102 protein-coding genes and 3 pseudogenes (2 of these 105 cut by a window edge) are annotated in these 113,837 nt (G+C 70.8%); 48 read left to right on the top strand and 57 right to left on the bottom strand.

Annotation, left to right across the window (positions count from 1 at the left end; translation table 11 throughout):
• The 4 genes from FH608_RS41130 to FH608_RS53335 all read left to right on the top strand — a co-directional run.
• On the top strand, positions 1-1,364 hold the 3' portion of the coding sequence (locus FH608_RS41130) for an ATP-binding protein (RefSeq protein WP_139635831.1). It extends 1,543 nt beyond the left edge of the window; 1,364 of the gene's 2,907 nt are visible here — the last part of the coding sequence; its start codon lies off the left edge, out of view; its stop codon occupies positions 1,362-1,364.
• 450 nt (positions 1,365-1,814) lie between these two features.
• Positions 1,815-5,456: a carboxypeptidase regulatory-like domain-containing protein gene (locus tag FH608_RS41125; protein WP_139635830.1), complete on the top strand. Its 3,642-nt coding sequence runs from the start codon at positions 1,815-1,817 to the stop codon at positions 5,454-5,456.
• Between the two features lie 109 nt (positions 5,457-5,565).
• Complete coding sequence (locus tag FH608_RS41120; protein WP_139635829.1) at positions 5,566-5,904, top strand: ArsR/SmtB family transcription factor; 339 nt, start codon at positions 5,566-5,568, stop codon at positions 5,902-5,904.
• Between the two features lie 9 nt (positions 5,905-5,913).
• Positions 5,914-7,143 (top strand): GNAT family N-acetyltransferase, encoded by a 1,230-nt coding sequence (locus FH608_RS53335; RefSeq protein ID WP_226900353.1) that lies wholly within the window; start codon positions 5,914-5,916, stop codon positions 7,141-7,143.
• A gap of 416 nt (positions 7,144-7,559) precedes the next feature.
• Here FH608_RS53335 and FH608_RS41105 read toward each other — a convergent pair whose 3' ends face one another.
• Positions 7,560-8,132 carry a TetR/AcrR family transcriptional regulator gene (locus FH608_RS41105; RefSeq protein WP_139635857.1) on the bottom strand — a complete coding sequence of 191 codons (573 nt, stop codon included), beginning with the start codon at positions 8,130-8,132 and terminating at the stop codon, positions 7,560-7,562.
• A gap of 126 nt (positions 8,133-8,258) precedes the next feature.
• On the opposite strand from FH608_RS41105, the gene FH608_RS41100 reads away from it, so the two are divergent.
• A complete protein-coding gene (locus FH608_RS41100) occupies positions 8,259-9,047 on the top strand; it encodes an SDR family NAD(P)-dependent oxidoreductase (RefSeq protein WP_139635828.1) in 789 nt (262 codons plus the stop codon).
• Between the two features lie 252 nt (positions 9,048-9,299).
• Here the strand turns inward: FH608_RS41100 and FH608_RS41095 are convergent, their stop codons facing one another.
• On the bottom strand, positions 9,300-9,533 hold the full coding sequence (locus FH608_RS41095; protein ID WP_139635827.1) for a hypothetical protein: 234 nt from the start codon (positions 9,531-9,533) through the stop codon (positions 9,300-9,302).
• On the opposite strand from FH608_RS41095, the gene FH608_RS41090 reads away from it, so the two are divergent.
• On the top strand, positions 9,532-9,981 hold the full coding sequence (locus tag FH608_RS41090) for a hypothetical protein (RefSeq protein ID WP_139635826.1): 450 nt from the start codon (positions 9,532-9,534) through the stop codon (positions 9,979-9,981). The two genes, FH608_RS41095 and FH608_RS41090, sit on opposite strands and share 2 nt — an antisense overlap.
• 28 nt (positions 9,982-10,009) lie before the next feature.
• Positions 10,010-10,177 (top strand): hypothetical protein, encoded by a 168-nt coding sequence (locus tag FH608_RS51990; protein WP_153263652.1) that lies wholly within the window; start codon positions 10,010-10,012, stop codon positions 10,175-10,177.
• Between the two features lie 5 nt (positions 10,178-10,182).
• On the opposite strand, the gene FH608_RS41085 is transcribed toward FH608_RS51990, so the two are convergent.
• The 6 genes and pseudogenes from FH608_RS41085 to FH608_RS41050 all read right to left on the bottom strand — a co-directional run bounded on the left by FH608_RS41085 (position 10,183) and on the right by FH608_RS41050 (position 16,560).
• A complete protein-coding gene (locus FH608_RS41085) occupies positions 10,183-11,085 on the bottom strand; it encodes an aminoglycoside phosphotransferase family protein (protein WP_139635825.1) in 903 nt (300 codons plus the stop codon).
• 398 nt (positions 11,086-11,483) lie between these two features.
• The gene (locus tag FH608_RS41080; RefSeq protein ID WP_139635824.1) at positions 11,484-11,855 is read right to left on the bottom strand and encodes a hypothetical protein; all 372 of its coding nucleotides are present in this window, start codon (positions 11,853-11,855) and stop codon (positions 11,484-11,486) included.
• Positions 11,856-12,301: 446 nt separating this feature from the next.
• Positions 12,302-12,799: a hypothetical protein gene (locus FH608_RS41075; protein WP_139635823.1), complete on the bottom strand. Its 498-nt coding sequence runs from the start codon at positions 12,797-12,799 to the stop codon at positions 12,302-12,304.
• A 688-nt stretch (positions 12,800-13,487) separates the two neighbouring features.
• A pseudogene (locus FH608_RS41065) lies at positions 13,488-13,652 on the bottom strand (FAD-dependent oxidoreductase); the annotation flags it as partial.
• A complete protein-coding gene (locus tag FH608_RS41060) occupies positions 13,649-14,032 on the bottom strand; it encodes an ArsR/SmtB family transcription factor (protein WP_139635821.1) in 384 nt (127 codons plus the stop codon). The pseudogene FH608_RS41065 and the gene FH608_RS41060, both read right to left, overlap by 4 nt.
• Before the next feature lie 485 nt (positions 14,033-14,517).
• A complete protein-coding gene (locus FH608_RS41050) occupies positions 14,518-16,560 on the bottom strand; it encodes a right-handed parallel beta-helix repeat-containing protein (RefSeq protein WP_139635820.1) in 2,043 nt (680 codons plus the stop codon).
• 271 nt (positions 16,561-16,831) lie between these two features.
• Between FH608_RS41050 and FH608_RS41045 the strand changes: the two genes are divergently transcribed.
• Both FH608_RS41045 and FH608_RS41040 read left to right on the top strand, forming a co-directional pair.
• Positions 16,832-17,707, top strand: a complete 876-nt coding sequence (locus tag FH608_RS41045) for an alpha/beta fold hydrolase (RefSeq protein ID WP_139635819.1) — start codon at positions 16,832-16,834, stop codon at positions 17,705-17,707.
• 83 nt (positions 17,708-17,790) lie between these two features.
• Positions 17,791-18,330, top strand: a pseudogene (locus FH608_RS41040) (VOC family protein); the annotation flags it as partial.
• 36 nt (positions 18,331-18,366) lie between these two features.
• Here the strand turns inward: FH608_RS41040 and FH608_RS41035 are convergent.
• From FH608_RS41035 to kdpF, 5 genes are read right to left on the bottom strand one after another with little or no spacing between them, the layout of a single operon-like run.
• Positions 18,367-20,895, bottom strand: coding sequence for a sensor histidine kinase (locus tag FH608_RS41035; RefSeq protein ID WP_226900352.1), 2,529 nt, complete (start codon positions 20,893-20,895; stop codon positions 18,367-18,369).
• 1 nt (position 20,896) lies between these two features.
• Positions 20,897-21,727 (bottom strand): potassium-transporting ATPase subunit C, encoded by an 831-nt coding sequence (locus tag FH608_RS41030; protein ID WP_139635817.1) that lies wholly within the window; start codon positions 21,725-21,727, stop codon positions 20,897-20,899.
• Positions 21,728-23,842 carry a potassium-transporting ATPase subunit KdpB gene (kdpB, locus tag FH608_RS41025; protein WP_139635816.1) on the bottom strand — a complete coding sequence of 705 codons (2,115 nt, stop codon included), beginning with the start codon at positions 23,840-23,842 and terminating at the stop codon, positions 21,728-21,730.
• Positions 23,843-23,844: 2 nt separating this feature from the next.
• Positions 23,845-25,506, bottom strand: coding sequence for a potassium-transporting ATPase subunit KdpA (gene kdpA, locus FH608_RS41020; protein WP_139635815.1), 1,662 nt, complete (start codon positions 25,504-25,506; stop codon positions 23,845-23,847).
• The gene (kdpF, locus tag FH608_RS41015) at positions 25,506-25,595 is read right to left on the bottom strand and encodes a K(+)-transporting ATPase subunit F (protein WP_139635814.1); all 90 of its coding nucleotides are present in this window, start codon (positions 25,593-25,595) and stop codon (positions 25,506-25,508) included. Before kdpF ends, kdpA begins: the two co-directional genes overlap by 1 nt.
• 475 nt (positions 25,596-26,070) lie before the next feature.
• Here kdpF and FH608_RS51985 point away from each other — a divergent pair, with 475 nt between their 5' ends.
• Positions 26,071-26,229: a hypothetical protein gene (locus FH608_RS51985; RefSeq protein WP_193318910.1), complete on the top strand. Its 159-nt coding sequence runs from the start codon at positions 26,071-26,073 to the stop codon at positions 26,227-26,229.
• Here the strand turns inward: FH608_RS51985 and FH608_RS41000 are convergent.
• The 3 genes from FH608_RS41000 to FH608_RS40990 all read right to left on the bottom strand — a co-directional run bounded on the left by FH608_RS41000 (position 26,213) and on the right by FH608_RS40990 (position 28,441).
• The gene (locus tag FH608_RS41000; RefSeq protein ID WP_139635813.1) at positions 26,213-27,421 is read right to left on the bottom strand and encodes a glycosyltransferase; all 1,209 of its coding nucleotides are present in this window, start codon (positions 27,419-27,421) and stop codon (positions 26,213-26,215) included. The genes FH608_RS51985 and FH608_RS41000 overlap by 17 nt on opposite strands.
• A complete protein-coding gene (locus FH608_RS40995) occupies positions 27,418-27,870 on the bottom strand; it encodes a GbsR/MarR family transcriptional regulator (RefSeq protein WP_153263641.1) in 453 nt (150 codons plus the stop codon). The genes FH608_RS41000 and FH608_RS40995 overlap by 4 nt, the downstream gene beginning before the upstream one ends.
• A gap of 154 nt (positions 27,871-28,024) precedes the next feature.
• Positions 28,025-28,441, bottom strand: a complete 417-nt coding sequence (locus FH608_RS40990; RefSeq protein ID WP_139635811.1) for a MerR family transcriptional regulator — start codon at positions 28,439-28,441, stop codon at positions 28,025-28,027.
• Positions 28,442-28,861: 420 nt separating this feature from the next.
• Between FH608_RS40990 and FH608_RS40985 the strand changes: the two genes are divergently transcribed.
• The 4 genes from FH608_RS40985 to FH608_RS40970 are packed head-to-tail and all read left to right on the top strand — an operon-like array spanning position 28,862 to position 31,344.
• The gene (locus FH608_RS40985) at positions 28,862-29,458 is read left to right on the top strand and encodes a DUF6230 family protein (protein ID WP_139635810.1); all 597 of its coding nucleotides are present in this window, start codon (positions 28,862-28,864) and stop codon (positions 29,456-29,458) included.
• Positions 29,459-29,517: 59 nt separating this feature from the next.
• Positions 29,518-30,054, top strand: a complete 537-nt coding sequence (locus tag FH608_RS40980) for a DUF6114 domain-containing protein (RefSeq protein WP_139635809.1) — start codon at positions 29,518-29,520, stop codon at positions 30,052-30,054.
• 44 nt (positions 30,055-30,098) lie between these two features.
• Positions 30,099-30,332, top strand: coding sequence for a LapA family protein (locus FH608_RS40975; RefSeq protein ID WP_139635808.1), 234 nt, complete (start codon positions 30,099-30,101; stop codon positions 30,330-30,332).
• Between the two features lie 4 nt (positions 30,333-30,336).
• Positions 30,337-31,344, top strand: coding sequence for a TIGR00341 family protein (locus FH608_RS40970; RefSeq protein ID WP_139635807.1), 1,008 nt, complete (start codon positions 30,337-30,339; stop codon positions 31,342-31,344).
• Between the two features lie 26 nt (positions 31,345-31,370).
• Here FH608_RS40970 and FH608_RS40965 read toward each other — a convergent pair whose 3' ends face one another.
• The 3 genes from FH608_RS40965 to FH608_RS40955 form a co-directional block, all read right to left on the bottom strand.
• Positions 31,371-31,973, bottom strand: a complete 603-nt coding sequence (locus tag FH608_RS40965; protein ID WP_226900360.1) for an alkyl sulfatase C-terminal domain-containing protein — start codon at positions 31,971-31,973, stop codon at positions 31,371-31,373.
• Between the two features lie 174 nt (positions 31,974-32,147).
• Positions 32,148-33,434, bottom strand: coding sequence for an RNA polymerase sigma factor (locus FH608_RS40960; protein WP_139635806.1), 1,287 nt, complete (start codon positions 33,432-33,434; stop codon positions 32,148-32,150).
• Between the two features lie 35 nt (positions 33,435-33,469).
• A complete protein-coding gene (locus FH608_RS40955; protein WP_139635805.1) occupies positions 33,470-33,889 on the bottom strand; it encodes a YciI family protein in 420 nt (139 codons plus the stop codon).
• 247 nt (positions 33,890-34,136) lie between these two features.
• Here FH608_RS40955 and nhaA point away from each other — a divergent pair, with 247 nt between their 5' ends.
• Complete coding sequence (nhaA, locus tag FH608_RS40950; RefSeq protein WP_139635804.1) at positions 34,137-35,441, top strand: Na+/H+ antiporter NhaA; 1,305 nt, start codon at positions 34,137-34,139, stop codon at positions 35,439-35,441.
• 83 nt (positions 35,442-35,524) lie between these two features.
• Here the strand turns inward: nhaA and FH608_RS40945 are convergent, their stop codons facing one another.
• Both FH608_RS40945 and FH608_RS40940 read right to left on the bottom strand, forming a co-directional pair.
• Positions 35,525-36,079 carry a dihydrofolate reductase family protein gene (locus tag FH608_RS40945; RefSeq protein ID WP_139635803.1) on the bottom strand — a complete coding sequence of 185 codons (555 nt, stop codon included), beginning with the start codon at positions 36,077-36,079 and terminating at the stop codon, positions 35,525-35,527.
• Between the two features lie 108 nt (positions 36,080-36,187).
• A complete protein-coding gene (locus FH608_RS40940) occupies positions 36,188-36,850 on the bottom strand; it encodes a response regulator transcription factor (protein ID WP_139635802.1) in 663 nt (220 codons plus the stop codon).
• Between the two features lie 350 nt (positions 36,851-37,200).
• Between FH608_RS40940 and FH608_RS40935 the strand changes: the two genes are divergently transcribed.
• A complete protein-coding gene (locus FH608_RS40935) occupies positions 37,201-38,190 on the top strand; it encodes an Acg family FMN-binding oxidoreductase (protein WP_139635801.1) in 990 nt (329 codons plus the stop codon).
• A 39-nt stretch (positions 38,191-38,229) separates the two neighbouring features.
• Here the strand turns inward: FH608_RS40935 and FH608_RS40930 are convergent, their stop codons facing one another.
• A complete protein-coding gene (locus FH608_RS40930) occupies positions 38,230-38,637 on the bottom strand; it encodes a pyridoxamine 5'-phosphate oxidase family protein (protein ID WP_139635800.1) in 408 nt (135 codons plus the stop codon).
• Between the two features lie 252 nt (positions 38,638-38,889).
• Here FH608_RS40930 and FH608_RS40925 point away from each other — a divergent pair, with 252 nt between their 5' ends.
• The 8 genes from FH608_RS40925 to FH608_RS40890 all read left to right on the top strand — a co-directional run bounded on the left by FH608_RS40925 (position 38,890) and on the right by FH608_RS40890 (position 52,562).
• Positions 38,890-42,522 (top strand): nitrate reductase subunit alpha, encoded by a 3,633-nt coding sequence (locus tag FH608_RS40925; protein WP_139635855.1) that lies wholly within the window; start codon positions 38,890-38,892, stop codon positions 42,520-42,522.
• Positions 42,522-44,072, top strand: a complete 1,551-nt coding sequence (gene narH, locus FH608_RS40920; protein ID WP_139635799.1) for a nitrate reductase subunit beta — start codon at positions 42,522-42,524, stop codon at positions 44,070-44,072. The genes FH608_RS40925 and narH overlap by 1 nt, the downstream gene beginning before the upstream one ends.
• On the top strand, positions 44,069-44,773 hold the full coding sequence (gene narJ, locus FH608_RS40915) for a nitrate reductase molybdenum cofactor assembly chaperone (protein ID WP_139635798.1): 705 nt from the start codon (positions 44,069-44,071) through the stop codon (positions 44,771-44,773). The genes narH and narJ overlap by 4 nt, the downstream gene beginning before the upstream one ends.
• Entirely contained in the window at positions 44,770-45,492 is a 723-nt protein-coding gene (narI, locus tag FH608_RS40910; protein WP_139635797.1) for a respiratory nitrate reductase subunit gamma, read from the top strand. The genes narJ and narI overlap by 4 nt, the downstream gene beginning before the upstream one ends.
• 69 nt (positions 45,493-45,561) lie before the next feature.
• Entirely contained in the window at positions 45,562-47,034 is a 1,473-nt protein-coding gene (locus FH608_RS40905) for a nitronate monooxygenase (RefSeq protein WP_139635796.1), read from the top strand.
• Between the two features lie 119 nt (positions 47,035-47,153).
• Complete coding sequence (locus tag FH608_RS40900) at positions 47,154-48,380, top strand: MFS transporter (protein ID WP_139635795.1); 1,227 nt, start codon at positions 47,154-47,156, stop codon at positions 48,378-48,380.
• 13 nt (positions 48,381-48,393) lie between these two features.
• The gene (locus FH608_RS40895) at positions 48,394-52,128 is read left to right on the top strand and encodes a multicopper oxidase domain-containing protein (protein ID WP_226900351.1); all 3,735 of its coding nucleotides are present in this window, start codon (positions 48,394-48,396) and stop codon (positions 52,126-52,128) included.
• Positions 52,125-52,562 carry a hypothetical protein gene (locus FH608_RS40890; protein WP_139635794.1) on the top strand — a complete coding sequence of 146 codons (438 nt, stop codon included), beginning with the start codon at positions 52,125-52,127 and terminating at the stop codon, positions 52,560-52,562. The genes FH608_RS40895 and FH608_RS40890 overlap by 4 nt, the downstream gene beginning before the upstream one ends.
• A gap of 58 nt (positions 52,563-52,620) precedes the next feature.
• On the opposite strand, the gene FH608_RS40885 is transcribed toward FH608_RS40890, so the two are convergent.
• Together FH608_RS40885 and FH608_RS40880 are read right to left on the bottom strand one after the other, a co-directional pair.
• Complete coding sequence (locus FH608_RS40885) at positions 52,621-53,124, bottom strand: hemerythrin domain-containing protein (RefSeq protein WP_139635793.1); 504 nt, start codon at positions 53,122-53,124, stop codon at positions 52,621-52,623.
• Positions 53,125-53,324: 200 nt separating this feature from the next.
• The gene (locus FH608_RS40880) at positions 53,325-54,017 is read right to left on the bottom strand and encodes a GbsR/MarR family transcriptional regulator (protein WP_264372944.1); all 693 of its coding nucleotides are present in this window, start codon (positions 54,015-54,017) and stop codon (positions 53,325-53,327) included.
• A 181-nt stretch (positions 54,018-54,198) separates the two neighbouring features.
• Here FH608_RS40880 and FH608_RS40875 point away from each other — a divergent pair, with 181 nt between their 5' ends.
• Positions 54,199-55,038, top strand: coding sequence for an oxidoreductase (locus FH608_RS40875; RefSeq protein WP_226900350.1), 840 nt, complete (start codon positions 54,199-54,201; stop codon positions 55,036-55,038).
• A 171-nt stretch (positions 55,039-55,209) separates the two neighbouring features.
• The gene (locus tag FH608_RS40870; RefSeq protein ID WP_139635791.1) at positions 55,210-58,662 is read left to right on the top strand and encodes a WD40 repeat domain-containing serine/threonine protein kinase; all 3,453 of its coding nucleotides are present in this window, start codon (positions 55,210-55,212) and stop codon (positions 58,660-58,662) included.
• Between the two features lie 142 nt (positions 58,663-58,804).
• Here FH608_RS40870 and FH608_RS40865 read toward each other — a convergent pair whose 3' ends face one another.
• From FH608_RS40865 to FH608_RS40855, 3 genes are all read right to left on the bottom strand, one after another.
• Positions 58,805-59,677, bottom strand: coding sequence for a CU044_5270 family protein (locus FH608_RS40865; RefSeq protein ID WP_139635790.1), 873 nt, complete (start codon positions 59,675-59,677; stop codon positions 58,805-58,807).
• Complete coding sequence (locus FH608_RS40860; protein WP_139635789.1) at positions 59,677-60,240, bottom strand: RNA polymerase sigma factor; 564 nt, start codon at positions 60,238-60,240, stop codon at positions 59,677-59,679. The genes FH608_RS40865 and FH608_RS40860 overlap by 1 nt, the downstream gene beginning before the upstream one ends.
• Before the next feature lie 316 nt (positions 60,241-60,556).
• A complete protein-coding gene (locus FH608_RS40855) occupies positions 60,557-61,018 on the bottom strand; it encodes a winged helix-turn-helix transcriptional regulator (protein ID WP_139635788.1) in 462 nt (153 codons plus the stop codon).
• Positions 61,019-61,119: 101 nt separating this feature from the next.
• Here FH608_RS40855 and FH608_RS40850 point away from each other — a divergent pair, with 101 nt between their 5' ends.
• Positions 61,120-61,629, top strand: coding sequence for a hypothetical protein (locus FH608_RS40850; RefSeq protein WP_139635787.1), 510 nt, complete (start codon positions 61,120-61,122; stop codon positions 61,627-61,629).
• A 265-nt stretch (positions 61,630-61,894) separates the two neighbouring features.
• On the opposite strand, the gene FH608_RS40845 is transcribed toward FH608_RS40850, so the two are convergent.
• From FH608_RS40845 to FH608_RS40830, 4 genes are all read right to left on the bottom strand, one after another.
• On the bottom strand, positions 61,895-62,893 hold the full coding sequence (locus FH608_RS40845) for a LacI family DNA-binding transcriptional regulator (protein WP_139635786.1): 999 nt from the start codon (positions 62,891-62,893) through the stop codon (positions 61,895-61,897).
• Between the two features lie 69 nt (positions 62,894-62,962).
• Complete coding sequence (locus FH608_RS40840) at positions 62,963-65,467, bottom strand: glycoside hydrolase family 3 C-terminal domain-containing protein (RefSeq protein ID WP_139635785.1); 2,505 nt, start codon at positions 65,465-65,467, stop codon at positions 62,963-62,965.
• 12 nt (positions 65,468-65,479) lie between these two features.
• Positions 65,480-66,181, bottom strand: coding sequence for a DUF305 domain-containing protein (locus FH608_RS40835; RefSeq protein ID WP_139635784.1), 702 nt, complete (start codon positions 66,179-66,181; stop codon positions 65,480-65,482).
• Positions 66,181-67,521, bottom strand: a complete 1,341-nt coding sequence (locus tag FH608_RS40830; protein WP_139635783.1) for a DUF1996 domain-containing protein — start codon at positions 67,519-67,521, stop codon at positions 66,181-66,183. Before FH608_RS40830 ends, FH608_RS40835 begins: the two co-directional genes overlap by 1 nt.
• Before the next feature lie 228 nt (positions 67,522-67,749).
• Between FH608_RS40830 and FH608_RS40825 the strand changes: the two genes are divergently transcribed.
• Complete coding sequence (locus tag FH608_RS40825; protein WP_226900349.1) at positions 67,750-71,148, top strand: discoidin domain-containing protein; 3,399 nt, start codon at positions 67,750-67,752, stop codon at positions 71,146-71,148.
• Positions 71,149-71,179: 31 nt separating this feature from the next.
• Positions 71,180-73,300, top strand: coding sequence for a discoidin domain-containing protein (locus FH608_RS40820; RefSeq protein ID WP_226900348.1), 2,121 nt, complete (start codon positions 71,180-71,182; stop codon positions 73,298-73,300).
• A gap of 90 nt (positions 73,301-73,390) precedes the next feature.
• Here the strand turns inward: FH608_RS40820 and FH608_RS40815 are convergent, their stop codons facing one another.
• Positions 73,391-74,611: an ROK family protein gene (locus FH608_RS40815; RefSeq protein ID WP_226900347.1), complete on the bottom strand. Its 1,221-nt coding sequence runs from the start codon at positions 74,609-74,611 to the stop codon at positions 73,391-73,393.
• A gap of 252 nt (positions 74,612-74,863) precedes the next feature.
• Here FH608_RS40815 and FH608_RS40810 point away from each other — a divergent pair, with 252 nt between their 5' ends.
• From FH608_RS40810 to FH608_RS40795, 4 genes are read left to right on the top strand one after another with little or no spacing between them, the layout of a single operon-like run.
• Positions 74,864-76,180, top strand: a complete 1,317-nt coding sequence (locus FH608_RS40810; RefSeq protein ID WP_139635780.1) for an ABC transporter substrate-binding protein — start codon at positions 74,864-74,866, stop codon at positions 76,178-76,180.
• Positions 76,177-77,199 carry a carbohydrate ABC transporter permease gene (locus FH608_RS40805; RefSeq protein WP_226900346.1) on the top strand — a complete coding sequence of 341 codons (1,023 nt, stop codon included), beginning with the start codon at positions 76,177-76,179 and terminating at the stop codon, positions 77,197-77,199. The genes FH608_RS40810 and FH608_RS40805 overlap by 4 nt, the downstream gene beginning before the upstream one ends.
• Positions 77,192-78,046: a carbohydrate ABC transporter permease gene (locus FH608_RS40800; protein WP_139635779.1), complete on the top strand. Its 855-nt coding sequence runs from the start codon at positions 77,192-77,194 to the stop codon at positions 78,044-78,046. Before FH608_RS40805 ends, FH608_RS40800 begins: the two co-directional genes overlap by 8 nt.
• Before the next feature lie 29 nt (positions 78,047-78,075).
• Positions 78,076-79,446: a GH1 family beta-glucosidase gene (locus tag FH608_RS40795; RefSeq protein WP_139635778.1), complete on the top strand. Its 1,371-nt coding sequence runs from the start codon at positions 78,076-78,078 to the stop codon at positions 79,444-79,446.
• A gap of 366 nt (positions 79,447-79,812) precedes the next feature.
• Here FH608_RS40795 and FH608_RS54250 read toward each other — a convergent pair whose 3' ends face one another.
• Both FH608_RS54250 and FH608_RS54245 read right to left on the bottom strand, forming a co-directional pair.
• A complete protein-coding gene (locus FH608_RS54250; RefSeq protein WP_317135611.1) occupies positions 79,813-80,235 on the bottom strand; it encodes an aminotransferase class I/II-fold pyridoxal phosphate-dependent enzyme in 423 nt (140 codons plus the stop codon).
• Between the two features lie 97 nt (positions 80,236-80,332).
• A pseudogene (locus FH608_RS54245) lies at positions 80,333-80,953 on the bottom strand (aminotransferase class I/II-fold pyridoxal phosphate-dependent enzyme); the annotation flags it as partial.
• 122 nt (positions 80,954-81,075) lie between these two features.
• Here FH608_RS54245 and bioB point away from each other — a divergent pair.
• The 3 genes from bioB to bioD are packed head-to-tail and all read left to right on the top strand — an operon-like array spanning position 81,076 to position 84,279.
• Entirely contained in the window at positions 81,076-82,200 is a 1,125-nt protein-coding gene (gene bioB / locus FH608_RS40785; RefSeq protein ID WP_139635777.1) for a biotin synthase BioB, read from the top strand.
• Complete coding sequence (locus tag FH608_RS40780) at positions 82,193-83,497, top strand: adenosylmethionine--8-amino-7-oxononanoate transaminase (RefSeq protein WP_139635776.1); 1,305 nt, start codon at positions 82,193-82,195, stop codon at positions 83,495-83,497. The genes bioB and FH608_RS40780 overlap by 8 nt, the downstream gene beginning before the upstream one ends.
• Before the next feature lie 23 nt (positions 83,498-83,520).
• On the top strand, positions 83,521-84,279 hold the full coding sequence (gene bioD / locus FH608_RS40775) for a dethiobiotin synthase (RefSeq protein ID WP_139635775.1): 759 nt from the start codon (positions 83,521-83,523) through the stop codon (positions 84,277-84,279).
• A 62-nt stretch (positions 84,280-84,341) separates the two neighbouring features.
• Here the strand turns inward: bioD and FH608_RS40770 are convergent, their stop codons facing one another.
• Positions 84,342-84,554 carry a transposase gene (locus FH608_RS40770; protein ID WP_226900345.1) on the bottom strand — a complete coding sequence of 71 codons (213 nt, stop codon included), beginning with the start codon at positions 84,552-84,554 and terminating at the stop codon, positions 84,342-84,344.
• Positions 84,555-84,708: 154 nt separating this feature from the next.
• On the opposite strand from FH608_RS40770, the gene FH608_RS40765 reads away from it, so the two are divergent.
• Positions 84,709-87,651, top strand: coding sequence for an ATP-binding protein (locus FH608_RS40765; RefSeq protein WP_139635773.1), 2,943 nt, complete (start codon positions 84,709-84,711; stop codon positions 87,649-87,651).
• A 313-nt stretch (positions 87,652-87,964) separates the two neighbouring features.
• Here the strand turns inward: FH608_RS40765 and FH608_RS40760 are convergent, their stop codons facing one another.
• The 7 genes from FH608_RS40760 to FH608_RS40730 form a co-directional block, all read right to left on the bottom strand.
• Complete coding sequence (locus FH608_RS40760; protein ID WP_139635772.1) at positions 87,965-88,531, bottom strand: cupin domain-containing protein; 567 nt, start codon at positions 88,529-88,531, stop codon at positions 87,965-87,967.
• 294 nt (positions 88,532-88,825) lie between these two features.
• A complete protein-coding gene (locus tag FH608_RS40755) occupies positions 88,826-90,037 on the bottom strand; it encodes a cytochrome P450 (protein ID WP_139635771.1) in 1,212 nt (403 codons plus the stop codon).
• Positions 90,038-90,176: 139 nt separating this feature from the next.
• The gene (locus FH608_RS40750; RefSeq protein WP_139635770.1) at positions 90,177-90,938 is read right to left on the bottom strand and encodes an ABC transporter permease; all 762 of its coding nucleotides are present in this window, start codon (positions 90,936-90,938) and stop codon (positions 90,177-90,179) included.
• A 10-nt stretch (positions 90,939-90,948) separates the two neighbouring features.
• Positions 90,949-91,755: an ABC transporter ATP-binding protein gene (locus FH608_RS40745; RefSeq protein ID WP_139635769.1), complete on the bottom strand. Its 807-nt coding sequence runs from the start codon at positions 91,753-91,755 to the stop codon at positions 90,949-90,951.
• A complete protein-coding gene (locus tag FH608_RS40740; RefSeq protein WP_139635768.1) occupies positions 91,755-92,168 on the bottom strand; it encodes a DUF1048 domain-containing protein in 414 nt (137 codons plus the stop codon). Before FH608_RS40740 ends, FH608_RS40745 begins: the two co-directional genes overlap by 1 nt.
• Positions 92,165-92,500, bottom strand: a complete 336-nt coding sequence (locus FH608_RS40735; RefSeq protein WP_139635767.1) for a PadR family transcriptional regulator — start codon at positions 92,498-92,500, stop codon at positions 92,165-92,167. The genes FH608_RS40740 and FH608_RS40735 overlap by 4 nt, the downstream gene beginning before the upstream one ends.
• Positions 92,501-92,790: 290 nt before the next feature.
• Entirely contained in the window at positions 92,791-93,387 is a 597-nt protein-coding gene (locus FH608_RS40730; protein ID WP_139635766.1) for a TetR/AcrR family transcriptional regulator, read from the bottom strand.
• A 188-nt stretch (positions 93,388-93,575) separates the two neighbouring features.
• On the opposite strand from FH608_RS40730, the gene FH608_RS40725 reads away from it, so the two are divergent.
• Entirely contained in the window at positions 93,576-94,484 is a 909-nt protein-coding gene (locus FH608_RS40725; protein ID WP_226900344.1) for an NADP-dependent oxidoreductase, read from the top strand.
• A 190-nt stretch (positions 94,485-94,674) separates the two neighbouring features.
• On the opposite strand, the gene FH608_RS53330 is transcribed toward FH608_RS40725, so the two are convergent.
• Positions 94,675-94,821 carry a hypothetical protein gene (locus FH608_RS53330; RefSeq protein ID WP_226900343.1) on the bottom strand — a complete coding sequence of 49 codons (147 nt, stop codon included), beginning with the start codon at positions 94,819-94,821 and terminating at the stop codon, positions 94,675-94,677.
• A gap of 239 nt (positions 94,822-95,060) precedes the next feature.
• Positions 95,061-97,175, bottom strand: a complete 2,115-nt coding sequence (locus tag FH608_RS40715; protein WP_139635764.1) for a prolyl oligopeptidase family serine peptidase — start codon at positions 97,173-97,175, stop codon at positions 95,061-95,063.
• 116 nt (positions 97,176-97,291) lie between these two features.
• Between FH608_RS40715 and FH608_RS51980 the strand changes: the two genes are divergently transcribed.
• On the top strand, positions 97,292-97,465 hold the full coding sequence (locus FH608_RS51980) for a hypothetical protein (protein ID WP_193318909.1): 174 nt from the start codon (positions 97,292-97,294) through the stop codon (positions 97,463-97,465).
• 517 nt (positions 97,466-97,982) lie between these two features.
• Here the strand turns inward: FH608_RS51980 and FH608_RS40705 are convergent.
• From FH608_RS40705 to FH608_RS51970, 4 genes are all read right to left on the bottom strand, one after another.
• A complete protein-coding gene (locus FH608_RS40705; RefSeq protein WP_139635763.1) occupies positions 97,983-98,528 on the bottom strand; it encodes a GNAT family N-acetyltransferase in 546 nt (181 codons plus the stop codon).
• A 112-nt stretch (positions 98,529-98,640) separates the two neighbouring features.
• Positions 98,641-98,799, bottom strand: a complete 159-nt coding sequence (locus tag FH608_RS51975) for a hypothetical protein (protein WP_193318908.1) — start codon at positions 98,797-98,799, stop codon at positions 98,641-98,643.
• Positions 98,800-99,192: 393 nt separating this feature from the next.
• Positions 99,193-99,927: a hypothetical protein gene (locus FH608_RS40700; RefSeq protein WP_139635762.1), complete on the bottom strand. Its 735-nt coding sequence runs from the start codon at positions 99,925-99,927 to the stop codon at positions 99,193-99,195.
• Between the two features lie 806 nt (positions 99,928-100,733).
• Positions 100,734-100,895, bottom strand: coding sequence for a hypothetical protein (locus FH608_RS51970; protein WP_193318907.1), 162 nt, complete (start codon positions 100,893-100,895; stop codon positions 100,734-100,736).
• Positions 100,896-100,963: 68 nt separating this feature from the next.
• On the opposite strand from FH608_RS51970, the gene FH608_RS53325 reads away from it, so the two are divergent.
• Positions 100,964-101,590 (top strand): SigE family RNA polymerase sigma factor, encoded by a 627-nt coding sequence (locus FH608_RS53325; protein WP_226900342.1) that lies wholly within the window; start codon positions 100,964-100,966, stop codon positions 101,588-101,590.
• A gap of 94 nt (positions 101,591-101,684) precedes the next feature.
• Here FH608_RS53325 and FH608_RS53320 read toward each other — a convergent pair whose 3' ends face one another.
• Positions 101,685-102,200 (bottom strand): SDR family oxidoreductase, encoded by a 516-nt coding sequence (locus FH608_RS53320; RefSeq protein WP_226900341.1) that lies wholly within the window; start codon positions 102,198-102,200, stop codon positions 101,685-101,687.
• Positions 102,201-102,673: 473 nt separating this feature from the next.
• Here FH608_RS53320 and FH608_RS40680 point away from each other — a divergent pair, with 473 nt between their 5' ends.
• The 5 genes from FH608_RS40680 to FH608_RS40660 all read left to right on the top strand — a co-directional run bounded on the left by FH608_RS40680 (position 102,674) and on the right by FH608_RS40660 (position 106,059).
• A complete protein-coding gene (locus FH608_RS40680) occupies positions 102,674-103,804 on the top strand; it encodes a WD40/YVTN/BNR-like repeat-containing protein (protein ID WP_139635760.1) in 1,131 nt (376 codons plus the stop codon).
• A 22-nt stretch (positions 103,805-103,826) separates the two neighbouring features.
• Positions 103,827-104,480: an organomercurial lyase gene (gene merB / locus FH608_RS40675; protein ID WP_139635759.1), complete on the top strand. Its 654-nt coding sequence runs from the start codon at positions 103,827-103,829 to the stop codon at positions 104,478-104,480.
• A 30-nt stretch (positions 104,481-104,510) separates the two neighbouring features.
• Entirely contained in the window at positions 104,511-104,975 is a 465-nt protein-coding gene (locus tag FH608_RS40670) for an FAD-dependent oxidoreductase (protein ID WP_139635758.1), read from the top strand.
• A 167-nt stretch (positions 104,976-105,142) separates the two neighbouring features.
• Positions 105,143-105,469 carry a hypothetical protein gene (locus tag FH608_RS40665; RefSeq protein ID WP_139635757.1) on the top strand — a complete coding sequence of 109 codons (327 nt, stop codon included), beginning with the start codon at positions 105,143-105,145 and terminating at the stop codon, positions 105,467-105,469.
• A gap of 128 nt (positions 105,470-105,597) precedes the next feature.
• Positions 105,598-106,059, top strand: a complete 462-nt coding sequence (locus FH608_RS40660; RefSeq protein ID WP_139635756.1) for an ester cyclase — start codon at positions 105,598-105,600, stop codon at positions 106,057-106,059.
• 112 nt (positions 106,060-106,171) lie between these two features.
• On the opposite strand, the gene FH608_RS53995 is transcribed toward FH608_RS40660, so the two are convergent.
• Together FH608_RS53995 and FH608_RS53990 are read right to left on the bottom strand one after the other, a co-directional pair.
• The gene (locus tag FH608_RS53995; protein WP_394367732.1) at positions 106,172-106,480 is read right to left on the bottom strand and encodes an SDR family NAD(P)-dependent oxidoreductase; all 309 of its coding nucleotides are present in this window, start codon (positions 106,478-106,480) and stop codon (positions 106,172-106,174) included.
• Positions 106,438-106,926, bottom strand: coding sequence for an SDR family NAD(P)-dependent oxidoreductase (locus FH608_RS53990; protein ID WP_264372945.1), 489 nt, complete (start codon positions 106,924-106,926; stop codon positions 106,438-106,440). The genes FH608_RS53995 and FH608_RS53990 overlap by 43 nt, the downstream gene beginning before the upstream one ends.
• Positions 106,927-107,319: 393 nt before the next feature.
• Here FH608_RS53990 and FH608_RS40645 point away from each other — a divergent pair, with 393 nt between their 5' ends.
• Both FH608_RS40645 and FH608_RS54550 read left to right on the top strand, forming a co-directional pair.
• On the top strand, positions 107,320-107,682 hold the full coding sequence (locus FH608_RS40645; RefSeq protein ID WP_139635753.1) for an SPW repeat protein: 363 nt from the start codon (positions 107,320-107,322) through the stop codon (positions 107,680-107,682).
• An 88-nt stretch (positions 107,683-107,770) separates the two neighbouring features.
• Positions 107,771-108,115, top strand: coding sequence for a hypothetical protein (locus tag FH608_RS54550; protein ID WP_394367731.1), 345 nt, complete (start codon positions 107,771-107,773; stop codon positions 108,113-108,115).
• Here the strand turns inward: FH608_RS54550 and FH608_RS40635 are convergent.
• A complete protein-coding gene (locus tag FH608_RS40635; protein WP_139635752.1) occupies positions 108,112-108,720 on the bottom strand; it encodes a TetR/AcrR family transcriptional regulator in 609 nt (202 codons plus the stop codon). The genes FH608_RS54550 and FH608_RS40635 overlap by 4 nt on opposite strands.
• A 105-nt stretch (positions 108,721-108,825) precedes the next feature.
• Between FH608_RS40635 and FH608_RS51960 the strand changes: the two genes are divergently transcribed.
• A complete protein-coding gene (locus FH608_RS51960; protein ID WP_193318905.1) occupies positions 108,826-108,996 on the top strand; it encodes a hypothetical protein in 171 nt (56 codons plus the stop codon).
• A gap of 9 nt (positions 108,997-109,005) precedes the next feature.
• On the opposite strand, the gene FH608_RS40630 is transcribed toward FH608_RS51960, so the two are convergent.
• The 5 genes from FH608_RS40630 to FH608_RS40610 all read right to left on the bottom strand — a co-directional run.
• Positions 109,006-111,069 carry a molybdopterin-dependent oxidoreductase gene (locus FH608_RS40630; RefSeq protein ID WP_226900340.1) on the bottom strand — a complete coding sequence of 688 codons (2,064 nt, stop codon included), beginning with the start codon at positions 111,067-111,069 and terminating at the stop codon, positions 109,006-109,008.
• A gap of 135 nt (positions 111,070-111,204) precedes the next feature.
• Positions 111,205-111,789 carry a TetR/AcrR family transcriptional regulator gene (locus tag FH608_RS40625; RefSeq protein WP_139635750.1) on the bottom strand — a complete coding sequence of 195 codons (585 nt, stop codon included), beginning with the start codon at positions 111,787-111,789 and terminating at the stop codon, positions 111,205-111,207.
• Positions 111,773-113,158 (bottom strand): phenylacetate--CoA ligase family protein, encoded by a 1,386-nt coding sequence (locus tag FH608_RS40620; protein ID WP_139635749.1) that lies wholly within the window; start codon positions 113,156-113,158, stop codon positions 111,773-111,775. Before FH608_RS40620 ends, FH608_RS40625 begins: the two co-directional genes overlap by 17 nt.
• A gap of 23 nt (positions 113,159-113,181) precedes the next feature.
• A complete protein-coding gene (locus FH608_RS40615; RefSeq protein WP_139635748.1) occupies positions 113,182-113,430 on the bottom strand; it encodes a carboxymuconolactone decarboxylase family protein in 249 nt (82 codons plus the stop codon).
• A gap of 29 nt (positions 113,431-113,459) precedes the next feature.
• On the bottom strand, positions 113,460-113,837 hold the end of the coding sequence (locus FH608_RS40610; protein WP_139635747.1) for a WXG100 family type VII secretion target. 834 nt of this gene lie beyond the right edge of the window; 378 of the gene's 1,212 nt are visible here — the last part of the coding sequence; its start codon lies off the right edge, out of view; its stop codon occupies positions 113,460-113,462.

The following is a 113,837-nucleotide window of genomic DNA, read 5'->3' as shown; positions in this document are numbered from 1 at the left end:
GGCAGGCCCACGCGATGACCGGCCTCGGCATGCCGTACAGCACGAACTGGCCGGCGACGGTGCACCGGCGCTGGCTCGACCGGGCCGCGGCCGTGGTGGCGCGGTCGTCCCTGCCGCGGCGGGAGGTCCTCGACCTCCAGGTCAACTGGGCGACCGGCCTGCTGACGCTCGGCGACCCCGAGGGATGGGCCGTCGCCGCGGGGCTGCCCGACACCGCCGACGCTCCGGGGGAGGCCGCTCCGCTCGCCAAGGCCGCGCTGAACATGGGCAACGGCGCCATGCGCTGGGGCCGCTACGGCGAGGCGCGCGAGCACCTGGCCCGCGGCGTCCGGCTCGCCGAGCAGCGCGGCTACGTGCGGCTGCGCGACATGATCGCCGTGACCTGCGCGCACCTGGACTGGTTCACCGGCCGGTGGGACGGTCTCGCCGAGCGGGTGGTGCGGCTCGCCGAGCTCGACGGCGAGCCGGAGATCCGGCTGGACGCGCAGACGGTCGCCGGGCTGCTCGACGTGGCACGGGGGGACCCGTCGAGCGCCCGGGAGCGGCTGCGGTGGGTGCTGGAGGAGTCCGGCAGGCGCGGCCTGGCGCAGGTGCCGCTCGAACCGGCCGCGGCCCTGGCCCGCCTGTGCCTGGCCGAGGGCGACCCCGACGGCGCCCTGAGCCTCACCGACGCGCCGCTGCGGCTGATCGCCGCCAAGGGGACGTGGCTGTGGGCCACCGAGCTGGTGCCGGCGCGGGTGGCGGCGCTCCTCGCCGCGGGACGGCCGGCGGAGGCGGGCGACGTCGTCGCGGGGTACGAGCGCGGCCTGCGGGACTGTCCCGCGGCGAGCGCGCACGCGTCGCTGGCCGACTGCCGGGCCCGGCTCGCCGAGGCGAACGACGGTCCCGCCGCCGCGGCGGACGCGTACGCGGTGGCCGCCGCGGCGTGGGACGCGCTGCCCCGGCCGTACGCGGCTCTGCTCGTCCGCGAGCGGCAGGCGTCCTGCCTCCTGGCCGCCGGGCGGCGCGACGCCGGGCTGGAGCTGCTGACCGGAGTGCTGCGCGGGCACTCGCGGCTGGGCGCCACCGGCGACGCGGAACGGGTCGCGGAGCAGCTGCACGGCCACGGCGTGCGGCGCGCCTGGCGGGGCGGCCGGCGCGGCTACGGCAGCGAGCTGTCGCCCAGGGAACGCGAGGTCGTCCGGTTGCTGGTCACCGGCCTGGGCAACAAGGAGATCGCGCAGGCGCTGTCCCGCTCCCCGAAGACGGTCGCCGCGCAGATCAACTCCGCGATGCGCAAGCTCGGGGTGTCCTCGCGCACGGCGCTGGCGGTCGCCGCCGTCCAGGCCGGGCTCGGAACCGAGGGGCTTCCCGCCGAACTTTAGGTCATCCGCCCAATAGCAAGCGATGGGCGCGGCTTCGATACTCGCTGGCGTGCCTACATCTCCGCAGCCACCTGACGAACGGCCCGACGACGGCGAGGACCTCGACCCATGCCGGCGACCGGCCGAAGATCCGGCCGACGATCCGGCGGCCGACGAGCCGGCGCCTGACGACGGCGATCGCGGCTCGGAATCCCGGCATGGCTACGAACCGCTCTGATCGGAGAACCCCCTTGCGTCTGAGCAGCCTCGTCTCCCTGGCCGCCGCCATCGGACTCGGCGCCGGCGTGCTCGCCGCGTCGCCGGCGCGCGCCGCGCCCCAACCCGCCGCCTCACAACCCGCCGCCTCACAGCCCGCTGCCTTCACAGCCCGCTGCCTCACAGCCCGCAGCCTCGCAGTCCGCCGTCCCGGACGCGACCGCCTCACCCAGCGCATCCCCGACCCCGTCGCCGTTGTCCGGCATTCCGGAAACCGACTACACCCCGGGCGCCTGCAACCGCTCGGACCTGCCCGCCGGGCATGCCCGCTGCTTATCGGAGATCTACACCCCGAAGAGGGCGAGGGTCGCGACGAAGTCCGACCAGCCCTGGCCCACCGCGCTCACGCCCGAGGACATCCGCTCGGCGTACAACCTGCCCGACGGAGGCGAGGGACAGACCGTCGCCGTCGTCGACGCCTACGGTTACGCCGCCGCGGAGAGCGACCTGGCCGTGTACCGCAAGCAGTACGGCCTGCCCGAGTGCACCACGGCCAACGGCTGCTTCCGCAAGGTCGACCAGAGGGGCGGCACCGACTACCCGCGCGACGACGCGGGCTGGGCGGCGGAGAGCGCGCTCGACCTGGACGCGGTGTCCGCGGTCTGCCCGCGCTGCAAGCTGCTCCTGGTGCAGGCCGACTCCGCGTCCGTCCAGGACCTCAGCGCGGCCGTGGAGACCGCCGTCGCCCTGGGCGCCACGTTCGTCTCCAACTCGTACGGCATCCCGGGCGAGGCCGACGGGCAGCAGGACTACGACGAGCACTACGACCACCCGGGTGTCGTGGTGACCGCGGCCACCGGCGACACCGGCAACGTCATCAGCTGGCCGTCCAGCAACCCCCACGTGGTCGCGGTCGGCGGGACGAGGCTGACCCGTGACGCGTCAACCCCCCGCGGCTGGAGCGAGAGCCCGTGGACCGGCGGCGGATCGGGCTGCTCACGGTACGAGCCGCGCCCGGCCTACCAGGACGGCATCGACACCAACTGCCCGAACGGGCGGGCGACCGCCGACATCGCGGCCGACGCCGACCCGGCCAGCGGCCTGTCGGTCTACCACTCCATCTCGTCCGACGGCTACAGCGGATGGCTGCAGTACGGCGGTACGAGCCTGTCGGCCCCGCTGGTCGCCGCGATGTACGCCCTGGCCGGCACCCCGGCGGCGGACACCGACCCGGTGACCTACCCCTACGCCTCGGCCGGGTCGGCCGACCTGTTCGACATCACCGAGGGCGACAACGGCGCCTGCGGCAACGTGCTGTGCCAGGCCGGTCCCGGCTGGGACGGGCCCACCGGCCTCGGCACCCCGAACGGCGTGAACGCGCTGGCGTTCGGCCCGGCAGGAACCGTGACCGGCCGCCTCACCGACCAGAGCACCGGCGATCCGGTCGCCGCCGGCGACGTCGCCGCCCGCAACCAGGAGAACGGCAAGACCTACCACGCCGGGACCGATGACAAGGGCGGCTACACGCTGCGCGTGCCGGCCGGGACGTACGACCTGACCGCCACGGGCTTCGGCTACGGCAAGGCGACCAGGACAGGGGTGGTGGTGCCGGTCGACCGGACGGCGACCGCCGACCTCGCGATGCGGGCGATGCCCAGCCGCACCGTGTCCGGGACGATCACCGGTGACGGCGACCACGCCTGGCCGCTCGCGGCGTCGATCGCCATCGACGGCTACCCGCACGGCGAGGTCACGACCGACCCGTACACCGGCCGCTACTCGGTCGAGCTGCCCATGAACGCCGACTACACCTTCCACATCTCCGCCCGCTACCCCGGATACACCACCAAGGTCCAGAAGGTCGGCGTCGGCGGCGAGGACGCCGTCGCGGACGCGGCCCTCATGGTCGACCGGCGCGCCTGCCTGGCCCCCGGGTACGCCTACCCGAGCCGCGTCGACTTCGAGGGCTGGACCGGCACCGCGCCCGAGGACGGCTGGACCGTGAGCGGGTCGACGCCCGGCTGGGAGTTCACCGGCAATCCCCTGAACCTCATCGGCAGCAGCGGCAACTTCGCCGCCGCGTCCCCGTTCATCCACGACGGCGCGACGCTGGACACCTACCTCACCTCGCCGTCCATCGACCTGTCCGGGGACAGCGCGCCCGAGGTCCGGTTCAGCTACACCTACGTCGTCAACGACACCACCGTGGGCGAGGTCCAGCTCAGCCTGGACGGCGGCGCCACCTGGGCCACCGTCGGCCGCCCCGCCAAGGACACCACCGGGTCGGCCGGTATCGCGATCCCCCAGGCGGCGGGGCAGCCCGACGTCCGGGTGCGCTTCCACTACGCCGGCGGCGGCGTCTCCGTGTGGCAGCTGGACGACGTCACCATCGGCGGCTGTGCCGCACGGCCCGGGGGACTGGTCGGTGGCGTCGTCACCGACGCCAACACCGGCGAGCCGGTGCCGGGCGCGACCGTCAACGGCTCCGTGCCGGCCACGGCCGACGGCTGGTTCTGGACCTTCGCCGGACCCGGGAGGAACAGGCTGACCGCGTCGGCCGACCGCTACGCGTCCTCGGCCCGCAAGGTGACCGTCGCCCCCGGCGCGGTGACCCGGCGCGACTGGGCACTGAAGGCCGGACGGCTCTCGGTCACCACCAGCGCCGTCTCGTTCGACGCCACCCTCGGACGCTCGGCCGGCGCGCAGAAGGTCCGGATCACCAACACCGGCGGCGCGCCCCTGCAGGTCTCGATCGGCGAGCACAGCGCACCGGCCGCACCCGGCGCCGCCGCGGACGGCGCCGCCTGGACCGACATCGCTGACTATCCCGTGCCGGTCATCAGCAGCACGGCGGGCAGCCACGAGGGCAAGGTCTACTCGGTCGGCGGCCGGACGCTGGGCGGCACCCTGTCGTCCGGCTACGTCTACGATCCGGCGACCGGCGCCTGGAGCCCGATCGCCGACCTGCCCGAGCCCCTCTACTCCGCGTCCGGGATCTTCCTCGACGGCACGCTGTACGTCGTCGGCGGAAGACGGGACAAGGACGTCGGTTCCGAAACGGTGTCCACGGTGTACGCGTACGACCCGGACGAGGACGCCTGGAGCCGGGCCGCCGACCTGCCGGCGACGGTCCACCGGGCGGGCATCGCCGTGCTCGGCAAGCAGCTGTACGTCGTGGGCGGCTGCGTGCAGGAGTGCGCCGAGACGTCGTCGGCGGCGGCGTACCGCTACGACCCGAAGCGCGACGCCTGGACCCGCATCGCCGACTATCCGGCGCCCATGTGGCTTCCGGCCTGCGCCGGCATCGGCATCCGCGACGAGATCATCTGCGCGGGCGGGCACCACAAGATGGCCGACAGCAGGCCCGGCGACCCCTCCGCCTACGCCCTCACCGCCACCTACGCCTACAACCCGCGCCGGAACGCCTGGACGCGGCTCACCGACATGCCGTACAACAACTACGCGATGGCCTACAGCGGGGCCAACGGCAAGCTGCAGATCGCCGGCGGCGTCTACAACCTGGCCGCCACCGACCGGGCCGCGGAGTACGACCCGGTCGCCGGCACCTGGCACGCGCTCCCCGACGTGAACCACGCCGCGTATTACGCGGGCAGCGCCTGCGGACTGTACAAGGTCGGCGGCGACGGGCCCAACGCCTTCGCCGAGGTGCTCCCCGGCTACGACTCGTGCGGCGGAGACGACGTGTCCTGGCTGAAGGAGAACCGCACCCGGTTCGAACTCGCGCCGGGCCGCTCGGCGACGCTGACGGTCCACGTCACGGCTCGCGTCAGCGGTCCGGGACGGTACGCCGCCGACCTGTCGCTGGACACGGACTCGCCGTACGAGCCCGGCACGATCAACGTCACCATGCAGGTGAAGGGGAAGCAGGGGCACTGACGGAAGGAGGCCGCCGGCCAGGGATGCCCCTGGCCGGCGCGCCTGAGAGCTCACTCGAGAAGCCAGGACTTCCCCTTTCCCCATTTTCATCGAATATCGTCGATTAACGATGAATGAGACGGAGAAGGGGCCGCTGCCGCGCGCGGAGGCCGAGGAGTACGCGAGCTGGTTCAAGGCGCTGGCCGACGCCACCCGCATCCAGATCGTGTCGCTGCTGGCACGGCGGCGCGAGCCGATGAGCGTGGGGGAGATCGTGGCCGCCTCCGGGGTGGGACAGTCCACGGTGTCGCACCACCTGAAGATCCTGTCCGAGGTGCGGTTCGTCCTGGTGGAGCGGCAGGGGACGTCGAGCCTGTACCGGATCAACGAGAACTGCGTGAGCTGCTTCCCCACCGCCGCCGACGTGGTGATGGGCAACCCCGTGCCGGCCGCGCCGGCCTGCGACTGAGGAGAGTCCATGGCACACGACGAGATCATCGACCACTACTCCGCCCTGGCCCGCAACGCGCTCACCGGGCAGCGCATCGCCGACTGCGATCCCGCCGCCTTCGCCGAGGGCGGCTTCGGACCGGCCGGATACGACGACACCGCCGCGCTCCCCGACGGGGCGCTCCAGGCCGGTCTGGGATGTGGCAACCCGGTCGCCGTCGCCGAGTTGCGTCCCGGCGAGACGGTGCTCGACCTCGGCTCCGGCGGCGGCATCGACGTGCTCCTTTCAGCCCGCCGCGTCGGCCCGCACGGCACCGTCTTCGGCCTCGACGCCGGCCCGGCCACGGTGGAGCCGGCCCGGCGCAACGCCGAACAGGCGGGCACGTCCAACGTGCGGTTCCTGCACGGCACGATCGAGGCGATCCCGCTGCCCGGCCACGCGGTCGACGTGGTCATCTCCAACTGTGTGATCAACCTGTCCGACGACAAGGCGGCGGTGCTGGCCGAGGCGTTCCGGGTGCTGCGGCCCGGCGGCCGGTTCGGCGTCAGCGACGTCGTCACCGCACAGGCGCTCGACGAGCAGGCGCGGCAGCGCGCCGAGCGGCGCATCGGCTGCGCCGCCGGTTCCCTCACCGTGGGGGAGTACCGCGAGCTGCTCGCCGCGGCCGGCTTCGTCGCCGTTACGATCACGCTGACCGCCGATCACGGCGACGGGGTGCACTCCGCCCTCGTCCAGGCCGTCAAGCCCGCCATCGGCCCCGGCCTGGAGATCCGGCCGATGCGCCAGAGCGACGCCGCCGAGGTGCTGGCCATCTACCAGGCCGGCCTGGACACCGGCCAGGCCAGCTTCGAGACCACCGCACCCAGCTGGGAGGGGTTCAGCGCGAGCCGGTTGCCGCATCTGCGCTACGTGGCGGTGGACGCCGACTCCGGCGAGGTGCTCGGCTGGGTCGCGGGATCGGCGGTCTCGTCCCGGCCCGTGTACGCGGGCGTCGTGGAGCACAGCATCTACGTGCACCCCGGCTGCCAGGCCCACGGCATCGGCCGCGCGCTGCTGTCGGCGTTCATCGCCGCCGCCGAGGACGCCGGCGTCTGGACGATCCAGTCGGGCGTCTTCCCGGAGAACGCCGCAAGCCTGAGCCTGCACCAGGCGCTCGGGTTCCGCGTGGTGGGCACCCGCGAGCGCGTCGGCCGCCATCACGGCCTGTGGCGCGATGTGCTGATGATCGAGCGCCGCAGCGCTGTGGCCGGCACCTGAGGGAACGGCGTCGATTCAGCTCAGCCAGACAACCGCGCTTGTCACGGGTTCGGCTCCCCCGAATCCGAACCCGTATCACGGCTTGCGTCATGTCTTCTTCTGGGCGCGGCGTGGATTGCCGTGAGGCAAGGAAGAGGGCTCCTGTTACCGGCGGGGGCCTTCTTCGCCTGTTCGGGATGTGTGGCCAACCCTGGGGACGGCGACAGATCCCGATCGTCCCGATATTCCGCATCCTCTGGAACACGCTGGGTCACTAGCACGGCGCTGCCTCTACGGATTTGCGCCCGATGGCCGGTAATCGAGGGCGCACGACGAAATGCCGCGCTCAGGAGAAAGGACAAAGAGTATCAAACGTGCAAGAAGCTCCGAGCACGTCCTTTGGGTCAGGGCGAGGCGGGCGACTTGAACGGGGCGGCTCAGGTGAGGGACTGGCCGGTGCCGACGCCGCGTAGCAGGGTATCGACCAGGCGGGCCGCGAGCGCGTCGGCGTCGGCGTCGCGTGACTGTGCCGCCTCATGGATGAGGGCGTAGTAGACCCGCCTGGCCCAAGCGGGATCGACGTCGGCGCGCAGCACACCGGCCTCGCGCGCCTTGGCGAACAGCCGTTCACAGCGCCCCTCGATGTCGGCGTGTACGTGGGCGGCCTCCCGGTCAGCGGTCAGCGCCAGGTTCATGGCAAACGACCAGTCGATCTTGACGCGGAGCACGTTGACGGTGACCTGATAGAGCGCGATGAGCGGTGGCGTGGTCTCGGGGTGAGCGGCGTTCACAGCTTCGGCGAAGCGCCGGGTGGCCCAGGAAGCCATCGCGGCCACGAGCGCGTCTCGTGAGGCGAAACGGCGGTGCACCGTCGTGCGGGCCACCCCGGCGGCCTCGGCGATCTGCTCCATGCTGGCCGTCGGGTTCCTGCTGAGCACGCGTTCGGCTGCTTCAAGAATGGTGTGCACCGTCCGTTCGGCATCGGACCTCAGAGCTCGCGTCGACGTCATCGTCTCCTTCATCTGGACAAGGATACGCCATCGTCGCTGCTTAACCGATAGTTGCATCATTGATGTCGCAGGTTATATGTTTTCAGCGTCGATAGCGACGCATCTAGGCAAGAGGATGGGACGAACATGGACATGCGACTGACTGGCAAGACCGCCGTGGTGACCGGGGCGAGCAGGGGCCTTGGGCTGGCAATCGTCCGAGCCCTGACGGCGGAGGGCATGCGGGTAGTGGCCGCCGCCCGGACGATCTCGCCCGAGCTGAAGGAGACCGGCGCGATAGCGCTGAGCGCCGACCTGTCCACCCCGGACGGCCCCGCATCGCTGATCGAACGGGCACTGACCGAGCTGGGCGAGCTCGACCTGCTGGTCAACAACGTGGGCGGCGGCGACGGTGGTGAGGGCCCAGTCGGCGGCCTGCTGAACTTCACCGACGAGCACTGGAGGCGTGACCACGACCTGAACTTTCTCAGCGCCGTACGCGCGACCACAGCCGCCATGCCTAGCCTGCTCCGCCGGCACGGCAACGTGATCAACATCTCGTCCAACAGCGCCCGTATGCCGCACGCCGGACCCATCACCTACACCACGGCCAAGGCGGCGCTGACCGCGTTCGGCAAGGCCCTGGCCGAGGAGTTCGGCCCCCAGGGGGTGCGGGTGAACACGATCTCCCCCGGCGCCACCCGCACCTCCCTGTGGGAGTCCCCGGACGGCTACGGGGCCTCGCTGGCCGCCGCGCTCGGCCTGGAGCATCAGCAGTTCCTGGCCAGCCTGCCCGCGAATACCGGCATGACCACCGGCAGGCTCGTCGAGCCGGACGAGGTGGCCGCCCTGGTGACGTGGCTGGCCTCGCCGCACGCCGCAAGCGTCAACGGCGCCGACCACGTCATCGACGGCGGCGCGATCAAGACGGTCTGACGGCGGCATCGGCGGTCACTGCGAGACTTGCCTTGCCTGTCGGGACCGGTCCGGGTGGCGCTTGCGACCTACGTTCGAGGCCACGGTATGCCGCGTTCGTTGAGCAGCCGCACGATTGCCCGGCACGCTCATACCCGCCGGCCGCTGCGCGAACAACCACCGTCGTGGTTGCATGGCGAACGTGTAACCGCGGCCGGCCTCAACAAGGGACCGGGCGACGCCACCGGTTCGGCACGTCGGCGGATGAGCCGTTCATGCACCGTGCGCGTGGCGGGCGCCCTTCGCGGTGACGCGCTCGATGGCCTGGACGGCGATCTCTGGCTGGTCGAGGTGGATGTAGTGGCCGCTCTTCTCGGCCGTGGTCAGCTTGCTGCTGCTGGACAGCGCGAGCCCCTGTCCCTTGAAGATCGCGAGGTTCTGCGCGCGTACGTCGGCCGCCGGGCCCTTGGCGGACGCGGGGATCACCTTGGTGATGTCGGCCACCATGGTCGCGCGTCTGGCCCTGGCCGCCGCGCAGGGCGAGGCGACCACCGCCACACGGCCGCAGGCCCGCGCCGAGGACGAGCTGCATCAGGCCCGTGCCGACCGAGACCTCCAGCGAGAGCGCGCCGTGACTGCCGAACAACAGGCCCTCGCCACCCAGGCCGAGCGCGAGCGCGCCGCCGAACAGGTGCGGGAACTGCGCGACCGGCCGGCCGCCGCCCAGACCGCCTCCGGGCTGGTGCTGCCCGAGCTGGCCGACCTCAACGGTGACATCGGCGATGGCGTACGCGGGGTGATCCTGCCTGAGGCCGGCATCGCCCTCGCCCGGCAGCCGGACGGGGCCGTGGTGCTGCACCACCAGGGCCGGCGGATCCGGCTGGGCGACCCCGCACACGCTCCCGCGCACGGCCGCGCCCTGGCCGCCGGGCTCCTCGCCGTCTGCTCACGCTGATGGCGGCCAGGGGAGAGACGAGGGGCTGTTGGACGAGGTCAAGAAGGAAGTGGCCAAACTCGATCAGGCGGCCCGGACAGCGGTCCGGGTCGCGATCAGGGTGCCGCCTGGAAGAGACTCGCTGGTGTTCATCAGCATGCCACCGATCGGCCAGCTCGTAGTTCGGGAAGCCGAGAACCGGGACAAGACGGGCTGACTGCATCAAACGCCTTTCAGAACACGTTCAAGTGCCGCCCGGCCCGCAGGTCCCCAGTGAGGCTTCCCGCCGGGAAGGCCCCGGTCTCCGTTCTGCCCCATGTGCATCAGGAAGAGGCTCTTCATGGCGGCCAGGCCGCGGGCGCGCCGGATCGTCCCCTCGTCCGCATGCCCGTACATGTCGAAGAACCGTGCGGCCGTACCGGCGGGGAGCAGCACCCATGCGGCGGCGAGGTCCCACGCCGGATCGCCGGCGAACAAGGCACCGAAGTCGATGATGCCCGAGAGCGTTCCGTCCGAGACGACGACGTTCGCGGGATGGAGGTCACCGTGCACCCACACCGGCGGGCCCTCCCACTCGGGGGCCGCGACGGCATCGGCCCAGACATCCCGGACGGCGCGGACATCGCCGAGGGCGTCGGGGTCAATGGCCTGCAAGAACTGCTCGAAGCCGCCCGTGCACCTCTTGGGGTGAGCGCCGAAGTCCGCACTGGCCGGGGCTGCGGCGGGCGCCTCCACATGGAGCGCCTGGAGGAAGCCCGCCAGCGTGTCGGCCGCGTGGGCGCCGCGGGTGATCGAGCCGTGGTCCAGCGGCTCGCCGGGAACCCACGTCATCACGGTCCAGTGCTTGGGAAAGCGCTCGGACGGTTCGCCGAACCGCACCGGGATCGGCACCGGCAACGGCAGGCGCGGGGCCAGCACGGGTAGCCACCGCCGCTCCTTGAGCTGGAACTCCGGAGTACGGTCCATACGCTGCATCCGCACCGCCAACTCCTCCCCGAGACGCCACATCTGGTTGCCCCAACCGCCCACCACCTCGCGGATGGCCAGCCCCGCAAGGTCCGGATGCTGCTCCTGGAGCAGGTCGCCGACCAGGTCTGCGGTGATCTCGATCTCGGTGTCGGTCATGCGAAGTCACAGTACTGAGACGGCAGGCGGAGCGGCTCACGCTCTCCAGACCATCTCGCTGTGATTCCTCTGGCATCACTGCTTCGGTTTCAGAGAGCCGCAGACCAGGCTTCGGGACGGACCGGCCTCAAAAGTTCAGAGAAGGACTGACGGCTACGTCAACCGCTCGGTCGGAAGGTTCCCATCGCCGAGATCCCAGTCCCTTACAGCGGAATAGCTACCGAAGTCTCCGATGGCGACCGTCACCTCCAAGGAGCAGGCCGGGCACGAGACCCAGTAGAAGTCATCAGCGAAGTCGCCCAGGACCTTGCTCCAGCGAACGCGACGGCACCCCGTCATCGTCTCCGTCGGCCGGGACAGGACGGTCCGGCTCTGGAGCCTGGGATCGTAAGAGCCGTTCACCAGCAGCGCAGGTCCCAGGTGCCGGCGTAGATCGTGTCGACGGCGACTGACACCTGGTCGGCGGACTGCTGCAAGGCGCTGACGCTCAGCTCGGAGAAGTGTGCGTCGGTCTGCATGAAGGGGGCCGCCTCGTAGTACCGCTTGATCTCCTCGGGTGGGCGATCGGTGCGGAGGGTGAAGGCGAAGCCGGCCCAGCAGTCGCCGGAGTCTCCGATGACGGGCCCCTGAGGTTCGGACGCGCCGAACGTCGTGCCTGGTGGCGGCGGATGATTGAGAGCTCGATTCTCCAGGCTCGCCAGGCGGTGATCAGTGATCCACTGGGGGGCCGTCGCGGCGGCGTACAGCAGGAGGAGGGGCGTGGCGGCCATGGCCGCCACGATCGACGCCCGTCTCAGAGCAGATGGTCGGGAAGTGTCACCCACAGGTCGCACTCGCCGATGATCGCACGGGAGTTGGCCAGCCGCAGGCCCGCGCTGACGCAGCAGTGGGCAGGCCCGACATGACGCTGCGCCGGCGGCTCTCACAACTGCCAGGCGGCAGCCCGAGCCCACGCCGAGCACCTCCGACGGCCGGGCTCCGCGCCACCGGGCCACTCACCCATCCCCGACGCCCGCACCCGCCTGATGATGGGCATGAGTCGCGGAACCGATCTGGCAAGATCTCTGGCCCCAAGATGGACGGTGCCCTGCGGGCGATGGACGCCCGGCTCGCCGACCTCCCGCACGCCCGCGCCGTGCGGGCCGGGACCCTCGGGCAGTCCTGGGCAGTCGGCGTCCGGCGGCTGCGCGTCACCGCTGCCGGGCCAGGCGGGCTGTCATCGGCGCACCATGACCCAGTGCTGGTCACTGCCGGAATGGCCGCACGTCGCCGCGGAGATCTCCCACGGACGCCGCACATTGTGGTGCAGGCACAGGTTGCGCAGGTGCTTCCATCTGATCTGGATGACCGTGTCCCACACGCCCTCCTTGACCACGGGGAAGGTGAACTGCTGGCGCTTGTCGCCGCTGCACCGCCCCACCTGCACGGCGGTGCCCTTGGGCGCGCCCAGGCAGTACGTGCGTCCGCGGTAGGTGATGGCGAGCTGGGAGCGGGCCGTGCGCTTCCACAGATAACCGTCGAACTTCGTGGACGGGCAGTAGTTCGCCTGGGCGCGGAAGCCGGGTTTGGCCGGGGTGCGGTCCGCCGCGTAGGTCAGGCAGCGGTCGTCGTTCTTGATCAGGTAGGTCTTCGGGGCCGCCAGGGCGGGGGAGGGGACGAGCGCGGCGGGGACGGCCAGGGCGAGGACGGCCGCGATCGTTAATCGTCTGCTCATGGCATGGCATGCTACGACGATCTTCCGGCACGGGGCGCAGCTCGCCCGCCGTCACGGTGCCGGTGCTTGAGCCGGTACGGCGGTATCCCCGCCCGCCGTCAGGCATGGCCATGCGCCATCCGCCCCCGCATCCGGAGCGCTGACCACCATGCCTGACGTGCCCGACAAGATCATCTGGCTCTGGCCTGCGAGAAGGCAGAAAGACCCAAGATAACAGCGGAGGTCTTCGTCAGGCTGCTCGCCGACTCCGACCGGCAGGTCCGACAGAAGGCGGCAAAGCCCTGGCGACGTGCCGCGACGACAGCGGGACGGTCATGTCGGTGCTGCGCCGACGCCTGCATGAGGAGCCTGACCCGGCCGTGCGGCTCAGGCTGGCGTGAGGCGGCCCGCGGCCTGGCGCCGTACGCGCCGGATGCGGCGGGTGTGCGTCGGTGGCTCGCGGACGTCGCGACCGGCGACGCCGACCCGGGCGTACGCGGCGAGGCGCTGTCCTGCCTCGTCTGGTGGGCGCCCGAGGCGCTGCCGGCCGGTGTCGTCCCCGCCGGCTGGCCGTCGAGCTGGACGACTGGCTCGTGGAGCGTCTTTCCGGAAGGGTTGGGCGACCGGGTCGCCGAACGCCTGGAACTGGTCACGGCTCTGCTCCGTGACCCTGATCACTTCGGTCGGATCGTGGCGTGGCCCGACGATCCAGCCGCAGCGACGGCCAGGCGTGCCGCCAGGCGCCACCCGGAGCGTCCTGGGCGTCCAGGATGACGAAGTCGGCGCCCGCGCGCCGCAGGTGGTACCCGGCCGCCAGCCCGGCCTGCCCGGCGCCGATGACGACGACATCGGTCGAGCGGGGAACCGCGGTCATACGGTGGTGAGTTCCACGTCCACGGGCCCCTGTTGCGGGGCGGGCGTGGACAGCGGGGCGAACAGCGCGCCCAGCTTGTTCACCACCTCGGGGATGATCCGGTAGTAGACCCAGGTGCCGCGGCGTTCGCCGTCGATCAGCCCGGCGGTGCGCAGTACCTTCAGGTGGTGGGAGATGGTGGGCGCGGTCAGGTCGAACACGCCGGTCAGGTCGCACACGCACGCCTCGCCGCCCGGGTGGGAGCCGATCATCGACAGCAGGCGCAGCCGCACCGGGTCGGCCACGGCCTTGAGCAGCGTGGCCAGCTCGACGGCGTCGGCCTCGCCGAGCGGCTCGCGGGCGATCGGCGCGCAGCACTGGGTGGTGGCGGGGGCGGCCATGACGCGACTCCTTAATTCGATGCCGATCTAAATTATAGGCGGTGGAAGGCGAGCGGCGCGAACGCCGCGATCGGGCTGCCCGGTGGTGACCAGGCGGCCCGTCACCGGCAGCGCCCCAGCGCCCGCCGTGCGCGGCCGGCCCGGCCGGTCTGCACAGGCCGGTCCCGCTTCCGGTGACGAAGCCTGGGCCCGCAGCCTCGGCGAGGTCGGAGGAGCAGGCGCCGGTCCCGGGCAGGTCGAGCCGTACGTGCCGGGCGGCCTCCCAGCCGCCGGCCCGGGCGGCGATGACGGAGCGGGCCTGCTCGTAGCCGGTGGCCGGCAGGGAGGTGGGGGCGTGGCCGTGGCTCTTGATGCCGATACGCCTCGGCTTCGAGGTGCCGTTCCCCTGAACGATCAAGATCTCGTCGATCCAGATCGTGCCAGGTCGGAACGGCACCTCGTGCCCCATGTGACGTCAGGTGGCGATCACCGCCGCGTCGGCGACATCACGCGGCCGGGTCGCCCACCACGATGTCGTCGAGGTGGAGTGAGTCGCCGGCGCCGCCGTTGGAGCTCTTCACCTGCAGCATGACGGTGGCGGCCGCCGAGGGCGCGGTGAGCTGCGCGGTGAACTCCTGCCACTCCGCGCTCAGGCCATCGAGCGGAATCTCATCGGTCTGCAGGAGCTGCTGGTCGGCATCGCGCCACAGCACGCTGACAGTCGCGGCAGAGATCCCGGGAGTCCCCTGCTTGGCCCACAGGGTGACCTCCTTGCCGCCCGGGGTGACCGTGAATCCGGGCCAGTTGTCGAGCTGCACACCCCAGCCGCCGCCCTCGGTGACGTCGATCTGCAACCCGTAGCCGCCCGTGTGGGCCGCGTCGGCGGCTCTCTGCACGGCGCTGCCGTACCAGGCGCTCCATTGGCCGACCGAACCTTCGAGCGTCGCGGTGTCGACGTCGAGGGCGTTGGGCACGGGAGGCGGTTCCGTCGCGCCGTTGAGGGTGCTGCCGGCCTCCTGGTTGTAGGGGGCGGAGCGCCAGGAGTTCCAGGAGATCGTCTCGCCCCAGCCCTTGGCGAACTTCCAATCACCGACATAGGTGTTGTCGTGGAAGCTGTTGCCGTTGGTGAACATGACGCTGTTCTGGATCTCCGCGACCGTGTAAGGCATCCATGGCAGGTTGTTGGCGCCCGTGGCGTAAAGGGCCTGCGCACCGCAGTACGTTCCGGCGCAGGGCACGTTCGACTGGTCGAAGCGGAACTCGTTGTCGAACACCTTGACGTTGCGCGAGTGCCAGCGGCAGTCGCTGCGGTAGGGCTCGTTCGCGATGGACGTGTAACAGGGGTGGGTGGCGTTGATGGGGTCGAGGTAGTCGTCGTCGTAAGGCTCCGGAATCAGCGTGGGAGCCACGAACGGCGTGCAGTAGCTCTTGCTGGTGTTTCCGTTGGAGTTGCAGAAGCGATTGGTGTTCTCGAAGATCGAGACACCGGAGAAGTTGTCCTCGAAGTAGTTGTTGTTGATGTTGAGATCCGTGCTGCCGCTCGTGTCGCCGGCGAGCCGGGCGTCACCGCCCGATTCCGAGATGTAGATCGCCGGCGCCGGCGAGCCCAGGTTCTCGTTGCCGCTGACCCAGGCGTTCTCCCTGAAGACGTTCCGGCTGATGGTGGCGTTGTAGCTGATCTCGTACCAGAGGCCGACGCTCTCGTTGTGCTCGATCCAGTTGCTGTCGAAGAGGAAGTCGATGTTGTTGGTGTCGGCCCAGAGGCCGACGCTCAGGTTGTCGTGCACGTAGTTCTCGGTGACGGTGGCGCCTTCGACGTCCCAGAACTTCACGCCGCCGGTGCAGCCGCACCCCTCGATCTCGGCCTCCCAGTCGTCCTGGTTGTTGCCGACGATCTCGTTGTTGTGCACGACGAGATCCTTGATCGCCGAGTCGCCCTCGACCTGGTCCTTGTACATGCTGATGCCGTACTGGCCGTTGTCCTTCAGGCAGCTGTGGCGGATCGTGTTGGTGCTGCCGAGGAACACCGCCGCGCCATCATTGTGGTGCGCGTAGAGGTATTCCATCGTCCAGCCGTCACCTGCGTTGTGGTTGATGACGCCTTCGTTGTTGTTGTCCTTGTCGCCGACACCGAAATTGCGGATCTCGAGATAGGCGATGCGCACATTGGAGGCGGGGCCGGCGAAGGCGTAATGATTGAGGTTCATGCCGTCCAGGACGGCGCCCGGGGCCCCGACAAAGACGCTGTTACTCTCAGGGGTGATCTTGCTGTATTCTCCGTCGCCCAGGGTATGCGTGCCCGGGGCGAACCAATAGGTCTTGCCGGCCTGTCCGAAGTCGAAGCCCTGGTTATTGCCCGCCGGGACCACGATGGAGTCCGCCGGCGCGGTGGACGGTCCGCCGTTCCACGGGGCGTTGTCGCATACTTTCAAGGCGGTCGGCAATTCGGTGTACCAGCCGCCAGGTGCGCGTTCTGCCGGGGCGGCGGCGTTGGCGGCCTGCCCGACCACGAGATTGACGACGGTGGCTACGGCGAGTAACGCGCCCACGACAACAGAATGTCGCATGGATTCTCCCGTTCCGATCTACAGACGACGTTGTTGCCTGCGTAGAGTAGCGTCCAAGATCGCCTACAGGTAGCCGATCGGAGTCAATGCGCTCGATCGATGGCAGGGATGGCCGCCTTGACCTGGGGATCCGGCAGCGGCCGCACGTGGCGCGGTGTCACCGACCTGTTCCATCGGTGGCGGCGCGCTGTTCCCGGCCGGGCCGTCGGTAAATGGCGGGCGTCCGGCGGCAGGTGGCCGCTACCCTGCCTCCATGCTGGACGCGCACGAGCGATTTGTGGCCTCCGGGCCGCTTCGGCTGTGGACGGAGCGGATCGGGGATCCGGGGCTTCCCGCTGTTCTGATGGTCATGGGGTCGGCCGCTCAGGGCGTCCTTTGCCCTGACGCGCTGGTCGGTCGGCTCGTTGAGCGTGGGGTGCAGGTGATCCGCTTCGATCATCGCGACACCGGCCGGTCCGGCGTGGTCGACTTCGACGCTCACCCGTACACGATCGGGGACATGGCTCGCGACTGCCTGGCCGTGCTGGACGGTTACGGACTGAGCTCCGCCCATGTGGCAGGGACCTCCATGGGCGGCATGATCGCGCAGTGGCTGGGCGTGCACGCGCCGGACCGGGTCCGGTCCCTGACCGTGATGTCCAGCTCGCCGATGGGTCATGACCTGAGGCCCGTGTGGGCGCGGGCGACGGCCGGGGAGCCGGCCGACCCGGATGATCTGCCGCCGCCGTCGCCGGCGTATCTCGCGCATCTGGCCGCCGGGCTGCCACCGGGTGTGGAGTCCGACGTCGCCTTGTTCCGGGTCTTCAACGGGCCGGTCCGGCCGTTCGACGAGCCGTCCGCCCGGGCGATGCTGGAGCTGGCGCTGTCGCGGGCTGCCCACCCGGAGGCCGCGGCCAACCATGACCGGGCCGCGTGGAGGGAGGCCCCTGACCTGCACGCCCCGCTGTCGTCGATCACCGCGCCGACCTCGATCGTGCACGGCGACCAGGACCCGGTCTTTCCGCTCGGCCACGGCGAGGCCCTGGCTGCGGCGATTCCGGGCGCGGTGCTGCACGTCGTGCCCGGAATGGGACACACCATGACGTCACCCGGCCTGCCCGAGCAGGTGGCCGACCTGATCCGGCTGTGACCCGCCGTCGAGCTCGTTCGGGGCGAGTCCGCCGGGTGTAGACGAGGCGCTCGGCTGGGGCCTTTCCAGCGAGGGGCCCGGCGTACCGCGTCCACCTCGACCTCGCCACCACCTCCGCCGCCCATCAGGCGGAGCTGGTCGCGCGCCTGAAGGAGCTCGGCGCGACGCCCGCCGACGTGGGCCAGGGCGACGTCCCGTGGACGGTCCTGGCCGACCCGGAGGGCAACGTGTTCTGCGTGCTGGAGCCTCGGGAGATCTACCGCGGCACCGGGCCGATCGCCGCGGTGGTGGTCGGCTGCGCCGATCCGCGGGCCATGGCCCGGTTCTGGGACGGCGCGCTTGACTGGACCCTGCACGAGGTGGCCGACGATCACGCGCGGCTGCGCTCGGCCAAGGGTGTCGGACCGTATCTGGAGTTCCTCCGTACGGCGCCCGGCGGGACGACCGTGGCGAACCGCATCCATCTCGACCTGCTGCCGGACCCCATTGACGACCAGGAGGCGGAAGTGGCCCGGCTGCGGGCTCTGGGCGCCACCACCGCCGACGTCGGACAGGGCGACGTCCCGTGGAAGGTGCTGGCCGACCCTGAGGGCAACGAGTTCTGCGTCCTCGGACGGGGCTGACACCGCGCCCGTTCACCCGCGGCTCCTCGGCTGGGATCAACCCTTGGACGAGATCGGCATCCGGACGGTCATGGTGAGACCTCCTCCGGGAGTCTCCTCGGGCTCCAGCGTGCCGCCCATGGCTTCGGCCAGCCCGCGCGAGAGCGCGAGGCCGAGCCCGACGCCCGCCCCGTTGTCGCGATCGCCGAGTCGCTGGAAGGGCAGGAAGACGTGCTCGTGATGCTCGGGCGGGATGCCGGGGCCCCGGTCGATGACACGGATCTCGACGTCGTGGTCGTGCCGGCTGGCGGTGACCAGCACCGCGTGGTCGGGCGGGCTGTGGCGGACGGCGTTGGCCATGAGGTTGACCAGCACGCGTTCCAGGAGGGCCGGGTCGGCCTGAATCTCGGGGAGGCCGAAGGGCACCTCGCCGTCGATGTGGTCGCGCATCGGGCCGAGGTCGTCGATGGCGCGGGGGATGACGTCCTCCAGAGCGACAGGCTGCAGGGAGAGGCCGAGCACGCCGGCCTGCAGGCGGCTCATGTCGAGCAGGTTCTCCACCAGCCGGTCCAGCCGGTCGAGCGACTCGCCGGCGGTGGCCAGCAGCTCCTCGCGGTCCTGCGGCGTCCAGTCGACGTCCTGGCCGCGCAGGCTTTCGACGGCGGCCTTGGCGGCTGACAGCGGGGTGCGCAGGTCGTGGCTGACGGCGGCGAGCAGCGCGGTGCGCATCTTGTCGGCTTCGGCCAGGGGCTTGGCCTGTTCGGCCTCGCGCTGCAGGCGTTCGTGGCGGAGGGCGACGGCGGCCTCGGCGGCGAACGCCTCCAGCACCCGCCGGTCACTGGCGTCCAGCAGCCGGCCGCGGGCGGCGAGCACGAGCCGGTCATCGATCTGGACGTCGGTGTCGGCCACGGCGGGCGCGGTGCACGGGGCGGTGCCGGAGGCGGCGATGATCCGCCAGGCGCCGGGCTCGGCCTGGTCGTCCGGGGTGGGCTCGGAGAGGCGTTCGAGCAGGGTGACCGAGTCCAGGCCGAAGGTCTCGCGCAGCCGCCCCAGCAGCGAGGGCAGGGCGGCCTCGCCGCGCAGCACGTGCCCGGCCAGCGTGGACAGCGCCTCGGCGTCGGCGCGGGCGCGGGCCGCCTCCCTGGTACGCCGGGCGGCAAGGTCGACGATCGTGCTGACCGCCGCCGCGACCAGCACGAACACCACCAGAGCGAGGAAGTTCTCCGGATCGGCGATCGTCCACGTGCGCACGGGCGGCGTGAAGAACCAGTTGAGCAGCAGCGACCCGCCCACGGCCGCGACCATGGCCGGCCACATGCCGCCGATCAGGGCGACCCCGACGACGAGGCAGAGGAACATGAGGATCTCGCTGGGCAGCGAGATCACGTCGCGGAAGGGCAGCAGGGCGGCGGTCAGCAGCGGCATGCCCGCCACCGCGACCGCCCAGCCGGACAGCCGGCGCCTGCCGTTCAGCGCGGCTCTGGAGCGTTCGGGCCGCCCGCGGCCCCGCTTGGCCTCGGCGTGGGTGACCAGGTGCACGTCGATGGGGCCGGACCGGGCGATGGTCTCCACGCCGACACCGCGCGAGAGGACCTGGGCGAACCTGCCGCGCCGCGAGGCGCCGAGCACCAGCTGGGTGGCGTTGACGCCGCGGGCGAAGTCGAGCAGCGCCTGAGGGATGTCGTCGCCGACCACCTGGTGGTAGCTGCCGCCCATGCTCTCGACCAGGGTGCGCTGGCGGGCCAGGTTGGCCGGGTCTCCGCCGGCCAGCCCGTCGGAGCTGGTGACGTGGACGGCCAGCACGCCGGCGCCCTTGGTACGGGCCGCGATGCGGGCGGCCCGCCGGACGAGCGTGTCGCCCTCGGGGCCGCCGGTCAGGGCGACGACGACGCGTTCGCGGGTCTCCCAGGTGCCGGCGATGCCGTGGTCGGCGCGGTAGCGGTCGAGCTGGTCGTCCACCTTGCCCGCCACCCACAGCAGGGCCAGCTCGCGCAGCGCGGTGAGGTTGCCGACGCGGAAGTAGTTGGACAGGGCTGCGTCCACCTTCTCGGGCGCGTACACGTTGCCGTGCGCCATGCGGCGGCGCAGCGCCTCCGGCGACATGTCCACCAGCTCGATCTGGGCGGCGCGGCGCACCACCTCGTCCGGTACGGTTTCGCGCTGCGGGATGCCGGTGATCTGCTCCACGACGTCGTTGACGGACTCGAGGTGCTGGATGTTGACGGTGCTGACGACGTCGATGCCGGCGTCGAGGATGTCGTCGACGTCCTGCCAGCGCTTGGCGTTCCTCGAGCCGGGCACGTTGGTATGGGCCAGCTCGTCGATCAGCGCCACCTTGGGGGCGCGCTCGATGAGCGCGTCCACGTCGAGCTCGGTGAAGGTGGCGCCGCGGTGGACAAGAGTCCTGCGCGGGATGATCTCCATGCCCTCCAGGAGGGCGGCGGTGCGGGGGCGGCCGTGGGTCTCCACGAAGCCCACGACCACGTCCCGGCCGCGTTCGCAGGCACGGCGGCCCTCGCCGAGCATCGCGTACGTCTTGCCGACCCCGGGCGCCGCCCCGAGGTAGACCCGCAGCCGCCCTCTCACGTCACCTCCGGTCGAGTGCCAGGTTGAGTTCGAGCACGTTGACGGCGGGCTCGCCCATGAAGCCGAGCGCGCGGCCCGTGGTGTGCTCATCGATCAGCGCCTTCACCTGGTCCAGGGCCAGATCGCGCTCCTTGGCGACGCGGGGTGCCTGCAGCTCGGCGTAGGCGACGGAGATGTGCGGGTCGAGGCCGGACCCGCTGGCGGTCACCGCGTCGGCGGGCACCCGCACGGTGGTCACGTCGCCGCGCACGGGGACGGTGCGTCCGGTCGCGTAGTCCTCGCCCGGCCTGGCGCATTCGACCCGCCTGCCCTGGTATTCGGCCACGAACGGGGTCGCGGGGCAGGCCTGGTTGACGCTGACGGCTCGGTCGGGGAAGACCTTCAGCACCGCGCCGACCCCGTCGGAGGTGCAGTACGGGCGGGCGCCGCTGACGCCCTCCAGCTCGCCGACCGCCTTGGAGCGGGCGCAGACCTGGGTGAGCAGCGACTGCCTGCCCTCGTCGGAGCCATGGGGCAGGGTGTCGATGACGTCCTCGGGGCCGAGGTTGCTCGCGCCGGTGGAGGTGGGGTCGTAGCCGGCCGCCGACGGGCGGGACTGGAAGTACGTCCTGACCGGGTCGCCGTCGGCGTCGGTGAAGGACTGGCCGACGAGCGAGCTGCCGACGGCCTTGCCGTCCTGCTCGATGATCGAGCCGTTGGCGTGGTCGTCGAACAGGGCCTGGGCCACGCCGGTGGCGGCCAAGGGGTAGATGATGCCGGTGACCACCGTGAGCACGAGCAGCGCGCGGAGCGCGGCGATGTGCCGGCGGAGCCAGCTGGGCAGGCGGTCCATTTATGACATCCCCGGAAGGAGCTGGAGCAGAAGGTCGATGAGCTTGATGCCGATGAACGGGACGACGATCCCGCCCAGGCCGTAGACGTACAGGTTCCGGCTGAGCAGCTTGGAGGCGCTGGACGGCCGGTAACGGACGCCCCTGAGCGCGAGCGGGATGAGGGCGATGATGACCAGCGCGTTGAAGATCACCGCGGCGAGGATGGCCGACTGGGGGCTGGCCAGGCGCATGACGTTGAGCGCGTCCAGGCCCGGGTAGAGCGCGGCGAACATGGCCGGGATGATCGCGAAGTACTTGGCGACGTCGTTGGCGATGGAGAACGTGGTCAGCGCGCCCCTCGTGATCAGCAGCTGCTTGCCGATCTCGACGATCTCGATGAGCTTGGTCGGGTTGGAGTCGAGGTCGACCATGTTCCCGGCCTCCTTGGCGGCGCTCGTGCCGGTGTTCATCGCGACGCCGACGTCGGACTGGGCCAGGGCGGGCGCGTCGTTGGTGCCGTCGCCGGTCATCGCGACCAGCCGCCCGCCCTCCTGCTCCTTCCTGATCAGCGCCAGTTTGTCCTCAGGGGTGGCCTCGGCCAGGAAGTCGTCCACCCCGGCCTCGTCCGCGATCGCCCTGGCGGTCAGCGGGTTGTCGCCGGTGATCATGACGGTACGGATGCCCATCCGGCGCATCTCGTCGAAGCGCTCGCGCATGCCCTCCTTGACCACGTCCTTGAGGTGAATGACGCCCAGGACGCGGCCCTTCTCGGCGACGACGAGCGGGGTGCCGCCGGAGGCGGAGATGCCGTCCACGAGGTGGCCGATGTCGTCGGTGGGGTGGCCGCCGGCGTCGCGCACCCACTTCATCACCGCTGTGGCGGCGCCCTTGCGCACCTCGCGGCCGTCCAGGTTGACGCCGGACATGCGGGTCCGGGCGGTGAACGGCACCCATGCGGCGCCGTGGATCTCCCGCTCGCGCAGCCCGTGGCGTTCCTTGGCGAACACCACGATCGAGCGGCCCTCGGGGGTCTCGTCGGCCAGGCTGGACAGCTGCGCCGCCTCGGCCAGCTCGCGCTCGGTGACCCCGGCCACGGGGACGAACTCGGCGGCCTGCCGGTTTCCCAGCGTGATCGTGCCGGTCTTGTCCAGCAGCAGGGTGGACACGTCCCCCGCGGCCTCGACCGCCCGGCCGGACATCGCCAGGACGTTGCGCTGCACGAGGCGGTCCATGCCCGCGATGCCGATGGCCGACAGCAGCGCGCCGATCGTGGTCGGGATCAGGCAGACGATCAGCGATACCAGGACGATGCCGGTGACGCCGTCGGCATTCAGCGCGAGGGAGTCGGGCACACCGGGGTTGACGCTCTTGGAGTAGATCGCCAGTGGCTGCATGGTGGCGGTGGCGACCAGGAAGACGACGGTCAGCGCGGCGAGCAGGATGTTGAGCGCGATCTCGTTCGGCGTCTTCTGCCGGTTGGAGCCCTCGACCAGGGCGATCATCCGGTCCACGAAGCTCTGCCCTGGCTGCTGCGTGATCCGCACGACGATCCGGTCCGAGAGCACCTTGGTGCCGCCGGTGACCGCCGACCGGTCGCCGCCGGATTCCCGGATGACCGGGGCGGACTCGCCCGTGATGGCGGACTCGTCCACCGAGGCGATGCCCTCGATGACGTCGCCGTCACCAGGGATGATCTCTCCTGCCTCGACCACCACGACGTCGCCCTGCTTCAGTTCGGGCGCCGCGACCACGTCCCACTGACCGGGGTCGCGGGCCTTCAGCCGCCGGGCGGTGGTGTCGCGCCGGGCCGCGCGCAGCGTGGCGGCCTGCGCCTTGCCGCGCCCCTCGGCCACCGCCTCGGCCAGGTTGGCGAAGACGACGGTCAGCCAGAGCCATGCCACGATGGCCCAGGCGAACCACGACGGGTCCAGGATCGCCAGCGCCGTGGTGAACACCGCGCCGATCTCGACGATGAACATCACCGGGTTGCGCCACATGATCCGGGGGTCGAGCTTGCGCAGCGCGTCCGGCAGCGACCGGATCATCTGCTTCGGATCCAGCAGGCCGCCGCCCATCCGGCTGTCCTTCTTCGGCGCCGGCGCCTGGTTCGGCGATTCCAGCACGTGCGTTGCCATGTCTACAGCAGTCCTTCCGCGAGTGGCCCGAGCGCCAGCGCCGGCAGGAACGTCAGGGCGACCAGGATGATCGTCACGCCGACGACCATGCCGACGAACTGCGGCCGGTGCGTCGGCAGCGTCCCGGCCGAGGCCGGGACGGGTGCCTGCCGGGCCAGCGATCCGGCCAGCGCCAGGACCAGCACGATCGGCAGGAACCGGCCGAAGGCCATGCACAGGCCGAGCGTGGTGTTGTGGAACGGGGTGTTCACGCTCACGCCGGCGAAGGCGGAGCCGTTGTTGTTGGACGCGGAGGTGTAGGCGTACAGGATCTCCGACAGGCCGTGCGCGCCGCCGTTCAGCATCGCCGCGCGGCCGGTCGCGGTGGCCATCGCCACGGCCGTGCCGGCCAGCACCAGCGCCGGGGTGACGAGGAGGTACAGCGAGGCGAGCTTGATCTCGCGGGCGCCGATCTTCTTGCCCAGGTACTCCGGGGTCCGGCCGACCATCAGCCCGGCCACGAAGACCGTGACGACGGCCAGCACCAGCATGCCGTAAAGGCCCGCGCCGGTCCCGCCGGGGGCGACCTCGCCGAGCAGCATGTTGAAGATCAGCATGCCGCCGCCGAGCGCGGTGTAGGAGTCGTGGAAGGAGTCCACGGCACCGGTCGAGGTCAGCGTCGTGGCCGAGGCGAACATGGCCGAATCGGACACGCCGAAGCGGGTCTCGCGGCCCTCCATCGCCGCGCCGATCGCCTGCGGCACCGTGCCACCCGCGCTCCGTTCGGCCCAGTGGGTCAGCGCCACGCTGGCGGCGAAGATCGTCGCCATGACGGCGACGACGGCGTGGCCCTGGCGGTTGTCGCCGACCATGCGGCCGAACGTGCGCGGCAGGCAGGAGGCGATGACCAGCAGCAGGAAGATGGTCAGCCAGTTGGTCCACGCCGTGGGGTTCTCGAACGGGTGGGCGGAGTTGGCGTTGAAGATGCCGCCGCCGTTCGTGCCGAGGTTCTTGATCGCCTCCTGGGAGGCGGCCGCGGCCGGGGTGAACGTCTGCTCGCCCCCGGTCAGCGTGGTCCACGTGCCGTGGCCGGCGAAGGTCTGGATCGCGCCGCCGGCCACCAGCGCCAGTGCCGCCACGAAGGCGATCGGCAGCAGGATGCGGATCGTGCCGCGGACCAGGTCCACCCAGAAGTTGCCGAGCGTGTCGGTCTTGCTGCGGGCGAAGCCGCGGACGAGGGCGACGGCCACGGCCATGCCGGTCGCGGCGGAGACGAAGTTCTGCACCGCCAGGCCCGCGGTCTGCACCACGTGGCCCATCGTCGACTCGCCCGAGTAGGACTGCCAGTTGGTGTTCGTGACGAAGCTGACCGCCGTGTTCCAGGCCGACGACGGCTCGACCGCCTTCATCCCGAGGGACAGGACCAGGTGGTCCTGCAGCCGCTGCAGGGCGTACAGGAACAGGACGGACAGCACCGAGAAGGCCAGCACGCCGCGCGCGTAGACGCCCCAGCGCTGCTCGCCGTCGGGATCGACGCCGAGCAGCCGGTAGATGCCGCGCTCGACGGCGCTGTGCCGCGTGCCGCTGTAGACGCGGTACATGTAGTCGCCCAGCGGCTTGAAGCAGACCGCCAGGGCGAGAAGGAGGGACCCGATGAACAGGATCCCCGCCAAGGTCGGTGACATCAGAAACGCTCCGGGAACAACAGGGCCGCAACCACGAAGATCACCAGGCCTGCGACCACGACGAGACCCACGGCGTTGACGGCGCTCACTGGTCCGCCTCCGGCAAACCAGTGAGCGCCAGGCGGCTGTGTCCGATGGTTCGCTCGCCGCGCTCACTCACAGCCGCTCCACCGCCTTGACGACCAGCCCCAGGACGGCGAAGACCGCGATCGTCAGGGCGACGAAGATGACGTCGGTCATCCTCACTCCTCAACTTCTGGACAGGGTGTTGCGCCGCGCCTGCTGGAGCGGCCCCGCATCCAGCGAATCCCTCGATTGGGAGGTTTTGGCCGTTCTTGATGGGATCCATACGGCCACCGCGGGAATCTTGACGCCCCTGCTACGCCCTCGGGAACCACCCGGCCGCGACCTTCCAAGGAGCCCCCTCATGAAGCTCACTTAGGCTGCCGCGGCGACGTTCGGACTCACCGACGAGTCCTGGAAGCGGCACGCCACCGCCTGGAGCGTCTGGACCCGCATGGCCGGCCACTCCCCGAATCGGCCGATCCGCCGTGGCGGCGGCTGATGACCCATCCCGAGGAGATGCAGGCCGTGGCGCGCAAGCTGAGCCCGGAACGGACCGTCGCCGGCCCGGACGATCCCGCCACCGCCCTGAACGAGTACGTGGCCGCCCGCACCGACGGCGGACAGCTCCTCACACCCGGGCTCAGCTTGCGCGGCTGATACGGGCGACGGCGGCGGTGACACCGTCCTCGGCGCGGACGTGCGCGGCCAGCGCGCGGGCCGCGGACGTCAGGTCGGTCGCGGCCTCGATGGCGGCGGCCAGCCGGACGGCCGTGAGCCGGCCGGTGACCGGCGCCGGCGCGACGCCGAGGCGGTGCAGGCGCTCGGCCCAGAACGGCTGGTCGCCGAGGAACGGGCGGACCACCTGCGGAGCGCCCGCATGCAGCGCGGCGGCCACCGTACCGATGCCGCCGTGGTGCACGGCGACCGCCACGCGCGGCAGCAGCCAGTCGTGCGGCGCCTCCTCGATCACCAGAACGCCGTCCGGTTCCGAGCCCGCCCGCAGGGCGCCCCAGCCGGTGGCCAGCACCGCACGGCGGCCGGTCAGCCGCACCGCCTCCAGCACCGTGGCCGTCAGAGTCTCGGGAGCGCCGCTGTACGAGCTGCCGAAGCCCACGTACACCGGCGGCTCCCCGTCCTCCAGGAACCGGGCCAGCCGCGCGGGAGGCGCCCAGTCGCCGGACACCGGCATCGTCCAGAACCCGGTGGGACGGGCGTACGCGGGCCAGTCGGCGGGGGCCGGAAGCAGGTGCGGGCTCCAGGCGTGCAGTACGCCCCCCGCTTTGACCAGGCCGGCCACCGCCCGGGAACCGGGCCGCAGGCCGAGCGCCTCGGCCCGCCAGTCCCGCACGGTGCCCCGGTAGGGGGCTTCGACGGCGGCGGAGACGCCCCAGCTCGCCCGGTTGAGCGCGCGAGGCGGCCGTAGCGGGAGGATGGGGGAGGGGAAGGCCGACGTCGGGAGGTAGAGCGGCAGCAGCAGCCCGGCGAAGGCGGGCACCCCGAGCTTCTCGGCGATGGAGGGACCGCCGAGGGACTTGGGGTGATAGACGATCACGTCGGCCTGGCAGGCGGTGAGCGTGGCCTGGTCGTCGAGGAGGCGGCGGAGCATCGGTTTGACCGCTCGGGCGGCGGTGATGGCGGCGCGCACGCCCTGCCCTCGCACGGTGTCCTGCAGGGCGAGCATCTCGTCGTTCAGCGGCGCGAACTCCACCCCGTGGGCGGCGGCGAGCGCCGCGAAGCCCCGGGGCGCGGCCAGGAGCGGCCGGTGCCCGGCGGCCAGCAGCCCGCGGGCCAGGGCGAGGTAGGGCTGGACGTCGCCGCGGCTGCCCACGGTGAGCAGTAAAGGTCTCATCGCGTGCCCTTGAGCTCGTCCCACTCCTCCAGCAGGCGGGGGAAGCGGTCCATCATGAACGCGTACATGTCGCGCATGAGCTCCAGTCGCCGGCGACGCTCCGGATCGTCGCCCACCGCCCGCAGCCCCTGCTCGGCCAGGGCCCGGAAGCTCTCGAACTCGGCCATCTTCGCGCGGAAGGCGCGGGCGAAGACATCATCGGCCAGCCGGTAGCGGTCGCGCCGCCCGCCGCGTACCCGGAACCGCTCGACCAGGCCGGCCTGCTCCAGTTGCCGCAGGGCGACGCTCATGCTGCTCTTGGCCACGGCCAGCGCCTCGGCAAGCTCCGGCGCGTCGGCGCTGGAGGCGTCGGCGCTCAGCAGCCGGCCCATCACCCGGCCCGCCGTGCGGCTCAGCCCCAGCCGCTCGTAGAAGAGCCCCGCCTGCTCCACGAACTCATCGACACTCACGAACCGAGCATATCGGATTGTTCGGATATATCCGAACATAACTGTTAAGTGGGAGGGCCGTTGGACGAGTCGTACCGCCGGGTGTCACCGGGTCCGGACCGGCAGGAGGTCGCGTCCGCCGAGGACCTTCTTGGCGACGAAGGTGGCTTGGCGCTCATGGTTGTTCCGTTTCCGGCTGCTGGCCGAGCAGCGTCTCGTAGTGCTTGATCTTGTCGTCCAGCGCGGCGGCGTTGCGGCGCAGGCTGCGGATACGCTCGTTGAGGCCGGCCTGGTGCTCGCGGAGCATGGCCAGCCGGTCCGGGATGGTGGCGGCGCCGATGGCCCGCAGCCGGGCGTAGTGCTGCATGTCGCTGATGGACATGCCGGTCTCGCGCAGCCGGAGCAGGAACTCCAGCCAGGCCAGGTCGGCGGCCGCGTAGCGGCGCTGGTTGCCGGCGGTGCGGCCGACCCGTTCGATCAGCCCGGCGCGCTCGTAGTAGCGCAGGGTGTCCGGGGAGAGACCGGTCCGCTCGGCGACCTGGGCGATCGTGAGCGCCGGCCCCCGCCGCGGGAGGGCGTGTCCGTCGGTCATGCGAAGACCATAGGACTTGGAGCGCGCTCCAGATCAAGCGCGGCTCCGGTGGCGTACGTCACGCGGTCTTCGAGCTGGTCGGCGCCCGCGCCGCCGGTTGCGGTGCTCAGCCACGTGAGAGGACGTGCGCTGTGCATGCCGAGTTCGCGCGCATCGGAACGTCGACGCGATCGTGAACCACGCCCGGCTGCGCGACATCCCCGCTCAGCGCCGGCCCCTTGCCGATCGATCGGTGCGCGGGAGCCGCCCTTCTAACTAAAGGCAAATTTGTCCAGTCGCACGCCATAAGTGCCTCGGTGTCCGGCGCGTAGGTCGACGAGCACCGTGGATGTCCCGCATGCTCGGCAATGGACCGGACTCTGACTGTCTGTAACAGAGGGGGCCAGCTCGTCTGAGGGCCAACGTGAATGGGAGAGCATCATGGCCGAGCAGGGACGCGTGCGGTGGAAACGCTTCGCCCTGCTCCTCGTTCCTGTCGCGGCGATGACGTCGCTGCTGATCGGTGCCACAGCTCAGGGGGTCATCGGCGCCACGTTCGTCGTCTCCGGAAACGGCTTCAAACTCTTCGCCGGTGAACTGCGCGGCCAGGGCTTCACCCTGGCCACCGACGTGGACCAGACCAAGAGCGGCCGGCTCATCCCCGTGATCGTGGCCGGCGTCCGGCGGGCCTCGGTCACCGAGCTGTGCTCGAGCGCGCTGGTGAAGACCCCCGTGGGCACAGTGACGCTACGGCTGACCGGCGGCCAGGGCGGCAACGAGGTGAGCGTCGACAACCTGGTGATCGATGTGACGGTGGGACAGACCGCGGCCTCCATCCGTGACCTTGAGCTGGGCCGGGATGCCGGCACCCTGGACGAGGTTCCCGCCGGCAGGGGGCCGGCTGGCACCTTCGGCGGCCAGGCCAGAGTGGTCACCCTGCGCGATGTCCGGCTGGGCGCCAGGGCCGTCACGGCGGCGACGTTCAGCCTGCCCGACCTTGGCCTCAAGATCACGCGTGGTGCGCATGAGTGCTGGTGAGGTGGGGACCTGCCCGGCCTTCGATGGCGGGCACGGCACGAGATGAAGAGCGGAAGATCATGAAGTCGTGGCGGCGTTCCCGGCCGTTCTGGGGCGGGGTGTTCATCGTGGCGGCGGGGCTGGAGCAGCTGTCCATCTCGCTCGCGATTCACGCTCTGCCCGTGGCCGTCATTTTCGGCACGGTAGGGGCCGGCTATCTCATCGCCCTTGCCTTGATCATCGCGGGGGCGCTCGTCTGGCTGCAGCCCGGCCAGCGGCTGTTCCTCGGTCTGATCGCGGTGCTGCTGTCCCTGGCGTCGTTCGTCTACTCGAATCTGGGCGGCTTCCTGCTCGGCATGATCCTGGGCCTGCTGGGCGGCATGCTGGCGGTGGCCTGGACCCCCATCAGCCGGCCCGCGGGCCGCTTGGACACCGTCACCGTCCGGAGCATCCTGGCCGCGGCCCGGACCTGCACCTCACGCGTGAGCGTGCCGCGCTGGACGACGGCCATCGCCGTGGGGCAGCGCTGCCGGCGGCTGGTGCCCATGAGGCGGGCCCGTATCGAGGCCGATTCTGTGCCGGCGGACACGAGCTCCCTCGCGAAGCGCAGCTGGTGAAGGGCTGATCAAACACCGGCGCTCACACACATCTGGAGGGATTCGTGGCAGAGCAAGGGCCGGGAGGCCGTCTCGGGGCGGTGCCGCCGCGCGTCTGGCTGGCGCTCGTGCTGCTGGTGCTGGCGGTCGCCTTCATCCTGCAGAACCGGCAGGACGCGATGATCCGGCTGTTCACGATCGTGGTGACCGCCCCGCTGTGGGTCACTCTGGTGGCGTGCACCGTCGTCGGGATCCTGATCGGAGCGCTGGCCGGCCACAGGAGCCGAAAGAGGCGGTGACGGCGTGCTCAGCCGTCTCCGGGAGTGCGTCCTGCCCGCGGCGCAACGCCGTCCGCTGGAGGAACTGGCCGAGATCTTGGACCTGTCCTCGGGGGACGTGCGCTCGAAACGGTCGGCGTTCTGGACGATGCTCGCCCTGTCGGCCGTCATCGCCGCGGCCGGCATCCACACCGACTCCACGGCCACCGTGATCGGCGCGATGATCATCGCGCCGCTGGGCACGCCGATCATGGGCATCGCGCTGGCGATCGTGAGGCGCCGCGGTCAGAGCGCGATCGGTTTCGTGTTCTTCGGCAGCCTGCTCGTGATCGCCACGGGGATGGTCTTCTCGCTGCTGCTGCCCACCTCGTACGCGCTTCTGGCCAACAGCCAGATCGCCGCCCGCACATCCCCCAAGCTGATGGACCTGGTGGCCGCGCTCGCCACCGGGCTGGCCGGAGCCGTCGCGCACGCCCGCCGCGACGTCGCCGCCGTGCTGCCGGGCGTGGCGATCGCGATCTCCCTGGTCCCGCCGCTGGCCGTGGCCGGGGTCTGCCTCGGTCACGGAGCGGGTTGGCTGACGCTCGGCGCGCTCGTCCTCTTCCTGTCCAACCTGCTGGCCCTGGTGCTGGGCGGCATCGCGGTGTTCACGGTGACCGGGTACGCGACGGAGTCCGTCGCCCGCTCCGGGCGGAGCCGCCGCCGCGCCCGTCTCACCCTGGTGCTGCTGGCCGCCGTGGTGGTGCTGCCGCTGTCGGCCAACAGCGTGATCAGCTACCTCCTGACCGCCTGGAGCGCGCGGGCCAGGACGGTCGCCGCCGACTGGATCTCCGCGGTGCCGGGCTCGTCGATCGCCGGCGCCGACGTCGTCTCCCGCGAGATCCACATCCGCGTACGCGCGCCGGGCGATCTGCCACCGATCTCCGGCCTCCTCGGCGCGCTTCGTGGCCAGATCCCGGACGGGGTGCCGATCGTCGTCGAGGTTACGCAAGGGAGCACGATCCACGCCGGCCGGGTGGGTGCACCCTCGTGAGGCCCGCGCGGGCTGCTCGCCCGGGCTTACGGCGTCACGATGGCGAATGCGGGGTCCGGGTCCTCCAGGACGGCGGTCAGGCGGCGCAGGGCGTTCATGTCGCCCTCGTGCTCGATGCCGTCGGCCGGTCGGCCGGTGAGCAGGCCGAGCAGGTGCTGCTTGGTGAGCGTGAGCGTCAGGTCCACCGGCTGTGGCGGGGGGTCCGCCTGGTGGATGAGCGCGCCGTTGGACAGCGTGGTGCGGTGAATCTGGTTCAGATCCGTCAGGCGCCAGTCGACGGCCAGGCTCTCCTTCCACGCCTTGGGCCCGTCGACCCGGATGGCCAGGGAGTCGAAGACCTGCTCGACGGTCAGGGCCTCGATCATCTCCGGCGAGGTGGTGTCGAGGTTGGCGGGCACGAGGTCGCTGGTCAACTCGAGCGCGCCGACCAGGTAATAGTTGCGCCAGGTGCCGTTTTCGGCGCCGTGGCCGAGCCTGGTGTAGACCTCGGCGAGCATCGAGCGAGCGTGGCCGTCGTGCTCGTCGGCGAAGACGGCGTGGTTGAGCAGTGAGGCGGCGAACCGCAGGTCGCCGTCGTCGGTGTAGCGGCGGGCGAAGGAGAGGACCCCCTCGCGCCCGCCCGCGACCAGATGCGGGTGTCGCGTACCGGAGCGCCGCGCAGCGTGAGGATGTTGTGCTGGTTGTGCGTGGCGTTCTCGGCCATGCCCAGCGCCCTGCGGCCGGGGATGAGGAAGTTCATCTCCGCCGGTGCCTCGGTGCCCGGGGTGAGCTGGAAGACGATCCGCACGCCGTCGCTCTTTCTGTCAGCCGAGGTCGGCGAGCTTGCGTTCCAGGACCGTCCGCTCGCGCTCGTTGCCGCACAGCCGTACGGCGTGCTCCAGCTCGGTGCGCGCCTCGGCGGCGCGTCCCAGGCGGATGAGCAGCTCCCCGCGGACGGTCGGCAGCAGGTGGGAGCTCGCCAGCGCCCCCGCGGCCGCCAGCCCGTTCACGATCGGCAGCGCGGCGGCCGGTCCCTGCGCCATGGAGACCGCGACCGCGCGGTTGAGCTCGATCACGGGGGAGGGGGCGAGCCGCCCCAGCGCCTCGTAGATGAGCACGATGCGCTCCCAGTCGGTCGCCTCGACCGACGGGGCGATGGCGTGGCATTCGGCGATCGCCGCCTGCAGGCCGTACGCGCCCAGGCCGCGTCCGGCCTTCTCGGCACGGGCCAGGGCGGCCCGTCCCCGGCGGATCGCGGCACGGTCCCAGCGGCGGCGGTCCTGGTGCTCCAGCAGTACGGGCTCGCCGTCCGGCCCGGTACGCGCGGGGAAGCGTGCCGCGGTCAGCTCCAGCAGCGCCAGCAGGCCGTGGACCTCGGGCTCGTCCGGCACCAGCCGGCTCAGCACCCGCGCGAGGCGCTGCGCCTCACCGGCGAGGTCGAGCCGGATCAGGTCGGTGCCGGAGCTGGCCGAGGACCCCTCGGTGAAGATCAGGTAGATCACGTTCAGCACCGAGCCGAGCCGTTTGACGCGCTCCTCGACCGGCGGCACCTCGAACGGCACCCGCGCCGCCCCGAGAGTCTTCTTCGCCCGCGTGATGCGGGCCTGCACGGTGGCGGTCGGGACGAGAAACGCCTTGGCGATCTCGTCGCTCGTCAGGCCGCCGACCACCCGCAGCGTGAGCGCCACTCTCGCCTCCCGCGACAGCACGGGATGGCAGGACATGAACATCAGCGCGAGCACGTCGTCGTCGATCTGGTCGGGATCCCAGAGCACGTCCTCACCCTCCCGGGTCGGATCAGCCGGAGCGCCCCCCGAGGCGACGCCTCCCTCGCCCAGGTCACGGGCGAGGGAGGCGTATCTGTCGTCGAGAGCGGAGCGCCGGCGGAACGCGTCGATGGCGCGGCGCCGGCCGACGGTGAGCAGCCACCCCGCCGGGTGGCGGGGGACCCCCTCGCGTGGCCAGGTCACCAGGGCCTCGGCCAGCGCCTCCTGGGCGAGGTCCTCGGCCAGCGCGAAGTCGCCGACGTAGCGCGCGAGCGCGCCGACGATGCGCGCCGAATCGATCCGCCAGACGGCTGCGACGGCCTCACGGCCGGTGTGATCGTCCATCCTCGGTCAGTTCCCGTCGATCCCCGCCGATCCGCTCAGAGCTGGCCGTTGGCCTCACGCCACGCCCGCTCCTTCTGCACCCACTCGTTGTCCTGCGGGAACTCGTCGATCGTGGTGATGCGGCGGATCTCGGTCTTGAAACCGGGGCCGGTGATCGGCGCCCGCTTGGCCCACTCGACGGCCTCCTCCTTCGAGGCGACGCTGAGGATGTAGAAGCCGCCGAACAGCTCCTTGGTCTCGCCGTACGGGCCGTCGGTGACCACAGGCGGCTCGGCGGAGTGGTCGACGACGACGCCCTCGGCGGCGTCGTCCAGCCCCTCCGCGGCGATCAGCACGCCGGCCCGGATCAACTCGTCGTTGTACCTGCCGACGGTTTCCAGCATCGTGGCGAAGTCGGTGCTCGCCATCCCCGCCATCGCCTCGTCGGTCGCGCGCCAGATCAGCATGTACTTCATGGTGTCTCTCCTGGGCTTGTCCGGGCCCCTCGCGGGCCCTGTCATTCCTAGGTCGAACGGCGGCAGCGCGGATCAACACCACTGCCGGATTTTTTTTCCACGGACGGCGCCAGCCTAGGTGATCGCGTTCCCGGCGACGCCGAATCCCATATGTGGTTCTTTGCGTGCCCTGATACGTTATTGACAGGTGTGCCGGGAAGCCTGGTCGGCGAGTGCCCGACCCGACCCCTCCCCAGAGTGGAGTTTCATGCCCGGCACCACCGCCACCCGCGCTGCCCGCCTGTTCAACCGGAGCTCGTGGCCCGAAGCGCGCCGCATCGCCGACATCCTGCGCAAGGAGACCATCGGCGGCGCGCTGCTGCTGGCCGCCACGCTCGCCGCGCTGATCTGGGCCAACTCGCCGTGGGCGCAGACTTATGAGGATCTGCGCACGATCGAGGCCGGGCCCGCCGCCCTGCATCTGAACCTCGACCTGGCCACCTGGGCCGCGGACGGGCTGCTGGCCGTCTTCTTCTTCGTGGCCGGCCTGGAGCTCAAACGGGAGTTCGTCGCGGGCGACCTGCGCGACCTGCGTCGCGCCGCGGTGCCGGTGGCCGCCGCGGCCGGCGGCGTCGTGGTGCCGGCGCTCGTGTACCTGACGGTCGCCGGGGGAGCGGGGGCCAGGGGATGGGCGATCCCGACGGCCACCGACATCGCCTTCGCCCTGGCCGTGCTCGCGGTGGTCGGCCGCCGGCTGCCGGACGCGCTGCGCACCTTCCTGCTGACCCTGGCCGTGGTGGACGACCTGATCGCCATCGTCATCATCGCCACCTTCTACACCTCACACCTTGCCATGCTCCCGCTGCTGGCAGCGGCGGTGCCGCTGGCGGTCTTCGCCGTGCTGGTACGCCGTGGGGTGCGGGCGTGGTGGCTGCTGCTGCCCCTGGCCTTCGCCTGCTGGGCGCTGGTGCACGCCTCCGGGGTGCACGCCACCGTGGCCGGAGTGCTGCTGGGGCTGACCGTCCCCGTCCTGTCCCGCACACCGGCGACCGGCACCGCCACCGGCACCGGCACCGGCACTACGGATGGTCCGGGACTGGCCGAGCACTTCGAGCACCGGTTCCGGCCGATCTCCGCCGGCGTGGCCGTGCCCGTCTTCGCGTTCCTGTCCGCCGGGGTCGGCTTCGACGGCCTCGACGGGCTGGCCGGCACGCTGAGCGACCCCGTGGCGATGGGGATCGTGGCAGGGCTGCTGGTCGGCAAGCCGGTCGGCATCTTCGCCGCCACCTGGCTGGTGGCCCGCTTCACCCGCGCCACCCTGGACGACGGGCTGGCCTGGATCGACATCGCCGGGCTCGCCGTGCTGGCCGGCATCGGGTTCACCGTGTCGCTGCTGATCGGAGAGCTGGCGTTCGGCACGGGCGAGACGGACGCGCGGGTCAAGGCGGCGGTCCTGGCCGGTTCCGTGGCCGCCGCCCTGCTCGCCACGGTGATCCTTCGGCTGCGCGCCCGCCCTCACCAGCGGATCCACCAGGCCGAGACCGCCGACGACGCCGCCGTATCCCCATCCTGAACGACGCGTTCACCCTCGCCTTGGGCGTCCGCGCACGGGCGTACCGCCGTAGGGCTCCTCGTGGTACGCCCGCATGGGCCCGGTCAGGACCGAACGTAGCGCCGGAACATGGTTCCCGAGGCGAAGGAACGGTGCTCGGCCAGCCGCAGCCGCAGGTCCTTCGCCACGGGCAGATACGGCCTGCCGCCCCCGATGATCACAGGGAACGTGTACACCCAGAACTCGTCGATCAAGTCCACGAGGGAGACGGCCAGCTCAGGGCCGCCGAGCTGGAGGGTGCCGTCGATCTCCTGCTTGAGGCGCGTCGCCACGGACACGGCGTCCTTGCGACGGACGATCGTGACCCCTTCGGGGACGGTCTGGAGGGTGTCGGAGAAGACGTACCGCGGCGTCTCCTTGTAGAGCTGGGCGAACTCCCGCTCGACGGCCGGGGCGCCCTCCTTGCCGAGCTCCTGCGTCCAGGGCTCTTCCATCGCCTCGTACAGCCGCCTGCCGAACAGGAACGCCGTGATCCGGCGAACGTGGTCGTTCGCCGCCTGGTGAAAGTCGTCGTCCGGGTCCGCGAAGTCCATGCCGCCGTCGGAATCCCCGATGTAGCCGTCGATCGAGGTGTTCATCCAGTAGATGACCTTGCCCATGAGAAGTCCTCCTCGGTCGTAGAGATCGTCCAGAGTGCAGACCCGATGAAGCGCCGGAACTCATCGCCGGCAGGGCGTCACTCTTGAGGCGAACGATCTTCGCGTTGGTCATTCGTCGTCCGGATCCGCCGGCTGCGCGGCCGGTGCGATCTGCAGCGGTGCCGCGGCGCCGCCGGCGAGTTCGCGCCCTTGGTTCAGCGTGTGGTCGAGCTGCCTGGCCAGGTGGGGAACGGTCGCCGGAGGCAGGTAGCCATCGGCGCCGGCGTCCAGCAGCCGCCGGACCGGGCCGTGATACCGAACCCCGAGCTCAGGATCCTCGATCTCGGCCACGATGACCCGGGCCTTCGGGAACATCGATCGGAGCCCCGCGATCAGCTGCGGGCTGCCCGGAGGCACCAGCAGCACATCGGTCGTCGCGGGAGCCGCATGCATGTCCAGGACGACGTAGTCCGCCCCGAGCTGGGTGGACAGCGCGACCCGAGCCGCGGTCGACAGCTCCATGGCGGTGGCCACGACCGTCACGCTCTCGTAGTCGATCGGTGCCTGAACGTCGGCCTCATCAGGCGCGTCGCGTTCGACGATGGCGCCCTGGACGATGGCGCCCTGGACCACGTCAACGGTGCTCGAGATCGTCGCGATCGATGCGCCGTCACGCGTGAGGATCACGTTCTCGCCGGGTTCGAGGGCGTCGATGAGCGCCACGATGTCGTCCGGAAGGCGGGTCACGTCGACTCGCTCCGCGGGGCGTGGGGCGCGCTTGCGGATCACCATGCCGGTGACGCGCTCACAGCCGTGAGGGCGCCCTGCGTCATGCGCGGCCCCGGTCGCCTCGCGTAAGGCCCATGCGCGGTGACATGGGTGCCTGCCTCGAAGGTGCCGTTCACCCAGATGATCACATAAGTCCCTTCTGATGCTGTGATCTGGTTGGATGTCGCAATCCGGCCATTGGTTCAGAGCCGCACCGGAGTTTCCACCGTCGTCCATGTGGCCGGCGGTGAGAGTGGTGCTCCGTCCCTGGGCAGAGGGAGGGCAGACGGCCCTGAGCGGGCGGGACCTTCGGCCCTGACCGCACCACCCCGCGTGTGATGTCCTGGAAGTAAGGCTCCAAGGGGGTGGGATTCATGGTCGTTCTCTCCGCGAAAGACGCGATCGAAGCCGCGGCGGAGGCCGCGCGCTGGGCGCCGTCCCTGCACAACACGCAGCCCTGGACCTTCTCGGTGTCCGGGGCGGAGATCAGCCTGCGGGCCGACACGGACAGAAAGCTGCGCGTGGGCGACGCCTCGGGCCGCGAGCTGCTGATCGGTTGCGGTGCCGCCCTGTTCACCATGCGTACGGCGATGCGGTGCGAGGGCTTCGAGCCTGAGGTGCGCACCCTGCCGGACCCGGACCGCCCGTCGCTGCTCGCCACGCTCAGGCCCGGCGCCCAGGTGCCGGCCGACGAGTCCGTCCTGGCACTGGGCGAGCAGATCGAACGCCGCCGCACCCACCGGGCGGGCTTCGCCGACGTGCCGGTGCCGGACGGCCTGATCGAGCGGCTGGTCCACGCGGCCGCGGAGGAGGGCGCCAGGCTGACGCCCGTCCACTCTCCGCAGGCGGTCGGGGTCATCGCCGCGCTCACCCAGGCCGCCCAGGGCGTGCAGGCGCAGGCCCAGCGGTTCAGCCTGGAGTTGATCCGCTGGTCGCGGCCGCCCGGCAGCGGCCGCGGGGACGGCGTGCCCGCCGAGGGCTACCCGCGGCAGCCGGTACGCACCGACCCGGACTTCCCGCAACGCGACTACTCCGGGCAGCATGACTGGGGCGCCCAGACCGGCGGGCCGGCCGCCACGTCCGTCGGTGTCGTGGCACTGCTCACCACGCCGGGAGACAGCCGCAAGGAGTGGCTCGACGCCGGGCAGGCGCTGCAGCACGTCCTGCTGCAGGCCGCCGCGCACGGCGTGAGCGCCGCCTTCCACACGCAGGCGCTGGAGATGGGCCTGCTGCGCGAGTTCCTGCGCAATGAGCTCTGCTCGGGAGAGCAACCACAGATGATCATGCGGCTCGGCGTCACCTTCGACGACAAGGAGTCGGTCCGCCGCCCCCTGTCAGAGGTGATGGAGGTCCGGACGAGGTGACGGGACCTCCGACGAGGGCTCGGAGGCGTCGCGTGGGCGTCAGGCGGTGATCCTCCGGCCGGACACCTGCTCGGCCTCCACCACGATGTAATGGTCCCTGCTGCCCGGAGCCCACGGCAGCAGCGGCAGCGCGGCCAGCCGCGCCATCTCCCCGGCGTCCTCCACGGCCCGCGCGCGCCCGACGGCGGTCACCGACCAGCCCGCGCGCAGCTCCGGGGCGAACTCGTCCACCTCGAACGCCACCACCGCGCGCCGCGTGGCCGCGGCCAGCTTGGAGCCGATGGTCGTACGGATGACGATGCTCTCGCCGTCGAGGCAGAAGTTGACCGGCTGCACCGCCGGCAGGGCGCGGTCGGTGAAGACGATCCGGCCGATCGGCACGGACGCCATCAGCCGCAGGCACTCCTCGCGTGAGAGCACCTGCAGTCCCGACGAGTCGAGTTTCATACGCCTAGAATCGCCGCCCGGCCAGGTCACGGCGTAGGGACGAAAGTCCCATGATTCCCGCTGACCTGCCCTCGGCCGCGCCTGCGAGCGCCAAAGGCCCCCCGGTCGCGGGAGGAACCGACCATCGGGCAGGAGAGAGGGGACTTTGGTCCCTGCCGGGAGCCGTGCCCGCGCGTGAAGCCTGTTCGCCATGACCTCCTTTACGCCTGCGGTGAGGACGATCCCGTGACCGACATCGACGCCGTGCCCGGTATGGGGCCCCTGCTCGCCGCCCGTAGGTTCTTCACCAAGGCGGAGGTGTCGGCCGACGGGCGCACCCTTCACCAGATCGACCCGAGCGGCTGGGACCGCTTCTACCGGGACCGGTGGGCGCACGACAAGGTGGTGCGTTCGACCCATGGCGTGAACTGCACGGGCTCGTGCTCGTGGCAGGTGTTCGTCAAGGACGGGCTGATCACCTGGGAGCACCAGGCCACCGACTACCCGTCGGTGGGGCCCGAGTCGCCGGAGTACGAGCCGCGCGGCTGCCCGCGAGGGGCTTCCTTCTCCTGGTACACCTACTCGCCGTCGCGGGTGCGCTACCCGTACGTGCGCGGCGTGCTGCTGGAGATGTGGCGCGAGGCCAGGGCCAGGCTGGGGGACCCGGTGCTGGCGTGGGCGGAGCTGACCGGCGACGCGGAGCGGGCGCGGGCCTACAAGCGGGCGCGCGGCAAGGGCGGGTTCGTCCGCGCCGGCTGGGACGAGGTCCTGGAGCTGATGGCCGCCGCGCACGTGCACACCATCAAGCGGTACGGCCCCGACCGCGTGGCGGGCTTCTCGCCGATCCCGGCCATGTCGATGGCGTCGTTCGCGGCCGGCACGCGGTTCCTGTCGATGATCGGCGGCACGCTGCTGTCCTTTTACGACTGGTACGCCGACCTGCCCGTCGCCTCCCCGCAGGTGTGGGGCGATCAGACGGACGTGCCCGAGGCGGCCGACTGGTGGAACTCGCGCTACCTGATCATGTGGGGCTCCAACATCCCGGTCACCCGCACGCCGGACGCGCATTTCATGACCGAGGCCCGCTACCAGGGCACCAAGGTCGTGGCCGTCAGCCCGGACTACGCCGACAACGTCAAGTTCGCCGACGACTGGCTGGCCCCGCATCCCGGTACGGACGGTGCCCTGGCCATGGCGATGGGCCATGTGGTCCTGTCGGAGTTCTTCCGCGACCGCCAGGTCCTGTACTTCACCGACTATGTCCGGAAATACACGGACTTGCCGTTCCTGGTGACGCTGGAGCCGCGCGGGGACGCGTACGTGCCCCGCCGCTTCCTGACCGCCGCGGACCTGCCCGGGCATGAGGGAGAGCAGGGCGAGAACGCCGAGTTCAAGACCGTTCTCCTGGACGAGGAGACCGGCCGGGCGGTCGTCCCCAACGGCTCGCTGGGCTTCCGCTGGGGCCAGGAGGGCGAGGGTCGCTGGAACCTCGGCCTGGACGGCACGACCCCGCTGCTGACGCTGGCGGGAGGGCGGCGGCGGGCGGTCGAGGTCGACCTGCCGCGCTTCGACGAGGGCGCCACCGAGGGCGGCTCCGTCATGCGGCGCGGCGTGCCCGTGACCGAGGTGGGCGGCCGGCTCGTCACGACGGTCTTCGACCTGCTCATGGCCCAGTACGGGGTGGCGCGCGACCTGCCGGGCGAGTGGCCGGCGGGCTACGAGGACGCCTCGCAGCCGTACACGCCGGCGTGGGCGGAGGAGATCACCTCGGTGCCTGCCGCGACGATCGCCAGGATCGCGCGGGAGTTCGCCCGCAACGCGGAGGTCACCCAGGGCCGTTCGATGATCGCGATGGGGGCGGGGACCAACCACTGGTTCCACTCCGACCAGATCTACCGCTCGTTCCTCACCCTGGTGCTGCTGACCGGCTGCCAGGGCGTCAACGGCGGCGGCTGGGCGCACTACGTGGGCCAGGAGAAGGTCCGCCCGGTCACCGGCTTCCAGCACCTGGCCTTCGCCCTCGACTGGCAGCGGCCGACCCGGCACATGGCCGGCACCGCGTTCTGGTACCTGGCCACCGACCAGTGGCGCTACGACCGGATCGGGGCCGGCGAGCTGGCCAGCCCGCTGGGCCGCGGGCTCTTCGACGGCCGGTCGTTCGCCGACTGCAACGCGCAGGCCGCTCGGCTGGGCTGGCTGCCCTCGCACCCGACGTTCGACCGCAACCCCCTCGACCTCGCCGACGAGGCCGCCGAGAAGGGCATTCCGGCGGCCGAGCACGTCGTGGCCGAGCTCAAGGCCGGGCGCCTGCGTTTCGCCGCGGAGGACCCCGGCGACCCGGCCACCTTCCCGCGCGTGCTGACCGTCTGGCGGGCCAACCTGCTCGGCTCCTCGGGCAAGGGCAGCGAGTACTTCCTGCGCCACCTGCTCGGCACCGACGCCGAGACCCGCAACACGGAGGGGACGCGGCCGGCGGAGGTGACCTGGCGCGAGGAGGCCGCCGAGGGCAAGCTCGACCTGCTGACCGCGATCGACTTCCGCATGACGTCCACGGCGCTCTTCGCCGACGTCGTGCTCCCGGCCGCCACCTGGTACGAGAAGCACGACCTGTCGAGCACCGACATGCACCCGTTCGTGCACGCCTTCAACCCGGCCATCGCCCCGCCCTGGCAGGCCCGCTCCGACCACGACGCCTTCCTCGGCCTCGCCGACGCGTTCTCCGAGCTGGCCGCCCGCCACCTCGGCAGGCGCACCGACGTGCTCGCGGTCCCGCTCACCCACGACACGCCGGACGAGCTGGCCCAGCCCGGCGGCCGGGTACGCGACTGGAGGCGCGGCGAGTGCGAGCCGATCCCCGGCAGGACCATGCCGAAGATCATCACGATCGACCGCGACTACGCGGCGACAGGGGAGCGGATGCGCGGCATCGGGCCGCTCTTCGCCGAGCTGGGCCTGTCCACCAAGGGCGTCACGTACCAGGTCGGGCCAGAGCTCGACCACCTCCGTACCAAGAACGGCGTCACCGCCGAGGGCCGGATCTCGGTGGCCACCGCCGACCGGATGTGCGAGGCCATCCTCGCGCTGTCGGGGACCACCAACGGGCGCCTGGCCACCCAGGGCTTCCAGACCCTGGAGAAGCGCACCGGCACGAAGCTGGCCGATCTCGCCGCCGAGCACGAGGGCACGCGCATCACGTTCGCCGACACGCAGGCGAGGCCGCAGCCCGTCATCACCTCGCCCGAGTGGTCCGGGTCGGAGACCGGCGGGCGCCGCTACTCCGCCTTCGTCATCAACGTCGAACGCGACAAACCCTGGCACACGCTGACCGGCCGCCAGCAGTTCTTCCTCGACCACGACTGGATCACCGAGCTGGGCGAGCAACTGCCCGCCTACCGGCCGCCGCTCACCATGAGCCGCCACTACGGCGAGCAGGGCGACGGGCAGGCGGCCGAGGTGACCGTGCGCTACCTCACCCCGCACTCCAAGTGGTCCATCCACTCCGAGTACCAGGACAACGCCTACATGCTGGCCCTCTCGCGGGGCGGGCCCACCATCTGGATGAGCGTCGAGGACGCCGCCAGGATCGGGGTCGCCGACAACGACTGGATCGAGGCCTACAACCGCAACGGCGTGGTCGTGGCCAGGGCCGTTGTCTCGCATCGCATGCCCGCCGGGACCGTGTACATGTACCACGCCAAGGACCGCAACGTGAACGTCCCGCTCACCGAGAGGTCGGGCCGGCGCGGCGGCGTGCACAACTCCCTCACCCACCTGCTGCTCAAGCCCAGCCACCTCATCGGCGGGTACGCGCAGTTCACCTACGCCTTCAACTACTACGGGCCGACCGGCAACCAGCGCGACGAGGTCACCGTGATCCGCCGCCGCGACCAGGAGGTGACCTACTGATGCGGGTCATGGCACAGGTGGCGATGGTGATGAACCTGGACAAGTGCATCGGCTGCCACACCTGCTCGGTCACCTGCAAGCAGACCTGGACCAACCGGGAGGGCGTCGAGTACGTCTGGTTCAACAACGTCGAGACCAAACCCGGCGTCGGCTACCCCAAGCGCTACGAGGACCAGGAGCGCTGGCGCGGCGGCTGGCAGCTGGACGCGCGCGGGCGGCTCAAGCTCCGCGCCGGCGGCCGGGTCAAGCGGCTGCTCAACCTGTTCGCCAACCCGGACCTGCCGGATCTGGACGACTACTACGAGCCGGCCACCTACGACTACGACACCCTCATCAACGCCCCCGCCGGCCCGCACACCCCCGTCATCCGCCCCAAATCGGCCATCACCGGACAGGACATGGCCATCACCTGGGGCGCGAACTGGGAGGACGACCTGGGCGGCGCCCCCGAGCACGCCCCGGCCGACCCGAACCTCGCGGCCATGGCCGAGAAGGTGAAACTGGAGTTCGACAAGACCTTCATGTTCCACCTGCCGCGCATCTGCGAGCACTGCCTCAACCCGGCCTGCGTCGCCGCCTGCCCGTCCGGCGCGATGTACAAGCGCGAGGAGGACGGCATCGTGCTCGTGGACCAGAACCGGTGCCGCGGCTGGCGCATGTGCGTCTCGTCGTGCCCGTACAAGAAGGTGTACGTCAACCACAAGACCGGCAAGGCCGAGAAGTGCACCTTCTGCTTCCCCCGCATCGAGGCCGGGCAGCCCACCGTGTGCGCCGAGACCTGCGTCGGCCGGCTGCGCTACATCGGGCTCATCCTGTACGACGCCGACGCCGTCCTCGACGCGGCCCGCGCCGCCGACCCGCGCGACCTGCTGGAGGCGCAGCGCGGAGTCTTCCTCGACCCCGACGACCCCGCCGTCGTCGACGCCGCCCGCGCGAGCGGCATCAGCGACGACTGGATCGCGGCGGCACAGAGGTCGCCGATCTACCGCCTGGCCATGCGCTACCGGGTCGCGCTGCCGCTGCACCCCGAATACCGCACGCTGCCCATGGTCTGGTACATCCCGCCGCTGTCGCCCGTGCTCGACGCCGTGACCGGCGTGGGCGCCGACGCCGACGACCCCGACAACGTCTTTCACGCCATCACCGACCTGCGCATCCCCCTCGAATACCTGGCGAGCCTGTTCTCAGCGGGAGACACCGAGGTCGTGGCCGGGGTGCTGATGAAGCTCTCGGCCATGCGCGCCTACATGCGGGCCCGCACCGTCGACGGCACCGTCGCCACGGACCTGCTGGAGCCGGCCGGGATGGCGGCCTCCGACATGGAGGAGATGTACCGGCTGCTGGCCATCGCCAAGTACGACGAGCGCTACGTCGTGCCCGCCGCCCACCGCGAGGACGCCGCCGCGCTGGCCGCCCAGGCCGACGGGTGCAGCCTCGACGGCGACGGCGGCCCCGGCATGAGCGGCTTCCACCCGTCCGGCGTCACAGGACGCCGCGGCGACGGCCGCCTGGGCCTGAAACTCTTCATCGGCAAGGGGACCGCGTCATGAAACTGCTCACCAGAGGTGACACCGTCACCGAGCGGCCGCGGGACAGGGCGGCGCTGCTGCGGCTGATCTCGCTCCTGCTGCAGTACCCGGACGCCGAACTGCTCGCCGCCCGCGACGGCCTCGGCCGGGCCGCCGCCGCGCTGCCCGATTCCCACCCGGGCCAGGCGCTCCGGCGGTTCCTGGAATGGTTCCGCGACCAGTCGCCGATGCCGCTGGCCCGCCACTACGTCGAGACCTTCGACCTGCGCCGCAGGTCCAGCCTCTACCTCACCTACTACCTGCACGGCGACACCCGCCGCCGCGGCATGGCCCTGCTGACGCTCAAACAGCGCTACCGGGTGGCCGGGCTCACCCCGCCCGAGGGCGAGCTGCCCGACTACCTGCCCGTCGTCTGCGAGTTCGCCGCCCTGGCGGGACCCGCCGCGGGGGAGGCGCCGCTGCGCCAGCACCGCAAGGGCCTGGAGCTCATCCATGCCGCGCTGCGCGAGGCCGGCTCGCCGTACGCGCTCGTCCTGGACGCGCTGTGCGCGGTGCTGCCCGGCCTGTCCGCGGCCGAGCGTGCCGCGGTCGCCGACCTCGCGCTGGCCGGGCCGCCCGCCGAGGAGGTCGGGCTGGCCCCGTTCGGGCCGCCACCGCACGAGCCGCTGCGGGAACCACCGCACGCGAGGGCGCCGCTGCACGCGAGGGAGGTGCGGCCGTGACCGTCGCGCTCTGGGCCGTCGTCCCCTACATCGCTCTTACGATCTTCGTCGTCGGCCACGTCTGGCGCTGGCGGGTCGACCAGTTCGGCTGGACCAGCCGCACCAGCCAGGTGCTGGAAAGCCGGCTGTTGCGGCTCGGCTCCCCGCTGTTCCACCTCGGCGCTTTCGCCGCCATCGGCGGCCACGTGCTCGGCCTGCTCGTCCCCAAGACCTGGACCGAGGCCGCCGGCGTCGACGAGCACCTCTATCACCTGGTGTCGGTCAGCGCGGGCACCGTGGCCGGTCTCATGGTGGTCGCGGGCCTGGCGCTGCTGCTGGCCCGCCGCCTCACCAACCCGCGGATTCGCCGCGCCACCACCCGCGCCGACAAGGTCCTGTTCACGGTCCTGGCGGCGGTGATCCTGCTCGGCATGACCGCGACCGTCGGCCAGAACCTGCTCGGCGGCGGCTACGACTACCGCGCCACGATCGCCGTCTGGTTCCGCGGAGTCCTCACCTTCCACCCCGACCCCGGCCTGATGGCGGACGTGCCGCTGATCTTCCAGGCGCACGCGCTGTCGGCCTGGCTGCTCGCCGCGATCTGGCCGTTCACGAGGCTGGTGCACGTGTGGTCGGCGCCGATCGCCTACCTGTGGCGCCCGTACGTTGTCTACCGCCGCCGCACCGCCCGCCCCGCGCCCGCCCGGCCCTTCGAGCGGGAGGGCGCTTCGCGGAGATGAGGGCCAGGCGAGAACGCGCGCACCCCGCCACCCCGAGTCCCGAACCGGCCGACCCCCAGGAGACCCCGCATGCGTGAACCAGGACGACCCGTGCTGATCCAGGGCGGGATGGGCGTGGGCGTGTCCGGCTGGCGGCTGGCCAGGGCGGTCGCCGTGACCGGGCAACTGGGCGTGGTGTCGGGCACCGCGCTGGACGTCACCCTCGCCAGGCGGCTGCAGCGCGGCGACCCCGGCGGCCACCTGCGCCGCGCCCTGGCCCGCTTCCCGGTGCCCGACGTCGCCGAACGCGTGCTCGGCCGCTACTACGTGCCCGGCGGGATCGGGCCCGGCGTGTCGTTCCGGCCGGTGCCCCGGCTGGGACTGCGCGCCAACCACGCCCGCGACGAGCTGGCCGTGGTCGCCAACTTCGCCGAGGTCTTCCTCGCCAAGGAGGGCCACGACGGCCCCGTCGGGGTCAACTACCTGGAGAAGATCCAGCTCGCGACGCCGGCCGCCGCGTACGGGGCGATGCTGGCCGGGGCCGACTACGTGCTGGTGGGCGCCGGCATTCCGGCGGAGATCCCGCGCCTGCTCGACGAACTGGCCGAGCATCGCCCCGCCCGGATCTCCGTCACCGTCGCGGGCGCCGACGGGCACGCCATCGGCATCGACCCGGTGCGGCTGCTCGGCCACCGGCCGGCGCCCCTGGCGAGGCCCAGGCTGCTGGCGATCGTGTCCTCGCACGTGCTGGCCGCGTACCTGGCCCGCTCGCCGGTGACCAGGCCGGACGGGTTCGTGATCGAGTCGCCGGTCGCCGGCGGGCACAGCGCGCCACCCAGAGGGCGGATGACGCTCGGCCCGAGCGGGGAACCGGTGTACGGGCCGCGCGACGAGGCCGACACGGCCAAGGTCGCCGCCCTGGGGCTGCCCTTCTGGCTGGCGGGCGGCTACGGCACGCCCGGCGGTCTCGAACGGGCCTGGGCGGCGGGCGCGGACGGGATCCAGGTGGGGTCGGCGTTCGCGCTGTGCAGGGAGTCCGGTCTCGACCCCGCGCTCCGCCGGCGGCTGCGCCGGCAGGCCGCGAGCGGCACCCTGCGGGTCCGCAACGATCCGCGGGCCTCGCCCACCGGGTTCCCCTTCAAGGTCGCCGAGGTCGCGGGAACGCTGTCGGAGCAGGAGGTGTACGAGGCGCGGCCGCGGCTGTGCGACCTGGGCTACCTGCGCACGCCGTACGAGAAGCCGGACGGCGGGATCGGCTATCGCTGCCCGGCCGAGCCGGTGGACGTCTACGTGCGCAAGGGCAGGCCGGCCGAGGAGGCGCAGGGACGCCAGTGCCTGTGCAACGGCCTGCTGGCCGCGATCGGGCTCGGCCGGCACCGTGCCGGCGGCTACGACGAGCCGCCGCTGCTCACGCTCGGCCAGGACGCCGGCTTCCTCGACGGCCTGCCCGACGACCACCGCGCCGCCGACGTCGTGGCCCGCATCCTGCAAGGAGCCACGCCGCACAGCGGCGCACCGGAAGTCCCACAAGGTCGGGACCTTGGTCCATGGCCCCAGCCGTGACCTCTCGGCTGAGATGAGAGCGCGAGGTCCTCCGGGTCCCTCGCGCTGCTCAGCTGACGACGACATGACGACGACATGACGACGACACGAGGACGACACGAGGCCGACATGAGGACGACATGACGAACGCACCGGTGCCCCACGGCCGCACGCCCGCGCTGATGCTCGGCGTGGCGACCCTGGGCTTCGCGCTCAACTTCTGGGCGTGGGCGCTGATCAGCCCTCTCGGCCCCCGCTACAAGGAACTGCTCGGCCTGTCGACCGCCCAGCAGGCGCTGCTGGTCGCGGTGCCGGTGATCGTGGGCTCGCTGGGCCGCATCCCGGTCGGCGCGCTCACCGACCGCTTCGGCGGACGCGTCATGTTCCCCCTCGTCTCCGCCGCGACCATCGTCCCCGTGCTGTTCATCGGCCTGGCCGGGCAGACCTCGCTGCTCGCGCTGCTCATCGGCGGATTCTTCCTCGGCATCGGCGGCACCGCCTTCGCCGTCGGCGTGCCGTTCGTCAACGCCTGGTTCCCGCCGCACCGGCGCGGGCTCGCGGTGGGGATCTTCGGCATGGGGATGGGCGGCACCGCCATCAGCGCCCTGACCACCGTCAACCTGGTCAAGGCCGGCGGCGCCGCCACGCCGTTCGCCGTCACCGCCGCCGTCCTGGCCGCGTACGCCGCCGTCGCCTGGCTGGTCCTGCGCGACGCGCCCGGCCGTACCGTCGCCGCCCAGCCCCTGACGGCCCGCATGGGCGCGGCGCTGAAGCTGCCGATCACCTGGCAGGCGTGCGTCCTGTACGCCGTCGCGTTCGGCGGCTACGTCGCCTTCTCGGTGTACCTTCCCGCCTACCTCCAGACCGGCTACGGGCTGGAACAGGCCGACGCCGCCAACCGGATGGGCGGATTCGTGCTCCTGGCGGTCCTGGTGCGGCCGATCGGCGGCTGGCTGTCCGACCGGATGGGCCCCGTGCCGGTCCTGGCCGGCGTGTTCACGATGATCGCGGTCATGGCCGGGGTCCAGGCGCTCACGCCCGGCCTGATGCCGGTGGGCACGATCGCGTTCCTGACCATGGCCGCCGCGCTCGGCGCGGGCAGCGGCGCCACCTTCGCCCTGGTCGCCCAGGTCACGCCGGCCGGCAAGGTCGGCTCGGTCACGGGACTGGTCGGCGCCGCCGGTGGTCTGGGCGGGTTCGTACCGCCGCTCGTCATGGGCTTCGTCTACGGGCGGCTCGGCACGTACGGGTTCGGCCTGGCCCTGCTGGCCGTCACCGCCGCGCTCACCCTGACCCTGACGGTGACCGTGATCCGGGCGGTGACCATCCGCCGCGGGACCGAGCGCGCGGCCGCCGATCCCTGCTGAAGGAGGAGGGATCGTGGTGACGTCGCAGATCGCCGTCGAGCGCACGCGACCGGGGCGGCCGGTGGCCTGGTGGCGGCTGCCCCTGCTGGCCGGGGCCGCCGCCGCCCTCGCCGCCGGGATCGTCGGCGGGCTCGCGCTGCTGGTCGACGAGGTTCCGGCGCCGGCGTCGTTCACCGAGCAGCACGGGCCGCTGATGGCGCTCGGCTTCCTCGGCACGCTCATCGCGCTCGAACGCGCGGTCGCGCTGCGCCGCGCATGGGGATACGCCGCACCGGCGCTGGCCGCGGCGGGCGCCGTCGCCCTGGCCGCGGGCGCGGAGCAGGCGGGCCGGCTGGCGCTGACCGCGGCGGGCGGCTGGCTGGTGGGGATCTACCTGGCCCTCCTCGGCCGCCGCCGGTCCCGCGAGACGTTCCTGCAGCTGGGCGCGGCGCTGGCCTGGCCGGCGGCCGGGCTGCTCTGGCTGGGCGGCCGGCCGGTACCGGAGCTCGTGCCGTGGTTCGCCGCCTTCCTCGTGGCGACGATCGCCGCGGAACGGCTGGAACTGGCGCACGTGGTGTTCCTGCGCCGAGCGGCCTGGGCCGGCCTGCTCGCCGCGACCGCGGTGGTCGGCGCGGGAGCGGTCATGTCGCCGGCCTCCCCGGTCGCGGGGGCGCGCGTCGCCGGGGCCGGGATGGTGGCGGTGGCCGCCTGGCTGGCCCTCCACGACGTGGCCCGGCGCACCGTACGCGGCTGCGGCCTGCCTCGGTACGCGGCCGTCTGCCTGCTGGCCGGCTACGGCTGGCTGGCGGCCGCCGGGGCGCTGTGGGCGGTCACCGGCCTGGCCTCCGGCGGATACCTGTACGACGCCGCGCTGCACGCCCTCTTCCTCGGCTTCGTCATGTCCATGGTCTTCGCGCACGCCCCGGTGATCCTGCCCGCGCTGCTGCGGGTGCCGTTGCCGTACCGGCCCGTCCTCTACCTGCCCCTCGCGGCGCTGCACGTCGCGGTGGCGGTACGGGTGGCCGGGGACCTGGCCGCCGCCGACGTCGTGCGCACGCTGGGCGGCGTGCTGGCGGCGCCGGCTCTGCTGATGTTCGCCGGATGCGTGATCGCGCTGACGCGCTCCGGCCGTTCCAGGGAGGTGTCCCGATTGGGTCCTGTCGACATCCGCGTGGAGAAGGGCCGGCCGCCGCTCGGCGGGCCTCCGCCGCCACCCCGCCCCCGCGCGTCGTGGCACCTGCGCGCGAACGCGATCGTCGTCGGCTGGCTGGGCCTGACCGTCGCGGTGGCGCTCGCCGGCGGAGTGCTGCCGGCGCCGCGCTGGCTGCTGATCCACGTGTTCCTGCTCGGCGCGGTCAGCACCGCCATCCTCATCTGGAGCGAGCACTTCACCGTGGCGCTGCTGCGCGCGCGGAGCCCGTCCCAGAACGGCAGCCTCGCCCGGCTCGCCCTGCTCAACGCCGCCACCCTGGCGGTGCTGGCGGGGGTTACGTCGGGCTCGTGGCAGCCGGCCGCCGCCGGCGCGGCGCTGATGGCGGCGGTGGTGCTGTGGCACGCGGCCGTCCTCGTGCGGCTCGCCAGGCGGGCGCTTCCCGGCCGGTTCGGCCACGTCATCGGCTGGTACGTCGCCGCCGCCGCGGCGCTCGCCGCCGGCGCCACCCTCGGCGGGCTGCTGACCTCACCGCTCGGCCAGGGCGCGGTGCACGAACGGCTGCACGCGGCGCACGCCGAGGTGAACCTGCTCGGCTGGGTCGGCCTGACCGTGCTCGGCACCCTCTTCACGCTCTGGCCGACCGTCCTGCGCACCCGCATGTCCGACAGGACCCGCCGCGCCTCCCGCATCGGCCTGTGGCTGACCGCGCCGGGCCTGGCGGTGACCGTGGCCGGGCTGCTGGCGGGCTGGCGGTGGGCGGCGGTCGCCGGGCTGGCGGCGTACGCGGTGGGCGGGCTGACCGCGCTCGCGCCCCTGGCCGACGCCCTGCGCCGCAGGCGGCCGCACACCGGGGCGGCCTGGATGCTGGGGGCGGCGATCGTCTGGTTCGAGGTGGCGCTGGCCGTGGACCTGGTGATCACGGCCACCCGCCCGGCCGGCGAGGTCGCCGGCGCGCTCTCGCCGCTGCTGCCGATCGTGCTCGCCGGATTCGTCGCCCAGGTGCTGCTGGGCTCGCTGCTGCACCTGCTTCCCGCGGTGCTGGGCGGCGGGCCCGCCAGGTTCAAGGAGAACGCGGCCCTGCTGGAGCGTGGCTGGGCCGTCCGGCTGGCGGCGCTCAACCTCGGGGTGCCGCTCCTGGCACTGCCGGTGCCGCAGCCGATCGCCCTGCTCGGCTGGGCCCTGGTGCTCGGCTCGATCCTGGCGTTCGTCGCCCTCGCCGTGACCACCCTGGGCCGGGCCCGCCATGCCGGTGCGCGGGACCGCGGGACGTGGCGGCCGTCGATGCCGGCCGTCGCCGGGGTGGCCGCCGGCTGCCTGCTGACGGCCGCCGCGGTCGTCGTCGCCACGACCAGCGGACCGGAACCGGCGGCGACCGTGACGGTGACCGGTTCGCGCACCGTCGAGGTGACGCTGTCAGGAATGAGCATCCGCCCTGGCGTGATCGAGGCGCCCGTGGGCACCGTACTGACGCTGCGCATCACCAACGCCGACGCCCAACGGCACGACCTGCGCCTCTCGACCGGCCCGCGCACCCCGATGCTGTCGCCGGGGAGCAGCGCCGTGCTGACGCTGGATCCGCTGGCCCAACCCGTGGACGGCTGGTGCACGGTGGCGGGGCACCGCGCGGCCGGCATGACCATGCGCATCGTCCCGACCCGCACGACGACGCCACCGAGCCCCGCCCACGACCAGCACAGCACCACCGGCACGTCCCTGGCCGGCCGGACCGGCGAACCCACGCGCCTGGACCTGACCGCGCCCATGTCACCGGGATGGACCCCGTACGACGCGACCCTGGAACCCGCACCCGGCGGCACCGAACACCACATCGAGCTCCGCGCCGACGACACCGCCGTCCAGGAGGTCGCCCCCGGGGTGCGGCAACGGGTGTGGACGTTCAACGGGACCATGCCGGGCCCGGTGCTGCGCGGCAAGGTCGGCGACGTGTTCGTCGTGACGTTCGTCAACGGCGGCACGATGGGCCACGGCATCGACTTCCACGCCGGGGCCGTCGCCCCGGACGGGCCGATGCGCACCATCCAGCCCGGCGAGCGGCTGACCTACCGCTTCCGCGCCGACTTCGCCGGCGCGTGGCTCTACCACTGCTCGACCATGCCGATGACCCAGCACATCGCCAACGGCATGTACGGGGCGGTCATCGTCGACCCGCCGGACCTGCCCGCCGTGGACCGCGAATACCTGCTGGTCCAGGGCGAGCTGTACCTCGCCGAGCCCGGCAGCGAAGCCCAGGCCGGCAGGATCCGGCAGGGCACGCCGGACGGATGGATGTTCAACGGCACCGCCGCCGGCTACGACCACGCCCCGCTGCGGGCCGGGGCCGGGGAGCGCGTGCGCATCTGGGCCGTGGCCGCCGGCCCCAGCTCGGGCACGGCACTGCACGTGGTGGGCGCGCCGTTCGACACGGTCTACAAGGAGGGCGCGTACGTGCTGCGGAAGAACGACCCGGGCGGCGCGCAGGTGCTCGACCTGGCTCCGGCGCAGGGCGGCTTCGCCGAACTGGTCTTCCCGGAGGCGGGCACGTACCCGGTGATCGACCACACGATGCGCCAGGCGGAGGGCGGCGCGCACGGCCTGTTCCAGGTGAGCGCGCGATGACGTGGTGGACGGTGATCAGGTTCCTGCACGTGGTGTCCGCGGCGCTGTGGGTCGGCGGGCAGCTCGCGGTGTCGCTGGTGGTGCTGCCCCTGGCCCGCCGCCTCGTGGACGACCAGCGGCGCGCCGGGGTGCTGCGCGCGGTCGGCCGCCGTTTCGGGCTCTTCACCGCCGCGCTGTTCCTGCCCGTCCAGCTCGGCACCGGCGTGGCCCTCGCCTGGCGCAAGGGCGTCACCTGGGCCTCGCTGGCCGACCCCGGCTACGGCCGGATCCTGGCCGCCAAGCTGCTGCTGTTCTGCGCGGTCATGGCCGCCGCCGCCCTGCACGGCTGGGCCAGCGGCACAGCACGGCCAAGGCTGGCTCGAACGATGGCGGTGACCTCGCTGGTGGGATCCCTCGGCATCGTCCTCCTGGCAACCGCGCTACCCGCCACCTGAGCCGGGGCCGCCACGACGCGCCCGCCTCCTCACGCGCAGCCTGACGCCGCCCTTGGCATCATGGCAAGGGCAGCCGCTCAGTCCGCCGGGATGACCGGCCACCCGGACGGCGCCAGCCCGCCACCGAAGGGGACTGGTCGGGCGTGATGCGGTCCCACGCGGCCATCGGCAACATGATGACCGCGGCCGGGAACAGCCCGTGCTCCTCATGGTCGATGTGCTGGTGCAGCCGGTCCAGGACCCCCAGCACGGCGGGCCAGTCGGGCGCGTCCCGGTCGATCGCCTCCAGCACGCCGTGGATGCCGGCGTGTTCCGCGCACAGCCGCTCCACCTCATCGGCCAGCGTCCCATCGGCGCGCAGCTCCGCGAACAGCCCGTTCTCCTCGGTGGCGGTGTGCGGGAGCAGCCGGGCGGACAGCTCGTCCAGCAGGGCCATGGCATCGCCGTACTGCTGCTCACCGATGGCGCGGCGCAGCGCTCCCGAGCACTCCAGGATGTCCCAGTGCTCCTGGGACAGCCGCCCGATCAGCGGGAAGTCACGGCAGCCGCAGTAGTTGCACATGGCGCACACCCTTCCAGGGGCCTCAGATCCCAGCCGTCCACCTCACCCTCCCAGCCGGGCCGCCATCCCGATCAGGGCCGAAGGTCCCCTCGCGGCGGCCATTCGTCACCCGTCCGACGGCCGAGCCGCCCCCTGGAGAACGTGCCCTGGCAGCGGAAGGAAAGTGGTTCGCCAGGATCGGCTCATGGCGAAGCCGGAGTTCACCGCCGGCGTTGCATGGAGAGGGCCTGACGCCAATGCTCGGCCGCCTGGCTCATGTCGTGACCGAGGAGTTCGAAGAACTGGCTGGTGGTACGGAGCCGGTCGCCGGTGGGTGTGTCCGTGCCGAACATGCCGGCGCCGTGCCGGGTGGTGTCGGCCCAGATCGCCATCGCCCTGGCACTCGCCACCCACGTGCGGTACCAGACGTCCACGTCGACGAAGTACCGCACCCGGCGCGCCTCGCGCTCCCGGGTGACCATCTGTCTCTGCTCCAGCCACTTGGTGGCATGGGAGATCGTCGCCGGACTGACGTGGAGTTGCCGGGCGAGTTCCGTGGCGGTCAGGCTGCCGGCCTCGCTGAGGAACAGCGCGGCGAACACCCGGGCCGTCATGGGTGCCATCCCGGTCTCGATCATGATGGCGACGAATTGTTCCTCGAACTCCCGGGCCGTGCCGACGTCACGGTTGTCGGTGGTGTGCGGAATTCCGGCGCGGGGAGTGCGCTTGCGGCGGCGGGCGCGCCAGTTCGTCGCATGCTGCGCGCGGGCCGCGCGATAGCCGTGCGGGCCGCCGTTCCTGGCGATCTCGCGGGTGACGGTGGACCTGGACCGTCCCAGCCGGCGGGCGATCTCCGCGTAGGCCAGGCCGGCCGCCAGCCCTTCCGCGATGCGGCGACGGTCCTCGGCGGTCAACCGGCCTCCTGCCATGTGATCCTCTCCCGGGGTCGAGCACGCGCCGGCCATGGCGGACGCGGTGCCCTGGCGGTGCTGTTGCGCTCAGCTACAAGCTCATTGCACCAGTACGGGCATGTCTGCCTGCGCATATGGGATTCGCGAGTTGTCCCTGGCCAGAAAGGATTCTAGCTTTTCCCAGATGAAGAGGAGGTTCATCATGGGCAAGGTCGTGCTCGTCACGGGCGCCTCCGCCGGCATCGGCAAGGCCACCGCACTCGAACTCATCCGCGCGGGCCACATCGTCTACGGCGCCGCGCGGCGCGTACCCAGGATGGACGACATCCGCGACGCCGGCGGACACGTCCTGGCGTTGGACGCGCGCCGGCCTGAGGACCTGGAACGCGTCATCGGCACCGTCGTCGAGGAACAGGGCCGCATCGACGCTCTGATCAACAATGCCGGCGCCGTCCTGCACGGCGCGGCCGAGGACATCCCGATCGACCTGGCGCGCGACCAGTTCGAGGTCAACGTCTTCGCCCCGGCCCGGCTGGCTCAGCTCGCCCTGCCGTACATGCGCGAGCAGAGGTCCGGAACGATCGTCAACGTCTCTTCCATCGGCGGCGAGATCGCCCTGCCGCTCGGCTGCTGGTACTACGCGAGCAAGCACGCGCTGGAGGCCTACTCGGACAGCCTCCGCATGGAGGTCGAGCCGTTCGGCATCGACGTCGTGATCATTCAGCCCGGAATCATCAAGACCGAGTTCGAGGACCGCACGGCGCAGGATCTCCGCGAGATCTCCGGCACGACCGCGTACGGGCAGATGGCCGAAGCCATGGCCAAGCACGCCGAGTCGCAGCTCGGCGAGAACAGCCAGGGCTCCGACCCCGGCGTGGTCGCCACCGTCATCCGGCAGGCCATCGAAGCGGACAAGCCCGAGACGCGCTACGCGGTCGGCTGGATGGCAGACAAGCTCCTGGAGCTCAACAGGACGCTGTCAGACCGCGAATTCGACAAGCTCGCCACGAACGCCGCGAAGTAGGCCCGGCGATGCCGCACCACCCCGGCTCACGCCTGGTCGGCGTCCATCCTTCGGGTGAACGGGTATGGGGCACTTCTCGCGGTCGGCGCCGGCGACACCCACGACGACATCTGGGACGTGACCGCAGACGGATGCGACAACTTTGCGCGATTTCAGCTCATCTAACACCCCGTGGAATCGCTGATCACGGTCGACCCCCAGCGCGTCGGGGCGTACTGGCTGGCGGGACGGTTGGGCTCGGGTGGCCAGGGCGTGGTGTACGACGCCTACGACGGTGATGGCCGCAGGGTGGCCGTCAAGGTGCTGCACGCCGCCGACCATGACCGGATACTCCGGGAGGCGACCGCGGCGCGGCGGGTGGCGTCCTTCTGCACGGCCCGGGTTCTCGATGTCGAACTGGACGGCGATGAGCCGTACATCGTCTCCGAATACGTGCCGGGGCCGAGTCTGCGGGCGGCGGGCCGGGTCTTCACCGGCGACGACCTCCACCGGCTCGCGACGGCGATCGCGACCGCGCTGACGGCCATCCACGAAGCCGGGGTGATCCACCGCGACCTCAAACCCGACAACGTGCTGCTCGGCCCCGACGGGCCGCGCGTCATCGACTTCGGCATCGCACGGACGCTCGACATGTCGCTGACCAAGACGGGCCAGATGTCGGGAACGCCCACCTACATGGCGCCGGAGGTGTTCACCGGGCAGCGTGCGGGTGCACCCGCCGACGTGTTCGCCTGGGGCGGCATCGTGCTGTTCGCGGCCACGGGCAAGGACCCGTTCGGCGCGGACCACCCGGGTGGCGTCATGCACAAGGTGCTCTCCCACCAGCCCGACGTGGGCGTGCTGCCCGCCCGGCTGGCCTCGCTCGTCGGGGCCGCGCTGGAGAAGGACCCCGCGTCCAGGCCCGCCGCTCGCGACCTGCTGCTCGCCCTCGTCAGTGGCGACACGGCGGACACCGGGGGTCTGCTGCGAACGGGAAGCCGCACGGCGGGCGGGCTGCATGTGTCCGGCACGGGTGACCCCGCGCTCGGCACGATCGCCGAGGACGCCTACGGCGCGCTCGCGCCGCAGGAGCGTGACCTGGCCGTCGAGGTGTTCCTGCGCATGGTCGCCGTGGGCGAGGACGGGCACGAGAGCGGCCGCTGGGTCGCGCGGGAGGAACTGCTCGCCGGACGGCCCGAGCGGGAGGCGGAGGCGATCGAGAGGGTGCTGACGGCGTTCTCCTACGTCATCACCACCAAGGACGGCCAGATCGCACTGTCGCGGCCCGCGCTGCTGCGGGCCTGGCCGCGGCTGCGCATGTGGGTGGACGCCGACCGCGGCGGGCTCGCCGTGCTGAACCAGATCAACGCCGCGGCTCGCCACTGGGACGAGCACGGCAGGCGCGACGGCGACGTGCTCCAGGGCAGCCGCCTGGAACATGCGCTGAGATGGGCCGCCACCGGACGGCGGCACGTGACGCTCACCCCGTTCGAGCGTGACTTCCTCCAAGCGGGCACCGAACTGGCCAAGAAGCGCGCCAGGCGGAGAAGCCTCACCACGGTGGCGCTAGCAGGACTGCTGGTGCTGGCACTGGTGGCAGGCGGCCTCGCCGTGTGGCAGCGGCAGCAGACCGCCGCGCAGCGCGACATCCTGACGGCCAAGCAGGTGGCGGCCCAGGCAGACGGCATGCGGGTCACCGACCCGGTCAAGGCCATGCTGCTGAGCGTGGCGGCCTGGCGCGTCTCACCGCAGTCCGAGGCCCGCTCCAGCCTCATGTCCTCGCTCCAGCAGCCGGAGATCGCCGCGTTCCGCGACCCGGTGGCCGAGGGCGTGGCGTACCGCGCGCTCAGCAGGGACGGCCGCACGCTGGTCAGCGTCAGCACCGAGGCGGTGAACCTCTACGACATCCGCACCGGCAGGCGCGTGGACGGCTGGACGGAACTCGGACTGACCGGCACGATCTCCAACCCGCCCGCGCTGAGCCCGAGCGGACGCCTGCTCGCTGTGACGACCTCCGACGAGCTGGGCGTCTGGGATGTGAGAACGCACGGGCTGCTGCTGAAGGAGAAGCTGCCCCAGGCGAGCAACGGCGGCTTGCACGCCGTCTTCGGCGAGCACGAGACCACCCTCACGGTCGCCTTCGCCGACGACATCTACCGGCTCATCGATCTGGCCACGGGCAGGAGGTTCGGCAAGGGGCTGTATGAGGGGGAGGGCGCGGCGGTCCTGGCGCAGACGCCGCTCCTGGACCCGACCGGCAGGCATCTGCTGCTCACCGGCGAGCGTTTCGACGAGCTGGCGCTGCCTGCCTGGACCCCGGAGCGGCGCTACCGGGCCTGCCGCGGCAATGGGAACGCGGCGGCCTTCAGCGGGGACGGCCGCGTCCTGGTCTGCGCGGGCGACGACATCGTGCTGCTGGACGCGGCCACCGGGCGCGTGCACGACACCGCCGATGACGACTGGGAGTGTGACATCTGCGGAAGCGGCTTGCCCGAACTCCGCCTCAGCGGGGATGGCCGCACCCTTGCCGCCTTCCGTGACAGGGACGTCCGCGTGTGGGACGCCGCCACTCACCGGCAACTGCTCTCCTACCGCGCCGAGGGAAGGCTGTCCGACGTGCGCTTCGACCCCGGCGGCACGCTGCGGTACCTGCTCGACGACACCGTGGTCGGCCTGGACCTGAGCCCGAGGACCACCGTCACCCGCACCGCGAAGGGCAGCCCGGCCCTCAGCGGAGACGGCCGTTGGGCCACGTTCCTGACGCACGGCGGGCGGCTGCACATCTGGGACCTGCGCCGGCACAAGAGCGCGGGCAGCATCGACACCGGCCAGACCGACGCCTTCACGTCGGCGATCGACGACACGGGCACCGAAGTGGCGACGATCGACGAGACGGTCAAGCTGTGGGACCTCAGGACCCACAGGCAGCTCTGGTCGGCGTCCGTCCCGGGGTGGAGCCCCTCCGTGTCGTACGTCTACTTCAGTCCCGACGGACGCGAGCTCTCCATGACCGCCATCTACGGGCAGAACCCGGTCGTCCGTCAGATGGTGTTCGACACGGCCGACGGCCACGTCCTGCACTCCTACAAGACCCGCGTGATGGGCGGGCCGTTCACCCCGGACGGCCGCTCCTACGCCTCAGGCGACGGCATGCTGCGCGACGTGGCCACCGGCAGGCAGATCGGCGCAAGCTACGGTCCCGTCGTCGGGCCGGCCGTCAGCAGGCGCGGGATCATGGCCGGTTACGTCGACGCCGTCGGCCGCATCAAGTTGTGGTCACTCAAGGGCGGCGTGGTGCCCCTGCGTCCGCCCCTGCCGCGCTCTGCGAGTGCCCCCGATCTCCTGGCCTTCGCCCCCGACGGCACGGTGCTGGCCGCCGCAGGCGGCGGCCGGGTCCAGCTCTGGGACGTCACGGGCAGGCGGCGGCTCGGCGGCGGCTTCGACCTGTCCGAGCAGAGCGCGGAGGCGCTCGCCTTCAGCGCCGACGGCGCCACGCTCTACGCGGCGGTGGACGGCGCCGTCCACGAGATGCCCGTGGACGCCGAGCGGGTCGTCAAGGCGGTGTGCGCGCGGGCAGGGCGCGGCCTCACACATGCGGAGTGGGACGAGTACCTCGGTGGCGTGCCGTACCAGGAGATCTGCTGATCATGTGCGGGATCATGCCTGCCGTACTGAGCACCGGTCCGGTCAGGAGTGTGAGGCGCGTGCCGACGCGGCCGGGGAGCTTCTCCGCCACGACCGCGCCCGTCCCCTGCTCGACGAGTACGCCGGCCCGCCCACCAGGTGTTCATCGCGGGAGCTCGTCCGTCCACTCGGTGGTCACCGAGACATACGAGTTGCTCATCGCCGCGCCCCCTTCGGCGGTCAGCAGGATGTTGGCGCGCGCCACCCGGGCGGCCTCGGGATCGACGACCATCCTGATCTCCAGGCTCCCGGAGAGCGGGATCAGCAGTGCCTGGCCGCCCTCGACCGGCCCCGCGTTCTTGATCCCCGGCGTCGCGGCGAGGGCCTCGAATGCCGCCGCACGGACCTGCGCGGGCGTCGGCAGCTCCGTGATCAGGGTGACCAGCGGGGAGACGAGCTCGCCTTGCCGTTCGCCAGGGAACATGGCGCTGTCATGCTGCGGAAGCTCGGCGATGCGCTCCTTCAGCTCCTCGGGATCCGTTGGAAGCCCTTCGAGCTCTTCGAAACCGATCTCGGCGCCCATGAGCCTGAACGAGGCCGGATCCTCGACGACGGCGCCGGGTGCGGCGTCCGGCTCGTTCCTGGACCAGTGGCGGCCGTCGCGGGTGGTCCAGCTCTCCTGCATCTGGGGCGCGTCCGGGCCCTGCCACGTACGCATGATGTGCCAATAGGTCCCCGTGCCCTGGGGGATGTGCTCGGCGCTGGCCGCGGCCATGAGCAGGACGTCTCTGCCCGGGACCGGCGTGGCGCCGGGCAGCGCCACGCGCGGATGGTCGTCCGCCACCACCACACCGGCACCGATCGCCACGGCCAGCGCGCCCGCGAGCACCAGCCGCCGGCCGAGCCGCGGCCCGAGCCGAGGTTCACGGTGAGGCTCGTGCTCGCGCACCGCGGCCAGAAGCCGGGCCCGGGCGGTGCTCTCCGCCTGCGCCGTCATCGGCGGGGTGTCCCGCCGGAAGTCCCTGATCGTGCTCATCACAGCTCCTCGTCTCCCAATACGGCCCGTGCCTTCTTCCTGGCCCGGTGCAGCCGCGACCGCACGGTCCCCGGTGGGATGCCGAGCGCCCGGGCCACCTCCTCGTAGCCGAGGCCCTCCCACGCCACCAGCAGCAGCACGTCGCGGTCGCCGCGCGACAGCGACGCCAGCGCCCCCGCCAGCTCGCGCTCCTTGTCCCGCGCGGCGACCCGCCGCACCACGGCGTCGGCGATCGGTTCGGGCAGGGGATCCACGCCGGTACGCGCCAGCGCTCGCAGCATCCGCTCCTCCTGTCGCCTGTGTCTGGCGACGAGCGTCGTGGCGATGCCGTACAGCCAGGGGCGCGCCAGCGGAAACGACATGTCGTACGAGTCGCGCCGCCGGAACGCGGCCAGGAACGTCTCGGCCACGATGTCGTCGGCGGCCTGCGTGCCGATCCGCCGCGCGGCGTACAGGTGGATCTGCCGTGCGTACCGGTCGAACAGCGTGGCGAACTGCTCGGGGTCGCCGACGGATCGCCTGATCAGCTCGGCGTCGTCGATCTCGGCCGTCTCAACGGTCAACGGCCCTCCTTAAGGTCGGTCGGTCACCCTGCTGTCTCCCGCACCCCATGGCAAGGTTCTCGACACCGGAGGAAGAGTGACGGACGTCACAGGCACGGCCCCGGTCGAGCACCTTCACAGGTCCGGCTCCGTCGCGTCGAAGCCGGTGCTCCCAGGTGGTCCACCGGGGGAGCGGCGTCGAGACGGACGCCATCGTGCGGAAGCAGGCCCACGCCATCGCGGGTGTGCTCGACCGGTCCCCGGGTTCCGGCAGGAGCAAGGAACTGGTGGACAGCCGTTGGCCGAGTACGCCCTCCCCGCCTGACGCCATCACCTCTTAGGAGGGGGAGCCGGTCATTCCGGGCCCATGCACGACGTGGATCTGAGCCAGGTCGGTGACCTGCCCACAACTGTCGCAGGTGGTCTGCTCGGCGATCGCTCCACCGCAACCGGCGTGCCGATACAAGATGGGCGGTCCGTCGGGCGCCGCCCATCGATCTCCCCACTGCGTCAGCGTGATGATCACGGGTGCCAGATCGAGTCCCTTCTGGGTCACGACGTAGCCGGCCCGATCGGGATGGTCCGTGCTGGACCGCCGTTCGAGAATGCCCGAGTCGACAAGGCTGTCGAGACGTTTCGTCAGGACGTTGGTCGCGATGCCCAGGCGCTGGAAGTCGGCGAAACGGGTCGCGCCGGCGAACAGCGCGTCGCGCACGATCAGCAGGCTCCACCGCTCGCCGATGACCTCGAGCGCCCTGGCGGCGGAGCACACCTGTGTGTCGTAGGTCCTGCCCAACATGACGTGCACTCCCAACAAGACGCTTGCATCAAGCAAGTATACGCCCCTAGTCTCTCACTTGCATCACGCAAGTAACCCGAGGATTCCAGAGGAAGAAGGCCATGGACACCACCCCGCTCCGCGACGCCTATCGCGCGCTCCTGGACGCTGCCGCCACAGTGGCCGACGCCGACGGCATCAGCCCCGTCCCGCCGGCCGGCGAGTGGAACGCCGACCAGATCCTGGCGCACGTCAGCATCATCAACGCCGTCACCATCGCCGCCGCCGGCACTGTCTCGTCAGGCGCGAACACGACCTACGAAAATCGCACAGCGCTGGACACCTGGACCATCGAACGCGTCATCACGAACGCCGGCGGCAACGCCGGGCTCCGGAACCGCATCCACGCCCAAGGGAACGTCCTCTGCGCACTTGGAGGACAGGTGCTGAGCGAGGCCGAGCTCGACGCACCGGTGCCCACACTGCTCCTGTCCGCCGGCACGGTCTTGGTCGACCAGCCGGTGCCGCTGAGGGACATCATCACGGGCCTGGCAGAAGTCGAGCTGCCCGGCCACGCCAGGCAACTTCTCGCCCTGCTGCCGGACGACGCCGTGACAGCAGCCACAACGTGACCGCGACCACCCGGCTCACGCGGTCCCTCCGGACGAGCCGCACCCAGTGGACATGACTCTGCCGCCAAGCGCGCCGCGATGCGCACGCGGCCTGCCGTTCGCGCACGCCGAAGCAGCCGAGACGCGGGTCGGGAGTGCCTGACCGCAGGAGGTTCTGGTGGAACCGCATGCCCGGTTCGTTCGATGTGGCGGGGCTGGGATCGGAGCCACGAACCTGGTCACGGCGCCATCGGGGAGTGCGCCGCCGACCGGGAAGCCGGCTGAGTCAGCCGGAGGCCCGGACGATCAGGGCGGGCTCGAAGATGACGGAGGTGGGCGTACGGCCCGGCTCGTCGATGTGGTCGAGTAGAAGACGCCCCATCTCGGCGGCCATGCCCTCGACCGGGTGCCGGATGGTCGTGAGGGGCGGGCGGCAGGCGGTCGCGGCGCTGCTGTCGTCGAAACCGATCACGGCCACGTCGTCGGGGACGGAGCGGCCGTGGTGGCGCAGCGCGTGGAGCGCGCCTTGGGCCATCAGGTCGTTGGCGACGAACACGCCGTCGAGGTCGAGCCGTTCGGCCAGCAGCCGTTCCATGGCCTGCTCGCCGCTGTCGTACGTGAAGCCGCCCTCGCTGTAAGGGACGAAGGCGTGCCCGTGCCTGGCCATGGCGTCCTGGAAGCCGGCCAGGCGGGCCTGCGCGGCGGGCACGTCGAGCGGGCCGCAGATGGTGGCGACGCGGCGGCGCCCCAGCTCGACGAGGCGGTCGGCGGCCAGGGCGGCGCCGGCCCGGTGGTCGACGTCGACGTAGCTGATCGGGATCGGATCCGCCGGTCGGGCGAACAGCACCGCGGGCACCGCCGCCTCGACCAGCTGCGCCGGGAGCGGGTCGGCCGCGTGCGTGGAGACCAGCAGCGCGCCGTCGGCATCGCCCTGCCGCAGGTACGACACGACCTGGGCGCGGCTCTGCGCGGTCTCGGCGAACATCAGCACCGGGTGGATGCCACGCGGCCGCAGGAAACTGATGATCCCGGCGACGACGCGGCCGAAGAACGGGTCGGTGAGGAGGGGGCTGGGTGACGGGTCCTCGTCGGCCCCTGCCCCGGACAGCACCAGGGCGACCGCGCCGGTGCGCCTGGTGACGAGGGAGCGCGCGGCGCGGTTGGGGACGTAGCCGGTGGTGGCGATGGCCTGGCGCACCGTCGCCTGGATGTCGGGATCGACGTTGCGGATGCCGTTGATGACCCGGGAGACGGTGGCGCGGGAGACCCCGGCGACCCGGGCCACGTCCTCCAGGGTAGGAGAGCCCCCTTGTTTCACCAGCTCTTTATAGCACGCAGATGGGAGAGCGCTCTCCTAGCTGTATGAGACCGTTATGACGGCCTCCAGCGGGAGATCGGCGGCCGATCGCCCGGCGTGCACCGTCATCTCGCCCTCGGCCGTGCACCAGGCGCCCGCCCAGTGCTGGAACGCCCGGGCCGGAAGCTCGACGACGGCCTCGGCCCGCTCGCCGGACTCCGCCGTGACCGCGGCGAAACCGGCCAGCCACCGCACCGGCCGCGCGCGGTCCCGCGGCCTGGACAGGTAGATCTGGACGACCTCGCGGCCGGCCCGCGGTCCGGTGTTGCGCACCATCACGCGCACCCGCACCGGCCGGTCGGACGCGATCCGCTCCGGTGCCCACAACCCCTCATACCTCCAGGTCGTGTAGCCCAGACCGTGCCCGAACCAGTACGCGGGCGGCTCCTGCTCGCGCAGCCAGCCCCGGTACCCGATGTGCGGGCCTTCGGCGTACTCGAGCACGCCGTGCTCCGGCACGGCCGGCACGAGGGCCCGGTCCGCCCAGGTGGTGGGCAGCCGCCCGCCCGGCTCGGCCCGGCCGAGCAGCACGTCGGCCAGGCCGTTGCCGCCCTCCTCGCCGGGGAACCAGCCGACCAGGACGGCTGCCACCTCCTGCCGCCACGGCATCGCGACGGGACCGCCGGAGTTGACCACCACGACCGTCGCCGGGTTCGCCGCGGCGACGGCGCGCACCAGCTCGTCCTGGCCCTCGGGAAGCGTGAGCGTCTCCCGGTCGACGCCTTCGCTCTCGGCCTGCTCGGTGGTGCCCACCACGACGACGGCCACATCGCTGGAGCCGGCCAGCTCGACCGCGGCGGCCAGCTCCGCCGCCGGGTCTGCGGCAGCCGGGGCGGCGGCCAGCACGCAGGCCCGCCCGCCGCCGGGGACCAGCTCGCGACGCATGACGATCTCGACTTCGCGGCCTGCTTCGAGGGTGACGCCTCCCGTTCGATACGGCGGGGCCAGGTGCACGGTGGCGGGATCGTCGGTGTGCCGGGGGACCGTCTCGTCGATCACGATGCGGCCGTCCACGGCCAGCTCCAGGCGGCCCCATCCGGCGGCGGCCACGTGCCAAAGGCCCGCGCGGTCCGGCCGCACGAGGGCTCTGACCTCGACGGTGACGGCCCTGTGGATCGGTCCTTCCGGTTCGAGGAGCCGGCCGGTGAACCGGTGCTCGGCGTGGATCTCCGTGCCCGCCGCGTCCAGGAGGCGGACCAGGAGCCCGTTCTCGCCGGTGCGGGGGTTTCGGGCCGTGGCGCTGTCGAGAGGGACGGGCGCGCCGCCGAAGGTCACGCCGTCGGCGTGACGCACCTCGGCGTGGCCGTTCAGCGCGGTACGCAGGCCCTCCAGCGGAGTGACGAGGGACTCCGGGTACACGCCCGCGCTCCCGGCGCCCTGGGTCCGGGGCCGGGCGGCGTTCGGCCCGATGACGGCGACCCGGGTCAGCCGGGCCGGGACGAGGGGGAGGAGATCACCCTCGTTGCGCAACAGCACGGTCGAAGCGGCGACCGTACGGCGGAGGAGAGCGCGATCCTGCCGGTCATCGGGACCGCCAGGGGAGAGGTCGTCAGGAGAGAGGCCGTCAGGAGAGAGGCCGTCAGGAGAGAGGTCGCCGGGGGAGAGGCCGACGGGGGAGAGGCCGACGGGGGAGGGGGCGGGGGAGCGGGGCAGCGCGCCGACGCGGGCGGCCAGCCGCAGCAGGCGGCGCACCTTGTCGTCGATCGCCGACTCCGGCACCTCACCCGCCCGGACAGCCGTCACCAGCGCCTCACCCCACGGTCCTTCGGGGCCCGGCATGGCCAGGTCCTGGGCGGCGCGCGCGGAGGCCACGGTGGATCGCACCGCTCCCCAGTCCGACACCACCACCCCGTCGAACCCCCATTCACCCTTCAGAGGCTCGGCCAGGAGCCCGTTCTCGGACATGGTGGCGCCGTTGACCCCGTTGTAGGCCGACATCACCACCCACACCCCCGCCTGGACGGCCGCTTCGAAGGGCGCCAGGTACACCTCGCGCAGGGTGCGCTCGTCGACGCGGGCATCGAGGGTGAGCCGGTCGGTCTCGGATTCGTTGGCCACATAGTGCTTGGCCGTGGCAGCGACCCCGCGCGACTGGATGCCGCGGATCACCGCCGCGCCGATACGGCCGGTCAGCAGCGGATCCTCGGAGTAGCACTCGAAGTGCCGCCCGCCCAGCGGGGAACGGTGCAGGTTCAGGGTGGGGGCCAGGACGACGTGTACGCCCTTGCGCCGCGCCTCGACGGCCAGCAGCTCGCCGATGGCCATGGCCAGGCTCTCGTCCCAGGTGGCGGCCAGCGCGGTGGCGGAGGGGAGTGACAGGGAGGTCCGTCGCTCGTCCCACCCTTCCCCGCGCACGCCCGCGGGGCCGTCGGAGGTCACCATGGGTTCCAGGCCGATGGCGGGCTCGGCGGCGGTGCGCCAGACGGTCGCCCCGGTGAGCAGCCGCACCTTGCTCTCCAGGTCCAGCTTGTCCACCAGGCGGTCGAGGTCGTCCGGGATCACACGCGTGTCCTTTCAGGAGGGAGAGCGCTCTACCGAGCGTAGAGCGGAGAGCTGGTTCGCGCGGGCGCGTTCGACGGCGGCGGCCAGGGCTTTGACGCCGGGATCGGCGCCCGAGACCTGTTCCGAGCGGGTCACCGACTGGGACTGGCTCAGGTGGGCGCGGAGATGGCCGGTGAAGAGCGTGTCGAAGGCGGGGCCTTCGGCGGTGCGCAGGCGGGTGAGTTCGACGGCGGTGACCATGCCCGGCATGTCGTGCCCGGCGTGCGGGTTGTCGGCGGGCAGACCGGTGGTGTGGAGGGCGGCGCGCAGGTGGGCGAGTTCGACGACGTACGTGGTGCGCAGCCGGCGGGCAAGCCGTCGTACGGCAGGCGCGTGGCCCCGGGAGGCACCCAGGTCGAGCAGCGGCAGGACCCGCTCGTCCATCGGGATCATGAGCTGCAGCCAGGCGAGGTCGGTGGGGTTGACGCTCCCGCTCGGGACAGGTTGCGCGGCGCGCGGGCCGGCCGCCTCCGCGGGTGCGTGGTGGGCGTGCCGTACCGCGGTGTCGTCGCGGGCCAGGTAGCCGCCCACCAGCACCGCCGCCAGCGCGAGCAGCACCAGCGGCGCGAGCCTGGTCCGCACCCACGGCGCGCGCCCGGCGACCGCCCGCGGCGCCGTCCGCCCGCCCCGGTGGCCGTGGCGGGCGGACGGGCCGGTGGGTTCCGCGGAGGACATCAAGGCAGCTCGAAGTCCTCGGTGAGCGCTGCGCCCCGGTGCGGCTTGTAGAGGTCGTAACCCCGCGGGTCGCACTGCAGCCCGCCGTTGATGCAGTGGGTGACCAGCGCGTCGAGGATGCGCGGGTCATCCCAGGCGTTGAAGAAGTCGTAGTGCCAGGAATAGCCGCGGCCGCTGGCCAGGCGGGCCTGCGACAGGTCACCACTCGCCGGGAAGGCGATCTTGAACTCCAGCATCGGCACCGCGACCGGGTGGCTCGACGGGCAGTAGCCGCCGACCGGGTAGGCCATGTGGCTCTTGTGGTCGGCGCTGTCGAGATGGACCCCGTCCCAGCAACTGGGAGCCTGGAAGCGCACGTTGACCTGGCTGCCGGGCGCGCAGTAGGCGGGGATGTCCCAGCTCTTGGACAGGTCGCCGCACTCGAAGCCCTCGACGGCGCCCGGGTGGGTACGGAACTCCTCCTGGGTGGAGGTCGGGCTGCCGACGACGAAGCGCAGGCCCTGCGGGAAGGGCTGCACCTGCCAGTAGTCCAGGATGCCGGACTTGTAGTAGATCACCTGGTTGCCGACGGGCTCGATGAGCTGGTCGCCCACGTAGAAACTGGGGAACCAGTAGGCGGACTTGTCGTGGTGGTTGGTGCAGGAGGTGGTGCCGGCCAGCAGCGAGGAGGAGGTGCTGTGGGCGTCGGTGGTCGTGTTGCCGACGAAGGTGTGCATGTGGGAGGCGCCGGGCAGTCCGGGGAAGACGATCGGGTCGTCGGGCCGGTTGGCGGTCAGCGAGCAGTTGGCCTGGAACTCGTGGTGGGTGACCTCGTCGGTGAAGGTCGGTTTGGGCCGGGGTGTGGTCCCGGCGCCGCCGGTGCCGTGGACCTCGAACTCCCACAGGGAGTAGCCGTAGCCGGTGGCGCGGGCGGTGCCGTACATGCGGACGTAGCGGCCGGTGCCGCTGACGTTCCACGTGTCGATGCCGCCGTCACCGCCGGTCACGGTCTTCAGGTCGGTCCAGGAACCGCCGTCGGACGAGGACTGGACCTTGTAGTCGCGCGCGTAGGCTCCTTCCCACGACAGGACCACCTTGCTGATGGTCGCCGAGGCGCCCAGGTCGACCTGGACCCACTGCGGGTCGGCCCAGGCGCTCGACCACCGGGTGGCGGGGTCGCCGTCGAAGGCGGCGCCGGCCGCCAGCGCGCCGCCTTCCGACGAGGACGCCGAGGCGGTCCTGCCCAGGGACAGCACCGTGTCGGCGGCGGCGGGCAGGACGAAGGCCAGGCTGGTGGCCGCCACCGCGGAGACGACGGCGGCGGCTAACGCGAGGGCTGCGTTTCTTCGGAACACGGACATGGTGTCTCTCCTCGGGGCAGATGTAGGAGAGCGCTCTCCGTCGAGAGTGGACGCCGCCTCGCGGGCTTGTCAAGACGATGTCCGTCTCACTTCCCTCACCGTGCGCTGGTGACCTGCACCTTTCAGCCGAGCAGAGATTTGGGCCTTGACGCGGGTCTCACCAGGATGCAGTGTTCCGGCACGGAGAGCGCTCTCCTCCTTCCTGGCAGCCCTCACCCTTAGGAGAGAGTGAACGTGTTTCCCGTCCGACATACCGGCCGGTTCCGGTTCGGCCTGGTCGTCGCCCTGGTGGCGTGCCTGGCAGGGCTCGGCCCGGCCGTGGCCGCCCCCGCGGCCGCGGCGGCCGAGACCCTGCTGTCGCAGGGCAAGGCCGCCACCGCCTCCTCAGCCGAGGGTGGCGACACCACGGCGGCGATGGCCGTGGACGGCGACGCCGGCACCCGCTGGTCCAGCGCCTTCAGCGACGCCCAGTGGCTCCAGGTCGACCTGGGCGCCCCGGCCACGCTCAGCAGGATCGACCTCATCTGGGAAGCCGCCTACGGCCGCGGCTACAAACTCCAGGGATCGGCCGACGGCACGTCGTGGACGGATCTGAAGACCGTCACCGACGGCGACGGCGGCACCGACACCGTCGAGGTCTCCGGCACCGCCCGCTACGTCCGCATGCTCGGCGTCGAGCGCGGCACCGGCTACGGCTACTCCCTGTGGGAGTTCCAGGTGTACGGCGGAGCCGGTCAGACCTCCGGCTGCGGTACCGCCAACGCCGCCCAGGACAGGCCCGCCACCGCCTCCTCGACCGAGGGCGCCGCCTACCCGGCGAGCGCCGCCGTCGACGGTGACACCGGCACCCGCTGGTCCAGCGGGGCGTCGGACCCGCAGTGGATCCAGGTCGACCTCGGCTCCGACCAGAGCATCTGCCAGGTCACTCTGGTCTGGGAGGCCGCCTACGGCGCCGCCTACAAGATCCAGGCTTCGCCCGACGGTTCGGCGTGGACCGACCTGGAGTCCGTCACCGGCGGCGACGGCGGCACGGACACGTGGAACGTCAGCGGCACCGGCCGCTACGTCCGCATGTACGGCACCGCCCGCGCCACCGGCTACGGCTACTCCCTGTGGGAGTTGCGGGTCAGCACCGGCGAGAACACCCAGGAGCCCGGCGACTGGACCGAGGCGTGGCGCGAGGACTTCACCGGCCCGGCCGGCACCTCGCCGTCGGCCGCCGAGTGGATCAGGCGCACCGGCACCTCCTATCCCGGCGGCGCGGCCAACTGGGGCACCGGCGAGGTCGAGACGATGAGCGACTCCACCGCCAACGTCAGCCTCGACGGCGACGGCCACCTGAGCATCAGGGCCGTCAGGGACGGCGCCGGCAACTGGACCTCCGGCCGCGTCGAGACCCAGCGCACCGACTTCGAGGCCGGGCCCGGTGAGATGGTCCGCTTCAGCGCCCGGCTGAAACTGCCCGCCGTCGCCAACGGCCTGGGCTACTGGCCGGGGTTCCGTGCCACCGGCGCCGCCTACCGCGGCGACTACACCAACTGGCCCACCGTCGGCGAGACCGACATCATGACCAGCGTCAACGGCGCAGACGAGGTCTCCAACACCCTCCACTGCGGCACCGCGCCCGACGGCGTCTGCAACGAGTACAACGGCCGCACCGGCGGCTTCGCCAGCTGCGGTTGCGCGACCGGCTACCACGAGTTCTCGCAGGTGATCGACCGCACCAGGACCGACGAGGAGATCCGCTTCTACCTCGACGGCGAGCAGACCTGGGTGGTACGGCAGAGCCAGGTCGGTGTCGCCGCCTGGCAGGCAGCGGTGCACCACGGCTTCTCCCTGCGGCTCGACCTGGCCATCGGCGGCTCGCTCCCGAACGCCGTCGCCGGGGTCACCACCCCGTCGCCGGAGACCACCTCGGGCGGCGTGCTGAGCGCCGACTGGGTGTCGGTCTCCCGCCGGTCGGGCACCACTCCCACCCCGATGACCGACGGACCGGTCCCCGCCGGGCCGAGCGTCGTCAGGGTGACCGGCGGCAACGGCAGCTGGCAACTGTCGGTCAACGGTCAGCCGTACCTGATCAAGGGCGTGACCTACGGTCCGCCGCAGGGGGCGGCCGACGGCTACATGCGCGATCTGAAGGCGATGGGGGTCAACACCGTCCGCATCTGGGGCGTGGACGACGCCGGCACGCCGGCCCTGCTCGATGCCGCCGCCCGGAACGGCATCAAGGTGATCGTCGGGCACTGGCTCAACCAGGGCGCCGACTACGTCAACGACACCGCCTACAAGACCGCTGTGAAGAACGAGATCGTGGCGCGCGTCAACACGCTGAAGAACCACCAGGGCGTGCTGATGTGGGACGTCGGCAACGAGGTCATCCTCACCATGCAGGACCACGGCCTGCCGGCCGACGTGGTGGAGCAGCGGCGGGTGGCGTACGCGCAGTTCGTCAACGAGGTCGCCGTGGCCGTCCATGCCGCCGACCCCAACCACCCGGTCACCTCGACCGACGCCTACACCCACGCCTGGACCTACTACAAGGCCCACGCGCCGGCGCTCGACCTGCTCGCGGTCAACTCCTACGGCGCCATCCACACCGTCAAGGACGACTGGATCAAGGGTGGGTACGGCAGGCCGTACATCGTCACCGAAGCCGGACCCGACGGCGAGTGGGAGGTGCCCGACGACGTCAACGGCGTCCCCGACGAGCCGACCGACCTGCAGAAAGGCCAGATGTACACGGCCAGTTGGAACGCCATCAGCGGTCACACCGGAGTGGCGCTCGGCGCGACCATGTTCCACTACGGCCTGGAGAACGACTTCGGCGGCGTCTGGCTGAACATCACCCCGGGCGGCTGGCGCAGGCACGGCTTCCACGCCCTCAAGCAGGCCTACACCGGACAGCCCACCGGCAACACCCCGCCGCGCATCAGCTCGATGACGGTCGGCTCGCAGACCGCGGTCCCGGCCGGCGGCACCTTCACCGTCGACACGCAGACGATCGACCCCGACGGCGACCTGATCCGCTACCACGTGATGCTCGGCGACAAGCACATCACCGGCAACCGCGGCCTGCGTCACGCCCGCTTCACGCGGACCTCCTCCACCAGGCTCACCGTCACCGCACCGGAGCAGCTCGGCGTCTGGAAGGTCTACGTCTACGCCTACGACGGCCACGGCAACGTCGGCATCGAGCAGCGCTCCTTCCGCGTCGTGCCGCCCGCGGTCGACGGCACGGACGTCGCCCGCGGCAAGCCCACCACCGCCTCCAGCTACCAGGCCACCGGCGACGGCGGCCCGTTCGACCCCGGCCGCGCCACCGACGGCAGCTTCACCACCCGCTGGGCCAGCGAGTGGTCCGACGCCCAGTGGATCCAGGTGGACCTGGGCGCGGTCACGCCGATCAAGCACGTGCAGCTCGGCTGGGAGACGGCTCACGCCCGCGCCTACACGATCCAGGGTTCTGCCGACGGCAGCACCTGGAACGACCTGAAGACCGTAACCGACGGTGATGGCGGCTTCGACAGCTTCGACCTCACCGCCTCCGTCCGCTATGTCCGGCTCTCCCTCACCCAGCGCGCCACCGCCTACGGCTACTCGCTGTGGGAGTTCGGCGTCTACCGCTGATTGGAAGAAGATGCGATCGACAACGGCCGCTGTGGCGGCTCTGTTAGGCCTGCTCGCCGTACCCGCCGTCACCACCACCGCGCACGCCGCGTCGTGCTCGGCCGCCAACGCCGCGCTCGGCCGTCCCGCCACCGCCTCCTCCGCGGAGCGCGGCGACCTGGACGCGGGCAAGGCGGTCGACGGCGACCCGGGAACCCGCTGGTCCAGCACCTTCAGCGACCCGCAGTGGATCCAGGTCGACCTCGGCTCCACGAAGGACATCTGCGGGGTCGGCCTGTCCTGGGAGGCCGCCTACGGCAAGGACTTCACCATCCAGGCCTCACCCGACGGCTCGGCGTGGACCACGCTGAAGTCCGTCACCGGTGGTGACGGCGGCACCGACAGCTACGACGTCAGCGGTGAGGGCCGCTATCTGCGTGTGCACGGCACGGCCAGAGGCACCGGCTACGGCTACTCCCTGTGGGAGCTGACCGTGCACACCGGCGACGGCGGCACCGGCGAGCCGCTGCCCGGCGGCGGCGACCTCGGGCCCAACGTGAAGGTCTTCGACCCGTCCATGCCGGCGGCCACGGTGCAGGCGCAGATCGACCAGATCTTCCAGCAGCAGGAGGCCGCCCAGTTCGGCACCGGCCGGTACGCGCTGATGTTCAAGCCCGGCAGCTACGACGTCAACGTCGACACCGGCTTCTACACCTCCGTCCACGGCCTCGGCCGCAACCCCGACGACGTCACCGTCAAGGGCGTGAGCGTCGACGCGGGCTGGTTCAACGGCAACGCCACCCAGAACTTCTGGCGCTCCACCGAGAACCTGTCCATCGCCCCCTACGACGGCACCAACCGGTGGGCGGTCTCCCAGGCGGCGCCGTTCCGGCGGATGCACGTCAAGGGCGCGCTCAACCTGGCGCCGTCCGGGTACGGATGGGCGTCCGGCGGCTACATCGCCGACAGCAAGATAGACGGTCAGGTCGGACCGTACTCCCAGCAGCAGTGGTACACCCGCGACAGCGCCATCGGCGGCTGGATCAACAGCGTCTGGAACATGACCTTCTCCGGCGTCCAGGGAGCCCCGGCGACCAGCTTCCCCGAGCCGCGCTACACGACCCTGGACACCACCCCGATCAGCCGGGAGAAGCCGTACCTCTACCTCGACGGTGACGGCTACCGGGTGTTCGTGCCGAGCAAGCGCACCAACGCGCGCGGCACCAGCTGGGCGAACGGCTCCACCCCCGGCACGTCCGTCCCGCTCACCGGCTTCTACGTCGCCAGGCCCGGTGTCACGGCCGAAACCCTGAACCGGGCGCTCGCCCAGGGCCTGCACCTGCTGTTCACGCCCGGCATCTACCACCTCGACCAGACGATCGAGGTGAATCGGGCGGACACCATCGTCATGGGTCTCGGCCTGGCGACGCTGGTCCCCGAAGGCGGGGTCACCGCGATGAAGGTGGCGGACGTGGACGGGGTGAAGCTGGCCGGCTTCCTCATCGACGCCGGCACGGTCAACTCGCCGACCCTGCTCGAGATCGGCCGGCAGGGCACGCACACCGACCACTCCGCCAACCCCATCTCGCTGCAGGACGTGTTCATCCGCATCGGCGGCCAGTTCGCCGGGAAGGCGACCACCAGCCTGGTGGTGCACAGTGACGACACGATCATCGACCACACCTGGATCTGGCGCGCCGACCACGGCGACGGTGTCGGCTGGAACGTCAACACCGCCGACTACGGCCTGCGGGTCCATGGCGACGACGTCCTGGCCACGGGCCTGTTCGTCGAACACTTCCAGAAGTACAACGTGGAGTGGTCCGGCGAGCGCGGCAGGACGATCTTCTTCCAGAACGAGCTGGCCTACGACCCGCCGAACCAGGCCGCGTTCATGAACGGCTCCGTCAAGGGCTGGGCCGCCTACAAGGTCGACGACTCCGTCGACGTCCACGAAGGCTGGGGGATGGGCAGCTACTGCGTCTTCACCAGCGACCCGACGATCGAGGTGGACCACGGCTTCGAGACCCCCGTGAAGCCCGGGGTGCGCTTCCACAGCCTCCTGGTCGTCTCCCTCGGCGGGCAGGGCCGCTACAACCACGTCATCAACGACACCGGCGACCCGGCGTTCGGCACCGACACCATCCCGTCCATGGTCGTCTCCTACCCCTGAGGCGAAGCCCGCCTGTGCCGGGGCGCTGTTCCCGGCACAGGCCCGTCCGCCCGGCGTCCGCCGGTCGGGGACACTGCCGGTGGCGCCGGCTCAGATCTGGACGCCTGCCGCCGCGCGCCATCCCGTCCGCTCGGGCACCAGGTCGGCCTCGGCCACGGGCTCGTCCCGGCGCCCGCCGCGAGCGAAGAACTCGGCCAGCGGCAGTGTCGCGGCGCCGACCGTGACGGCGTCGGGTCCGAGCCGTCCCGGCTCGATCACGACCTGCCCGGCGGGGTAGCGAAGCGCGTAAGCGGTCGCGTGGTGCCGCACCGGGTCCAGAATGTACGGGGCGAGCTGCAGCCCGGCCCAGCCGCCGAGCAGGATGCGCTCGGGGTTGTAGAGGTTGATCAGGTTGGCCAGGCCGGCGCCGAGATACTCGGCGGTCTCCTCGATGACCGCCAGCGCCACCGGGTCAGGGGCGCCGCCGTCCCCGGGAAAGGCGGCGGCGATCATCGCCCTGACCGCCGTCTCCTCGTCGGTGTCCGGGGGAAGCGCCCCACCGGCCTCGCGCCAGCGCTGGATCAGCGCCTCAGCCCCGGCGTACGCCTCCAGGCAGCCGCGTGAGCCGCAGCGGCAGCGGCGCCCGCGGACCTGGACGACGGTGTGTCCCCATTCGGCCGCGCTGCTGTGCGTTCCCTCCATGATCGTCCCACCGGTGACGACGCATGCGCCCACCCCGGACCCGAAAAGGACGATGGCCGCGTCGCTCGCGCCCCGCCCGCCACCGAACCACATCTCGGCCCGGCCGAGCGTCTTGGCGCCGTTCTCGATGAAGAGAGGAGCCCCGTGCGGAAGGGCGACCGACGTGCGCAACAGAGACTCCAGAGGGACCGCGTCCCAGCCGATGGTCTGCCCGTGCACCACCGCGCCGTCCGGCGAGCCGCGCTCGACGATGCCGGGCACCCCGATGCCGGCGCCGAGAAGCCGTTCGGCGGGAACGTCGGTGCGGGCGATGACGGCGGCCACGCCGTCGCCGATGTGCCGTACGACCGACGCCACGTTGTAGTCGCGGCCCTCCAGGGGATGCTCGTAGCGCGCGAGCTCGGTGAGGCCGAGGTCGAACAGCTCGACCCGTACCCTCGTCTCCCCGACGTCGACGCCGATCAGGCAGGCGCAGCCCGGAGAGACGCGCAGCAGGTGGCGTGGCCGCCCGCCGTCGGAGTCGACCGTGCCGGCATCCTCCACCAGCCCCTCGCCCGCGAGTTCGGCCACGATGGTGCTGATCGAACCCGAGCTCAGCCCGGTGGTCGTGCCCAGCGCCTGCCGGCTCATCGGACCGTTGAAATACAACTGTTGCAGGACCGCTCCGCGGCTGTTTCGCCGCAGGTCGCGAACCGTCTGCCTGCTTGGTCGGGGCATGGGGCTCCTCTCCTGAGAGCAATCTATCGCCGTTTCGGACCTTGACGCCCACTTTGCTCGGGTATTAACTCAAGCCTTGAATTAAGCCATGAAGATACTTCCGACCAGGAGATCTTCGCACGCTGCAGCCCCACCCTCAGGATTCCTCGGGAAGGGACACCCCCCATGCACAGAATGCGAGCCGCGGCAGCCGCCCTCGCTCTCGGTACCCTCGCCGCCACCGCAGCCTGCGGAGGCGGCAGCGCCGGCGGCGGCCAGGCCAGTAACGAGGCTCCGAAGACGCTGACCTACTGGGCCTCCAACCAGGGCCCCGACATCGAGGCGGACAAGGAGATCCTCACGCCCGAGCTGAAGAAGTTCGAGCAGCAGACCGGGATCAAGGTCGAGCTGGAGGTCGTCCCCTGGGCCGACCTGCTCAACCGCATCCTGGCCGCCACCACCTCCGGCCAGGGGCCCGACGTGCTCAACATCGGCAACACCTGGTCGACCTCGCTCCAGGCCACCGGCGCCCTGCTGCCCTGGGACGCCGCGACCTTCGACAAGATCGGCGGCAGGGACCGCTTCGTGGACTCGGCCCTCGCCACCGCCGGCGCCGAGGGGCAGGACCCCGCCGCGGTGCCGCTGTACTCCATGGCCTACGCGCTCTACTACCACAAGAAGGCGTTCGCGGACGCGGGCATCGAGAAGCCACCCGCCACCTGGGACGAGCTGGTCGCGGCCGGCAAGAAGCTGTCCACCGGCGGCAAGTGGGGCCTCGGGGTGGAGGGCTCGAACCTGTCGAACAACATCCACCAGGTCTTCGTCCTCGCCAAGCAGCACGGCGCCGACTTCTTCGACGCCTCCGGCAAGCCCACCTTCACCTCCGACGGCGCCGTCGCGGCCGTGAAGCAGTACATCGACCTCATGGCCACCGACAAGATCGTCGCCCCCGGCAACGCGGAATACGCCCAGAACCAGTCACTCCAGGACTTCGCCAAGGGCAACACCGCCATGATCCTCTGGCAGACCGCCGCCACCACCCTCACGTCCCACGGCATGAAGCCGGACGAGTGGGGCGTCGCCCCGGTCCCCGTCCCCGCCGGCACCCCCGGCACCGGCCAGAACGTCAACTCCATGGTCGCCGGCATCAACATGGCCGTCTTCAAGAACACCGACAACCTCGACGGCGCCCTGCAGTTCGTGAAGTTCATGACCGGCGACGAGGAGCAGAAGACCCTCAACAAGACCTACGGCTCCATCCCGCCGGTCAAGACCGCCCAGCAGGACGAGGCGTTCAACGGCCCTGACCTCGCCGTACTGCGCGACACGCTCGCCACGAGCGCCGCCCCGCTCCCGAGGGTCCCCGAGGAGTCGCAGTTCGAGACCGCGGTCGGCACCGCCGTCAAGGAACTGTTCGCCGACGCGGCCCAAGGGCGTGAGATCACCACCGATCTGGTCAAGGAGCGCCTGACCAAGGCCCAGCAGCAGATGCCGACGAAGTGAGCCGTTCCGACATGGGCATCGCCACCGAAGATCGCGCCCTGCCGGGCCGCCGCACCGCGGCGCCCGGCAGGGCCGGCGGGCCGCATCGAGCCCCGTCCAGCCGACGCACGCTGCTGCGCCGCGCCGGCCTGCCGTACCTGCTGCTGCTCCCCGCCGTGCTGCTGGAGCTCCTTGTGCACCTGGTGCCGATGCTCATAGGCATCCTGGCGAGCTTCAAGGAGCTCACGCAGTTCTACATCCGCAACTGGAGCGCCGCGCCCTGGCGCGGGCTGGAGAACTACCGCGTCTCGGTCGACCTCAACGCACCGGTCGGCAAGGATCTGCTCAACTCCTTCTTCGTCACCTGCGTCCTCAGCGTCCTGGCGGTGGGCATGTGCTGGCTCATCGGGACCGCTGCCGCGATCTTCATGCAGGAGGGCTTCCGCGGCCGCGGCCTGCTGCGGGCCATCTTCCTCACCCCGTACGCGCTGCCCGTGTACGCCGCGGTCATCACGTGGGCCTTCATGTTCCAGCGGGATCATGGCATGGTCAACCACGTCATCGTCGACCAGCTCGGCCTGACCGATGAGCGCCCCTTCTGGCTGCTGGGTGACAACAGCTTCATCGCGCTCGCCGTCGTGGCCGTCTGGAAGACCTGGCCGTTCGCGTTCCTCATCGTCATGGCGGCCCTGCAGAACATCCCCAAGGAACTGTACGAGGCCGCCGCGATCGACGGAGCCGGGATCCGGCAGCAGATCCGCAGGATCACCATGCCGGCCCTGTACCCGATCAACCGGGTCCTCGTCCTGGTGCTGTTCCTGTGGACGTTCAACGACTTCAACACGCCGTACATCCTGTTCGGCGACTCCGCGCCGGCGCCGGCGAACCTGATCTCCATCCACATCTACCAGTCCTCGTTCGTCACCTGGAACTTCGGGACCGGATCGGCCATGTCGGTCCTGCTGCTCCTGTTCCTCCTCGTGGTGACGGCCGGATACCTCCTGGCCACCTTGCGCGGAAGGAAGACCGCCGATGTCTAGCGCGCCGACCGCACCTCCGCGGTCCTTCCTGTGGGCCCGGGGGGTGTTCCTGACTCTGCTGACCGGATTCGTGCTCGTACCGGTGTACGTCATGGTCAGCAGCTCCCTCAAACCGCTGCAGGACGTCTCGGGCCGGTTCAGCTGGCTGCCCAGCGGCCTGACGGTCAGCCCGTACTTCGACATCTGGGACACCGTCCCGCTCGCCCGGTACTTCGTGAACTCCCTCGTGGTGGCGGGAGCCGCGACCGTCCTGTCGGTGATTGTCGCCGTCTTCGCGGCGTACGCGGTCAGCCGCTACCGTTTCCCGGGCAAGCAGGTCTTCACCGTCACCGTGCTGTCCACCCAGATGTTCCCGGGCATCCTGTTCCTGCTGCCGCTGTTCCTGATCTACGTCAACATCGGCAACGCGACCGGCATCGCCCTGTACGGCTCGCGCGGCGGCCTCATCCTCACCTACCTCACCTTCTCCCTGCCTTTCTCCATCTGGATGCTGATCGGGTACTTCGCGTCGATCCCCCGTGCCCTGGACGAAGCCGCGGCGGTCGACGGGTGCGGGCCTGTGGCCACGCTGTTCCGCATCGTCATCCCCGCCGCGATCCCCGGGATCGTCGCCGTCGCCGTCTACGCCTTCATGACCGCCTGGGGCGAGGTGCTGTTCGCCTCCATCATGACCAACGACACCACCCGCACGCTCTCCGTCGGCCTGCAGGGCTACGCCACGCAGAACGACGTCTACTGGAACCAGGTCATGGCCGCGTCGCTGACCATCAGCGTGCCGGTCGTCGCCGGATTCCTGCTCCTGCAGCGCTACCTGGTCGCCGGTCTCACCGCCGGAGCCGTCAAGTGACGCCCGTGTCACCTCTCGAAAGGATCTAAGTGACCCACCCCATCGACCTCGCCGCCCTGCCCCAGGACTTCGCCTGGGGCGTGGCCACCTCGGCCTACCAGATCGAGGGCGCCGTGGCGGAGGACGGCCGATCCCCGTCGATCTGGGACACCTTCTCCCACACCCCTGGCACGATCGACAACGGTGATACCGGCGACGTCGCCTGCGACCACTACCACCGCTGGCCCGAGGACCTCGCCCTCATGAAGGAGCTCGGCGTCACCTCCTACCGGTTCTCGATCGCCTGGCCGCGGATCGTCCCCGGCGGCGACGGCGCCGTCAACCGGCGAGGGCTCGACTTCTACTCCCGCCTCGTCGACGCCCTGCTGGACGCCGGCATCACCCCGAACGCCACTCTCTACCACTGGGATCTGCCGCAGACCCTCCAGGACCGGGGCGGCTGGCCCGTGCGCGAGACCGCCGACCACTTCGCCGCCTACGCCGCGGTCGTCGCGGACGCCCTCGGCGACCGGGTGCGGCAGTGGGCCACGCTGAACGAGCCGCTCTGCTCGGCCTGGATCGGCCACCTCGAAGGCAGGATGGCCCCCGGCCTCACCGACATCACCGCCGCCGTCCGCGCCTCCTACCACCTGCTGCTGGGCCACGGCCTCGCCACCCAGGCGGTCCGCGCCGCCGTGCCCGGCGCGGAGATCGGCATCGTCAACAACCTCTCCACGATCGAACCCGCCACCGGCTCCGATGCCGACCTGGCCGCCGTTCGCCGCATGGACGGCCACACCAACCGCTGGTGGCTCGACCCCGTCCACGGCCGCGGGTTCCCCGCCGACATGCGCGAGACGTACGGCGTCGACCTCCCCGAACGCCCCGGCGACATGGCCACGATCGCCCAGCCCCTGGACTGGCTGGGCCTGAACTACTACTTCCCGGTGGCGGTCGCCGCCGACCCCGGCGGCCCGCCTCCCTTCGCCCGCCAGATCCCCAGAGCGCACGCCCCCCGCACCGGCATGGACTGGGAGATCGACGCCGGCGGCCTGGAGAGCCTGCTCATGCGCCTGAGCACGGAGTACGGCGCTCGACGGATCTACGTCACCGAGAACGGCTCCGCCTACGCCGACACCGTCGGCCCCGCCGGCGTCGTCGACGCCGAACGCACCCGATACCTGGAGGACCACCTGGCCGCCTGCGCCCGCGCCGTCCGCCGAGGCGCCCCGCTCGCCGGCTACTACGCCTGGTCGCTGCTGGACAACTTCGAATGGGCTTACGGCTACGACAAGCGCTTCGGTCTCGTGCACGTGGACTACGCCACCCAGCGGCGCACGATCAAGAGCAGCGGCCGACGGTACGCCGCGATCATCCGCGACCACCGCCTCGCCCCTTCCCAGCCCGGTAACAGCTGGTAGCGGCGGCTTGAGCGGCAACCGAACGGCCAGTCACATGAAGGAGCCTGACGGAGCGGCCGGGACCGCAGGTGGGAGGGCGCTCCAGCGACGACCCGGGCCCGCCAGGAGGCCAGAACCTTCGGGGCGACGTCGGCGAGCAGGTCGTCCGGGAGGCCGACCTTGCGGATCGCGTTCGGCTCGAACACCTCCCGCTCACGTTGCCGGGCTCTTCCTGGATCACTGCGAAGGCGTCCACGCCGGCGGCCTGCGCGGCGCCGGACAACGCGCCGTCCTCCACGCGGTGGTGGGAGTGATGGCCCTAGCCGTGCGCGGGCCATCGCCATCGTCGTGCGAAAGTGGCAACGGATCGGGCTGTGGCCTGCGGCTTCATCGCGGGGCTGTTCGGATGATCATGTGGGCGGCGCGGTCGATGTCGTGCGGCGTGAGGTCCGCTCGTGCGGACAGCCGCAGCCGTGAGATCCCGTCCGGGACCGATGGCGGGCGAAAGCAGCCGACCGCGATTCCGGCGTCCCGGCAGGCGGCGGCCCAGCGCACGGCGGTGTCGGCGTTCCGGGCGCGTACGGACAAGACGCATGCCTCGGGCCGTGGCGTGTCCAGCCCCGCCGCGGTGAGCCTCGCGTGCAGCTCGCGTGCGGTGTTGCGGGCCTTGGACGGACGCGCGGGGTCGCGGCGCAGCAGGCGGAGTGCCGCCAGCCCGGCGGCGGTCGCCGCAGGAGCGAGTCCGGTGTCGAAGATGAAGGTCCTGGCGGTGTTGATCAGGTGGTCGATCACGCGGGCCGGGCCGAGCACCGCTCCCCCCTGGCTGCCCAGTGCCTTGGGACAGTGTGATCGTACAGACGATGTCAGGTGCGCCGGCGAGTCCCGCCGCGGCCGCCGCTCCACGCCCGCCTGTCCCCAGCACGCCGAATCCGTGCGCGTCGTCTATGATCACGGCCGCTCCGACCTCACGTCCGGCCTCGGCCAGGTCGGTCAGCGGCATGGCATCGCCGTCCACGGAGAAGACCGATTCGGTGACGACGATGGCGCGGCCGTCATGGTGTTCCAGGGCCTTGGCCGCCGCAGCGGGGTCGGCGTGGGGGAAGACGACGGTTTCCGCTCGCGACAGTCGGCAACCGTCGATCAGCGAGGCGTGGTTGTGGCGGTCGGAGGCAATCAAGACTCCTGGTCCGGTCAGGGCGGTGACGGCGGCCAGGTTCGCCGCGTATCCGGAGGCGAAGACCAGCGCCGCCTCGAAGCCGGCGAAGTCCGCGAGCTCCGCTTCCAGCGCGGCGTGCAGTTCGGTCGTTCCTGTGACCAGCCGCGAGCCCGTGGCCCCGGCTCCCCAGCGCCTCGCCGCCTCGGCGGCGGCGCGCGCGACGTCTGGGTGCCTGGCCAGGCCCAGGTAGTCGTTGGAGGCCAGGTCAAGCAGCGCGGAGTCGGCGGGTCGTGGGCGTAGGGCGCGGGCCAGACCGGCGCTGCGGCGCTGGTCGGCCGCTGCGTCGATCCAGTCGAACGGGTTGGGGCGCATGGCCAGGGAATCTAGCCCGGGTATGCGCGTGGTCGTGGTGGGGCCGTTCTACAACCTTCCCCGACCGATCTTGTCGGGATCTCCCATCGGGTGCCGGCGACGGCCTGGCGGAAGATCGGGGCATGGAACTGTTGACCACGCTGGTGGACAAGGGGCTGCGCGGACAGGCGCCGACGCGCGAGGAGGCCCTGGCCGTGCTGGCTACCTCCGACGACGACCTGCTCGATGTGGTGGCCGCGGCCGGGAAGGTGCGGCGGAGGTGGTTCGGCCGTCGGGTCAAGCTCAACTACCTCGTCAACCTGAAGTCGGGCCTGTGTCCTGAGGACTGCTCGTACTGTTCACAGCGGCTGGGCTCGAAGGCCGAGATCCTCACCTACAGCTGGCTCAAGCCGCACGAGGCCGCCGCCGCGGCCGAGGCCGGGACGAAAGGCGGCGCCAAGCGCGTGTGCCTGGTGGCCAGCGGGCGCGGCCCCACCGACCGGGACGTCGAGCGGGTTGCCGGCACCATTGAGGCGATCAAGGAGCGCAGTCCCGACGTGGAGATCTGCGCCTGCCTGGGCCTGCTGTCACGGCAGCAGGCCCAGCGGTTGCGCGAGGCGGGCGTCCACGCCTACAACCACAACCTCAACACCTCCGAAGACGAGTACGGCAAGATCTGCACCACGCACGGATTCGCCGATCGGATGGACACCGTCCGGCGTTCGCGTGAGGCGGGCATGTCGGCCTGCTCCGGCCTGATCGCCGGGATGGGTGAGAGTGACGCCGATCTGGTGGACGTGGTCTTCGCGCTGCGAGAACTCAATGTGGACTCGGTGCCGGTGAACTTCCTGATCCCCTTCCAGGGGACTCCGTTGTCGCAGACGTGGGAGCTCACCCCGCAGCGGTGCCTGCGGATCCTGGCGATGGTGCGCTTCGTCTGCCCGGACGTGGAGGTCCGCCTTGCCGGTGGCCGGGAGATCCACCTGCGGAGCCTGCAACCCCTGGCCTTGCACATCGTCAACTCGATCTTCCTCGGCGACTATCTGACCAGCGAGGGACAGCCCGGCACGGCCGATCAGGAGATGATCAAGGACCTCGGCTTCGTGGTGGAGGAACCGGGGTCCGCCACGCTACCTGAGCACCGCGGCGCGGACGCGCCCGCCCAGCCTGGCATGCCCGGCGACGCGCCGGCCGCCGAGTCCGCACGCACCGACCTGGTGGCGTTGCGCCGCCGCGGTGCCGGTACCGACCTGGCGCCCAATGCGTGACCCCCGGCACGTCGCGGAGCTGCTGGAGCTGGACCGGGCCCACGTGTGGCATCCATACGCGCCAATGCCGGGCCGCGAGACCCCGCTGCTGGTGGAATCGGCCTCCGGGGTACGGCTGCGGCTGGCAGAGCCGGTCGAGGGCCAACGGGAGTTGGTGGACGCGATGTCCTCCTGGTGGGCCGCCATCCACGGTTACGGACATCCCGTCCTGGACGCCGCGATACGCGACCAGCTGGGCCGGATGAGCCACGTCATGTTCGGCGGACTCACCCACGAGCCCGCGATCCGCCTCGCCACCCGCCTGTCGGAGATCACCCCAGATCCGCTGGAGCACGTCTTCCTGGTCGACTCGGGCTCGGTCGCGGTCGAGGTGGCGGTCAAGATGTGCCTGCAGTACTGGCGGTCGCTCGGCCACCCGGGCAAGCACCGCCTGCTGACCTGGCGTGGCGGGTATCACGGCGACACCTTCCAGCCGATGTCCGTGTGCGACCCCGAGGGTGGCATGCACTCCCTGTGGACTGGCGTGCTGCCGCGACAGGTCTTCGCCGACGCCCCGCCCGCGGGTTTCGAGGCCGAGCCCGACTCCTCCTACATCGCGCACCTGGCCGAGCTCATCGAACGGCACGCGCACGAGGTCGCGGCCGTCATCGTCGAACCGGTGGTGCAAAACGCGGGCGGCATGCGCTTCCTGTCGCCCGGCTACCTGCGGGTGCTGCGCGAGCTGTGCGACACGCATGGGGTCCTTCTCGTGTTCGACGAGATCGCCACCGGCTTCGGCCGGACCGGCGCGCTGTTCGCCGCCGACCACGCGGGCGTCGCACCGGACGTGATGTGCGTGGGCAAGGCGCTTACCGGCGGCTATCTCAGCATGGCGGCCACCGTGTGCACGCCCGAGGTGGCGCACGGCATCGGTCGCGGTGACTTCCCCGTGCTCGCCCACGGCCCCACGTTCATGGGCAATCCGCTCGCCGCCGCCGTCGCGGGCGCCTCGCTCGACCTCATGGCGGACGGGGCGTGGGAAGGCCAGGTCAAGCGGATCGAGACGGGACTGCGGTCCGGGCTCGCCCCCGCGCGCGGGCTGGGCGGGGTGCGCGACGTCCGCGTGCTCGGCGCCATCGGCGTCGTCCAGCTCGACCACGACGTCGACAGGATCTCCGCCACCCGCGCCGCCGCGCGTCACGGTGCGTGGATACGCCCGTTCAGGGACCTCATCTACACCATGCCCCCCTACGTCATCGACGACACCGACCTCGGCCGCATCACCACCGCGATCGTCGCGGCCGCCGCGGCCGGCTGACACCTCCGGAGGGGAACGTCCTCATGCGCGTTCTGATCATCACCGGCACCGGGACCGAGATCGGCAAGACCGTGGTCACCGCCGCCATCGCATCACTGGCGGTCGCGGCGGGCCGCCGCGTCGCTGTGCTGAAACCGGCACAGGCCGGTCTGGCCCCGGGCGAGCTGTGCGACGTGGACGAAGTCGCCCGTCTGGCCGGTCCCGTCACCCGCAGGGAGCTGGCCCGCTACTCGGAGCCGCTCGCGCCGGCCACCGGCGCCCGCAGGAGCGGCCTGGCTCCAGTACGCCCTCGCCGAGCCGCGGAGGAGGCCGCCCGGCTCGCGGACGGCCATGACCTCGTCCTGGTCGAAGGCGCGGGCGGGCTCCTCGTGCGCTACGACCTGGACGGCGGCACCATCGCCGACGTCCCCGTCGCGCTACGCGGCCTCGGCGTGGACGTCTCCGTCCTGCTCGTCACCACCGCCGGGCTGGGCACCCTCAACACCACGGCGCTGACCTCGGAGGCACTGCGCACCCGTGGTCTCCCTCTGGACGGCCTGGTCATCGGCAGATGGCCCGCCGCCCCCGATCTGGCCACCCGCTGCAACCTGACCGATCTGCCGGCCGTCGCGAACGCGCCTCTCCTGGGGGCCCTGCCAGAACGCTGCGCGAAACGCGATCGCAAAGCCTTCCTCCCCATAGCCCGCGCCTGTCTCGCCCCGGAACTCGGCGGCACTTGGAATCACCCCGAATTCGTTGCCCAGCATCCCGAACCCGTCAAATGTGAGTCGGATGCCTTGTAGCGGCGTGACGTCGTCGCGTTCCCCGGCAGCCCGACCCGGCTCCGGTCGGCCCGACGATCACATCAGCGGGGGCTTCCACCCGAGGACCGGACACGGCTCATGCGGCTGGCCCAACGGAACACCTCGCGCCGCTCCTGGCGCGCCGCCCGGATCCAGTTCCGCAACGTCTCGGAACTGATCCCCAGGCCAGCGGCGACTGCTGCGATCGTCGCGCCCGGCCTGGACTCATACAACGCCGCCGCGTCCCTCTTGAACTCCGGTGGATAGTTCTTCATCCCCAACGGGACGCTCTTCCGATCTCCCCGAACCAGCAAGATTCGTGCCCAGTTCACGGGTGGAACGCCCCCCTCGCAACCCAGCGACTGTTGGCCTGTCCCATGCCCTGTAAGTGATGTTGGTGTGCTGTGATTGCGGGGTTAACCTGGGGTTATGCGCTTCGGGGTGCTGGGCCAGGTGCAGGTGTGGACTACCGAGGGTGATCTGGTGCCGGTGCCGGAGACCAAGGTTCGCGCGTTGCTGGCCGATCTGCTGGCCCGTCAGGGCGGCATGGTCTCTGTCGATCAATTGGTCGACGATCTGTGGGACGATGACCTGCCCGCTAACCCCACGAGTGCCCTGCAGCTCAAGGTCTCCCGGCTTCGCCACGCGCTGGAGCATGCCGAGCCAGGCGGTGGTGACCTGGTGGGCTCCCGTCCGTCCGGATACCGGCTCGCACTTGAGCCTGGACAGACCGACGTCGATGCCTTCACCGGACAAGTCGCTCGCGCCCGGCAGAGCGCAGACCTTCACGAGCGAGCCGCGATGCTCGCTGAGGCCTTGGCTCTGTGGCGCGGGCCCGCCTATGCCGATTTCGCCGATACCGACTTCGCCCGCCCGGCCGCCCAGCGGCTGGAGGAACAACGGCTGACCGTGCTGGAAGCCCTCGCCGAGACCCGCCTCGAACTTGGCGAACACGGCTTGCTCATCGGCGAGCTGAGCGAGTTGGTGACGCGCCATCCGTTGCGGGAACGGCTGCTGGCGCTGCAGATGCGCGCGCTGTATCGCGCCGGGCGCCAATCCGACGCGCTGGCCGGTTACGCGAGGTTCCGCGAGCGGCTGGCCGAGGAACTGGGGCTGGACCCCGGCCCAGAGCTCGTCGGGCTGCACCAGGCGATCCTTGAGCAAGATCCGGCCCTGATGGCGGGCACGGACATGACCGTTCCTGAAGAACGTCACGTCGGCGTTTCTCATCGCGTCGGGCGCCTGCCGGCCGAGGTGACCAGTTTCATCGGGCGACACAGCGAGGTGACCCGCGTCAAACGCCTGCTGTCTGACGCCCGGATCGTGACGCTGACCGGTGTGGGCGGGGTCGGCAAGACCAGGCTGGCGCTGCGGGTGGCGGTGGAGACGCAAGACGAATTTCCGGCCGGGGCATGGCTGGTGGAGCTGTCCACGGTGGAGAACCCAGGGCTGCTGGTGCACAAGGTCAGCGAGGCGCTGGAGATCCAGGACCGCTCGTCACGTCCCGCGCTGGAGGTGCTGGTCGACTTCCTCCGCGGTAAGCGGCTGTTGCTGCTCCTGGACAACTGCGAACACCTGATCAACGGCTGTGCCCTGCTTGCCGCATCACTTGCGCGTTCCCTGCCTGATCTGACCATTCTCTCCACGAGCAGGCAGGCGTTGTGCGTCGCCGGAGAGCAGGTCCTGGCCGTACCCGCACTCGCGTTGGCTGAGACTGACGGAACCGATGGAACTGATGGGGTCGCCGGCACAGAGGAGAGCGAAGCGGTTCAGTTGTTCGCCGAGCGGGCGTCGGCGATGGTGCCGGGATTCGCCGTGACCGATGCCAATCGCCTTACGCTGGAGCAGATCTGCCGTCGGTTGGACGGCATCCCCTTGGCGATCGAGCTGGCGGCCGCGCGGATCAAGGTGCTGTCGGTGAACCAACTGCTGGAGCGGCTGGACGACCGGTTCCGGTTGCTCACTGAGGGTAGGCGCATGACCCTACCCCGTCAGCAGACACTGCGGGCGATGCTCGACTGGAGCTACAACCTGTGTACCGAGCAGGAGCGGTTGTTGTGGGCGCGGGTCTCGGTGTTCGTCGACGGTATGGACCTGGAGGCGGCCGAGTCGGTCTGCTCGGGGGACGGCATCGAGCCCGACCAGGTCATCGATCTGGTGACCGGCCTGGTGGACAAGTCCGTCCTGGTCAGGGAGGAGCGGGTCCAGCAGGCGCGGTACCGCCTGCTGGAGACGGTGCGCCAGTACGGCCGCGACCGGCTCCGGGAGCTCGGCGATGAGAGTCGGCTAAAACGCCTCCACCGCGATTGGTACCGGGAGCTGGTACGTCGCGCCGAGAGCCAATGGCTCGGACCAGGTCAGGCGGAGCTGTTTTCGCGGCTGCGTGGCGAGCTGGGCAACCTCCGGGCCGCCCTTGATTGCTGCGTCACCGAGCCGGATGGTGTCCAGGTCGGTCTGACCATGGCCGCCGACCTTTACTTCTACTGGATCGCCTCGGGAGCTCTGCGTGAAGGGCGGCACTGGTGTGAACTCGGGCTCGCACGGGACGACACACCGACCATCGCGCGTGCCCGGGCCTTGAGCGTTGATGCGCGGCTGGCCACGCTGCAGAACGACTTCGCCGCCGCGGAACCGGTGATTCATGAGGGGCAGATTCTGGCCCGCCGTCTCGGCGACGAGCGTAGCCTGGCGATGCTCACACATCTGCGCGGACTCGGCGCGTTGTTCCAGTCGGACCTGCCCGAGGCTGTGGTGCTGTTCGAGCAGGCCCGACGGCAGTATCTCGAGATGAATGATCCGATCGGTGCCGCACTGGTGCAGATGTACCTGGCCACCGCTCATGCCCATCTTGACCATCATGAGGAGGCCGTCACGCTGTTCGCGGACTCTGTGTCGACCTACGAGGCGCACGGCGAGGAATGGCTGAGGTCCTACGCTTTGTGCATGTCAGGCATCAGGGCGTGGCGGGTCGGAGACGTGGCTGGCGCCTACGAACTGGTACGGGAAGCCATCCGGCTGAGGCGGCCGTTCAACGACCGTCTGGGGCTGGCCATGTGCATGGACGTGATGGCCTGGATCGCCGCGCATAAAGGCGACGACGAACGCGCCGCGACGTTGCTCGGCGCCGTGGGCGTGATGTGGCATTCGCTGGGCGGCTCGCTTTTCGGATACCTGACCGGATATCACCAGCAGTGCGAAGCGATGACGCATGACCGCCTGGGCAGCACCCGGTTCGAGGCCGCGCTGCGTAAAGGGGCGGAGCTCCACATCGACGCATTGATCGAACTCGCCCTGGGCGACGCGGGCTCCCCGATGGCGCCCCGTGCAGGACCCGCTGAGCAGGCACCGCCCTCCGCACCGCATACGAGGTGAAGGAGCCGGCGGACGTGACGGCGTGAGCAGCAGCACCGAGAAGCTGTAGTGGAGCACGCCGAACCCGATGGTCCGGGTGACGGCCGGCGCCGCCACCGGCCGCCGATCGCTGCCGGAGGGGCAGCCGGGCGTGGCCGGGGGCAGCCGGGCGTGGCTGTTGGGTCTCGCCGCCGGTCGAGACGGCGGCGGGCATGGGGCTTCCTTGCAGGGGCTCATGCTGGCGTGTGGGCCGACGACCTGCGCTGCGAGGTCCGGCACGTTGGCACGCCTGCGGCACCATCAACGACTCGATCAGCCGGGCGGGTTCTGGCGGTCAGCGGGTCTTGAAGGCCTTCCTGGCAGCGGCCCGGTCCTGCCATGACTCCGCCGCCGGGCCCTGGGCCATGTCGCTGAAGAAGCTGTCGTGGCGGGTGAAGAACGCGGCCCGCTCCTCGTCGGTCATGCCCGCCACCTGGGAGACCCCCTCGAAGTAGGCCTCTCGCGCGCCGCCGGGGGCGAACAACATCAGGAACTCGGCAGGCTCACCGGAGATGTTGCCGAAGGAATGCAGCCCACCCGGCGGGATGTAGAGGTAGTCGCCCTCAGAGACGTCGAACCAGCGCTCGCCGTCGAACGCGTGGATCTCTCCGGACAGCACATAGAACGCCTCGGACATCGTCTTGTGGAAGTGTGTGCTGGTGCCGCCCACCGCGGGCCCCATACGGTTCTTGTACAGGCCGAATAGCCCGTCCGTGGTGAGCCGCGTGGACAGGTAGTGGAAGTGTCCGCCGCCGGGCGTGGTGAACTCGGGCGGGGTTCCGGCCGGGCGGAAGGTCGCGCTCACCTCGCCCTGGTCACTGGGGTAGATGATCTCAGGGTAGTCGGGTGCCAGGAAGGACATGGTGCTCCTTATGTGAGTTGACCGGGGGAGCGCACGAGCGGGAAGGGCCGTACGCCCTCATTTGGTGATTCCGTGGGTCTCGGCGTCGGGCAGGGAGCCAGCCGTCCTGTCGGCCGTTCCCGGGTACGTGGCCGTGATCGCGATGCCACCGACCTACCTGCACTGGTCTCGACCGTCTTCGCCGAGGGGCTCGATGCCGAGATGAGCCTGTGGGGGCCGGGATTCAGCGCCATGTGGATCAAGGGCGCGGACCTCGACGCCCTCGCCGAAACCTTCGACCTGGACCTCGCCACGTTACGCGTCCCAGGTGACCGGGAGGCTCTTGATGCCGTAGATGTCGGCGATCTCCGGGCGCAGGGCGACCTCTTCGGCGGGTACGGCCAGGCGCAGCGTGGGGAAGCGGTTGAGCAGGGCGGGAAAGGCGACGCGCATCTCGACGCGGGCCAGTTGCTGGCCCAGGCACTGGTGGATGCCGTGGCTGAAGGCCAGGTGGCCGCCGTCCTGCCGGTGGAGGTCGAGGGTGTGGGGGTCGGGGAAGCGTTCGGGGTCGCGGTTGGCGGTGTTGAGGGACAGGAGGACGGTGGTGCCGGCCTCGATGGTGTGGCCGTTCAGCTCGACGTCCTCCAGCGCCACCCGCTGGAACGTCTTGGCGACGCTGAGATACCGCAGCAACTCCTCCACGGCCGGGTCGGTGAGTGTCGGGTCGGCGCGCAGCGCGGCCAGTTGCTCCGGGTGCTGCAGGAGCGCGAAGGTGCCCAGCGCGAGCATGTTCGCGGTGGTGTCGAACCCGGCCGACAGCAGGATCAGGGCCATGCCCTTGAGCTCCTCGTCGGTCAGGTCGCTGTCGGTGAGGTCGCTGAGCACGTCGTCGGTGGGGTTGGCGCGCTTGGCGGCCACCAGTTCGGCGAGGTACTGCTGGACCGAGGTGTAGGCCGCGATCAGCTCCTCGTCGCCGACCTCGCCGCTCATGAACGTGTCGATGTTCTCCTGGAAGCGGCCCCGGTCCTCGTACGGCACGCCCAGCAGTTCGCAGATGACGATGGCGGGGATGGGCTTGGCGAACGCGGTCACCAGGTCCGCCGTCGGCCCGGCCTTCTCCATGGCGTCCAGGTGCTCGGTGGTGATCTGCTCGACGCGCTCGGTCAGCAGCCGCATGCGGCGGACGGTGAACTTGCCGACCAGCGGCTTGCGGTAGCGGCTGTGCCGCGGCTCGTCCATGAGCAGGAACTCGCCGGGCGGCGCCGGCGGAATCTCTGTCAGGCCGCTGTAGTCGATCAGCGGATGGTGGAGCATGAGCTCCTTGCGGGAGCTGAAGCGTGGGTCGGCCAGGACCGACCGGACCAGGTCGTATCCGGTGACCAGCCGGCCCTGGTGCCCGTCGGGGAAGGTGAAGTGGCTGATCGGGCCGCGCCGGCGGGCTTCGACGAGCTCGGCCGGCGGGTCGAAGGGGCAGCCGGGCCGGCGTGCGGCCGGCATCGTCGTGATCGTGTGGAGGGCTTCAGTCATGACTCGTCCTTGCTTCGAGATATTACGTGTCTTGAGTGCGAGGGGTGCGTGTGAGAAATGGCAGGGGCTACATGCTCGGCCCGTGGTGGCGCCTGTTCGTCACGCGTACGGGGGAGGCGCGGCGGCCGGGTCGTACGTCTCAGGAGATCTTGCGCCGGTAGGTGTTCATGGCGAAGGCGTACGAGACGGCGAGGATGCCGACGCACCAGGCGAGGGCGATCCAGATGTCGGTGCCGACCGGCTGCTCGGCGAGCAGGTTGCGCAGGGCGTTGACGATGGAGGTCACCGGCTGGTTCTCGGCGAAGACGCGCAGCACCGTGGGCATGGTGTCGGTGGGCACGAACGCCGAGCTGAGGAAGGGCAGGAAGATGAGCGGGTAGGAGAACGCGCTCGCTCCGTCCACGGACTTCGCGGTGAGGCCGGGGATGACGGCGATCCAGGTCAGCGCCAGCGTGAACAGGATCAGGATGCCGGCGACCGAGAGCCACGCCGTCACGCCCGCTCCCGAGCGGAAGCCCATGACCAGGGCGACGAGCACGACCACCACGAGCGAGATCAGGTTGGCGACCAGCGAGGTCAGCACGTGCGCCCACAGCACGGACGAGCGTGCGATCGGCATGGACTGGAACCGCTCGAAGATCCCACCCTGCATGTCGGTGAACAGCCGGAACGCGGTGTAGGCGATGCCCGAGGCGATCGTGATGAGGAGGATGCCGGGCAGCAGGTAGTTCACGTACGAATCCGATCCGGTGTGGATCGCGCCGCCGAAGACGTACACGAACATCAGCATCATGGCGATCGGCATGATCGCGGTCGTGACGATGGTGTCCATGCTGCGGGTGATGTGGCGCAGGGATCGTCCCAGCAGGACGGTGGTGTCGCTGAAGAAGTGCTTGCTCATCGTGGTCTCCCTACTTGCGTGCCGGGATGGGGTGCTGGCCGGTGTCGCCGTCCTTGCCGTCGGCGCCGACGAGTGCGAGGAAGACGTCCTCGAGGGTTGGCTGCTTCTCGACGTATTCGACCTTGGCCGGCGGGAGCAGCTGCTTGAGTTCGTCGAGGGTGCCGTTGACGATGATGCGGCCCTGGTGGAGGATCGCGATCCGGTCGGCGAGCTGTTCGGCCTCGTCGAGGTACTGCGTCGTGAGCAGCACCGTCGTGCCGTTCTCGGCGAGCTCCTTGACGGCCTGCCACACCTCGATGCGTGCCTGGGGGTCGAGACCGGTCGTGGGTTCGTCGAGGAAGATGATCGGCGGGTTGCCGATCAGGCTCATCGCGATGTCGAGGCGGCGGCGCATACCGCCGGAGTACGTCGCCACCCTGCGCGCGGCCGCGTCGGTCAGAGAGAAGCGGGCGAGCAGATCATCGGCGATCCTGCCCGGGTTCTCGAGATGCCGCAGCCGGGCGACCAGCGCGAGGTTCTCCCGCCCGCTGAGGACCTCGTCCACGGCGGCGAACTGCCCGGTGAGGCTGATGGACTCCCTGACCTCCGCGGCCTGCGTGGCGACGTCGAAGCCGTTGACGCGCGCGGTGCCGGCGTCGGCCTTGAGCAGCGTGGACAGAATTTTCACGGCCGTGGTCTTGCCCGCTCCGTTGGAGCCGAGGAGGGCGAAGATGCTGCCCCTGGCCACGGTGAAGTCCACGCCGCGCAGGACGTGCAGGTCCTTGTAGGACTTGTCCAGGCCGTGCACCTGGATCGCCGGGGCGTGCTGTGTCGTCATCAGTCGGTCCCGTCCCTTCTTTCGGTGTCTTCGCCGGCCGCGCGGGCGATGGCGCTGGTGAAGCGGTTGCGTTCGCGGGCCCGGTACTGGCCGAGGGGGTAGTTGGCCATGAACGCCTCGACGAACTCGACGGGGTCCTCCCCGAAGATGTCGCGGATCGGGGTGCCGTCGGCCGCGCTCTGCTCGAACAGATCGGCCAGGTCGGTGAACATCGCCATCGCGCCGGCGCCGTCGGCCGGCCCGAAGTGCATCAGGTAACGCTCCAGCGCTTCGACGGCCGTACGGTAGTTCTCGGGAAGCTGCTTGACGCGCGCCTTGTACTGGCGCCAGCGCTTCTTCTCCTCCAGCGATCCAGTGAGCAGCTCCAGGTACTGCAGGTAACGGCTCTTCGGCTCTTTCGACTCTGCGTTCATGTCTGCTTGCCTCCCTTGCGGAGCTGTTCGAGCCTCTCGGCGAGGAAGCTCCAGGTGCTCCAGAACTCTTCGAGGTACTCCCGCCCCTGAGCGTTGAGGGAGTACACCTTGCGTGGCGGCCCCTTCTCGGACGGGACCTTCTCCACGTCGACCAGGCCGCGCTGCTCGATCCTGACCAGCAGCGCGTAGATGGTGCCTTCGGCGATGTCGGAGAACCCCTGCTCGCGCAGCCACGCCGTGATCTCGTAGCCGTAGGCGGGCCGGCCGCCCAGGACCGCCAGGACGATGCCCTCCAGCGTTCCCTTGAGCATCTCCGTCACGAGCTTGCCCATGGAACACCTCCCTTCAGCTACTTGGTGACGCTATCTACTGGTAGAAAGTAACACTGACTACCGGTACTTAGCAACACCAAATAGCCGGGCGGGGCGGGACGGCTGCCTACCAAGAAGACCCGCGGGCCGGCGGACAGGCCCGCGAACGCCACACCCACAAGATCGTCGATCTTCAGCGTTGACGGTGTGGCGAGTGCGGCGTGCACGTCGAAACGGGCCGCGCGATCATCGGACGGCACCGAGGCCTCGACGCCTGTCCCCGGACCGACGCGCCGACCATCTCTTCGCTCTCACTCAGCCGTCTTGGGCCGGCCGCAGGCGCAAGGGCGGAGCCCGTCCATCAGGAGGTCCAGCAGGCGGGCCGCCATCGCTTCGTGCTCGGGCGGGCCGGCCACCGTGAAGATGCCGATGAGAGCGGCAGCGACGTCTTCGGCGGGGACGTCGGCGCGGAGTTCCGCGCTCGTGCGGCCGGCTTCGAGGATGTCGTCGATGGCTTCGAGCAGCTCGGTCCGGGTGTGGGCATGGGCGATCTCGCCCGATTCGACCATCGCGAGCAGAGTGTCGAGCATCCCGTTCTTGGTGGCGATCCACTCCCCGAACAGGTCCATCCAGCGTCGCAGCGCCGCGGGCGGGTCGAGCTGGGTGAGCAGCTCACGGGCGCCGGCGGTGAGCCGCGAGACCTGGTCGCGGTAGACCGCGTCGACCAGCGCCTCGCGGGTGGGAAAGTGCCGGTAGAGAGTGGCGATGCCGACTCCGGCCTCGTTGGCGATCGCGCGCATCGACGGCTCGGCCTCGGCCGAGGCGAACAAGCGGGTCGCCACGGCCAGCAGCTGTTCGCGGTTGCGGGTGGCGTCCGCTCGCGGTCTACGGATCTCTGCGGCGGCCAAAGCGGATCACGCTCCATTTGTGCTAACTTGGGTCACTCAAACGGAGCATAATCCGTTTACGTTGCTTCACGAGCCGCCGCAGGAGACGGGTGAGCATGAAAGAACCGAGCCCCAACACGTCGGCGACCACGAGCCGGGCGGTCCAGTTCGAGTCGTTCGGCGGGCCGGACGCCTTGAGCGTCCGCGAGGTGCCCGCGCCGCACGCCGGCCCGGGGCAGATCCGCGTGCGGGTCACCGCGGCCGGCCTGAACCCGATGGACTGGTTCATGACCTCTGATGCGGAGACCGCCGCGCGATTCGGCTTGAGCCTGCCGTGCGGGTTCGGCACCGACTATGCCGGGGTGGTGGATGAGGTCGGTGACGGCGTGAGCGGGTTCGTGGTCGGCGACCGGGTGTTCGGCGGCGCCCTGTCCCGCGCGGTCGCCGACCATATCGTCGTGGACGAGGCGGGGACCATCGCGGTGGGCGGCCAGGCGCACCGTACCCCCGACGGCGTCGACGACCCCACCGCTGCCACTCTTGCCATTGCGGGCTGCACGGCGGCCGCGGCTCTGGCCGTGGTCGACCCGGGTCCGGGCGACACGGTGCTCATCGGCGGCGCGGGAGGCGGGGTAGGCGTGTTCGCTGTTCAGCTCGCGCGCCTCGCGGGCGCGCGAGTGATCGGGACGGGATCGGCGACCTCGGCCGATGCCCTGCGAGCCCTGGGGGCCGAGCCGGTCGCCTATGGCGATGGTCTGGTCGACCGGGTTCGTGCGCTGGCTCCTGCCGGCGTCACCGCGGCCATGGACCTGCACGGGACGGACACGGCGCAGGCGGCACGCGAACTTGGCGTGCCTGACGAGCGCATCACCACCATTGCCGCCCAGGTCGACGGGATCACGCCGGCCAACGGCGCCGACGCGGCCCCGGGCGCCATCGAGGAGATCGCCGGCCTGGTTGCGGCGGGCCGGCTCCGGGTGCCGATCGCGGCACGTTTCCCGGTCGAGCGGATCCGTGCTGCGGTCGAGCTTCAGGCGGGACGGCACGTGCACGGGAAGGTCGTCATCGACCTCCAGGAGAGGAGAGCGGACCGAACGACGGGAACGTCACCCCGGTGAGGTCCTCGGAGACGGACCACAGCCGCTGCTGGACGGCCACCTCGTAGGACTCCGGGCTGGAGATGACCGGCCGGGGGTGGCCCATGATCTGGTTGCGTCCACCGGGACCGTAGTACTGACCGCCGAGCACGGCGGGGTCGGTGGCGGCGCGGCAAGGTCGGCAGCGCGCCCATCGCGGGCGTCTGGGTGATCAGCGGCGCGAGCCAGGTGAGCGGAAGCCGGAGGTTCCGCGGGGGAGTTGTGGGGCGAGCTCGGTGCTGGACATGCCGGGGTGCGCGGCCACCGAGACGGTGGTGCCGTGTGGGGCGAGCCGGCGCTGCAGCTCGTACGCGAACATCAGGTTGGCCAGCTTGGACTGGCCATAAGCGGCGGCCCGGCCGTACGACCGCTCCCACTGCAGGTCGTCGAAGTGGATCGCGGCCCGGATGCGGTGGCCGGTGCTGCTGACGACGCTGAGCTTCGACCCCGCCCGATTCCAGACGAAACCGCCGGCCTGCTACCGGACCTCCTGGCAGCTACCCGGACCGGACTTCCACCGGCAAGCGACGACGAGCTTACGAGCGACAAGATCCACCGCTATCTCATGGCTTCTCCTCCTGCTCTGTCGGGCGCACGAAAAGTGCTCAGTGTTCGCTGGAAGAAGTCCGCCTCGACGATCAGCAGCTTTTCGGCGATCTTCACCTGTGGCGTCATGTGCGTCACGTTCGGCAGCGGCAGCACGGTGTGCGGTCGGCCGGTCGCCGTGAGCGCTGACGAGAGCCGGAAGGTGTGGGCGGCGTTCACGTTGTCGTCGGCGAGCCCGTGGATGAGCATGAGGGGTCGGCGAAGTCGGGGTGCGTCGTCGATCAGGCTGGAACGATCGTAGGCTGCCGGGTCGTCAGCCGGGTGGCCGAGAAACCGTTCGCTCCAGTGAGTGTCGTAGAGCCTCTGGTCATAGACGCCGGCGCCGGCCACCGCGGCGTGAAACACCTCCGGTTCCCGCAGCACCGCGAGCGCGGCGAGAAATCCCCCGAACGACCAGCCGCGGATGCCGACCCGGCCCAGATCGAGGTCGGGATGGCGGTCGGCCGCCTCGTGCAGCGCGGTCACCTGGTCGGCCAGCGCTGTTGAGGCCCGATCGCCATGGATCGCCCTCTCCCAGCTCCAACCGCGGCCAGGAGTGCCGCGCCCATCCGCCACGATCACCGCGAATCCCTGATCGGCGAACCACTGCGACACGAGGAATCGATCGCGCGCGGCCTGCACGCGCTGTGCCGCGGGACCACCATAGGGATCCATCAGTACGGGCAACCGGCGGGAGCCGGGCACATGGCCGGCCGGAAAGAGCACTGCGGTGCGCAGCTCATGCTCGCCTGCTCGCAGCAGCTCGATCCGCGGCGTCAGCACAGGAGTCTCCGCAAAGGAGGTGATCGGTACCTCTTGCCCCTGGCCGCCATGCACAGTTATGTGGGCGCCGTGGTGGTCCAGCGACTCGGCGACGACAACGGTCGTCCCGCCGCGGCGATGGCCATGATGCACGCCGGGCCCGTCAGCGAACGGCACAGAGCCGGTGTCGGGGTCGTAGGTCCACAGGCCGGTCTCCGTCGGTTCGGCGGACGCGGTGAACAGAACGGTCTCACCGTCGGTCCCGAGGACTTCGCGGACGTTGAGTCCGGGTGGGGTGACCGGAACGTCGTCGATGAGCAGGCGCCGGGTGTCGTTCAGATCGGCCGTCCAGACCAGACGACCGCCTGCGGTGAGGGCGGGCACGCCCGGCACGATCTGGACCCAGCACGGGTCGGTGTCTTGCCTGCGTACTGCGGTGGCGCCGGTCTCAGGGTCGACGGAGAGCACACGCATCGTCTTCTGATCACGACTCTGCACGACCACCAGGGGTTCGGGCCCACTCCAGCACGCGGCGGTGACGTATTCGAACGCCCGGCGATCCCAGTCGACGGCCACCCGGCCACCGCTCACATCGATGATCCACAATGACACGTCGGCATTGGCGGTTCCCGCGGCGGGGTAGGCGATCTCAACCGGCGGGCGCGCCGGGTCGGCCGGATCGGCGATGTACCAGCGCTGTACTCGGGTGACATCGGCGCGGGCCACCAGCAGCCGGGCCCCGTCCGGGGCCCACCAGAACGCACGCTGCCGGCCCATGGATTCGGCGGCGACGTGCTCCGGCAGACCGTACGTGACCTGCGAGCCCTCCGGCACCGCCAGCGCCTGGTCCGTCAGGCCCCGCGTGCTGATCGCTCGAAGCGCTCCACCGGACACGTAGGCGATGCTGGAGCCGGACGGATCGAGGCACGGGGCGACGGCGGGGCCATGCGCGGGAAGAGGCCGGACCCGGCCATCGCCATCGTCGAGGTCGGCAAGCCAGATCTGCCCGCCCAGAGCGTAGGCCACTCGCCGGACACGGTTATCGGTGCTGTACGCCGTGATCCCCACACTCTGTTCGCGGGCGCGCTCCCGGCGTACCGCCTCGGCCTGGGACGGCTGCTCGTCCGTACTCCCCGGATCGGCGATAAGGCGCTCGCGGCCGGAGGCGACGTCCATCTCCCACAGGCAGGTGACCGGATCTTGCCCGCCCCGAGTGCGCAGGAAGACGACCCGGCCACCGTCGGGTGAAAGGGTGAACGAGCGCGGCCTGCCCAAGGTGAACCGGCGGGTGCGCGCGTATTGGAGGGGCAGGCTGGGGTTGTTCATCGGGACTCCTTCACGACGTCGGCCGGCCGGTCGGCGGCCTCCAGCGGGTCACGGTCGCCGAGCAGTTCCCAGCGCTGCGACACCAGCGGGACGTTGCCTTCGCGCCACAACCGGTCATGGAAGGCACGCAGGTCGAAGGCGCTGCCACGGCCGCGCGCGCAGTCGGCGAGGAGTTCGACGATCTGTGCCCGGCCGATCGGGGGCTGCTCGCGGTGCCGATGGCGCAGGATCGTTTCGGCGGCGACCGCTTCGTCGGTACGGTGCCGGCCCAGCGCACGCAGCCTCGGTGAGGTTGCGTAGCTTCCTGGTGCTCGCGTTGCCGGACGTCACGCAGCAGCTCCATTTGCAGGCGGACGAGGGTTTCTCGTGGGCGAGGCGGGTTTGTCGTCCTGCCACCGGCCTGGGTACGAGCCACGTCGATGTGGAGGTGACACCAGCTCCCCGAGTGCACAGCACGACGTCCGATGGTGTTGCCCCCGCCGGCCAGGATGTGGCGGGCGGTTGTCAAGCTGGTGGTGCCGCACCGTCCCCTTCCCCGCCACCTACAAGGAGACCTTCGCACCGCACATCGCCGCCGCCCGCGAGAAAGGCGCGGCCTACCTGTTCGAGTCATCGTGGAAGAAGCCGTACTCCGGCCACACCTCGTTGGAGATCTCCTTGAAGATCACTCTCGGGCCCGACCAGGAAACCTACGACGGGATCATCGATGAGTTCCCTGTGCAGACGACCTTTCATGCCTGTCCACCTGCGGGGATGGGGGGAGCGGGTGGGCAGCTCGGAGGCGAAGGGCTCGTCCTTTTCGGACCCCTACACGCCCGGCTCGTCGTTCCAGTCGGGAACCGTCACCGTCCCCGAGACCCAGTCCCGCCGGAGGATCGCATAACCGATCGAGTCGTGGCATGTCCCGTCCGGGCTCGGCCACGCCTCCCGGTAATGCGACTCCTTCACATAGCCGCACTTGCGGAACACCGCCCGCATCGCCCGGTTGTCCTGACGCGTGCTCCCCTCGATGCGCGTGATCTCCGGGAACTCCTTGAACAGGTAAGACGTCAGCCACGAGACGGCCGCCGTGCCGAGGCCGCGGCCGCGCCATGCCTTGGCCACGCGCAGGTCGAACATCGGGGTGTCGTCGGTGAGGTCCTGGAGGCGGACCAGGCCGGCCCGGCGGCCGTCGTCCGTGAGGATCCAGAATGTGCGGCTCTCCTCGTTGTCGTAGAGGCCGTCGACGGCGCGCTTTCTGGTTGCCTCCGCATCGGGAATGCCCGCGTGGAAGGGCCACTCTTCGCCGGTCAGGAACTCGACGAGGCCCTCGGTGTCGGCAGGCTCGGAGAATCTGGAGAAGTCAATCTGCACGCATCCGATCGTGCTGACGGTACATACGGGACGTCAATCGATCAAATGACCGGCGCCGAGGGTGAGCTGCGGGCGTCCCGGGGTCGTGGCGCGCGCCGGTTGCCCCGCAACATCAGCCCGCTGGTGCGGCCGGCCAGGACCTTCGCACCAGGGTGATGGCCACCGCAGGGGCGTAGAACGCGAGTTCGTCGACCATCTCGAAGAAGGAACGATCAACTGAGCCCCAGCGGACGTCGTAGGTGGCCAGGCCGAGGTGGGCCGGTGCGCCCACCGCAGCCGTAGCCGTGCTTGACGCGCATCATGCGGGCGGCGCCGGGCGGCAGGGTGGGACTCCGGCGGCAGCGGGCCTGGGTCGAGGTCCCTCGTCGGTGGAGATCACATGGTCGTTGCCGGTGAGGGGGTGTCCGTTCCAGATGCGTTGGCAGAGGCCGAGGACGCGGGCGGCCTTCGTGGCGAAGTCGGGGTCGTGGATGAAGGTCCAGGAGGTGTGCTGCCAGGACTTGACCACGTCGGCGGTCAGGATCCCGGCGGACGGTTGAGGCGGAGATCGCCTCGGCGATGCCCCGGGCGGGGCTCGGGAAGATCACTTTCCGCGTTCGACCTGATCGTTTCCCGTCCAGGTGCCCGCATGACGCGCTTACGGGGCTTCGCCGAGGCGATGACATCACCTTCGCCGACGTGGCCGGGGTCGGCGTCGCGCGGCGGGGCGATCGATTGCCGCCCGCCCCGCCTCGGCCGCCCGCCCCGCCTCGGCCGCCCGCCCGGCCTCCACCGGGCTCCTGTCTGGGCGGACGGATATGCCCGCGGTGGTCACGGCGCCGAGCCCTGCCATCAGCAGCAGCCCGCCCTCGATCCACAGTGCCGTGCCGATACCCTCCAGGTCAGCACTCGTGCGCGGCTGGACGCGCCGTCGCGGGTCGACCATCACCTCGATGACCGTGCCGACCTTGGCCTCGCACGCCGCACGATCCAGCTGAGTTTCGACCGGGAACTCGTCCATCCATTGATCGGCGAAGACGCCGCCCAGAATGTATGTGCAGCGCACGACGCGCTTGGCGTCGTCCACTTCCACCAGGGAGATCCGCGCCTGCTTGGGCATGCCGTACCAGTGCAGGTATGCCTGGTTTGCGTGGATGGCCGCGTTTCCGCCGAGGCCGATGCCGAGCAGCGTCGCCACGACGAAACATCCGATCAGGCGCGGCTTGCCCGTCGGCTCCAGCTTGACAGCGACCATCGTGGAAAGAAGGGGGGCGAGGACGAGGTTGGCGAATATGGCGACGAACAGTGCCAGAGACGACCAGTCCGTGTCGGCCGTCGCCGCGAACACCCCCGCGGTCGCGCCCAGCGGCAGCAGGCAGACCAGCAGAAAGGCGGCGCCGGCCGGTAAGGCAGGCGCCACGCCGCGCGGGAATCTCGCGGCCGTCCGCGGTGACGTGTCAGTCTCTCGCACCACGGGGCTCCCACCGGAGGATCTCTCGCCTGACGCTGGATGCGGCACCGCGACGACGACCCGCGCCTTCCCGCAGGATCCGTATCAGGTCCGCCGCTACGACGGCTGGCACTGCCAAAGCACCCTGGCCATGCTCGCACACGACTACCTCACCGTCACCGCCGCTCATGCCCCAAAGCACGTGCGGCCTGGTCTTCCTCATCCCCGCCGAGATCCGCCGGCTCCTGGCACATCTGACCAGCGCCGCCATCGCTCCCTGGCATGCTCACACCACCGACGCGCCCACCAAGCCCGCGCCCGCAGCAGCCGCTACTGGGAACGATGGCTACGCCACAACAAGATCCAACTCTAGATCACGGAACATGACTGTGGCTTCAGCCAGGTTGTCTCCGCTGGGATTGGGATTCGGGCAATACAGCTTTCGCGATGTCACGCGGGCGTCCTGGCGCACCACCCGCAGCGTCTCGGTCTGACCGCCAGGTTCCTGACATGCTCTGGTCCCGTCATCGTTTTCCCATCAAGGTGAATCATCAGGTCCGGGAACCTCCTTCCGCGTCCCTTCCGGCGGCGCCGGAGACACGCCAGAGCGCCTCATGGCGCACTGCAAGCCGTAGGTCTCGCTCTGTCCATCCGGCCACAGTCCGCCGAGCATCTGGGTCAGCCCCACCCGATACGCTCACTCACCGGAAAGGCGCACCTGCTCCTACGGCGGATATGGCTTCGACGTCCGAATCCTCGCAGTTCAGGGGCACCAGCTATGCCCCGGTTGAATGGCTGAGGTCGATGCGGTCGTCCAGGCGGCTCATGAACCGGTAGTTGCGACGTGGCTCCTCGGCGATCAGGGCATGGACGCCCCGGCGCAGCTCACCGGGGCCGATGCGCCGGGTGCGGTCGAACCGTCCCCAGGCCCGGCGCACGAGCACGCCATAGAAACACGGTCCCGGACACGTCTGAACAGGGCGAGACCCCCGCCTCAAGGAGACTCGTGCATCCCGACCAGCAACGCGACTTCGCCGACTTCGTGGCCGCCCGCTCGGACAGCCTGATCAGGCTCGCGTACGTCCTCACCAACGACCAGCATGCCGCCGAGGACCTCCTGCAGAGCGCGTTGGCCAAGACGGCCGGCCGCTGGCGGAGGATCCGCGGCACCCTGGTGGGCAGCGCCAAGGGCTTCGTTCTGTGCGCGCCGACCAAGGAGTTGCCGGAGCCCCCGGTCTTCACCTACTGGGGCAACAAGGTGCCGGGGGACGTGGCCGGGTTCCCCGGCAAGCTGAGCGTGGACATCTATACGACGCACTACTGGTATCGGGAGAACCCGCCGCCCCATGACAATTACGTGCGCATTGTCGCCGGCCGAGTCGCTCTCGACGTGCGGCGGGTGACGATCGCATGGTCCCCCGGCGAGCGTACGGACGCCGTTGTGAGCAACGGCTTCTTCATCGCCAGGACGCCGGCCAAGACCGTCTCCCGCAAGAGCAGGAACAGTGGTGAACCGGAGCGTTTCGTCGACACCCCGCCCGTCACTGTGACCGCCTACGATGCGGCAGGCCGGATCGCGGGCCGTTACGAGAGCGTGAGGTTCGGCTGGCGTGGCCCAGGAAGTCTCGGATGAGCGGGACGATCCTGCCCAGACGGGGAAGACCGCCGTTACCTGATCTCTGCATAGACCTCCTCAGGCTGACATGCGCCCTATCGCGACACATCCGTCATTTGACGGGCGTGTCAACAAGAAGATCCGGACAGGCGTAGGGAAGCGGGCGCTCGCTCCGGAACCTGCCAAGACACCCCAGGCGGGACCGGGACGCTGAGACCATCCGGACGGTGCTGCGCAAGGCAGGGCGTCGGGAGTTCAGCGAGCACCACGGCAGGGTCGTCGTTGAGGGCGGTGGCGATGGAAGGCCGTTCCAGGTCGCGTGCGCCGACGACGCCGAGGCGTCCGCAGAGGAGCTCAGGCCAGGGGTGGGACCGCGTCGGTACGCAGAATGGGGTACATCGCGTAGCGGGTGTCCCAGGAGGGGTGCCTGCGTACGAAGAACTCGCGGCGTGCTTCGACGTGCTGACCGGGCCGGCCGTGTCAGGTCGCCGGGCACCACCTCGACCCCGTCGGGGAACGAACGGCCGCCGGGGTCCCGGGTCATCACGCGTACTTTCTCACCGGCATCGACCAGCTGACTCACCAGAGCGGAGCCGACGTTTCCGGTGCCGCCGGTTACCAGGATCACGGTGGAGCTCTCCTTCTTTCCGCGCGCCGCCCATGGGCGCGTGGGGTTCGTACGATCGGATCCGGCCGCCCTGCCCGCTGACAGGCCTCCGGCGGGGGCCGCTGATCAGGCTGAACCCGGATACCCGGCACAAGCGCTCTGCCGCGTGTTCGCGTGTCCATGACCGCCCCACTCAACGGCATCGGCGTCGCATCCGCATCTGTCATCCGACCGGTCTCCCGGCGCGGCCGGCCTTCTGCGGGCACCCCCGCCGGGGCCCCGCCACCCTCTCCGCCCCAGCGTACGGCGGTGATCCCGGCCTCTTCCCAGCCCGGAGCGCAGCGCTGAAACCTCTTCCCGCAGCGATCACCGCGAGGCTGTCGCATTCCTGCAATGTCATGAACCTGCCAGCGCTCCACTCTACCTTGAGCGATCGGCCCCGCTATAGGACGGATTGGGGACCTCCCCGGTTGAGCCTGTCAAGGAGGCAGTCCGTGAAAAAGATGATCACCTTGGGGATCACGGCCGCGCTCGTGGCGCTGTCGTCCACGGCGCCCGCCGTCGCCGACGACGACCCCGCGGCCGGCGTCGACGGTCGCGGCGGCCGGCACCAGCCGCGTTGCGAGACGGTCACCGGCGACGGGTCGGTGACGTTCACCCGCGACGAGGGAAAGACGATCATGGCGACCAGCCAGGCGTTGAAGCCGGTCGTCTACACGACCGGGCTCGTCGCGCTCGACCGTCCGGGCCGCCTGCTCGCCATGTCGAACAACACGTTACTGACCTCGAAGGACGCCGGTTGCACCTGGACTCGGGTGGGCGAGGTGAACGGCTGGTACATCCGGCTGACCGCGGCCCGCGGCGGCCGGGCCTACGCGTGGGACAACCAGGGCGCCATCTCGCTGGTCACCCCCGGCGGCGTCACGCCGCTGACCTCGCCGGCGAGCGAGGTGGCCGGGCTGGGCGCCGATCCGCTGCACCGCGACCGCCTGCGGGTGATGGACGGCGACGGGCAGCTGCGCGAGTCACGCGACGGCGGGCGCACCTGGGAGCCGGTCGGCACGCCCGCCTTCCAGGGTGGCGAGCCGCAGCGGATCTACACCGCGGTCTTCCATCCGGACGACCTGGACCACGTGGTGCTGGGCACCGTGTGGGCGGGCATCCGCGTCACCTACGACGGTGGGCGGACGTGGACCCGATCCACCGGTCTGGGAGAGCCCGGGGCGAAGGTCAACGTGTTCAGCGCGACGATCTCCCCGGCCGCGCCGAACGTCGTGTACGCCATGGGCATCAACCTGAAGGAATCGCACGAGCAGGTGCCGTCCGACGGCCGGCACATCTACCGCTCCCTCGACGGCGGCGCGACCTTCGCCCCGATCGTGGACCAGACCAGCGCCATCACCCTCCCCAACGGGCCGGAGATGGCCGCCCACCCGGAGGACCCGGGCGTGCTCTACTTCGTGTGGGGCACCGGCTGGCAGGGCATCGGCACCGACGTCTACCGCTACGACGCCCGTACCGGTCAGGTCACCACCACCCACAACGCCTACGACCGGGTCACCTCGATGGCGTTCAACCCGACGGACCCGCGCGTGATGTACCTGGGCGTCGCCGAGGAGGTCTGACCCTCCCCGGTACGGTGACGCCATGGAAGCGATCCGCCTGGCCGTCTACCGTTCTTTCGCCGAAACGGGCCGAGCGCCCACTGTTGACGATCTGGCCGTCTCCCTGCCGCGCGAGCAGGTGATCGAGGCGCTCGACCGGCTCGGTGCCGGCCGCGACCTCGTCATGCGCGACGGCCGGATCGTCATGGCGCACCCGTTCTCCGCCGTGCCGCTCGGCTTCTCCGTGATGGGGCAGAGCACGCTGTGGTGGGGCGGCTGCGCCTGGGACTCCTTCGCGCTGCCCCACCTGCTCAGCGCGGAGGCCGAGGTCCTCGTCGCCACCCGCTGCCCGAACTGCGCGGCGCCCCACGCCTGGGCGGTGGGGCGCGAGGCGCCCCCGGAGGGCGAGCAGGTGGCGCACTTCCTCGTGCCCGTCGCCCGCATGTGGGACAACGTGCTCCACACGTGCGCGAACCAGCGGTTGTTCTGCGGGCCGGACTGCGTGGAGGTGTGGCTGCGCCGTACAGGCCATGACCGCGGATACGTCATGGACCTGACGACGCTGTGGCGGCTGGCCCGCGGCTGGTACGCGGGCCGGCTCGACCCCGGCTACCAGCGCCGCGACCCGGCGGCCAGCGCCGAGTATTTCGCGCGGGCGGGGTTGACCGGCCCCTTCTGGCAGGCGCGGACAACCTGACGACCCGGCCCCGGTGGAGAGACTCGCGAATTGGTCACGGAGTTCTGCTGGGTCTCGGAGTTACGCATCCACCGCCGGCCGGCCGACGCCTACGGCAACGGCCGGATCCTGATTGCGGGCGACGCGGCGCACATCCAGAGCCTGTTTAGCGACCAGGGACAGAACACCGGCCTGGGGAGCGCGGAGAACCTGGCGGGGGAGGTGGCGCTCGCGGCGCTGGGCCGCGCCGCCTGCCGCCTGCTGGACACTAACGAAGGCGAGCGGCGTCCGCTGGCCCAGAAGGTGCTGTCGGCCACCAGCACCGCGGTCGACATCATGCTGCCGTCCACCCGCGGCAAACGCCTGGTTCGTGACAAGATCGTGCTGCCGGTCCTGCGCCTGCCGCTGTCCAGCGCAAGCTGTGGCTGGCCGCCTCCCAACTCGGCATCGGCCGCACCAGTCCCGTCGTGCCGCTGGAAGGTCGGATCCAACGCCGGAAGGTGCTCGGCGGCTTGATCACCGAGTCTCACCGAGCCGCGTGGCCACTGCAGAGAATCCCCAGTTCAAGCCCTGTGTGATGGGTTCTGAAGCGGTACAGGAATGGCTGCCCGGTCATTTGACAGATACATAAGTCCCCGATTGGGGACTTATGCTTGGTACGACAGAGCGACCAAGGAGGATTCATGTACGCGATGATCTGGCGCTACGACACCGGCACCGGCTCCTTCGACGAGATGATCAAGCAGGTGGATCGTGAGTTCGCGGACCGTATTCCGGAGGAAGTCGGCAGCGTGCTGTATGCCGCGGTCAACACGGGAGAGGGGACTGCGCTGACGGTCACCTTCTTCCCTGACGCCGAGGCGGCGACCAGGGCCGAGGCGACCGTGACCGGGGTGCAGCAGAGCCTGGCCGACAGGTTCGGGGTCAGCCCGATCGAGGTGCATCGGGGAGAGGTGCTGGTCAGCCGGGCCAACGAGGCGGTCACCGTGCCGATCAGGTTCGCCGGCTGAGCGAGGCCACCCCGTCGGAGGGCCGGCCGGGGCCCGCCGGTGACCGGTCGAGCGGCAGATGCGCCGCCCGGCCCCGGCTTCCTACGGTTTATCCGTCGATGTACAACGAAAGCGAAAAGGGGGCGGCCATGACGCCGAAAGAGGTGGTGCGGGCGCATTCCACCGCGAAGACCAGCGGTGACGTGCCCGGTTGCCTGGAGTGGTGCCACGAGGACGTCGTGTTCGAGACCGTCGCCTTTCAGTCGGCCTCGCACGGCAAGCGGGAGGCCGAGCAGCAGTTCACCGCGTTCCTGGGGGCGTTTCCCGACTACGCGGTGCAGATGGACGAGTTTGTGGAGATCGACGACCTGGTGATGGCGGCGGGCACGATCACCGGGACGATGCGCGGCCCGCTGGCCGGCATCGAACCCACCGGCGCCGCGTTCGAGCTGCCGTACGTGTGCCTGTGGTACGTCCGCGACGAGCTGATCGCCACCGAACGCTTCTTCTACGACTTCAACCAGATGTGGGAACAGCTCGGCGTGCCCACGGATGATGCCGCGGACCGATTCGCCGCCTGGCGCGATCGGGCGAACGCCACGGTGAGCTGACTCCGGCCTCCGCGGCCCGCACACCCGCCGCGGGACACCGGCTGTACCCGGTCCTGAGGGATTCACCGGGTGCAGCCGGTTTTCGTGGTAGGTCGCGTCACTGGCAGAACATCTAGCCCCGGTCGAACATCGAGTTCAGCGTGTCGAACATCCCTTCCGGGTCGGCCTTGAGCTGTTGGGAGAGACCCACGAGGATCTCGTCGGCGCCCGCTTCGAGGCCGGCGACGGTCTCGGCCACGAACTCGGCGACCCGCATGCCGCCGTGTGTGGCGGTGGGGTCGTCTCGCAGGTCGCCGCCGAGTTCGGTGTCCACCGCTGGTGGTGCGACCTCTACCACCCGGATGCCGAGTTCCTTCAGCTGCTCGCGCATGGAGATCGTCAGGGAGTGTACGGCGGCCTTGGTGGCGCTGTAGTAAGCCACCGTGACCAGCGGCGCGAACGCCAGTGCCGAGGTGACGTTGACGACGGTGGCACCCGGCTTCCGGCCAGCTGCCCGGCGAGCAGTGAAGTGAGGTGGGTGGGCGCGATCAGGTTGACGTCGGTCTCCGCCCGCAGCCGTGCCGGGTCGATCGGCCGGGAAACGTCGGACCTCAGCTGGATCCCGGCGTTGTTGACCACCATGTCCAGACTTGGGAATTCCTTGGCGAGCTGGTCGGCCAGCCGCTGCCGATGGTCGTCGAGGGCCAGATCACACTGATGTACGGCTATGCCCGGATGCCGCTCGCGGAGCTCCGCCAGCCGATCCGTGCGCTGGCCGCAGACGATCACGGTGTTGCCGCGCCGGTCGAGTTCCTCGGCCAGTGCCCGCCCGATGCCGCTGGTGCCGCCGGTGATCAGAACCGTTCTTCCTCGCAGTTCCGTCTTCATGATGCTCAACGGAACTCCACCGGCTCGATGTGGCGCATCTGTCATCCGACGGGAGCCGCCCAGGAACGGATCGCGCGGAGCGAGCTCTCGCCATGCACGGCGACGATCAGGAAAGTGGCCGGATTCGCGGGCAAGTCGGCAGGCACCGATCTGTCGTTTGGCCGGTCATGGTCGGCTCCGCTTGCTTGGCATGTCAAGCCGCGTCCACGTTCCGAACCGTCTCGTTCGGTACGACGGAAAAGGTGACACGCACGGAAGGGAGAACGCACTGGTCACCCGCCGCGTCACTTGGCGGATTCGGAAAATCGCCGACATTTCTAGCGTTCGAAGTGCCGAGGTGCTTCTGACCGAGGAACCCGGCGAAAGATCGGCTTCATCCCAAAGGAGGAACCCATGAAGCCATGGACACGCTGGCAGGACTGGACCAACATCGCGGTCGGCCTGTACCTGGCGCTGGCACCCATCTGGACGGACACCGACTCCGGTGCGGCGACGGCTCTGGTGATGATGGGGGTGCTGATCGTCTGCACCGCGCTGTGGGCGCTGGCGCAACCCTCGTCGGCGGTCAGCCAGTGGACCAACGTCATCTGGGCGGTGCTGGCGATCGCCGCGCCGTGGGCCATTTCCTTCACCGGGCTCGCCGCCGCTGCCTGGACCGCCTGGGTGGGCGGGATCCTGGTCGGCTGCCTGGCGCTGTGGGCCCTGCCCGCGACCAGGAGGCCGGCTGGCCCCCCGGCCGTCCAGCCGCGGCACTGACCGCCATCACCGACAAGCCCGGGCACCCCGCCCGGGCTTTCTCGTATGGTCGCGTCGCCGCCGGTCAGCTGACGGATTCGGCGCCGAGGTGATCGTGGTCGGGGCCGGGCCGACCGGTCTGCTGCTCGCCGGTGATCTCGCACGTGCGTGCATCGACGTGACAGCTGTTCGGCAGCTTCGACCTCGACCTGACCCGGTTGCCGGCCAGGTTCCCCTCCCTGCTGTCCACGCCGCAGTACAACACGGAACGGGTATTGGAAGAACGGGGGCTTCACCGGTGGGATGGGCGTCACCAGGACAGTCGCCGCGCTGGAGGCTCCGGAAGCCGTTCTCGCCGCTCAGGGCTGACGGCCGGGTGCTGAGTCGCTCAGAGGTGATGGCCCGGGCGCCGGGCGGGAGCCTCGCTTCCCGCCCGAGCTCGCCGCCGGGCTAGCGGCTCGGTGGCTGCGGGCTTGGGGCCCGGCCGGTGAGATAGCGCTGCAGGGTGGGGGCGACCCAGTCGGCGAGCTGGTCGGGGCCGGCGGCGACGAGGGGCTCGGCGCGTACGGCGTAGCGGGCGATGATCAGGCCGACGAGCTGGCTGGCCGTCAGCGTCGCGCGCAGTTCGGGGTGGTCCATGCCGAGCGTCCGGATGAGCTTGACGAGGAAGTCTGCCGCGAGGAACTCCCTGACCTGGGCCGCGGCGTGCTCGTTCGTGGCGGCGGAGCGGATGATGCCGAGCAGCGGCCCGGGCGCGTCGACGTCGCCGAGCAGGCTGAGGACGTAGCCGAGCAGCCGGCGACCGAGGGTGCCGCGCGGGCCGTCGAGCAGGGTGACGATCGCGCGGTCCGGCTGGAACACCTCGGCGACGACCGCGCTGAACAGCTGCTCCATGCCGCCGAAGAACCGGCGCACCAGCGCCGGGTCCACACCCGCGTCCGCGGCGACCTGCCGCATGCTCGTCCCGTCGTAACCGTGGAAGCTGAACGAGGCCGCCGCGGCGGCCACGATCTCCTGCCTGGTGGTGGATGTCCCCGGCCGACGTCCGGTCTTACGCATTGCCTGCCTCCTCGGTCGCGATTATATCCCCTTTATGAGACTTAAAAGTCATCAGCAAGAGACTTAGTCGAGTGATGAGGAGAGCTGATCGAGAGCCTCTGTTCCATGACTGACGACTTGTGCCGAAAGCCGCGCCGCCGGGGCGAGAAACTCAAAATAGCCATACCGGCACTGATTTACGCCCCCTTCCTGTCCGGCGCCACGGTCCCGGCCGAGGAACTGGTCACCCAGCTCGTGGACGAGGTCATACTCCCGCTCTTCCGAGGGGGGTCGTGATCGCGCCGGTCAGGACTCGCCCGCCGGGCCGACCGTCACCGGCACGCCGTTGAGCACGGAGGTGCCGCCGAGCCTGTCGACGACCATCGGGTCGGTCAGATCGTTGGCGCTCGCGCCGCCGACCTCTCGGGCCACGGCCAGCCGTACGTCTTCGAAGACGTGCCCGAAGCCGTGCGGCAGGCTCACCACGCCGGGCATGAGGTCGTCGCTGCCGGCGACCGGGACCGTCACTTCCCCCGGCCACGACTGGACGCGCGCCAGGTCGCCTTCGCTGAGCCCGCGCGCTTCCATGTCGGCAGGGTTCATCAGCAGATGGTGCCGCGCGCGGCCCTTCGTCAGGCGGGCCGAGTTGTGCAGCCACGAGTTCGCGTCCCGCAGGTGCCGCCGGCCGATCAGCAGCAGTCGCGTGGTCGCCGGCCGCGGGGTGAGCAGTTCGGTTCTGGCCCGTTCGATGTCGTCGAGTACGAGCGCGGGCGCGGCGTTGATCCGCTGGTCCGGGGTTTGCAGCCGGCCGGGCAGGCTGGGCTTCAGCGGGCCCAGGTCGAGGCCGTGCGGGTGGTCGCCGAGCCCGGCCAGGGTCAGGTCGTACGGCCCGGCGGCCAGCCCGAGATCTACGATCCGGGCCGGTGGCACCCGTGGCCCGGAATTCCCGAGCCGCTCGGCCAGGCCGCTGAAGATCTCCCAGTCGTCGAGCGCGCCGGTCGGCTTGGGAAGGACGGCGGGCGTGTAGCGGGCGGTGTCTCTGATGCCGAAGAGCCTGAAGATCAAGTCGTAGTGATCACGTTCGAGGACGTGGGTAGGCGGGAGGATCACATCCGCGTGCCTGGTCGTCTCGTTGATGTAGAAGTCGACGCCGGCCATGAATTCCAGCTCGGCCAGCGCCGCCGACAGGACATGCCCGCCGGGCGTCGACAGTACCGGGTTGCCCGAGACCGTCAACAGCGCGCGTACCCGTCCCGTACCGGGTGTGGTGATCTCCTCGGCGAGGGTCGCCACCGGGAACTCGCCGGCGAACTCCGGTAGTCCACGCACCCGGCTGCGCCACCGGTCGTAGCCACCCGCGTCGATCTGCCCGCCACCGACGAGGTCGAGCGCCGGCGTGGACATCAGGGTGCCGCCTGGGCGGTCGAGGTTCCCGGTGATCAAGTTGAGCAGCTGGATGCCCCACTGGCACAACGCGCCGAACCGCTGGGTGGAGACGCCCACCCTTCCGTAGCACGCCGCCGACTCGGCCGCCGCGAACTCCCGGGCCAGCCTGCGGATCGTATCGGCGGCCACCCCGGTGATCTGCGCGGCGCGCTCCGGCGTGAAGTCCTCCAGCGCGCGGCGTACCTGCTCCAGGCCGTCCACGTAGGGGGCCGGCCGGGCCGGCCCCCCGGTGAGGATCACCTGGGCCATCGCGAGGATCAGCGCGGCGTCGGTGCCGGGCCGGACGAAATGGTGCTCGTCGGCGCGTTTCGCCGTCTCGGTGCGCCGCGGGTCGAACACCACCATCCGGCCACCGCGCTCGCGTAGCGCGCGAAGCCGCCGGGAGACGTTCGGCGCGGACATCAGACTGCCGTTGGAAACCACGGGATTCGCCCCGAACACCAGGAAGAACGAGGTGCGGTCGAGGTCAGGCACCGGGTGCAACCACTGGTGACCGTAGAGGAGGTAGGACGTGAGCTGGCTGGGCAGGTTGTCGACCGACGTGGCGGAGAACCGGTTACGCGTCCTGAGCAGCCGGACCAGCCGCATGACGTGCGTCATCGCCCCCAGGCTGTGCAGCACCGGGTTGCCGAGAAACGTCGCCACCGCGTCCGCGCCGTGCTCGTCCCTGATCTCGGCGAGCCGGTCCGCGACCAGATCCAGCGCCTCGTCCCAGGAGATCTCCGCCCAGCCGGAGGACGTGCGCCGGACCGGGCTCCTGAGCCGGTCCGGATCGTTGTGCACATCCTGCAGGGCGACGGCCTTCGGACAGATGTGCCCGCGGGACAGCGGGTCCTCCACGTCTCCGCGGATCCCGGTGACGCGATCCCCGGCGAGGTCGACGCGCAGGCCGCACATCGCCTCACAGAGATTGCAGGTGGCCAACCGGCTGACTGTGTCCGGCGCGTTGTCTTTCGGCATCGTCGACCTCTCCGGGGCTGCCCAAGGGCATGACGGAAACTCGATATGCCCGCAGGTTCGCAGGAGGGCCCGTAGTGCCTAATCCGCCAAACGACCGGTTCACGCTCGCAGCTGGGCGAGCGCGGCGTCCAGTACGGCCGGGGCGTCCAGCTCCGGATCGTCCGCCCAGTCGAGCCAGACGGACAGTAGGATGCCGAACACCGCGCCCGCGGCGGCTCTGACTCGGGCGTCGTCCGGTGGACGGGCGAGCCGGGCGGCGACGAGATCGGTGAGGGTCTGCTTGGTCCTGGTGACGTTGGCGAGGCTGGCCGCCCACAGTGCGGGGACGCTGAGCACCAGGGCCTGCCGTTCGCGCTTGGCGGTCACGTCGGCGTCGGTCAGGTCGGTGAACATCGCGCGGAAGGCGTTGCGCAGTGCCTGAACCGGCCCGAGCTCCGCCGGTTGTGCCGCCATGGCCGTGGTGAGGAGGGTGTCGTAGTCGTCGAGGGTGACCAGGGATTCCTTGGTCGGGAAGTAGCGGAACACGGTCCGGTGCGAGACGTCGGCCGCCTCGGCGATCTGCTCGACGCTGGTCGCGTCGTAACCCTGCTCACTGAACAGGTGCAGCGCGTGCCGCTGGATGGACGCGCGGGTTTCCGCCTTCTTGCGCTCGCGTAGCCCGGGGCGATCAGGGTCTGGCGTCATGGGGATCCTTCAGCGGGACGACCGTGCGGTATTTGCCGCCGTGGGACTGCTCCGGCGGTTCCGTGGCGCGTTCCAGGATGACATGATCGAGGCCGTGCTCGGCGAGCAGGCCGGCGATCCCGTCGCACACCTCGCGCCACACCGTGTCGGGGTCCGCGCCCGGCGTGACGCGCAGCCGTACGCGCAGGGTCCTGGGTCCGGTCTGGACGATCTGATAGAGCTGGACCCCCGGCGTGCGGTCGACCAGCGTGTTGAGCATCAGCGGCGCGATCACCGCGGAGCCGCCGCCGGGCCCCCCTTCGAACGTGAGCACGTTGGCCACGCGTCCCCGCACGCGTAGGGCGGGCAGCGGGTTGCCGCACGGGCACGGGTCCGGCCGCTGCAGCACGCTGTCGCCGAGGTCGTAGCGCAGGATCGGCTGCACCCGGTTGGCCAGATTGGTCACCAGGACGGTGTGCGACTGTTCGCCGGGAGGGGTTGGTGAGTAATCGGCCTCGACCGGTTCGGCCAGGACCCAGTCCCCGTTGACGTGATACCAGCCGTGCGCGCAGCCCTCGGTGAGGAAGGGGCACTCGCTGGCACCGTAGGTGTCGCGCACCTTGGCGCCGAACGCGCGGCCCAGCAGCGCGTAGTCGTCCTCGGTCAGCGTCTCGCCGGCCGGCTCCACCAGGACCGGCGCGACGCGCAGCCGGCCCGCCTCCTGCTCCGCGGCGAGCATGCGCAGCACGCTGCCGTATCCCAGCAGCAGGGCGGGACGGAACGCGTTGAGCTCGGCGACCAGCTCGGCCAGCGGGGCGTGCACGGAGAACAGCCGGATCGCCTTGCGCTGCAGCCGGTGCGCGCGCATGCGGGCGGCGCCGGCGGAGACCATGAAGTGCCCGTTCCGCGCGGCCACGATGGCCATCCGCCCGCCGCCGGCCAGGATGCGGGTGATGTCGCGGGCGTTGAGCCAGGAGCCCATCATCCGGGCGCTCATGGCGTAGTTGACCGCGATGTCCTGCTCGTCCTTGATGAAGATCGCCGGATTCCCGGTGGTCCCCGACGTGGTCACCACCAGGTAGCGGCCGAGGAAGCGGGCGCCGATCAGCTCGGGATCCGCCACGAAGGCGCGAGCGCGCTCCAGTGTCACCTCCCGGTCGCCGGCCCACCGGTCGTAGTCGGCCATCAGCGCCTTCTTGTCGGTGACCGGCAGCGCGGCCGGGTCGTCGACTCCGTCCGGCAGCCCCCGGTAGAGGTCGCGGTAGTAGGGCGAGTGGGCGCGGGCGTGGGCGACGCTCTCGCGCAGCCGTCGCCGCTGGACCGCGGCCCACTCGTGATTCCTTCTGGTACGGCCGGCGTCGAGCAGCAGCCGTGGCATGCTTTCCGTCATGCCGCTATTATGTCATATGGATGTCAAATGTCATTCATATGACAGTTTTTCGGAGCTCTTACCCGTGTAAGGGACCCGGCCACACAGGCGATCCGCTCGTCGCTCTCCCCGGCCGCCCGCAGGGCGCGCGTGTGCATGTCAACGCACAGGCCGCAGCCGTTGATCTGGCTGGCGCGCACGTTGACCATCTCCAGCGTGGTTCGAGGCGGCCCTCCCGAACGAGGTGATCTCGGGTCACGAGAACGTTGGGAACCGAGCCGGAACCCGCGCATCCTTGCTTGACCGGGCGCGGCGAGACCGGTCAGCCGATGAGGCCGTGCACGGTGTCCTCCTGCCTGCCGGTCCAGACGAGGTCGTCCTCGAACAGCCAGGCGGATCGCTCGCGCGTCTCCTCCTCCCTGGCCCTGCCTCGCCCGGCTCCGGCGCCCGTCATCGGCGTCGTCGGCGTACCGCCGGCCGTCCGGGAAGGTGCAGCGGGGCGACCGCCGGCCGTTCCCCCGGTCCCGCCGTACTGGCCGGTGGGCGGTGCCTGAGCGCCGTGCGGATTCGTGATCAGAGTGGGAGAGGTGGCGGTGTCGGCCGGCCGGTAGAACGAGAGCGCGGTGGAGCCCTCGCCCGCGGACCTGTTGTGATCACCGTGGCCGAGGGAGTCGGCCGGCGGCCGGCCCGTGACGTCGCC

It is taken from the genome of Nonomuraea phyllanthi, assembly GCF_006334985.2.
Taxonomy (GTDB): domain Bacteria; phylum Actinomycetota; class Actinomycetes; order Streptosporangiales; family Streptosporangiaceae; genus Nonomuraea; species Nonomuraea phyllanthi.
The sequence above is the reverse complement of the archived record's forward strand: the minus strand, read 5'-3'. Positions and strand labels throughout refer to the sequence as shown.

Bases quoted from the DNA above. Each gene is read 5' to 3' on its own strand.
- FH608_RS40990 (WP_139635811.1), bottom strand. From the start codon at position 28,441: ATGACCGACGGACACGCCCTCCCGCGGCGGGGGCCGGCGCTCACGATC.
- FH608_RS40750 (WP_139635770.1), bottom strand. From the start codon at position 90,938: ATGAGCAAGCACTTCTTCAGCGACACCACCGTCCTGCTGGGACGATCC.
- merB (WP_139635759.1), top strand. From the start codon at position 103,827: ATGGAAGCGATCCGCCTGGCCGTCTACCGTTCTTTCGCCGAAACGGGC.
- narJ (WP_139635798.1), top strand. From the start codon at position 44,069: ATGAAACTGCTCACCAGAGGTGACACCGTCACCGAGCGGCCGCGGGAC.
- FH608_RS40780 (WP_139635776.1), top strand. From the start codon at position 82,193: ATGCGTGACCCCCGGCACGTCGCGGAGCTGCTGGAGCTGGACCGGGCC.
- FH608_RS41100 (WP_139635828.1), top strand. From the start codon at position 8,259: ATGGACATGCGACTGACTGGCAAGACCGCCGTGGTGACCGGGGCGAGC.
- FH608_RS41000 (WP_139635813.1), bottom strand. From the start codon at position 27,421: ATGAGACCTTTACTGCTCACCGTGGGCAGCCGCGGCGACGTCCAGCCC.
- FH608_RS41105 (WP_139635857.1), bottom strand. From the start codon at position 8,132: ATGACGTCGACGCGAGCTCTGAGGTCCGATGCCGAACGGACGGTGCAC.
- FH608_RS40875 (WP_226900350.1), top strand. From the start codon at position 54,199: ATGAAGAGGAGGTTCATCATGGGCAAGGTCGTGCTCGTCACGGGCGCC.
- FH608_RS40715 (WP_139635764.1), bottom strand. From the start codon at position 97,175: ATGAACAACCCCAGCCTGCCCCTCCAATACGCGCGCACCCGCCGGTTC.
- FH608_RS40890 (WP_139635794.1), top strand. From the start codon at position 52,125: ATGACGTGGTGGACGGTGATCAGGTTCCTGCACGTGGTGTCCGCGGCG.
- FH608_RS40940 (WP_139635802.1), bottom strand. From the start codon at position 36,850: ATGGTGATCCGCAAGCGCGCCCCACGCCCCGCGGAGCGAGTCGACGTG.
- bioD (WP_139635775.1), top strand. From the start codon at position 83,521: ATGCGCGTTCTGATCATCACCGGCACCGGGACCGAGATCGGCAAGACC.
- FH608_RS40800 (WP_139635779.1), top strand. From the start codon at position 77,192: ATGTCTAGCGCGCCGACCGCACCTCCGCGGTCCTTCCTGTGGGCCCGG.
- FH608_RS51960 (WP_193318905.1), top strand. From the start codon at position 108,826: ATGACTGACGACTTGTGCCGAAAGCCGCGCCGCCGGGGCGAGAAACTC.
- FH608_RS40900 (WP_139635795.1), top strand. From the start codon at position 47,154: ATGACGAACGCACCGGTGCCCCACGGCCGCACGCCCGCGCTGATGCTC.
- FH608_RS40960 (WP_139635806.1), bottom strand. From the start codon at position 33,434: ATGGACGATCACACCGGCCGTGAGGCCGTCGCAGCCGTCTGGCGGATC.
- FH608_RS40735 (WP_139635767.1), bottom strand. From the start codon at position 92,500: ATGGGCAAGCTCGTGACGGAGATGCTCAAGGGAACGCTGGAGGGCATC.
- FH608_RS53335 (WP_226900353.1), top strand. From the start codon at position 5,914: ATGGCACACGACGAGATCATCGACCACTACTCCGCCCTGGCCCGCAAC.
- FH608_RS40770 (WP_226900345.1), bottom strand. From the start codon at position 84,554: ATGAAGAACTATCCACCGGAGTTCAAGAGGGACGCGGCGGCGTTGTAT.
- FH608_RS41030 (WP_139635817.1), bottom strand. From the start codon at position 21,727: ATGGACCGCCTGCCCAGCTGGCTCCGCCGGCACATCGCCGCGCTCCGC.
- FH608_RS40620 (WP_139635749.1), bottom strand. From the start codon at position 113,158: ATGACGGAAAGCATGCCACGGCTGCTGCTCGACGCCGGCCGTACCAGA.
- FH608_RS51985 (WP_193318910.1), top strand. From the start codon at position 26,071: ATGACCCATCCCGAGGAGATGCAGGCCGTGGCGCGCAAGCTGAGCCCG.
- FH608_RS53990 (WP_264372945.1), bottom strand. From the start codon at position 106,926: ATGAAGACGGAACTGCGAGGAAGAACGGTTCTGATCACCGGCGGCACC.
- FH608_RS40865 (WP_139635790.1), bottom strand. From the start codon at position 59,677: ATGAGCACGATCAGGGACTTCCGGCGGGACACCCCGCCGATGACGGCG.
- FH608_RS53330 (WP_226900343.1), bottom strand. From the start codon at position 94,821: ATGTTCGCGTACGAGCTGCAGCGCCGGCTCGCCCCACACGGCACCACC.
- FH608_RS40980 (WP_139635809.1), top strand. From the start codon at position 29,518: ATGAAGTCGTGGCGGCGTTCCCGGCCGTTCTGGGGCGGGGTGTTCATC.
- FH608_RS40830 (WP_139635783.1), bottom strand. From the start codon at position 67,521: ATGTCCGTGTTCCGAAGAAACGCAGCCCTCGCGTTAGCCGCCGCCGTC.
- FH608_RS51980 (WP_193318909.1), top strand. From the start codon at position 97,292: ATGGAAGGCACGCAGGTCGAAGGCGCTGCCACGGCCGCGCGCGCAGTC.
- FH608_RS40930 (WP_139635800.1), bottom strand. From the start codon at position 38,637: ATGAAACTCGACTCGTCGGGACTGCAGGTGCTCTCACGCGAGGAGTGC.
- FH608_RS40925 (WP_139635855.1), top strand. From the start codon at position 38,890: ATGGGGCCCCTGCTCGCCGCCCGTAGGTTCTTCACCAAGGCGGAGGTG.
- FH608_RS40945 (WP_139635803.1), bottom strand. From the start codon at position 36,079: ATGGGCAAGGTCATCTACTGGATGAACACCTCGATCGACGGCTACATC.
- FH608_RS40745 (WP_139635769.1), bottom strand. From the start codon at position 91,755: ATGACGACACAGCACGCCCCGGCGATCCAGGTGCACGGCCTGGACAAG.
- FH608_RS40855 (WP_139635788.1), bottom strand. From the start codon at position 61,018: ATGTTGGGCAGGACCTACGACACACAGGTGTGCTCCGCCGCCAGGGCG.
- FH608_RS40645 (WP_139635753.1), top strand. From the start codon at position 107,320: ATGAAGCCATGGACACGCTGGCAGGACTGGACCAACATCGCGGTCGGC.
- FH608_RS40985 (WP_139635810.1), top strand. From the start codon at position 28,862: ATGGCCGAGCAGGGACGCGTGCGGTGGAAACGCTTCGCCCTGCTCCTC.
- FH608_RS40810 (WP_139635780.1), top strand. From the start codon at position 74,864: ATGCACAGAATGCGAGCCGCGGCAGCCGCCCTCGCTCTCGGTACCCTC.
- FH608_RS40905 (WP_139635796.1), top strand. From the start codon at position 45,562: ATGCGTGAACCAGGACGACCCGTGCTGATCCAGGGCGGGATGGGCGTG.
- FH608_RS41090 (WP_139635826.1), top strand. From the start codon at position 9,532: ATGGTCGCGCGTCTGGCCCTGGCCGCCGCGCAGGGCGAGGCGACCACC.
- nhaA (WP_139635804.1), top strand. From the start codon at position 34,137: ATGCCCGGCACCACCGCCACCCGCGCTGCCCGCCTGTTCAACCGGAGC.
- FH608_RS41120 (WP_139635829.1), top strand. From the start codon at position 5,566: ATGAATGAGACGGAGAAGGGGCCGCTGCCGCGCGCGGAGGCCGAGGAG.
- FH608_RS40850 (WP_139635787.1), top strand. From the start codon at position 61,120: ATGGACACCACCCCGCTCCGCGACGCCTATCGCGCGCTCCTGGACGCT.
- FH608_RS40660 (WP_139635756.1), top strand. From the start codon at position 105,598: ATGACGCCGAAAGAGGTGGTGCGGGCGCATTCCACCGCGAAGACCAGC.
- FH608_RS40955 (WP_139635805.1), bottom strand. From the start codon at position 33,889: ATGAAGTACATGCTGATCTGGCGCGCGACCGACGAGGCGATGGCGGGG.
- FH608_RS41085 (WP_139635825.1), bottom strand. From the start codon at position 11,085: ATGACCGACACCGAGATCGAGATCACCGCAGACCTGGTCGGCGACCTG.
- FH608_RS40835 (WP_139635784.1), bottom strand. From the start codon at position 66,181: ATGTCCTCCGCGGAACCCACCGGCCCGTCCGCCCGCCACGGCCACCGG.
- FH608_RS40625 (WP_139635750.1), bottom strand. From the start codon at position 111,789: ATGACGCCAGACCCTGATCGCCCCGGGCTACGCGAGCGCAAGAAGGCG.
- bioB (WP_139635777.1), top strand. From the start codon at position 81,076: ATGGAACTGTTGACCACGCTGGTGGACAAGGGGCTGCGCGGACAGGCG.
- kdpA (WP_139635815.1), bottom strand. From the start codon at position 25,506: ATGTCACCGACCTTGGCGGGGATCCTGTTCATCGGGTCCCTCCTTCTC.
- FH608_RS40615 (WP_139635748.1), bottom strand. From the start codon at position 113,430: ATGCGCGGGTTCCGGCTCGGTTCCCAACGTTCTCGTGACCCGAGATCA.
- FH608_RS40740 (WP_139635768.1), bottom strand. From the start codon at position 92,168: ATGAACGCAGAGTCGAAAGAGCCGAAGAGCCGTTACCTGCAGTACCTG.
- FH608_RS41045 (WP_139635819.1), top strand. From the start codon at position 16,832: ATGCTGGACGCGCACGAGCGATTTGTGGCCTCCGGGCCGCTTCGGCTG.
- narH (WP_139635799.1), top strand. From the start codon at position 42,522: ATGCGGGTCATGGCACAGGTGGCGATGGTGATGAACCTGGACAAGTGC.
- FH608_RS40815 (WP_226900347.1), bottom strand. From the start codon at position 74,611: ATGAGCCGGCAGGCGCTGGGCACGACCACCGGGCTGAGCTCGGGTTCG.
- FH608_RS41075 (WP_139635823.1), bottom strand. From the start codon at position 12,799: ATGAGCAGACGATTAACGATCGCGGCCGTCCTCGCCCTGGCCGTCCCC.
- FH608_RS40765 (WP_139635773.1), top strand. From the start codon at position 84,709: ATGCGCTTCGGGGTGCTGGGCCAGGTGCAGGTGTGGACTACCGAGGGT.
- FH608_RS40760 (WP_139635772.1), bottom strand. From the start codon at position 88,531: ATGTCCTTCCTGGCACCCGACTACCCTGAGATCATCTACCCCAGTGAC.
- FH608_RS41095 (WP_139635827.1), bottom strand. From the start codon at position 9,533: ATGGTGGCCGACATCACCAAGGTGATCCCCGCGTCCGCCAAGGGCCCG.
- FH608_RS41060 (WP_139635821.1), bottom strand. From the start codon at position 14,032: ATGGCCGCCCCCGCCACCACCCAGTGCTGCGCGCCGATCGCCCGCGAG.
- kdpB (WP_139635816.1), bottom strand. From the start codon at position 23,842: ATGGCAACGCACGTGCTGGAATCGCCGAACCAGGCGCCGGCGCCGAAG.
- FH608_RS40665 (WP_139635757.1), top strand. From the start codon at position 105,143: ATGTACGCGATGATCTGGCGCTACGACACCGGCACCGGCTCCTTCGAC.
- FH608_RS40885 (WP_139635793.1), bottom strand. From the start codon at position 53,124: ATGTGCAACTACTGCGGCTGCCGTGACTTCCCGCTGATCGGGCGGCTG.
- FH608_RS40935 (WP_139635801.1), top strand. From the start codon at position 37,201: ATGGTCGTTCTCTCCGCGAAAGACGCGATCGAAGCCGCGGCGGAGGCC.
- FH608_RS40755 (WP_139635771.1), bottom strand. From the start codon at position 90,037: ATGACTGAAGCCCTCCACACGATCACGACGATGCCGGCCGCACGCCGG.
- FH608_RS41080 (WP_139635824.1), bottom strand. From the start codon at position 11,855: ATGGCCGCCACGCCCCTCCTCCTGCTGTACGCCGCCGCGACGGCCCCC.
- FH608_RS40635 (WP_139635752.1), bottom strand. From the start codon at position 108,720: ATGCGTAAGACCGGACGTCGGCCGGGGACATCCACCACCAGGCAGGAG.